This window comes from Cryobacterium sp. MP_M3 (assembly GCF_015752155.1).
In the GTDB taxonomy this organism is placed as follows: domain Bacteria; phylum Actinomycetota; class Actinomycetes; order Actinomycetales; family Microbacteriaceae; genus Cryobacterium.
Genome location: NZ_JADOVI010000001.1, coordinates 567,380 through 680,065, shown reverse-complemented (window position 1 = coordinate 680,065; position 112,686 = coordinate 567,380). Strand labels below are relative to the sequence as shown.

Sequence of the window (112,686 nt, the reverse complement as noted above, 5' to 3'; positions counted from 1 at the left end):
CACGGTTTGGGAGCCGCCGGCGCAGAGGCGTTGCTTCACGGTGGTGAGGTTGATCGGGGCGGGGACTCCGTCGACCCAGCCGACGCCGGTGCCGGTCTGCAGGTCGGCGGCGTTCACGTGGACGAGCACGGTCGGGGCGGCGCCGCCCAGGGTGGGGGTGCCCGGGTCGCGGGCGGCGCGGTCGAGCACGGCGCGGAGGATGTCGGCGCGTTTCTCACCCCCGGTGCGGTCATCACCGGCACCGGCACCGGCAGCGCCGCCGAACGGTGCGGCGGTGTCTGCGGTGTCGGCGCCGGGGATCAGGGCTCCGGCGTCGATCCGGGCCTGTTCTTCCTGGGTGGGGAACGCGGGCGCGGCCCGGGCGGAGAGGTAGCTGTCGAAGAGCACGTTCATTATGCCGCGGAGTTCGGGGGTGACGCCGCCGCGGAGCGGGTAGAGGCCGTCTTTGAGCAGGCCGAAGCCGAGGGTGCTGCGGCTTTCGAGCACGGGCTCGGTCGGGGCCGTCCCGTCGGGATCGAGGCGGGCCTGCCACTGCAGCACGATCCCGCGGAGGATGTCCGGGCTGAACGCGAGGCCCTCGCCGGGCAGACCCCGGGTCTCGTTGGTCACCGCGCCGGTCGCGCACGCTACCAGGGCCCGCTCGGCGGTGTGCAGGTCGTCGGGGGCGACCCGGGCGCTGATCTGCTCCAGCCCGGTCACGATCACCTCCGCCGCCTCCAGCCCGAGCTCCCCCTGGGTGAGTGCGGCGGCCACCGCCGGGTAGAACGGCGGCAGGACACCGCCGACCCCGGTGCGGGCGGTGACGAGTCTGCCCAGCCGGGACCGGCGTTTGGCCTCCCGCACCGAGATCCGAGTCGCTCGCACGACCACTTCCAGACCGTCCCGGCACCCCAGCGCGGCCGGCAGCGCCGGCTGGGAACGGCCCGGCGCGATTCGCACCGCCCGACTGCCGACCTCCGCCGCGGCTGCCACCCTCGCCGCATCGATGCTCCGGCCCAGCCCCTCCACCACGGTGAGCACCACCACCGTGTCCAGATCACTCAACCCTGCCAACGGCACCGCCGCCAACGCGCCCGCCACCATCGCCTGCAGGCCGGCCAGCCGCTGCACCGGCGATACCTCCGCAGCATCCGCCCCACCGGCATCCGCCGCGGCACCCGTCGCAACGCCGCCCACACCACCGCCCGCGCCGGCATCCGCCTCGGTGAAGGCGTTGGTGGCACTGGGATCAGGGGTTCCTGCCATGACCCCAGAATACCATAATTCGAACATAGATGCGAGCATTTGTCACATTCAGCACTCAATTATGCGAATATAGAACCTCAGGCAGACGGAAGCGCCGCCCGCGCAGATCCCGGTCAGATCAGACCATGGCGGCGGAAGGCATTCCAGACGCCGTCATGAAGCACGGACGTGGTGACCTCGTCGGCGTGGGCCTTGACCTCATCGGTGGCGTTGCCCATCGCGATACCGACGCCGCACACCTGGAGCATTTCGACGTCGTTGGTGCTGTCTCCGACGCCGATCGCGGATGCCGCGTCGATGCCGAGCCGGTCGAGCAGTTGCAGGACCGTGCTGCCCTTGTTCACCCCGCCGAGGGTCACCTCGCCGCTGCCGCGCCCCATGTGCGGGATGGTGCCGGTGATGACATGGAAGTCTCCGCCGAGGGCCTCCGACACGCGATCGAACGCCATCAGGTCGCCGGCGAGGAACACCGACTTCGCGATCCCTGTGAAGCTGAGCGGTCGCACATCGGCGAACGCTCTCAAGGCGGGGTGTTCGTCGTGGTCGGCGACGGATTCGGAAACGGTCCGGGTCTGCCCCCTGCGCTCCCTGTCGTCGTCGAGGTAGGTGGCGAAACGCCCACGCACCCCGGGGCTCGGATACAGCTCGTCGAACGCCTGCAGGTAGAAGTCGTATCCCGATTCCTCATAGAAGCCGACCATGCGCGCCACCGCGTGCTTGGGCATCGTGCGGCTGATCACCAGTTCGTCGCCGACCTCCGCGAACCCGCCGCCGGCGCTGATGGCGCCGTCGAATCCGATGTCACGGATCGCGGGATAGATCTCGACGGATGCCCGCCCGGTGCACAGGTACACCAGATGGCCGTTCTCCCGGGCGGTGCGCACCGCCTCGATTGTCGACGGCGCGATCACCTCACCCGAGTCGATGAGGGTGCCGTCGACGTCGAGGAACGCGATGCGGGGGGAAACCATGGTGTGCTCCAGACGATGCCCCCGAGCACCCGGGTCAGACTGAATGGCGTTCCCGTGTCAAGCAATGCATAGAAGCAGGATTGTGTGCCCCTGGAGGGATTCGAACCCCCAACCGTTTCCTTAGGACGGAACTGCTCTTCCGTTGAGCTACAGAGGCTGGCTTTGAGAGTTTAGCTGGTTCCGGCTGCCGGTCAGTTCGGCGGGTACAGGAACAGTGCGACTTCGCTGGCCGCGACCGTGCGCGTGTGGTACGCATGGCTGCTCATCCAGTTGTACTCCTCGAGCACGACCGAGCCGTCTCCGGAGATCGACTGCACATAGGCGACGTGGTTGTAGTTGAACCAGGCCACCGCGCCGACGACGGGCGTCTTGCTGGTCGCCCAGCCGTGGTTCGACCAGGCGCTGGCCCAGCTGCTGGCGTTTCCGCCGCCCGGGGTGAGGGTGCTCCAGGTCCACTTGAACGGCGCACTGGTCGAGCCGGCGTCGCGGTTGAGGCGCCAGGCGACGAAGTCGACGCATTCGCGGTAATAGTAGCTGAGCGGGGAGAGCCCGCCGCCCTGGGATTCCGTGCCCCGGTCGAACCAGGGGTAGTCGTCGCCTTCGGCGCGCACGCCGTAGACGGCGAAGGATGCGGCGGTCGCCCGGGCGGCTTCGGCGGCCTTCTGCGCGGAAAGGGCGCGCTTCGCGTCCGCCTCTTTCTGGGCGAGTTCTTCCTTGCTCGTGGCGGTGAAGCCGTCCCGGGCCACGGTCACCGCGGAGGCGCCTGCCGCCACGGTGACGCCCTGGGCGCCGGCCTCGGCCAGCGAACGAGTGGAGGCCGCGCCGTGGTTCGCGCCGGCCCCGGGAGAGAAGGCATAGGCAGGGAGACCCGCGGTGAGGAACAGTCCGGGAATCGCCAGGAGGGTGACGGCAATCTTGAGGGGGCTCCGCCGGTTGGAGACCCGGGCTGGGCGAGGAGCGGGACGCGCGGCCGGGGCGGCGGACGCACTGACGCGGCGGCCGCCGTTCGACACGAGGGCCGCGACATCCGGCCGGGCGCCGGCGGCGGGGTTCACCGGCACGGTCCTCACGGACACGGTGTTCACTGACGCGGTGTTCACTGACGCGGTGTTCACCGACGCGGAGTCCACGCGCACGGACTCCACAGGCACGGACTCCACGGATCCGGAGCCCTCGGGCGCTGCAACCGGGGCCTCCGCCGGAGTCACCCCTGCCTCGCGCTGCGCGCGCAACTCGCGGCGCGACGGGAAGGCGTTCTGGTTCTCTGGAGGAACGGATGTGCCGGGTTCGCCGGAATGGGGCAAAATCTGGTCCTCTGCGTGGCCTGGTTCGGGTCAAAGCTCCCCCCACCCTATGGGAATCCGGGCGGGAAGTCACCCCCCTGCGTTACCTTTTCGTTACAATCGCTGGTCAGGCCGCAGGAGCGAGAAACTCATCCCATTGCGGCAGCGGCCGCTCGGCGCCCCGCACCACCCAGGTCGTGCCCAGCGGCATCCGCGGGTGGAAGAGCAGGTTCCAGCCCATCTCCCCCGGCGTCCGGTCGCTTTTGAGGTTGTTGCAGCGCAGGCAACACGCCACGAGATTGTCCCAGGTGTCCCGGCCGCCGCGCGACCTGGGCAGCACGTGGTCGATCGTGTTCGCGGTCTTGCCGCAGTAGCAGCAGCGGTGGTCGTCCCGGCGCAGCACGCCCCGCCGGCTGACCGGCACCGACCGCAGTCGCGGGATGCGCACATACCGGGTGAGCAGGATCACGCTCGGCCGGTCCCACGACCCGGATGACGCCCAGACCGGGTGGCCCTGGTCGGCCTGGACGATCGTGGCCTTCTGGTTCATGACCAGAATGAGGGCCCGTTTGAAGGAGACCACGGCGAGGGGCTCGTACCCCGCGTTGAGGACCAGTGTGCGCATGCGTTCCCTTTCGAAAAGGGCTGGACGGCTTCCAGCCATTCGAACTACGTCCCGATGCGGCGAGGGGGAAGCGAGCAGGCAAACAAAAAGGGCGCCGTCACAATGACAACGCCCTACTGGAAACAACGTGGCTGAGACACGCGCGACCGAGACATGCTTGACTGCTGCGCCTTGGCGCGAAGCGGCAGCGCACATCCATGGTGTGGATCGTGCGCCGCTCGCGCCTTGGCTCTTCCGAAAATTCGCAGAACATCAGAGCAACAGGTTAACCCAGATTCGGCAGCGCACGAAGCGCGCGGCGCAGATTCCGCCGGCTGTTACGAAACGTTCATATTCCGGGGATCAGATGCCGAGCCGGACGATGTAGTACGAGCTGGTCCAGAGCGGTTGCACACGCACGGCGGCGCCTTCATACGGTGCGTGCAGGATGTTCCCGTTGCCGGCATAGAAACCGTCGTGACCGTCCATGATCACAAGGTCGCCCGGCTGGGCATCGGCCAGGGCGATCCGGGTCCCGGCGGCCCCCTGGCCGACCGAGGAATGCGGGAGGCTGATCCCGAACTGGGCGTAGACGTACATCACGAAGCCCGAGCAGTCGAAGCCGGCCGGGGTGGCCCCGCCATAGACATACGGCACCCCCTGGTACTGCGACGCGACGCCGTAGACCGAGGCCAGGTCGAAACTCGGATGGGACGGATTCGCCAGGTACTCCGCCACGGACGGGCCGGAGTACGACGCCGCGTAGGACGTCATCTGCGCGGCGACCTCTACCCGGCGGGCTTCCGCGGCCTTCGCGGCGGCCGCGGCCGCCAGCTCCTCGGGCGTGGTCGCGGTGAAACCATCCCGGGCGACGCTCACGGTGGCCGCCTGATCGGCGACCTCGACGGTCTGCGCACCCGACCGGGTGAGCTCGGTGGACGCCGTGGCGCCGAAGTTCGCCTCCTTCGAGTCCGGGGCGAACGCATAGGCCGGGATGGCCATGGTCGCGACGAGCCCGCCGGCCAGGGTCATGAAGACCACATTGGCCAGGGCGCCTCGGCGACGGGACCGCTTCGGCGGGGCGGCGACGGGTCCGCGCCGGGGAGCGAGCCCCGTTCCGGTCCTCGCGAGGGCGCGGGACGCGCCGGCCGAGTCGTCTGTCGGGTTCGTTGCTCGAAAAATGGATCGTCTGCGTGAAGCGGCCACGGTGTGAACCTCCGGCGCCTTGGCAACACTAGGGAGTTGCCCCGTCCACTGCGCTGATCGCGGGTGGTGCCGCACCAGGAGACGGAGAAAGGCGTCCTGGTCCGGGTCCGTCGGCCGGTTGCCGGCCTGTTGACGCCACCGAGGCTACGTGACGTTCATCCGTTTGTCACCCGAAATTCACATTTTTCTAACAAATTGGTAACGAAGCCCCGCGCCGTTCGGGGCAGTCAGTCGCGGAAAATCACGCCGGGATGCGCGGCGTCGCGACGAAGATGTGACTGGCGACCTCGGTGGGGAGTTCGAGCCCGGCGCCGTATCCGTCGACCCGCACGAGCACGTAGGAACCGGCTGCGGAGAACACCCCGGTATTGCCCGGAAGCACCCCGGAGTTCTTCAGCTGGGCCAGAAGCTCGGGGTCGAATTGCACCGGTTCGCCGAGGCGGCGGATGACCGCGGTGACCGGCTCTTCGGAACTGGCGACCACGTCGACCAGGCTGGTCACTCCGGCCATGAACGCGACCGCGGGGGAATCGCCCAATTCGTCGAGGCCGGGGATGGGATTGCCGTATGGGGACTCGGTGGGATGGCCCAGGATCTCGAGGATCTTGCGCTCAACCTGCTCGCTCATCACATGCTCCCAGCGGCATGCTTCGTCGTGCACGAACTCCCATTCGAGCCCGATCACGTCGCTCAACAGGCGTTCGGCGAGGCGGTGCTTGCGCATCACATGCACGGCCTTGCGTCGACCGGGCAGTGTCAGCTCGAGGTGCCGGTCACCGGAGACGACGACGAGGCCGTCCCGTTCCATCCTCGCGACGGTCTGCGACACGGTCGGGCCCGAGTGGCCGAGCCGCTCCGAGATGCGCGCCCGGAGGGGAACGATGTTCTCTTCCTCGAGGTCCAGAATCGTCCGGAGATACATCTCGGTGGTGTCGATCAGATCAGTCATCCCCAGAGCCTCCCGGTCGGCCTCCATGCAAGTGACAACCTTACCGTCGCGGCACCGACAACTAGAATCGCCCTATGCAGAATCTGACTATTCCCTCTGAACTCTTGCCCCTCGACGGACGATTCGGCTGCGGCCCGTCCAAAATACGACAGGAACAACTCGACTACCTCTTAGCCGTCGGATCCACCGTCCTCGGCACGTCGCACCGCCAGGCCCCCGTTAAGAATCTGGTCGGCCGGGTGCGATCCGGACTCAGCGAGATGTTCCGGGCACCAGACGGCTATGAAGTCGTGCTCGGCAACGGCGGGTCGACCGCCTTCTGGGACGCAGCAGCTTTCTCCCTTATTTCGAAGCGAAGCCAGAACCTCGTCTTCGGCGAGTTCGGCGGCAAGTTCGCCAGCGCCGCGGCCGCCCCGTTCCTCGAGGCCCCCGATGTGATCAAGGCTCCGGCCGGCTCGCGCAGCGCAGCCGTCGCCACCGAAGGGGTCGACGTCTACGCCTGGCCCCAGAATGAGACCTCCACCGGCGTGATGGCACCCGTCACCCGGGTGAACGGCGATCTGGGCGCCCTGACCGTGATCGACGCCACCAGCGCGGCGGCCGGTATCGACTTCGAGGCCGACCAGGCGGATGCCTACTACTTCGCCCCGCAGAAGAACCTCGCCTCCGATGGCGGGCTGTGGATCGCCCTCTTCTCCCCGGCCGCGATCGAACGGGTCGAACGCATCGCCGCCAGCGGGCGGTACATCCCCGAGTTCCTCAGCCTGAAGAACGCGATCGACAACTCCCGCCTCAACCAGACCCTGAACACCCCGGCCGTGGCCACCCTGCTGCTGATCGAGAACCAACTCGACTGGATCAACGGGAATGGCGGCCTCGCCTGGGCGTCGGCGCGCACGAAGGAATCGTCCTCCGTTCTGTACGACTGGGCCGAGAGCGTCGACTACGCCACCCCGTTCGTGACCGATCCCGACCACCGTTCACAGGTTGTGGCCACGATCGACTTCGACGACCGGATCGACGCCGCGGCCGTGGCGAAGATCCTGCGGGCCAACGGAATCTCAGACACCGAGCCTTACCGCAAGCTCGGCCGCAACCAACTGCGGATGGCCACGTTCACGGCGATCGAACCGCACGACGTGCGCCAGCTCGTCAAGTCGATCGAGTACGTCGTGCAGAACCTCGGCAGCTAGGGCACCATGCGTCTCTGGTTGAAAGACAGCGAACGCCGGCCTGACCCGCTGCCCGCTCGCACGGACGCCCGGATGGCGATCCTGGCGGGCTCGGCCGGCTGGCTCCTAGCCCTCGTGCTCGCTGTCTTCTTCCAGGACGACCTTGCGGCGGCGGGACTTGGCTGGTGGACGGCGTGCGCCGCCATCGGCCTCTGCCTCGGGCTCGTCGGCCTCGGCTGGGTTCAGTACCGGCGCCGGTAGCGCCTCACCGAAGTCGATCCCGTCGAGCACGTCTTCGCCGCGGTCGTCGAAGTCGTCGTCGTCGAGGGCGAGCGGGTCTTCATCCGGCTCGTCGTCCTCGTCGTCGTCCGACTCGTCATCGTCGTCCGACTCGTCGTCGTCGGACTCGTCGTCCGACTCATCGTCGTCGTCCGTGTCGAGGGTCTCGGCCGCAGCGACCGCGGCGGCGAGCTCCTGCGCGGTGCGATAGTCGGCGAGGCGGTCCGACCACGGGATCCAGTCAGGGGCGACCAGCGCTTCATCACCGGGGGTGAGCTCGGTCTCCAGAACCGACGGCAGGGAATCCCCGTCGACCCGGGACAGGCTCACCGTCCACCGCCAGCCCGGGTACCCAGGCATGGTGCAGTCGAAGAGCAGCGTCAGCACATGCTCGCCCTCGACGACGTGCCCGACGAGCTCGCCGATCGTGTCGGCCGGGGTGATGTCGAGCAGGGCCTCGCGGGCCTGGTCGACGACCGCCAGGAGGGTCGGGTCCGCCTGATCAAGCATCGAGCTCCTCCGCGACCTTGCGCAGCATCGCGGCGATCTTGTGGCTGTGCGCGCTGTCGGGGTAGCGACCCCGGCGCAGGCTCGCACCGATGCCGTCGAGAACCTTCACGAGGTCCTCGATGATGATCGCCATGTCATCGGCCGGCTTGCGGCTGAGCTTCACCAGACTCGGCGGGGCCTCGATGATGCGCACGGAGAGCGCTTGGGCGCCCCTCTTGCCGTCGGCGATTCCGAACTCGAGCTTCGTCCCTGCCTTGACCGTGACTCCGGCGGGCAGTGCAGAAGCGTGGAGGAAGACCTCGTGGCCGTCATCGGAAGTGATGAAGCCGAAACCCTTCTCCTCGTCGTAGAACTTGACCTTGCCGGTGGGCATCTGGACCTCGCTGCATTCCGGGCGCGCGGAATGCGCGCCAACCGCACCCAGCCTATTCGGTCGGACCGGGAGATGCCCCGTATCCTTGGGAGTGTGACCAATCAAACTCCACACGCCGCCAGTCGGCTCGAACGCATCCTGGCTTACATGGTTGCGGGTGTGGTGGGTCTGTCGATCCTCGCCTTCCTCGCCGTGATCATCGGCACCGCCGCCGGAGCCGGAGCCGACAACGGTTTCGGCCAGGGAGTCTGGCCGGTCGTGCTGGCCCTGCCGCTCTTCGGCCTGCCGCTCGGGTTCCTTCTGATCATCGCCCTCATGGTAATGACCGCTCTTCGCCGCGCACACGAGGCACGACAGAACGGGGAGTAGCCGCCATGCTCACGCTCGCCTCACGCCTCCGGGCACTCGACGACGCAGCGTTGCGTCGCACACTCGAAATCCGGTCCGTCACGGCCACCGGCATCCGTGACTTCTTCGACCTCGCCGAGACCCTTCTCGAACCCGACGCCGTCCAGCGCACCCTCGCCCAGCTAGACCGGGCCACCCTCGCAGTGCTGGCCGTCGCCGGCGAACTCCTCGTCGAGACCGACCCCGACCAGGCGCCTCCCGCGCCCACCCTCGCCGAGCTGGCCGAGCGCTTGACCGAGTTGGCCGGCTCCACGGTTCCCGAAACGGATGTCGCGGCCCGGGCCGCCGTGCTGGATACCCTGATGCTGGGCCGCCTCTCCGACGACCGGTTCCGGCCGTACGACGCCGTGGCCGCCCAGTTGCTGGCCTGGCCGGCCCTCGGACTGCCGACCGCGACCGAACTGGCCGGGGCGCCCGCGCCCTCCGCCCTGGCCAGCGTGTCCGCCACCGACACCCGCTTCACCGACCGGCTGGCCGCCGAACGCGCGTTCGCCGCCGTGTCATCGATCGCCGAGCTCGTCACCGAGCTCGCCCGGGAACCGGCTCGGGAACTCAGCCGCGGCGGCCTCGGGCTGCCTGACACGAAGCGCCTGGCCGCCGTCATGGGCGTCGAGCTGGAGGCCGTGGCCTCCGTCGTCGCCACCGCGGCCCGCGCCGACCTGATCGCCCACTCCGACGGGTACTGGAACGAGACCGAGGCCGGCGAAGCCTGGCTCCTCGAGGGCACCGCGCGCCGCTGGGCTACGATCGCGCAGTCCTGGCATGCCGCTCTGCCGCCGGACGTCCGCGGCATCCTCGCCCGTCGTCCCGGCGTCTCCTGGGGCGAGGGCCTCCGTTTCTTCGTCGCCTGGCTGTACCCGGCCGGCGGCGAATGGATGGATGACCGGGTCACCGAGTTCGCCGACGACGCCGAACTCATCGGGATCACCGCCCATCAGACCACGAGCCCGGCCGGCGCCGCGGTGCTGGCCGGCGACCTCGACGCGGCGATCGCCACGATGACGGCCGCACTCCCGGCCGAGGTCGGAGCCGTGTACCTGCAGAACGACCTATCGATCGTCTCGCCCGGTCCGCTCGCACCGTCGATCGACGCCCGACTGCGCGGGCTCGCCGACGTCGAGAGCCGTGAACTCGCCCTCAGCTACCGCATCTCGGCGACCTCGGTCAACCGGGCCCTCGCCGCCGGCGAGAATGCGGATTCGCTGCTCGACTTCCTCCGCGCGGTGTCCCTGACCGGGATCCCCCAGCCGGTCGACTACCTGATCCGCGAGTCGGCGGCCCGGTACGGCCGGGTGCGGGTGGGCGCCACCGACCCGGCCGAGTCGCCGGCCCAGAGCTATGTGCAATCCGAGGATCCCGCCCTGCTCGGCACGATCGCCGTCGACCAGACCCTCGCCCCGCTCGGCCTCGTCCGCGTCGAAGAGGACCGGCTGACCAGCAGGTTCGGCAGCGACGTGGTGTTCTGGGCCCTCAGCGACGCCCGCTACCCGGTCGCCGCGGAGAACGCGGCGAACGAGATCGTGCACCTGCGCCGCCACCAGCTCGCCCGGGTGGTGCCGGTGGCCACCGTCGACCCCACGATCGCCCTGGTCGAGAAGCTGCGCGCCAGCGACGGCGGCGAGGGACAGGCGGCGGATGCCTGGCTCGCCCGGCAGCTCGACTCGGCGATCAAGGCCAAGCAGACCGTCGTCGTCAGCATTGCCATGCCCGGCGGCGTGGTCGTCGACTATCTGCTCGAGCCGGCCAGCGTGGGCGGCGGACGCTTCCGCGCACGGGACCGGCGGGCCGACATCGAACGCACCCTCCCCCTCTCGAGCATCATCAGCATCACGCCCGCCCCGTAAGCGGGTGGCCGTCGTTCCAGCACACGCGGGTAGGATTGACGGTTATGTCTAATGGCCCCCTGATCGTCCAAAGTGACCGCACCGTGTTGCTCGAAGTCGCGCACCCTCACGCCGAGGACGCCCGGCACGATCTGGCCGTGTTCGCCGAGCTGGAACGCGCGCCGGAACACATCCACACCTACCGGATCACCCGGCTCGGCCTGTGGAATGCGCGCGCCGCCGGACACGACGCCTCCGACATGCTCGCCACCCTCGAGAAGTACTCGAAGTTCGCCATCCCGCAGACCGTCAGCGTCGACATCACGGAGACCGTCGGCCGCTACGGACGCCTCGTCATCGAGCGGGATGCCGAGGGCCGGCTGATCCTGCAGAGCAACGACCAGGCGGTGCTCACCGAGGTCGCCGGCGCCAAGCGCATCTCACCCCTGTTGATCGGGCATCCGTCGCCCGACTCGTTCCTGGTCGAGCCGTGGGCCCGCGGGCAACTCAAGCAGGAGCTCGTGAAGCTGGGCTGGCCGGCCGAGGACCTCGCCGGGTACACGCCGGGCACCCCGCATCCGATCTCGCTGCTCGAAGACGGCTGGGCGCTCCGGGACTACCAGAACAAGGCCGTCGCCAGCTTCTTCGACGGCGGTTCCGGAGTGGTCGTGCTCCCCTGCGGCGCCGGCAAGACCCTCGTCGGGGCCGGGGCCATGGCCACCGCCAAGACGAACACGCTGATCCTGGTCACCAACACGGTTTCCGCCCGCCAGTGGCGCGACGAGCTGCTGAAGCGCACCACCCTCACCGCCGACGAGATCGGCGAGTACTCCGGCCAGGTCAAAGAGGTCAAGCCGGTCACCATCGCGACCTACCAGATCCTCACCGCCAAGCGGAAGGGCGAGTACGCCCACCTCGAGCTGCTCGACGCCATGGACTGGGGCCTGGTGATCTACGACGAGGTGCACCTGCTGCCGGCGCCCGTGTTCAAGCTCACCGCCGAGCTCCAGGCCCGTCGCCGACTCGGCCTGACCGCGACGCTCGTGCGCGAGGACGGCCGCGAGGGCGATGTGTTCAGCCTGATCGGGCCCAAGCGGTTCGACGCGCCGTGGAAGGAGATCGAGGCGCAGGGCTTCATCTCGCCGGCCTCCTGCTACGAGGTGCGGATCGACCTGCCGCAGTCCGAACGGCTGAGCTACGCAGCGGCGGCGGACGACGAGCGCTACCGGATGGCGGCGACGGCGCCGGCGAAGCTGGACGTCGTCAGGCGCCTGGTCGCCAAGCACCCGGGTGAGCGCATCCTCGTGATCGGCCAGTACCTCGACCAGATCGACGAACTCGCCGACGCCCTGAACGCCCCGAAACTGACCGGAGCCACGCCCGTCGACGAACGCGAACGCCTCTACCAGGCGTTCCGGGTGGGCGAGGAGAACCTGCTCGTGGTCTCGAAGGTCGCGAACTTCTCGGTCGACCTGCCGGAGGCCACCGTCGCCATCCAGGTGTCCGGGTCGTTCGGCTCACGCCAGGAGGAGGCCCAGCGCCTCGGCCGTCTGCTCCGCCCGAAGGAGTCCGGCCTCTCGGCGAACTTCTACACCCTCGTCGCCCGGGACACCGTCGACCAGGACTTCGCCCAGAACCGGCAGCGCTTCCTCGCGGAGCAGGGCTACAGCTACACGATCCTCGACTCGCAGAACCTGGACTCCCCCACCCTGGTCGCCTGACCTGAGCCCTCCCACCTCGCCGAACTGTGACTTCGGCCGGGTTTCAGGCCCCGAAAAGGGGCTGAACTCACAGTTCGGCGGGCAGTTCGGCGGGCAGTTCGGCGGGCACCGGGGTCAGGCCGGGCGGCGGCCGTAACGCAGGAAGAGCATGTCGCCGGCGGTGAGCACGTGCAGCAGTCCCATCGGACGGGTGGCTCCGGAGCCGCCGCGGGCGATCCGGCCGGCTGCGCCGCCCTCGAGCACCGGGCTGATCGTCAGGCAGAGTTCGTCGACGCAGTCCGCCGCGATCAGCGCGCCGAACAGGTGCGGGCCGCCCTCGCAGAGGATCTGGCTGAGCCCGCGGGCGGCGAGCGCCGCGACCATCACGGTCGGGTCGAGGTCCTCTTCCCCGCAGACCAGTACGTCGGCCACCTCGGCGAGTTCGGCCCGCCGCCCGGCCGGCGACGCGGCGTGCGTGACGACGATCGGGCGCACGGCCGCGTCACGGAAGAACGGATGCTCCGGCTCCAGCTCGAGCCGCGACGACACGACCGCCACCGGCACCTGGGGCGGAAGCCCGTGGCCGAGCCGCCAGGCGGCATCCGCCGGGCTGAGCCGGATGCCGCCGTACCCTTCGGCGCGCACGGTCCCGGCGCCCACGACGATCACGTCGGAGAGCAGCCGCAGGGTGTCGAAGACGAGCTTGTCATCCTCGTTGCCCAGCCCCCCGCTGAGCCCGTCGACGGTGGCGGCCCCGTCGAGGCTGGTGATGAAGTTCAGCCGCACCCGTGTCTCGGCGCGGTCGGCAACTCGGTAGCGCCGGATCAGTTCGGCCTGGTCCAGCATGCTCAGGCCCGGTTGTGACGCAGGTAGGCGGGCGGGCGGAAGCCCAGGATCGCCTCGGTCATCCGCACCGCGTCGACGGCGGCCGTCACATTGTGCATCCGCACGATCCGGGCGCCCTGGAGGATGCAGTAGACCGCGGCGGCGAGGGACCCCTCGACCCGGGACCCACGTTCGCGGTCGATGCTCTCCCCCACGAAGTCCTTGTTGGACACCGCGACCAGGGTCGGGTAACCGAGGGCGGTGATCTCCGCGAGCCGCCGGGTGAGCTCGAGCGAGTGGGACGTGTTCTTGTTCAGGTCGTGGCCCGGGTCGACGATGATCCGTTCGGCGGGGATCCCATGATCCAGGGCGAGCGCGACCCGTTCCCGCAGGAACTCGGAGACCTCGTCGACGACATCGACGCAGCTCGGCGCCGGGTGCGGCGTGCGCGGCGGGGCCAGGCTGTGGGTGATCACGAGGGTGGCGTCGCTGTCGGCGACGACGTCGGCCATCGCCGGGTCGTGGATGCCGGTGGTGTCGTTGATCACATGGGCGCCGGCCGCGATGCCGGCGGCCGCGACCTGCGGGTGGAAGGTGTCGATCGAGATGACGGCGCCGGAGCCGCGGAGGGCCTCGACGACGGGGACCACCCGGTCGATCTCCTCCTCGATCGGGATGGCCGGGCCGGGAGCGAACTTCGCGCCGCCGATGTCGATCCAGTCCGCGCCGTCCTCGATCGCCTGGCGGGCGGCGCTCACGGCGGCGTCCAGCGCAAAGGTGGCGCCCTTGTCGTAGAACGAGTCCGGTGTTCGGTTGATGATGGCCATCACGGCCACTTCGCGGGAGAAGTCGAACACCCTCCCGCCGATCAGGCGGCGGGGCTGGATCAGGTCGGGGAGCGCGACGAACGGTCGGGCGGGCGCGGTGTCCATGTCAATTCCCCTGGTCGGCTGCGGCGGCGAGGATTCCCTCGAGTGCAATGCTCTCATTCCCGAGCAGGTGCGGGTCGAATCGGAGCTCCGAACGGATGATGGCCTGCACGGTCTCGTTCACGTCCGGGACGTTCACGTTCATGCCGGCGACCACCCGGCCGTCCGCCAGCCAGAACGCGATGAAGGCCCGGCCGTCCCTGTCCCCGCGGAAGACGACGTCGGCCTTCCGCGCCAACCGGCCGTAGCCGGAGTATTCCATTCCCAGGTCGAACTGGTCCGTGTAGAAGTACGGGATGGCGTCGTAACTGACCGCCTGGTCGAGCATGGACCGTCCCGCCGCGGTCCCCGCATACTCGGCGTTGGCCCAGTGCTCGACCCGGAGATGGTGGCCGAGAACCGGGTGGAAGACGCTGGCGACGTCCCCGACCGCGTAGACGTCCGGGTCGATGGTGCGGAAGGCCGCGTCCACGACGATCCCGTCGTCGACGTGCAGCCCGGCGGTGCGGGCCAGGCCGTCGTCCGGCAGGGCCCCGATCCCGACGACGACGACATCCGCCGGCACCTCCTCCCCGCCGGCGAGAAGCAGCCCGGCGAAGACGGCGCCGACCTGATCGCCGAACACGGAGCCCAGCGGGATGCTTCCCCTGGCCAGCACGGTGACGGCGTTTCCAAACCCGCGGGCGGCGGCGGCCACCTCCAGGCCGATCCAGCCGGCCCCTGCGACGACGACCCGCCGGCCGCCGCCCTCCAGCTCGGCACGCAACCGCTCCGATTCGGTCACCGTGCGCAGGTGGTGCACGCCGGCCAGGCCTGCCCCAGGACCGGCGAAGCGCCGAGGCGAGGCCCCCGTGGCCAGGAGCAGCTTGTCGTAGTGCAGGGTGCGCCCGTCGGCCAGGCCCAGCCGATGGGTGTCCAGGGCGAGCCCGGTCGCCGGCTGCCCCAGCAGCACCTCGATCTTCTGGTCGGCGTACCACGCCGGCGGGTGCACGTCGATGGAGGCCCGGTCGACGGTCCCGGCCAGGTAGGCCTTGGACAGGGGCGGTCTCAGGTAGGGGAAGGCGTCCTCCCCGGCCACCAGGACGAGCCGACCATCGAATCCCTCGGCTCGCAGCGACTCGGCGGCGCGCGCCCCGGCGAGTCCGCCACCGGCGATCACGAAGGTCGACACGCTCACGACAGGCTCCCAACGCCGCCATCCCGTTGAATCTGCCACCAATCTACCCACGAAGCCGCCACGCCTCTAGCTCTCAGGAAACCACCAGCTAACGCGCAGATACTTGGGGCATGACCGATGGCCCCCGCATTCTTATTGTCGACGACGAGCCCAACATCCGGGATCTCCTCACCACCAGCCTGCGCTTCGCCGGTTTCGCCGTGCGCGCCGTCGGCAACGGGGCCCAGGCGATTTCCGCCGTGCTGGAGGAAGAGCCCGATCTCATCATCCTGGACGTGATGCTGCCGGACATGAACGGCTTCGGCGTGACCAAGCGCCTCCGTTCGGCCGGATACACGGCGCCCATCCTCTTCCTCACCGCCAAAGACGACACGGAAGACAAGATCACCGGGCTCACCGTCGGCGGCGACGACTACGTCACGAAGCCGTTCAGCCTCGACGAGATCGTCGCCCGGATCAAGGCGATCCTCCGTCGCACCATGCACGCGGACGAAGACGCGGTCATCCGGGCCGGCGAGCTCACCATGGACCAGGACACCCACGAGGTGCTCGTCGGCGACGTGCCGATCGAGCTCAGCCCGACCGAGTTCAAGCTGCTGCGCTACCTGATGCTGAACCCGAACCGGGTGCTGTCCAAGGCCCAGATCCTCGACCACGTCTGGGAATACGACTTCAACGGCGACGCCGGGATCGTCGAGTCCTACATCTCCTACCTGCGCCGCAAGGTCGACGCGCACTCGAGCGAGCCCCTCATCCAGACCAAGCGCGGCTTCGGTTACATGCTCAAGGCAGCCAAGGCGTAGTCCCAGACTCCGTCTCTACACTGGGGGTCTGATGCATCAGTCACTAATGGAGCGGTGGAGCCGCATTTCCCTCCGCTCCAAGATCACCGGCGTGACCGTGCTCATGCTGACTCTCGGGCTGCTCGTCTCCGGTGTCGGCACCATGGCCATGCTGCGGCAGTACGTGATCCAGCAGGTCGACGCGCAGCTGCAGGCGGATGCCCAGACCGCGTCCAACGGCTACTCCGCCAGCGCACTCGGCCAGGGCAACCCCGCGGTGGTCTCGTCCGACTATTTCGTCGCGCTCTACGACGAGCACGGCACCCTCAAGGACCACACCTGGAAGGACCGCCCGGCGCGAGAGCTCCCGGTGATCAGCTCCCCCCTCGACCTGCAGTCGGTCATCGAACTCGACGGCAAGACCCTGACCCTCAAGGATTCGGCGCGCGACACGGAGTACCTGGCCGTCGCGGTTCCCCTGGTCATCACTCCCCAGGGCACCCTGGGCACCCTCGTGATGGCGGTCTCGCTCAAGCAGACCGAGAACACGATGGCCACCTATCTCACCATCTTCCTGGGCTTCGGGCTCGGCGTGGTGCTCGTCGGCGCCCTGCTCACCCGCCTGCTGGTCACGACCACGTTCGCGCCCCTGCGCGAGGTGGAGCGCACCGCGGCGGCGATCGCGGACGGGGACTTCAGCCAACGACTCGGCGGGGCGACCCCGAACACCGAGGTCGGCCGCCTCAACCGTTCCCTGAACACCATGTTGAGCCGCATCGACCGGCTCTTCAAGGATCGGGCGCGAACGATCGACCAGATGCGCCGCTTCGTCGGGGACGCCAGCCATGAGCTGCGCACTCCCCTCGTTTCGGTGCGCGGCTACGCCGAGCTCTACCGGATGGGCGCCCTGCAGACACCCGAAGAGGTGGCCCAGGCGATGGAACGCATCGAGAAGGAAGCGATCCGGATGGGCGGCCTGGTCGAGGACCTCCTCGAACTTGCCCGCCTCGATGAGACCAAGCCGCTCGCCCTCGCCCCCGTCGACCTGATGCCGCTCGCCAGGGACGCCGCCCTCGACGCCATGGCGTCCTCCCCCGGCCGGAGCATCACCGTCGTCACCCCCACCCCCGCCGAGTTCGAGGACGCCGGAGACCGGCCGCAGATCGACCTGGCTCACTCCACGGGGGAGGTCGCGACGCCGACTCCCGTCCCCTCAGGCGCGGCGACCCCACCCAAACCGGAGGAACAGGCCGTCCACACCGGCTCCGTCTCCTTCGCCGGGGCCACCCTGGCCCGGCTGCGCACCCGCAAGCCGCGCAGGACGGATGCCGTCGCGCCTCTCGCGGCGGCAGCGCCACTGACCCCGCCCGGCAACGTGCAGGCGGTCATCATGGCCGAGGAGAACAAGATCCGTCAGGTGATCACCAACCTGATGGGCAACGCCCTGCGCTTCAGCCCGCCCGACAGCCCGGTCGAACTCGAAGTCTCCGTCGACCGCAGGAACCAGCGCGCCTCGGTGGCCATCGTCGACCATGGCGAGGGCATTCCGCCGCAGATCCGGGACAAGATCTTCCAGCGATTCTGGCGCGCGGACACCTCCCGGGCCCGCGAGACCGGCGGCAGCGGACTCGGCCTCGCCATCGTCGCCTCCATCGTCGCCAGCCACAACGGCACCGTGCAGGTCCTGGACACCCCGGGCGGAGGGGCCACCTTCCGGGTCTGGTTCCCGCTCGCCGGGTCGCCGAACGCGCCGCAACGGCTGCACGTGCCGTCCGCCTCGTAGCGCCCCGGCATCCCTCCCCCGGGGCGTCCCGCACGTTCCCTGCACGGCATGGGCGGCGGTCAGCGGCGCACCCGGCCGGTGAACATAGCCTGTTCGGTATCCCCCTGCCGAAAGGACAATCATGACCCGCTACCAGGTCGACAGCGAGGCCGTGCTGAGCACGACCGTCACGTCACGCGCGTCGATGGGACGCATCCAGTCCGAGGTCGCGGCGCTCATCGCTCTGCTCACCGCGTTGGAGGGAACGTGGTCCGGCCAGGCCGCGACGGCCTTCCAGGCGGCTGTGGCAGACTGGCGCGCCGCCCAGGAACAGCTCGCCCAGTGCGCGGAGGCGCTCGGCCAGGCCCTGAGCCAGGCCGGGCAGCAGTATGCGGAGATCGAGCAGGCGAACGTGCGGCTCTTCTCCCGGTGAGCGGCCGGGCAGACGAAAGCAGGGCGCCCCCGAAGGAGACGCCCTGCCGTGAATCGGTTCGGACTTAGAAGTCCATGCCACCCGACGGGTCGCCGACCGGCGCGGAGTTCTTCTCCGGCTTGTCGGCCACGACGGCCTCGGTGGTGAGGAACAGTCCGGCGATCGACGATGCGTTCAGCAGCGCGGAACGCGTGACCTTCACCGGGTCATTGATTCCGGCGGCGAGCATGTCGACGTACTCACCGGTTGCGGCGTTGAGGCCCCAGCCGATCGGCAGGTTGCGCACCTTGTCGGCGACAACGCCCGGCTCCATGCCGGCGTTGAGCGCGATCTGCTTGAGCGGAGCGTCGATGGCCACGCGCACGATGTTCGCGCCCGTTGCCTCATCGCCGGTCAGTTCCAGCTTCTCGAACGCGGTCTTGCCGGCCTGGATCAGCGCAACGCCACCACCGGCGACGATGCCCTCTTCGACGGCAGCCTTCGCGTTGCGGACGGCGTCCTCGATGCGGTGCTTGCGCTCCTTGAGCTCAACCTCCGTCGCCGCACCGGCCTTGATGACGGCAACGCCGCCGGCGAGCTTGGCGAGACGCTCCTGGAGCTTCTCACGGTCGTAGTCGCTGTCGGTGTTCTCGATCTCGCTGCGGATCTGCTGCACGCGTCCGGCGATGGCCTCGGGGTCTCCGGCGCCTTCGACGATGGTGGTCTCGTCCTTGGTGATGACGATCTTGCGCGCGTTGCCGAGCAGGTCGAGGGTGACGTTCTCAAGCTTGAGTCCGACCTCCTCGGAGATGACCTGGCCACCGGTGAGGATGGCGATGTCCTGCAGCTGCGCCTTGCGACGGTCGCCGAAGCCCGGAGCCTTGACGGCGACGGACTTGAAGATTCCTCGGATCTTGTTCACAACGAGCGTGGCCAGGGCCTCGCCGTCGACGTCCTCGGCAATGATGAGGAGCTGCTTGCCGGTCTGGATGACCTTGTCCACGATGGGAAGCAGGTCCTTGATGTTCGAGACCTTGGAGTTGACGATCAGGATGTACGGGTCTTCGAAGACCGCTTCCTGACGGTCGGGGTCGGTCACGAAGTACGCGGACAGGAAGCCCTTGTCGAAACGCATGCCCTCGGTGAGCTCGAGCTCGGTGCCAAGGGTGTTCGACTCCTCAACGGTGACGACGCCTTCCTTGCCGACCTTGTCGATGGCCTCGGCGATGATCGCGCCGATCTCGGCGTCACCGGCGGAGATCGATGCGGTGGCCGCGATCTCTTCCTTGGTCTCGACCTCTTTGGCGTTGGCGATCAGCTCGGCGATGACGGCAGCCGTCGCCTTCTCGATGCCGCGCTTGAGGCTGATCGGGTCTGCGCCGGCTGCGACGTTGCGCAGGCCTTCGCGGACGAGGGCCTGGGCCAGGACCGTGGCGGTGGTGGTGCCGTCGCCCGCGACGTCATCGGTCTTCTTGGCGACCTCTTTGACGAGTTCGGCACCGATCTTCTCGTACGGGTCGTCGAGTTCGATTTCCTTGGCGATGGAGACGCCGTCGTTGGTGATCGTGGGGGCGCCCCACTTCTTCTCCAGCACGACGTTGCGTCCACGCGGGCCGAGGGTGACCTTGACGGTGTCAGCGAGGATGTTCAGGCCACGCTCAAGGCCGCGACGGGCCTCTTCGTTGAAAGCGATGATCTTTGCCATATGTGTTTCTCGTCCCTCCCGGACGTTACCAAAACGATGATGGGTTGGCACTCAAACAGAGAGAGTGCCAAATCGATTCTGGCACTCTGGGGTCGAGAGTGCAAGTGAACGGCGGGGGCTACGGCACCAGGGCGACCGAGCCGCGATCCACCGGGACCAGCTCGATCCAGGTGTTGCCCGGGGCGAGGCGGATCACGACCCCGTTGTCGTCGGTCAGGCGGATCGGTGCGGCCTGCGCCGCCTTGGTCCAGAGCGCGTGCAGGGTCTTGCCGCCGGTGGACACCCAGGCCTCTCCCGAGCCGATCATCGTGGTCTTGGGAACGTTGAGGTAGGTGTCGTCGATGGCCACGCGGAGGGCGATCACGTTCGTCGACCGAAGCTGTGCGCCGCCCGCGTCGAGGTCGGGCGCTCCCTCCTGTTTGCGCAGGTAGGAGGTCGACGCGGCATCCCAGGTCCAGTCGGGCCAGCGCGAATCGGAGAACCTCGAGCTGATCGTGGTCACCGGGGTGCCGTCGACCGCAGCGGATGACTCCGGGACCGTCGCCGCATAGGCGAACTGCCGGGGTGGTGCCGAAACGGTGTCATTCCGCTCGACCAGCGCCTTCGCCTGCAGGACGACGTTGTGCGGGGCCTCCCGTTTGTCCGTGCGGGAGAACAATCCGGTCTCATCGGAATCGAAGGCCGCGTTGACCACGGACGTTGCGGTCATCATGTCGATGAATTGCTGCTGACCGCCCGAGTAGGCCACGATCCCGCCCAGCGGCGCGATGATATCCGGATCCATCGGCCGGATCGACCTGATCGGTCCGACCACGTCGGGGATGTCGGAGTGCCAGACGGCGACGTAGCGGGTCAGTCCGCCCTCGACGAGTTCCTCGAAGACGAGGTCGGTGCGCTCGAGCCCGAACTGTGGCCTCGCCGCCTCATGGTCGTCGATCTTCGCGGCCAGGGACGGATGCGCCAGGCTGCCGGTCGGCACGCTGGTGCCGCGCAGCGGCGCCGTCTCGGTCGCGGGCGGCGCGGTATAGGTCGACTCCGCCTGGCCGGCCGGCGCACTCGCGGTGGGCGCCGGCCGGTCAGCGGTGCATGCCGAGAGCAGGAGCACACAGGGAAGAAGCACGGCACCGATGATCCGGGCCGTGCTTCTCCGTGTGTCTGATGTTCTCAACGCGCTCACGTCCCACACACTAACGCCACGCGGTCAACCCGCCTGCGCGCGTGGGGGCGTGCCCTGAGATCCGATGCGCCTGGTCTGAGAATCAGACCGGGCGAACCGATTCAGCTTGTGGCCCCTTTGCCCCGGTCCCCAGCTCGAAGATGACGTGCTGGCCCTCTTCGAGAACTTTGTAGCCGTGCATGTCGATGGCGGAGTAGTGGACGAACACGTCCTGTCCACCCCCATCGACCGTGATGAAGCCGAAGCCCTTTTCAGCGTTGAACCATTTGACGGTTCCGTTCGCCATGTCTTACTCCCTGTTGCAGTAGTTCCTTCAGCACTCGCCTTGTGGCCGTACCGGGCCTGGCGCAGTGACTACGTCCATCATTTCCGAGCAGTGGAATACGCCCCCTGGGGAGCGCCTGTGCGAATAAATGTGCGACCAATTTCAGATATTACTGAAGCCTCCGGCGAACGAAAGGGGGTTGACGACGAGCATGCCGACGTATATACGACCAGTGGAAAGTGGAGTCTCGCCTGCACTTTCAGCGGCTGCGGCTGCGGCTGCGGCTGCGGCCGGGCGGGCGGTCAGCCTGCCGGGACGTAGTCGTTGCCGACCACGACGGTGAGGTCGGCACCGGACTCGGCGAAGTCAGTGGCGAGCAGCACGTCCGCGCCGGGGAGAGACGCTGCAACACCGCGGGCCGCGCCCTCCAGTTTCGCGTCGGCGTAGTAGACGATCGTCTTGGGCACGTCTTCGGTGCTGGCGTTGCTCAGCGCTCCGACGGTCCACCCGGCGGCCGTGAGCACGTCGCCCACGTCGGCGGCGACGCCGGCGCCGGCGGTGCCGTTGAGCACCGTGACCGAGAGACCGGGGTCGACGGTGGCCACGGCCGTGGGGACCGTCGTCGGCGTCGCGGCCGGCGCTGAGGCGCTGGAGGAGGCGGATGTTCCGGGCAGGTCGAAGCTGAGGCGGTTGTTCAATGCGGCCAGCACGGCCACCCCGATTCCGATGAGCACGACGGTGGCGGCGAGCGCCCACCAGAACGCGACCCAGCCGCGGCCCTTCTTCGGCGGGGCGCGGTGCGCTCCGACCCGTTCCGTGGAGTGCGGGAGGTGGTCGAATCGGTCTTTGGGGTGCGAGGTCGTCATCGTGGGACTGATTCGTTCCTTTTTCGGCTGTGCATTGGCTGGTCGAGCGGAAGTGCGTTAATCGGAGGGGCGGAGCGAGCGGCCGTCCCTGGCCTGCGCCCGGGCGTCCCGCATCCGGTGCAGGCGCTTCACCAGCATCGGATCGTGGGCCAGGGCAGCCGGGGAATCGATCAGGACGGCCAGAAGCTGATAGTACCGGGCGGCCGAAAGGTCGAACTGGGCGCGGATGGCTTGCTCTTTCGCTCCGGCGTGCCTCCACCATCTGCGTTCGAAGGCGAGGACGGCCGCATCCCTCTCGGTCAGGCCGGCGGGAGGCTGGGCGAGTCCGGCCGTGTTCGCTGCCTGCGTTCCGTCCATCTGCCACCACCTCCTTGCCTGTCATCCTATTTGTCAGGGTCTGGATACTCGCTGGACCACCCCGGCAGGGTGAAATGGGATGTGAATCCGCTGTACGGTCTCTCGGGCCGGAATACCGACCGGGCCGGCCGAGTTTAGGGTTGGGGAGAATAGAAGTCGGCCGCACCCCGGTCGAGACGGAAGGACGCACGATGGACTACGAAGTCAAGAAGTCAGACGCCGAGTGGCGCGAAGAACTCAGCCCCGAGAAGTACGCCGTCCTGCGTGGAGCCGCGACCGAGCGCGCCTGGACCGGAGAACTGCTCGATGAGGCCCGCTCCGGTGTATACACCTGTGGTGCCTGCAACGCCGAGCTCTTCAAGAGCGGAACCAAGTTCGACTCCGGCTGCGGCTGGCCGAGCTTCTACGAGTCGGTGCGACCGGAGGCGGTCCAGCTGATCGAGGACCGCTCGCTCGGCGTCGTGCGCACAGAGGTCCGGTGCGCGAATTGCGGTTCGCACCTGGGCCACGTCTTCGACGATGGATTCGGCACCCCCACCGGGGACCGGTACTGCATGAACTCCATCTCGCTGAACTTCACTCCGGTCGAGTAGCCGGTGCCCGTGGTCCTCGACGCGGTCGGCCGTCGCCGTTCCCATTCCAGGGTGACGTCCGCGGCGCCCACCCGCGAAGAGCTCCTGCCTCTCGTCGCGGCGGCGGCCAGGGTCGCCGATCATGGTGCGCTGCGCCCGTGGCGCCTGATCGAGGTCCGGGGAGACGCCCGTCGCCGGCTGGGTGAGGCGATGGTGACGGCGGCCGGTGTCACCGGCGCTGACGCCGTCAAGCTGGCCGGGAAACCGCTCCGCGCGGAGCTGCTCATCGCCGTGGTCGCCAGCCGTCACGACAACGCCAAGGTCGCCGGCTGGGAGCAGGATGCCGTGGCCGCCGGCGTCGGGCATGCGCTGAGCCTCCTCCTCGCCGAAGCCGGCTGGGGCGTGATGTGGCGTACCGGACCGTTGGCGAGGACCCGCCCCGTCCATGATCTGCACCGCCTCACCGAATCGGAGGATCTCCTCGGCTGGCTCTACGTCGGCGGGGTGCCCGAAGGTGCCAAGCCCGGCGTGCGACAGGCCGTCGACCCGGCGGAGTACCTGAGCGTGCTGTAGCGGCCGAGGCCACTCTCCGGGCGACTGCCGCGCTTTCCGGCCTCCGTCACCCCGAACGGACACCGAAACGTCACGGAACCTTCGGTTCGCGCTCCTCTTCGGCGCCACCGTCGCGTTCTACTCTCGAGCCGTGAGCACACACACCAGCACAGCGATCGCCCGTCTCCCCGTCCTCGGCGGGCCGGAAATCAGCAGGCCTGCCGGCCGCGTCGGCCGCCTCGAGCCGCTCGTCGATGCCATCCTGCGGCAGCTCTGGCAACTCGTGGGCGCCTACGTCTGGCTGGTGCTGCTAGCCAAGGGAGAACGCCCGTCACGAGAGCCGCTGTGGGGCCGGCCACGGGACTTGAACCCGTAACCCCCACTTGCATTTTGGCCCATTTTGGCCCAATCACGAGAACGCGCTAGAACCCGCAGTTCCTTGCGATGACTGGGATCCAGGCCTGTTTGGGATCACCACGACCCGCACCCAAATTGCCGGGTTCCTCTCGGCATCATGACTAAATCATGACTGGCGCGCGGCCTCGATGACCACTCGTGATCAAGTGTTTTCAATCGTAAACTCAAGCATTGGATTTGTGGTTTGATCGCGGGCCGGCCCGCCAGACCGCGCAACCTATCGAGAAGGGATTGAACTGTGAGCAGCGACATCCAGAAGCTGATTGAGAACGTAGCCGCCGAGGCGGACGCCACGCGTGATGGACCGATGCCAGCCGGGGCGACCCCGTCTCGTCCCAACAAGTCCGTTCCGGTTGCCGTTCGGCTCGCACCCCACGACGTCGCCGCGATCGAGACCCTGGCCGCCAAGCTTGACGTACCAGTGTCCAGCCTTTTGCGCGGCTGGATCCTCGATGCCCTCGTGGCCCACCGTGACGAGTCCATCGCTACCGCGCTCGACAGAGTCACTGCAGACATCCAGCGACTGCGCGCGCTCGTCGCCTGAGGCGGCAACGCGTCACTCCGAGAACAAGAATTGTCGGCGCGCGCGTCCCCAGATCAAGGGCCAGCTATCCCGTCGACGAGGGAAGGGCGCACAGATAGCCGTCGAATAGGGCCCGCGCCTCCATGAAGGTGGTCTCAGCTGCTGGTCTCAACGACCCGCCAATCACGGCCGCCGGGGGAAGAATGAGGTCAATCTTCATCGCCCCAGACAGGACCCGAACCGCCAGGGCGTTCATCCTCCACGTGCGCACTGCGACGCGCTTTACGGTGACCTCAGTCACCTGGGACCACGGAATGGACACCACCGGCACGGGACCCGCCTCGTCGCGATCCCACAGAGTGAGCGCTTCATCATCCACCGTGACCACTGCGCCACTCGTCCACCGGCTCCACCTAGACACCGGCAAGTCCGGGGCCAAGGAAGCCACGTCAAAACGTAAGGTGTCCGGTTTGACAATCAGGAACACGCGGCCCGGGTGCGTGAGGGCTAGCTCATCGCCCATCCGGCGCAGGGTCAAGTTCGCGATGCGACGCATGGACACTCCCACGATCACGATCGCGACGATCGCGATTGCCGTCACCGCGACAATCACGGAGCCTGACGGGGTGCCGTCGGTCAACGAGCGCACGAGCCGCACTCCGGCGGACAGCCCGATGACAACGCCCAGTCCGATTCGAGGAATCAGGTATCCCCACCTGCGCGAACTAGGCTCCAGCATCAGCGCCGCCCACTCCGGAGCGCTCAGCCAGAAATCTAGCCACACGATCCCGGTGTTCCCGTCGGCTCAAGGCGGGTTCCCCCGACCTGCGAACAACCAAGCCCGTGGCTTCATCGACCTGCTCATACTGCAGGTAACTGCCACGGCTGGTCGTGTAGCCGGCAGCCAGCTCCTCATCCCTCCGCCTAAGAACCATTCGATACCCGAAAATCATGGAAGCCAGGGCCAGCCCAAAACATATGAGCAGGCTTGAGACAACGGGGTTGCTGACCCACGATCGGGTGATCGCGATCACCAAGCCCAGCGCAATACTCAGTATTCCCTCCAGACCGCCCACCGTGAGGCCGACGATTCCCCAACGCCACATCGACCAACCCTCTACCAGGGGACGAACATTCCATTCCTCGCGACGCTCGATGGTCATAGCCTCAGTCTCCCGTCATTCCGACTCCAACACTATTGATGAATCCGGCTCCGCTTCCCATCAGGCCAGCGTTACCGAATCCCTTGTCGATCGCTTCGGCACCCCACCATCCTGGTCGCAATGCACCTGCGAACTTACCTACCACTTGCCCGGCGCTTCCAAAGGCAAGGGAAGCAACACCGATGCCACATCCGCCCCATTGTGCGCTCGTCACAGCAGTCGAGCAGTCAATGGCGACGGAGACTGCTGACAGGGCCAGCCCCACGGCAAGAACGATCGGCGCAGCAGGGCCGGAAAAGATCGCGACGATCGAGAGAGCAAGCCCCACTGCCGCGAAGGCTGTGCTCACATCGGCCAATTTTACGGGCTTACCGCGTTGGACGGCTGGGTACCCAGAAGCGCTCAGGTGTCCCGGATTCTTGACGACAGCCTTGGCGGTCTTCGTGCCGTGTCCCCGGTAGTTGCCGTGCGAGCAGGCTCCGCAGTCTTGCATTTGGCCGTTGAGGTCGAAGTTGTTGATGGGGTCGGCTGGGTAGTCGTAGGCGTTGCTGACGCCGCCGTCGATGGGGTCGACGGAGAGGAATCGTCCGAGGGCTGGAACGTATTGCCGGGCGCCCATTTCGATGGTGGCGATTGTGCCCTGGTGTTCGTAGAGGCGGGCGTTGCTGCCGAGCCAACCGTAGTCCGCCTCCCCCGGCAGGCTGTTGGGCACTGTGTCGTCGCTGGTCTGGGTTCCGAGGGTTCCCGCAACGGCTTGTCCGAACGGGTCGTACCGGTACAGGGTCGACCGGGCCCCGGCCTGGGTGGCCGTGACGAGGGTGTCGCCGTGGATGTTCGGGTAAGACCAAACCTGGTCCCCGGTCGCGGGGATCAGGGCGGAGACTCCGCCGGGCAGGCTGAGCATCCGCTGCGCCGCCCCCGACGCGGCATCCCGGACACCGGCCGGGGCGTCCCCGCCACCGGCATAGTAGTAGTTCAGAACGAGCGCGGTGCCACCGGGCGGGGTGGTACTGCGGGAGGCGATCCGACCGGTCGCATCGCGACCATACGTGATCACGGTGCCATCACCCAGCACGGTGGCCCGGTGACGGTCGGCGACGTCGTAGGACAGGGTTTGGTCTTCCAACGTGGTGGTGTTGCCGTGGGCGTCGTAGGCCAGGGCGGTCGCGGCGAGCCCGTTCGCGACCGGGGTGGCACCGACCCCGGGATTGGTCACGCTGGTGGAGGTCAACCGGTCGGCGCCGTCATAACAGGAGGTCGTGCCGGTCACCCCGGTGCTGGAGGTATCGGTAGAGGAGCTGCGGTTGCCGTTCATTCCGGCGGCCGCGGACACCCCGCAGCCGCCTGTCGGGGCGAACGCGTAGGTGAGGGCGTGTCCGGGGATGGTCGCCGCGGTCAGTCTCCCGGCCGGATCGTAGGAGTATTGGGATGCGGTTTGGGTGCCGCCGTCACCGACCACGTTGCGCAGCACCCGACCGGCCTGGGACCGGGTGACGTCGTCCGTGACGGTGTTCTGGCCCGGGAACGCCCAGCTGAGGCCGGTCGTCGCACCGGCACTGTTGCGGCGGATGGCCGACAGGGTCGTCCCGTTGCCGGTGGTGCCGGCCGGGTAGGCAACGGAGCTGAGGAGCCCGTTCGTGTAAGCGGGATCGGCGATCAGGAGCCCGTTATCTCGGACCTGTTCCACTTGCCCGTCGAGGTTGTAGCTGAGTTCCTGGGACGAGATGCTCCCGGCGAGGTTCGTTTCGGATTTGGTGGCTTGGCCAAGCTTGTTGTAGCTGACGGTGGTCAGGGCGTCCCAGACATCCCGGTAGCTGACCGTCCGGCCGAGCAGGTCGATCGTGGAGGTGATGGTACTGCCGTTGGGGGAACCGGGCACGGACCCGTCGGTGGTGGAGGAGACCAACGGGTTTCCGGTCGCGGTGCCGTCGGAGGTGTATTTCACGACCGTGTTGCGGGCGCTGTAGGTCGCGTTCGCGGGTATAAGTCGCTCCGACGAATTCGGATCTTCTCCGCTTGCTCGAACTCCCCCACTCGTCGCCACGCATTTCGGCAAAGCAGCGGATGATGTCGTTCGGGCCTAAGCAGAATATCGACTCGTTGTCTGCGTTGATGGACCCACGCAGCGACGCCTTGGAGTGCGCGCTCAGGCACGTTCGCCGGCCTACCTGGCAAGTCTTTCAACCACGTTGGCCGCCGAATTGAATACCATGCAACCCGCCTTCTGCGCTGTCGGACGTGAAATGTACGCTCGTCCGCAAGCGATCAAGGAGGAGCCGAATGGCCAGAGCCTGGGTAATCGATCTGTGGCAGAAGATCGATCCCGAGACCGGCAAGAAGATCCACACCGAGCGATTCGGCAGCGGCTCACGGTGGCGAGTGGACTGGTACGAGCTCCAGCCCAACGGAACGAAGCGACTCCGTTCCCGCACCTTCCCGATCAAGGCAGGCGCAGAAGAGTTCGCGACCCGCACGGACCACGAGACCCGTGCGGGCAGCTACCGGCCCGTCGAGTTCGGCCGCAAGCCCTTCGTGCGGGCGTCAGAGTCGTGGCTGGCCGGTAAGAAGAAGATCAAGCCCTCGACCCGCCACAGCTACGACCGCGACCTGCGCACGCACATCCTGCCCCGCTGGGGCGCGGTCGCCATCGGCTCGATCACACGGCACGACATCGAGACCTGGGTGACTCAGCTGCAGGACGGCTCTGCACCCGTCAACTTCCTCGGTGAGCACCCGCGCAAGGCCTCGGGTCTCAGCGCCGCCAGCATCGACCGCCTGTTCGCGATCACCAGCGCCGTGCTCAGCTACTCCCACAAGGCTGGCTGGCTGCCGGTCAACCCGGCCAACGGCGTCGAGCTGCCGACCATCCTCCGCACGCACCACATTTATCTGAGCTACGCCGAGGTCGAGCTACTCGCCGACGCCGCCTTCGCCGCGACGTCTGAAGAGACCGACCGGGTGCTCATCCATACGCTCGCGTACACGGGCATGCGCATCAACGAGGCGCTCGCGCTCACCGTCGGCGATCTGCGCCTGGAGACGCGCCGGGCGACGGTCAAGGCCACCTGGTCGCTCAACGCGGCCGGTGAGCGCGTCACGGGCACACCCAAGACCGGATCGACCCGCGTCGTGCCCCTGCAGCCCTTCCTCGTCGACGAGCTGCGAGCGCTGACCACTGGCCGCTCCTCCGCCTCCTACGTCTTCCAGGGGCCACGGGGCGGGCCGATCCACGACCACAACTGGCGCAGCCGTACGTGGCGCCTAGCGGTGCTGGGCTCCGGCCTCGAGATTCCCGGCCTGACTCCGCACAAGCTGCGCCACACGGCCGCGTCTGCCGCTGTCGCCGCCGGTGCTGACGTGCTCGTTTTGCAGCAAATGCTCGGGCACCGGGACGCGGCCGAGACGTTGAACACGTACGGGCACCTCTGGCCCGACCGCCTCGACGAAGTGACGGATGCCGTCGGCCGCGCGCGCGACGCGGCGCTCGCGGCCCGTCCGTCGTTTCTCATCATGACTAAATCATGACTGCGGGCAATTTTGTGAGACTCGGATCAGCGTGGATCCCAGTGTTTTCAAGGGTTGTGGGGCCGGCCACGGGACTTGAACCCGTAACCCCCACTTTACAAGAGTGGTGCGCTACCAATTGCGCCAGGCCGGCATGAGACGGACTCCGCCTCGGAACCCCATCCTAAATGACGATCGCGCCCGGTGGGGCCACCGGGCGCGCTCCGGCGCTAACCGGCCGGCGTCGGAGTGGGGGTCGGGGTGGAAGTCGAGTAGGTTTCCCCGGCGGACTGCAGCACGAACGCGGCGAATTCCTTGGGATCGTCGAGTGCCCCGACGTACTGCTTGCCGTTGACGAGCACAGTGGGCGTCCCGGTGATTGCCTTGACCGCGCTGTTGGGCAGCGGTCCGGACAGCGCCCGGTCGGTGGCGGCGACGACCCAGGACTTGAAGGTTGCCTCGTCGATGCAGGTGTTGATCTTCGATCTTGCGGCACCGACCCCCGAGCTCTTCACCAGGCCCTTGATCTCCGAATTGTCGAGCCCCGCCGTGCCCTCCTTGGGCTGGTCGCCGAACAACGCGGTGTTGAAGGCGTAGAAATCGTTCGGGGAGTAATTGGCGACGCAGGTCGCCGCGTTCGCCGCACGGAGTGAGTACTGGGTGCCAGCCGATTTGCTGGTCAGGATCGAAATGGGGTGGATCTCCACGGTCGCGGCCCCCGACTTCACCCATTTGCTGATCTGGGCGCTGTTGGTCTTCTCGAACTGGCCGCAGAACGGGCAGAGGTAGTCGACGTAGACCCGGATGTCGGCCACGGTGCCGGTGGAGTCGGGCTTGGATGCGACCGGCTTCGCCTTGGGCTGCAGGGCGGCGGTCTTGACCACCGTCATTCCCTCGCCGATCAGGACGCCGTCGCTGGCCATGTTCGCAGGGCCGGGGCCGGCCGGGCGGATGGAGTTCATGATGATGAGGGCGATGATCGCGACGACGGCGATGGCCGCCACGGCAATGCCGCCCTGCAGGAATACCCGGTTGCGGCGATCCTTCTTCTTCTGTTCCACACGTAACTGGGTGGCCTTGATCCGAGCCGCGTCGCGCCGCTGATTCTTAGAGGGACGGCCCTCGGCTGATCCGCCAATAGTCATGAATGTTCGCTCCGGGTAGACAAATGCACGGCGGTTTCGGCTGCACGTGCATTCCAAATAGTAGGTGCCCAGTCTGGGAAATCCCCAGACGGAGCCTACTAACGGATTGCACCGCCCAGCCGATCCCCCGCCGGGCGTTCCCCCGCACGTGACATACTGGAGAGGTCGGTCTTCTGCGAACAGCAGGTGAACGGCCGCTAAAATCCCATCACTACGGATCGTCCGGCACGTACCTGCCGGTGAAGGAGAATACAGAAAATGGCTTCAGTCACGTTCGACAAGGCAACCCGCCTCTACCCGGGTTCCACCCGCCCCGCAGTCGACCACCTCGACCTTTCGGTCGCCGATGGTGAGTTCCTCGTCCTGGTCGGCCCGTCCGGCTGCGGAAAGTCCACCTCCCTGCGCATGCTCGCCGGCCTCGAAGAGGTCAACGACGGCAACATCTTCATCGGTGAGCGCAACGTGACGGATGTCCCCCCGAAAGACCGCGACATCGCCATGGTCTTCCAGAACTACGCCCTGTACCCGCACATGACCGTGGCCGAGAACATGGGCTTCGCGCTCAAGATCGCCGGCGTCAACAAGGACGAGCGTGCTGCACGCGTTCTCGAAGCGGCCAAGCTGCTCGACCTCGAGCCCTACCTCAGCCGCAAGCCGAAGGCCCTCTCCGGTGGCCAGCGTCAGCGCGTCGCCATGGGACGCGCCATCGTGCGTCAGCCCCAGGTGTTCCTGATGGACGAGCCGCTGTCGAACCTCGACGCCAAGCTGCGCGTGCAGACCCGCACCCAGATCGCGTCGCTGCAGCGCCGCCTCGGCGTCACGACCGTCTACGTCACCCACGACCAGACGGAGGCCCTCACCATGGGTGACCGCATCGCGGTGCTCAAGGACGGCGTACTCCAGCAGGTCGGCACCCCCCGCGACCTGTACGCGAAGCCGAACAACGTCTTCGTTGCCGGCTTCATCGGCAGCCCGGCCATGAACCTGTTCCTGGCCGACACCGTCGACGGCGGCATCAAGTTCGGCACCGCGACGGTTCCGGTCCCCCGCGAGACCCTCGCCGGCTCCACCGGCAAGAAGGTCACCATCGGAGTCCGCCCCGAGGACATCCACCTGTCGGCCACCCCCGGCGAAGGCCTCGAAGTGGCCGTCGACCTGGTCGAGGAACTCGGCGCGGACGGCTACCTCTACGGCCACTCCACGGTCGAGGGCAAGCGCACCGACATCGTCGCCCGCGTCGACGGCCGCTCGCACCCCGCAGCCGGCGACACCGTCTACCTCACCCCGACGGCGCACCACCTGCACGTGTTCGACGCAGAGACCGGCCTCCGCCTCGGCGGGGCAGTCGCAGACTAAGACAGAGTTCACCACTGACACGGCCGGACGGAGCATCGCTTCGTCCGGCCGTTTCGCTATGCACAGTTAGGCCCCCGACATGAGCGGTTCTCTCAATATCACCTCGGCCACAGCCGACCCTGCTTTGCTCGACCTGCCCTGGCAGCTTCCACTGGACGCCTGGCCGAACGAGAACATCGCCGCGCTGCCCAAGGGCATCTCCCGGCACCTGGTGCGGTTCGCGCACCTCAGCGGGCGCGTCGTGGCCATCAAGGAAACCACCAGCGAAATGGCCAGGCGCGAGTACGAGATGCTGCGCACCCTGCAGGGCCTCGAGATCCCGTGCGTCGAGCCGCTGGCCGTGATCACCAACCGGACCACGGATGACGCCGAACCGTTGAACTCCGTGCTCGTCACCCGGCACCTCAAGTTCTCCCTGCCGTACCGCGCGCTGTATTCGCAGACCCTGCGCCCCGACACCGCCACCCGCCTGGTCGACGCCCTCGCCCTCCTCCTGGTGCGGGTGCACATGGCCGGGCTGTTCTGGGGCGACGTGTCGCTCTCGAACACCCTGTTCCGGCGGGACGCCGGCGCGTTCGCCGCCTACCTCGTCGACGCCGAAACCGGCCAGCTCTACCCCGGCGGGCTCTCCAACGGGCAGCGCGAGAACGACCTCGAGATCGCCCGCGTCAACATCGCCGGCGAGCTGATGGACCTCGAGGCCGGCGGCCGCGTCGCCGACGAGCTCGACCCCATCCGGGTCAGCAACGGCATCGTCGCCGCCTACCGGTTGCTCTGGACCGAGCTCACCGGCTCCGAGTCGTTCTCGAGCGCGGAACGCTGGCGGATCACCGAACGCGTCGAACGCCTCAACGACCTCGGCTTCGACATCGAGGAACTCGCGATCAAAACCGACAGCGCCGGCACGACCGTGCGGATCCAGCCGAAAGTCGTCGACGCCGGACACCACCAGCGCCGCCTGCTGCGGCTCACCGGCCTCGACGCCGAGGAGAACCAGGCCCGTCGCCTGCTCAACGACCTCGACTCCTATCGGGTCACCTACGGCGACCCGGACGCCGACGAGGAGATGCTCGCCCACGAGTGGCTGGTGCGGGTCTTCGAGCCGGTGATCCGGGCGATCCCCCGCGACCTCAAGGGCAAGCTCGAACCGGCCGAGGTCTTCCACCAGCTGCTCGACCATCGGTGGTTCATGGCCCAGAACCAGGGCAGGGACATTCCCCTCGCCGAGGCCGTCACGTCCTATGTCAAGGATGTGCTCCGTCACCGGCGTGACGAGGCGACGGTGATCGAGCCGCCGACCGGGTCCATCACGCTGCCGATCGACGTGACCGACGACGCGGTCGCCGCCGCGGCCAACGCAGCCGACACCGCAGCCGACGATGAGGCCGACTGGCGCCTCAAGGTCTGATCCGGTACTGAGTTACGGAAAAAGCGCCTTCATCCGCTGGATGAAGGCGCTTTTCCCGTAAGTCAACGGGCCGACCAGCCTGCCGGGACCGATGGGCCGTCAGGCGGTCGCAGCGGCCTTGGCTGCCTTGGCAGCCTTCGCGGTGGCGCGGAGGCGGGAGATCTCGTACAGGGTCACGCTCGCCGCGATGCCCGCGTTCAGCGATTCCGTCGTCGCGCTGATCGGGATCGAGACGATGGCGTCGCAGGTTTCGGTGACGAGGCGGGACAGGCCCTTGCCCTCGCTGCCGACGACGACCACGATGGGTCGTTCGGCGAATCCGATGCCGAGTTCCGGCAGGGACGTGTCGCCGGCGCCGTCGAGGCCGATGACGAGCACGCCCTTCTCCTTGAGCGCCTTGAGCGTCTGGGTGAGGTTGCTGGCCATGGCGACCGGGGTGCGCGCCGCGGCGCCGGCGGAGGTCTTCCAGGCCGACGCGGTCACGCCGACCGAGCGGCGCTGCGGCACGATGATCCCGTGTCCGCCGAAGGCGGCTGTGGAACGGATGATCGCACCCAGGTTGCGGGGGTCGGTGATGCCGTCGAGCGCGACGAAGAGCGGCTTATGCCCGCGGCTGATGGTCAGCTCCAGCAGTTCCATCGGGTGCGCGTACTCGTACGCGGGCACCTTGAGGGCTAGGCCCTGGTGCACGGAGTCGCGGCCGGCCAGGCGGTCCAGTTCCGGGCGCATCACCTCGAGCACGGGGATGCCGCGGGTGGTGGCGAGGGAGAGGACCTCCTTGACCCGGTCATCCATCTCGATGCGTGTCGCGATGTAGAGGGCGGAGGCGGGAATCTTGGCCCGCAGCGCCTCGAGCACCGAGTTGCGGCCGGTGACGACCTCGTGCTCGTCGGCCTGCTTCGCCCGGCGGGTCGAGGTGCCGCCGCCGCCGCTGTTGGCGGTGCTGCGGGGAGCCTGCGAACCGGCGGTGCTGCGGCTGCGGCCGCCGCCGGCCGCGGCGAAGCGGTCCTGGGCTGCCTTGCGCTTGCCGGCGGGGTGGTACGGGCGGTCTTCGGCCTTGGGGGTGGGCTTCTTGCCCTCGAGAGCCTGCCGGCCCTGCCCGCCGGAGCCGACCTGCGGTCCGCGGCTGCCCTTGCGCACGGACCCGGTGCGGGCCTTGCGGTCAGTGTTCTTCATCAGTCAAAACTCCAATGTGCACCCGACGGGGTGTCTTCGATGGTAATTCCGGCGGCGACGAGCTCGTCCCGGATACGGTCTGCGGCCTTGTAGTCACGGCCTTGCCTGGCGATCTCGCGGTCGTCGAGCAGGCGCTCGACGAGGGCGGTGAGGGCGATCATGGCCGGTTCGTCGGTGGCGACGGCCCAGCCGGGCGACAACGGGTTGATCCCGAGGACTTCGCTCATCGCGAGAACGTGGCCGCGGGCGGCGGCCGCCGCGTGGAGATCCTCGGCGTCGAGCGCGGCGTTTCCGGTGCGCACGGTCTCGTGCAGCACGGCGAGGGCCTGCGGGACGGCGAGGTCGTCGTCCATGGCGATCGCGAACTCGTCCGGCACGATCTGCACGCCTGATCCGGCGAACCGGGTGTCGGCGAGCCGGCGGTCGGCACGGTCGAGGAAACTTTCGACGCGTTCGAGGGCTGCTTCGGCCTCGACCAGCGAACCCTCGTGGAAGTCGATGGTGGACCGGTAGTGCGCGGCGCCGAGGTAGTAGCGCACCACGATGGCGCGGGCCTGTTCGAGCAGCTCCGCCGCGAACACCGAGTTGCCGAGCGACTTCGACATCTTCTGGCCGTTGACGTTGACGAGGCCGTTGTGCATCCAGTAGTTGGCGAAGGCGTCCCCGGCGGCGCCGGATTGGGCGAGTTCGTTCTCGTGGTGCGGGAAGCGCAGGTCCAGGCCGCCGCCGTGGATGTCGAATTGCGCGCCGAGGTAGCGAGAAGCCATGGCGGAGCACTCGATGTGCCAGCCCGGGCGACCGGCACCCCACGGCGAGGGCCAGGAGGCCGACTCCGGCTCGTCCGCCTTGTGCCCCTTCCACAGGGCGAAGTCGCGCGGGTCTTTCCGGGCGCGCGGGTCGGCATCCGTCGCCGACTCCATGTCGCCGGCGCCCTGGCGGGTGAGGGCGCCGTAGCTCGGCCAGCTCATGGTGTCGAAGTAGACATCGCCGGAGCCGTCCGCGGCCGGGTAGGCGTGGCCGCGTTCGATCAGCCGGCCGATGAGGTCCTGCATCTGCTGCACACTGGCGGTCGCTCGCGGTTCGTAGCTGGGGGCAAGGATGCCCAGACGCTGGTATCCGGCGGTGAACTCGAGTTCGTAGCGGTAGGCGAGAGCCCACCACTGCTCGGTGGTGCCGGCCGCGTTGGCGAGGATCTTGTCGTCGATGTCGGTGACGTTGCGCACGAAGGTCACGTCGAGGCCGCGGTAGGTGAGCCAGCGGCGCAGCTGGTCGTAGACCAGGGCGCTGCGCAGGTGGCCGATGTGGGGCGACGACTGCACGGTCGGTCCGCAGACATAGATGCCGACCGCACCGTCCGTGAGCGGAATGAAGTCGCGGAGGGCCTGGGCCTGGGAATCGTAGAGTCGGATGGTCACGTCTCCCAGCTTAGAACAGGGCGCACGACGGGAACGGGGAACACAATCGCGGTCGCCAGGGCCGCGATGCCCTCGCCGCGGCCGGTGAAGCCGAGCGCATCCGTCGTCGTCGCGGAGACGCTCACGGGCGCGCCGAGCAGCGATCCGAGCAGTGCCTCCGCCTCGGCGCGGCGCGGCGCCAGCTTCGGACGGTTGCCGATGATCTGCACGGTCACGTTTCCGACCCGGAAGCCGGCCTCGGTGACCCGCCGGAGGGTTTCCCGCAGGAAGACGTCGCCGTGGGCCTGCGCGAAGACGGGGTCGCTGGTGCCGAAGACGCCACCGAGGTCGCCGAGCCCTGCCGCGGCGAGCAGCGCGTCGCACACGGCGTGCACGGCGGCGTCACCGTCGCTGTGCCCGGAGAGCCCGCGCTCCCCCGGCCAGTGCAGGCCGGCAAGCCAGAGGGCCGAGCTGTCGTCGAAGGCGTGCACGTCGAGGCCCGTGCCGACCCGGGGGCTCTGGTCGGCGGTCAGATCCGCCGTGTCAGCCGTGGCCGTCTCCGCACTGAGCATTGATTCGGCGCGGCGCAGGTCCCACGGCGTGGTGATCTTGAAGGCGAGGGCGTCGCCGGGGATGACGGTCACCGGGTGCCCGGCGGATGCCACCACCGCGGCGTCGTCGGTCGCCTCACCGGTCGCGGCGGCCGCGGCGGCGACGAGCACGTCCCGCGGAAACCCCTGGGGGGTCTGCACGGCGGACAGTTCGGACCGGTCGACCGTGCCGAGGATCGTTCCCCGGTCGTCGACGCGCTTGATGGTGTCGACCACGGCCAGGCCGGGGACGATCCCGTTCCCGGTCGCCCGCACGGCGTCGAACACCGCATCGCAGAGGGCCGACGGGGTGAGCGCCCGGGCGGCGTCGTGCACGAGGACGGTCTGCACGCCGGGCCGAAGCACGGCGAGTCCGCGGTTCACGGAGTCCTGCCGGCTCGGCCCACCGGCGATGACGTCCACGCGGTCGCCGAGCGGCCCGGCGACGGCGCCGGCGATCGCCCTCGCCGCGTCGAGCCGGCCCTCGGGGGCGACGACGATCACCTGCGCGGGCTCCCGCATCCCGAACACGGTCAGCAGGGCGCGTTCGAGCAGGGTACGGCCGGAGAGAGGCACGAATGCCTTGGGCTCGCTGTGACCGAGACGGCTGCCGCTGCCGGCGGCGACGACAATGACCGCGACCAGGGGCGCAGGGTAATCAGTCATGTCTGGAGGCTATCTGGTGAGGTCGACGTCGAACAGGGAGGCTGCGCTGACTGCCGGGAGGGGAAACGCGAAGGGCGGCACCTTGCGGCGCCGCCCTCCAACGAAAGAACGGTGTTACGAAGCGAGAACCTCGTCGAGAACGGTGGATGCCTTCTCTTCGTCGGTCTTCTCGGCCAGGGCCAGTTCGGAGATCAGGATCTGGCGGGCCTTTGCCAGCATCCGCTTCTCGCCGGCGGACAGGCCGCGGTCCTGGTCGCGGCGCCACAGGTCGCGGACGACCTCGGACACCTTGATGACGTCGCCCGAGGCGAGCTTCTCCAGGTTCGCCTTGTAACGGCGTGACCAGTTGGTGGGCTCTTCGGTGAACGGCGCGCGGAGCACCTCGAACACCTTGTCGAGCCCCTCTTTACCGATCACGTCGCGCACGCCGACGAGGTCGACGTTCTCGGCGGGTACTTCAATGGTGAGATCGCCCTGAGTAACATTGAGCTTCAGGTACAGTTTCTCTTCACCCTTGATAATCCGCGTCTTCACCTCGGTGATTGTCGCGGCTCCATGGTGGGGATAAACGACGGTTTCGCCAACCTCAAAAAGCATGTATGTATATCCCTTCAGCAACGTCTAGGATACCACAGCTGACGGTGGTAGGGTTCGCCGCGCCAATAGCCCCGCTCGCCGGGCCGCGCGCGACCAGTAGGCTAGGCTCAAAGCCAAATTTCCGGTGCTCCGCCATGGGCGGATCACCGAACTGTTGTGGAGGTCTTGTGAGGGCTCGAGTCTTAGTGTCTGTCGTTCTGGCGGCCGGCGTCCTGTTGGGCACCAGCGGCTGCAACCTCCTGGCGCCGCAGTCGACCACCAAGCACTATGACGCCAGTGACGGCGTGAGCGGCAATGTGGGAGACCTGGCCATCCGCAACGCGATCGTGCTCTCGGAAGACGGCACGACGGGCAGCCTCCTCGTCACGGTCGTCAACTCGGGCGACTCGGCGCACAGCCTCAGCGTGCAGTTCACCGGCGACTCCGGCAAGGTCACCCAGAAGGTCACCGTGAAGGCCGACTCCACGACCACCTTCGGCACCGAAGACTCCCCGGTCCTCGCTCTGGACGCCATCGAAGCCCAGCCGGGGTCGCTGTTCCCGGTCTTCTTCCAGTACGGCAACGAAACCGGCGTCGAGCTCCTCGTGCCGGTGCTCGACGGCTCCCTCGGCCAGTACTCGACGCTCGTTCCCACGGCCACGCCCACGCCCACGCCGTAGCCCCGCCGCCGCCGGGCCCAGGCCCGGCGTTGCGTCGGCGCGCGTTGCGCGAGCCCGCGCCGGTTTCCGCAGCGCGCGGCCGCGGCGGCGGGCGCGGGCTGCGGACCCGGGCGCGGGCGCGACGGCCAGCTTCCGGGCGGCGGTCAGGCCTCGAAGCGGTAGCCCAGCCCCCGCACGGTGACCAGCATGGTCGGCTCCGATGGCGTGGACTCGATCCGTGAGCGGATGCGCTTGATGTGCACGTCGAGCGTCTTGGTGTCGCCGAAGTAATCGGTGCCCCACACCCGGTCGATCAGCTGGCCGCGGGTGAGCACCCTGCCGGCGTTGCGGAGCAGGAACTCGAGCAGTTCGAATTCCTTGAGCGGCATGTTCACGACCTCGCCGGAGACCGACACGGTGTGCCGTTCGATGTCCATGCTCACGGTGCCGGCGGTGAGCACGCTGTCGTCCTCGAGCTCGACCTCGGTGCGCCGGCGGCCCACGGCCCGGATGCGTGCGAGCAGTTCCCTCGTCGAGTACGGCTTGGTGACGTAGTCGTCGGCGCCCAGCTCGAGCCCGACGACGATGTCGACCTCGGAGTCCTTCGCGGTGAGCATGATGATCGGGACGGTCGACCGGGTGCGGATCTCCCGGCAGACCTCGGTGCCCGGGATGCCAGGCAGCATGAGGTCGAGCAGGATGAGGTCGGCCCCGGTGCGGTCGAACTCACGGATGGCGCTTGGGCCGTCCTCGGCCACCGTTACCTCGTAGCCTTCCCGCTCGAGCAGGAAGTTCAGCGGCTCGCTCAGGGCTTGCTCGTCTTCGACCAGAAGGATGTGCGTCACTGTGGATCTCCTGTTTCACTCTGCTGGTGGAGAGCCAGCGGGCAGTGCGTCACCGCATCCTGCGTCACTGTGCCTCTCCTGTCGTCGGTGGGGCGGGCTGGGGCGCCTCGGGAAGGCGGATGGTGAAAGTCGACCCGCTGCCGGGTTGCGACCAGACGCGGATGTCGCCGCCGTGGATCTGCACGATGTGCTTGACGATCGACAGGCCGAGGCCGGTCCCGCCGGTGTGCCGGGACCTGGCCTGGTCGACCCGGAAGAAGCGCTCGAAGATGCGCTCGAGGTCAGCTTCGGCTATCCCGACGCCCTGGTCGGTCACGGTGATCTCCACCACGCCGTCGTGGCGGCGCACCCCGACTCCGACCCGGGACCCCTCCGGCGAGTAGTGCACGGCGTTGGCGACCAGGTTGTGCACGGCCATCACGAGCAGGCGTTCGTCGCCGTTGACCTCCGCGCCGGACTTCTTGCCGACGGCGATGGTGATCCGCGCCGCATCGGCCACCACCCGGCTCTGGTCGACGGCGGCAGAGACGACGGCGTCCACGTTGAGCAGTTCCGCTTCGGAGAGCGAATCCTGCGCCTGGAGCCGGGAGAGCTCGATGATCTCCTGGGTCAACCGGGTGAGCCGGCCCGACTCCGTGGTCAGTCGGTTGGCGAACCGCCGAACCTGCACCGGTTCATCCGCCGCCTGGTCGAGCGCCTCGGCGAGAAGTCCGACCGCGGCGATCGGCGTCTTCAACTCGTGGCTGATGTTCGCGACGAAGTCGCGGCGCACCTCGTCGAGCCGGAAAGCCTCGGTGCGGTCCTCGGCCAGGATCAGCACGTACCGGGTGCCGAGCCGGGCCAGCCGCACGCGCACGCGCATGCTCGCGTCGTTGAACGGACCGCGCGAGAGGATCAGGTTCTCGGAGATCGGATCGCCGGAACGGCGCACCTTCCTGGCGAGCTCGAGCAGTTCAGGATGCACCAGCTGCTGGTTCCAGACCAGGCCCATCGACACGGCGGCCGGTGACGCCTTGATGACATTGTTCGACGGGTCGAGCACGGCTCCCGCGCTCTCGAGGGCGTCGAGCACCTGGTCGATCCCGTCGGGGACCGCCGGGTTCACCACCTCGGCGGCGCGACGGCCGTGCCGTTCGGCAACGTGCAACAGGGTGACGAAGCCGGCACCGACGGTGAGGCCGAGTGCCAGCGACACCAGCACAAGCCATGTCGATTCCATTTAGCCAGATTACTGACAGTTGATCGGGGCGGTTGACGCGCGACCGCCGGGCGCAAGCTACTTTAGGAAGTGTTCAAGCCCGCGGCACCTGCCGTTAACCTCGGTCCAGCATGATTCGCTGGGGGCCAGGTGGGTCTCACGTGTCTGCGCGTAACGCGCGCCAGGAAGGACCACACACTTATGCGTGAAGTATTTCAACAGGAGCTCGCCGAGGTCCAGGACCGTCTGGTGGAGATTTCCCGTCTCGTGGCGATCTCGATCAACAAGGCGACCCGGGCGTTCAACGAGTCCGACGTGAGCCTGGCCGACGAAGCGATCAGCGAAGACGAGAAGATCGACGAACTGACGATCGAGCTCGACGAACTGGCGATCACAATCCTCGCCCGGCAGCAGCCGGTCGCCCGCGACCTCCGCATCGTCGTCAGCGCCCTGCGCATCAGCGCATCACTCGAGCGGATGGGCGACCTGTCGACGCACATCGCCCAGCTGGCCCGCTATCGCTTCCCCGACAAGGTCGTGCCGAAGAGCCTGCGCGGCACGTTCGCCGAGATGGGCAGCCTGGTCACGGCGATCGCGACCATGCTCACCGAGCTCCTCACCAACGAGGACATGGTGCTGGCCGAGACGATCCGCAACGAGGACGACAAGGTCGACGCCCTGCACCTGAGCGTCTTCGACGCCGTGCTCGGGGAGACCTGGAAGGGTGAGGCCGCCGACACCGTCGACGCGACCCTGGCCAGCCGCTACCACGAGCGGTTCGCGGACCACGCCGTCTCGATCGCGAAGAAGGTGCAGTACCTCGGCACCGGCGCCTGGCAGCAGAACACCGGCGCGGCCCACTCCGGCTGATAACGGCCGCCGCAGTCCCCGCACGAGAAAAGCCCCGGAAGCGATCGCTTCCGGGGCTTTCTCGTTCGATCGGTTGATGGGTGAGGCTACTTCTTGGCGCCCTGGGCGGCGACGGCCGCGGCGCCGGCTGCGGCGGCCTCGGGGTCGAGGTAGGTGCCGGGGCCGAGCGGCATGAGGTCTTCGCCGAGGCGGTAGACCAGGGGGATGCCGGTCGGGATGTTCAGCTCGGCGATGTCGGCGTCGGAGATGCCGTCGAGGTGCTTGACCAGGGCGCGCAGCGAGTTGCCGTGGGCGGTGACGAGCACGGTCTTGCCCGCGCGCAGGTCGGTGGCGATGTCGGACTCCCAGTAGGGCAGCATCCGGTCGACGACGTCGCTGAGGCATTCGGTGCGCGGGAGGAGGTCGCCGAGGCCGGCGTAACGGGGATCGTGCGCCTGGGACCAGGGGGAATCGTCGGCGAGCACGGGCGGCGGCACGTCGAAGGAACGGCGCCACAGCTGGAACTGCTCCGGGCCGAACTTGGCCAGGGTCTCGGCCTTGTCGAGTCCCTGCAGGGCACCGTAGTGGCGCTCGTTCAGGCGCCAGGACCGCTTAACGTCGATCCAGAGCCGGTCGGCCTCTTCGAGCGCGATGTTCGCGGTCTGGATGGCACGGGTAAGTAATGAGGTGTGCAGCACGTCGGGCAGGAGGCCCGATTCGGCGATGAGCTCGCCGGCACGGCGCGCCTCGGTCGCTCCCTGCTCGCTGAGCCTCACGTCGACCCAGCCGGTGAAGAGGTTTTCTTGATTCCATAGGCTCTGGCCATGGCGGAGAAGGATGAGATTGTATGTTTCTGACATGCCTTCAACTCTACCGAGGTGCCGGGTCCGGGCGGGGCGGGGCCGCCGGGGCGGTCAGTGGCCGGGGGTGCGGATGCCCAGCCGCGGCAGGCGGGGGATCTCCGCCACGGAGCCGGCCGACTGCGGCACGATGACCTCCTGGGCTGCCGCCACGGAGATCCCCTGCGACTGAACGTGCAGGGTGACGTCGGCCGGGACGGTGCGCTTGATCACCGCGAGGGCGATCGGACCGAGTTCGTGGTGCCGGGCGCTCGAGGTGATCATGCCGACGGTGCGCCGCTCGGTCTCACCGTCCGCCAGCTTCTTCGTCGCCTGCACCTCGTCGCCGTGCACGGGCAGCACCGCGTCCGACCCGTCCAGGTGGAGCAGCACGAGCCGGCGCGGCGGGTGGCCGAGGTTGTGCACCTTCGCCACGGTTTCCTGGCCGCGGTAGCAGCCCTTGCTCAGGTGCACGGCGCTGCGCAGCCAGTCCAGTTCGTGCGGCAGGGTTTTCTCATCGACCTCGGTGGCCCGGCGTGGGCGCCAGGCCGCGATCCGGAGCGCTTCGAGGGCCAGCGTGCCGGCGGCGGCGACCGTGCCTTCCCGCACGGCGTCGCGCAGCGCAGGCAGGGAGTCGCGGGGCACGAGGGCCTCGGTCCAGTTCCAGTCGGCGGCGGGATGGGCCGGGGCGTCGGCGTACTGGAATCCGCCGTTGCCGACGGTGTTCCACGGGTCCCGCCAGGCCAGCGCGACACCGTTCGGTGCGGCGGGGACCAGGTACACGGCCGCCGGTTCGGCCGCCATCGTGCCGATCACCGCGTAGGCCAGGCTGTGGTCGACGACCTGCACGCGCAGGGTGAAGCGCATCCTGTCGAGCCAGGCGTGCAGGCCGGGCAGCTCGCCTGCCTCCAGGATCAGCCAGGTCTCCACACCGTCGTCCACGACGGCCATCGCGTATTCGATCCGGCCGTTCGGGTCGAGCAGCAGCGTCTCGGTCGATTCTCCCGGGGCGAGCCTGCGCAGTTCCTGGCTGGAGATCGAGTTGAGCCAGGTCAGCCGGTCGGGCCCGGCCACACCGAGCACGCCCCGGTTGGAGAGGTCGACGACGGCCTCACCGGCCAGCAGCCGTCGCTGCTCGATCATCGGGTTGCCGTAGTGCGCGGCGACACCGGCGTCGAGGCCGTCCGCCTGCACGGCGCCGTCGAGTTCGAGGAGGGGGGACACGGGTGCCGGGCTCATGGTTGCTCTTTCCGTAAATCTCTACTCGACCCGCTTGAGCCGGCCGGAGGCGTGCGTGCGGAGCGGCTGGCCCAGCGCCGCGATGTCCCAGGCCCAGAGCAGATGGCCCTCGACGAGGCCGTACAACCGGGTGGCCGCCGAATACGCCTTGGCACCCTGGGTGCGCATGACGGCATCGGTGGCCAGGTCGATTCTGGGGCCCTTCACCTGGCCCAGGTAGATCTCGGCCACTCCCCCGGGGTGCACGAGAGTCACGTCGATGTCGAACCCGCCGTCGGCGTTGCGGAGCGTCTCGACCGCCGCGGCGGTGACGAACGGATGCTCGCCCTCGGCGGGCAGCAGCCCGGGGCCTGGGTCACCCGCCCCTTGCGGCCGACTCAGCCGCCAGTAGCCCGTCTCCGTCATCAACGGGGTCTTCTCGTCGCTGCCGGAGCCGGGCACCGGCTCGAGCCAGGTGTAGGAGCTGTAGTTCAGATGCGGCAGGCCGTCATGGCTGAAACTCAGGCGATGGCCGAATTCCCGGGTGACCGACGTGTCGCCGATGGCGTAGTCGAGGATGCCGGAGCCTTCCCAGACGCCCAGAAGCCACGAGAGCGGGACGAGTTCGGACGGGAGCTGCGTGGGAAGCTCGAACATCGAAGGTTACCGCTGCCCCCGAAACAGCTTGAACAGGACGATTCCGGAGACCCAGGCGATCGACAGACTCGCCAGCGCGAGCAGCCCCAGGAAGAAGATTTCGAGTGCGAGGGTTGACATGACTCAACTCTAGCCCGCCCGCGGTCGAAATCTAGGCGAGGCCGGCCAGGGCGAAGATGCCGGTGGCACCGGCGAGCACGGCCACGGCCCCGACGAGGCTCACCGTCACCCGGTTCACATAGCCTTCCTTGCGGCCCGTGGCGAGCTGAACGCAGAGCGTTCCGATCACGCAACCGGCGAAGGACAGTCCGATCCAGACCAGCGCCTGGCCCGGGAACGAGAGCAGCCCGGTCAGCACCGCGCAGACGAGCGCGAACAACCAGACCACCACGACGCTCTTCCACTGCCAGCTCACCCTCTCATTCTGCCCTGCCCGGGCCGGATTCGCGGCACGCTAGTATGGGGCCACAATCCTTGGAGGGTGCGCGTGGCGCAGTTGTTGATCCTGACCTCGGCGGCCAACAGTGAGGTTCTCCCCGCCCTGGCGTTGCTGTCGCACGGCACGCGCATCATTCCGGCCCAGCCGGACCAGCTCGTCAACGCGCCCGACGCCGACGCGATCCTGGTCGATGCCCGGACCAATCTGATCGCCGCCAGGTCGCTCTGCCAGATTCTTCGCACCACCGGGAACACGGTTCCCCTCCTGCTCGTGATCACCGAGGGCGGGCTGGCCGCGGTCAGCGCCGACTGGGGCGTCGACGACGTGATCCTGGACGCGGCCGGCCCGGCCGAGGTGGACGCCCGCATCCGGCTCGCGATCGGCCGAGCCCCCCGGCCAGAGGAAACCGCCACCATCCGCGCGGCCGGCGTGGTCATCGACGAGGCCAGCTACTCGGCCAAGGTTCACGGGCGCTCCCTCGACCTCACCTACAAGGAATTCGAGTTGCTGCGCTTCCTGGCCGCGCACCCGTCGAGAGTATTCACCCGGGAACAGCTGCTCAGCGAGGTCTGGGGCTACGACTACTTCGGAGGCACCCGCACCGTCGACGTGCACGTTCGCCGGCTGCGCGCCAAGCTCGGCGACCAGGAGTCGCTGATCGGTACCGTGCGCAACGTCGGTTACCGGTTCAACGTGTCAGAAGAGGACGGTGTGCGTGGAATTCATCCGGTCAGAGCCTGATCTGAAGGACCGGCCCGAACCGGCGGATGCCGTGGTCGCCTCAGGGTTCCGTCGCATCGCGGCCGAGGCCGAGGAAGCGGATGGCTACCACCCGTTCAACGAGCAAACCCTGTTCGACGTCTCGGCCGGGCGGCGCACCCCGCTGCTGATCTCCGACGCGGGGAACCTCGTCGGCGCCGTGGTCACCGGGCTGGACGAACTCGACCTCGTCGTGCGGCCCGCCGCCCGGCACCGCGGGCACGCCACCGCCGCACTGACGGCGCTGCTGCCAGGCCTGCCCGGGGAACTGACCGCCTGGTCGCACGGTGACCATCCGGGAGCCCGGGCCCTCGCCGCCCGGTTCGGTTTCACGGCCGGCCGCACCCTGCTGCAACTGCGGATGCCGCTGGCCGCGGGCACCGGCGGCAGCCCCGCTGCGGCTGACCCAGGCGACACGCTCGCCGCCGCGACGGAGATCGGCCCCTTTCACCCCGGAACCGACAACGCCGCGTGGGTCACCCTGAACGCCCTCGTCTTCGCGGGTCACCCGGAGCAGGGCGCACTCACCCTGGCCGACCTCGAGGCCAGGCAGTCCGAGCCCTGGTTCGACGCGGGCGATTTCCTGCTCGCCCGCGACCGCACGAGCGGCTGCATCCTCGGCTACAACTGGCTCAAGATCGAGCCGGGCGATGCCATCGGCGAGATCTACGTCATCGGCGTGCACCCGGATGCCGCCGGGCAGGGCCTGGGCCGCCGGCTGATGCTCGCCGGCCTCGAACGCCTGCGCTCCCGGGGCGCCACCACCGCGGCGCTCTACGTCGAGGCGGACAGCACGGCCGCCGTGCACCTCTACCGTTCGCTCGGTTTCACCGACCACACCGTCGACGTGCAGTACCGCCGGGACGCCCGTTAGCCATCCGTTCATGCCGGATCGTCGCCTCGGCCCCGCACTCGGTGTCAAGATGGACAGATGGACGGCGACAACATCCCGACGGACTCCGGTCTCGGCACGGACTTCGATGACGATTTCGATCCCCTGATCGGCACGAACGACCCTGCGCTGCCCCCGGACCGCTACCTCGACCGCGAACTGAGCTGGCTCGCATTCAACCAGCGCGTGCTCGAACTCGCCGAAGACCCTGACCTGCCGGTGCTCGAGCGCACCAACTTCCTCGCCATCTTCGCGAGCAACCTGGACGAGTTCTTCATGGTGCGGGTTGCCGGGCTCAAGCGGCGCATCCTCACCGGCCTCGCCGTGCCCACCAACATCGGCCGGGCTCCCCAGGACGCCCTCTCCGACATCTCCGCGGCGGCGCACGTGCTCCAGGCCAGGCACGCGCACGCCTTCCAGGACCAGGTGATCCCGGCACTCTCCGAGGCCGGCATCGACATCGTCAAGTGGGACACCCTCGACGAGGCCGACCACCACTCGCTTCGGGGCTACTTCTCGAACCAGATCTTCCCGGTGCTGATGCCGCTGGCCGTCGACCCGGTGCACCCGTTCCCGTACATCTCCGGGCTCTCGCTCAACCTCGCCGTGCGGGTGCGCAACTCGAAGACCGGCAAGCAGGAGTTCGCCCGGCTCAAGGTGCCGACCATGCTGCCGCGGTTCATCCGGGTGGACCGGCGCGAGAACGTGGAGAGCGTGCGCTTCATCACGCTCGAGGACCTCATCGCCAACCACCTCGGCGATCTGTTCCCCGGCATGGACATCCTCGAACAGCACGTCTTCCGGGTGACCCGGAACGAAGATGTCGAGATCGAGGAAGACGAGACCGAGAACCTGATCAAGGCGCTCGAGAAGGAGCTGCTACGGCGCCGTTTCGGCCCGCCCATCCGCCTCGAGATCACCGAGGACATGGACGAGGTGACCCTCGGCCTCCTCGTTCGCGAGCTCGACGTGTCCGAGCAGGAGGTCTACCGGCTGCCGGCGCCGCTCGACCTCGGCGGTCTCTTCGACCTGCGGATCGACCGGCCCGACCTGCACTACGCCAAGCACGTGCCGACCACGGCCGTGCAGCTGATGGCCGGTGAGCCCAACGCGCAGCCGGACATCTTCAGTTCCATCCGGCGCCGGGACATCCTGCTGCACCACCCGTACGAGTCCTTCGCGACCAGCGTGCAGGCGTTCCTCGAGCAGGCCGCCGCCGACCCGAACGTGCTCGCGATCAAGCAGACCCTCTACCGCACCTCGGGCGACAGCCCCATCGTCGAGGCCCTGATCGCCGCCGCGGAATCCGGCAAGCAGGTGCTCGCCCTCGTCGAGATCAAGGCCCGCTTCGACGAGCAGGCCAACATCTCCTGGGCCCGCAAGCTCGAGAAGGCCGGCGTGCACGTCGTCTACGGCCTGGTCGGCTTGAAGACGCACTGCAAGCTCGCCCTGGTCGTGCGCAACGAAGACGGCCTGCTGCGGCACTACAGCCACATCGGCACCGGTAACTACAACCCGAAGACCAGCCGGCTCTACGAGGACCTCGGGCTGCTCACCACCGACCCGCAGGTCGGCAAGGACCTCACCCGGCTGTTCAACGAACTCTCGGGCTACGCCATCGAGAAGAAGTTCAAACGCCTCCTCGTGGCGCCGCTGCACCTGCGCCGCGCCCTGCTCAGGAGCATCGCCGACGAGACCGCGGCCGCGCTGGCCGGCAAGCCGTCCGGCATCCGGATCAAGGTGAACTCGATGGTCGACGAGGCCATCATCGACGCGCTCTACCGGGCCAGCCAGGCCCGGGTGCCGATCGAGATCTGGGTGCGCGGGATCTGCAGCCTGAAGCCGGGAGTCCCCGGGATGAGCGAGACGATCAAGGTGCGGTCCATCCTCGGCCGGTACCTCGAGCACTCGCGAATCTTCTCCTTCCACAACGCCGCCGACCCACAGGTGTACATCGGCAGCGCCGACATGATGCACCGCAACCTCGACCGCCGCGTCGAGGCACTCGTGCGCCTCGTCGACCCGGAGCACCTCAGCGAGATCGATGCACTGTTCAACCGGGCGATGGACGACCGCACCGCGTCGTGGTGGCTGGACAGCTCGGGAGAGTGGATACGCCACCACCTGGACGGGGCCGGGCATCCGCTCGACGACATGCAGAACCGGCTCATGCAGCAGATCTCCCTCCGCAAGCGTCCGACGGGCCGCCGATGACCGAGTCGCCCGTCTTCGCCGCCGGAGCCGTCTGCTGGCGCCTGATCGAGGGCAAGATGCACGTGCTCCTCATCCACCGCACGGTCTACGGAGACGTCACCATCCCCAAGGGCAAGGTCGATCCCGGCGAGACACTGCCGCAGACCGCGGTGCGGGAAATCGAAGAGGAGACCGGGCTCGCGGTGGCCCTCGGCGTTCCGCTGGGCATCTCCACCTACGCGATGCCGGGCGGCCGCGAGAAGATCGTGCACTACTGGGCCGCCGAGGTGAGCCCGGAGGCGATCCAGCGCTCCACCTTCGTGCCCAACGGCGAGGTCGCCGCCATCGAATGGGTCACGATCAAGAAGGCCAGGACCTACCTCAGCTACACCCCCGACGTGGAGATCATCGACGCGTTCGCGAAGCTGGTGGACGCCGGCATCACCCGCACCTTCGCGCTGATCACGCTCCGGCACGGCAAGGCGGTGCAGCCCGGCAACTGGGACGGGCCGGACAGCACCCGTCCGCTCACCGAACGCGGGGTCACCCAGGCCGCCGGTCTCGTCGGCACCATCGCCGCGTGGCGTCCCCGCCGCATCATCTCCAGCACAGCCACCCGCTGCGTCACAACTGTGGCGCCGCTCTCGGCCGCCACCGGCATCCAGATCAAACGCACCGAGACGTTCAGCCAGGACGCCTACGAACAGGGTCTCGCCGACGTGCGCTCCGGAATCGGCAAACGGGTGCGCTCGCGCAAGTCCGCCGTGATCTGCAGCCACGGACCAGTGCTGCCCGAGATCCTCCACGAAATCGCCCTCGCCACCGGCACCACCTTCGGTTCGTTCGTCGCCGACGCCGCCAGCCTCGAGACCGGGGCCTTCGCCGTCGTGCACCTCTCGGCGGAGAACCCGAGCGCGGGCATCGTCGCCATCGAAACGCACGCCCCCGCCGCGTAGGCGCTGTGGGCGGGCGGCGCGCCCGATCGATTCGTTGACGCGCGTTCACCTTCCGTTCACCTCACGGGGGGAGTGTCGTTAATCGCGGTGAATATGGTCTCACCGAGGCCAGCACCGGCTTCTGTCTTGCAATCAAGTAATTCTGCAGTCAACCCTCGAAAGGGATCCTTGTGAATTTCACGCGTTTTGGCCGACCCGCGGTCATCGCCGTCGTTGCCGCTCTTGCACTCTCCTCCTGCGCCGCGAACGAGGCAGCACCCGCCGCCTCTGACGCCGCCAGCACCCTGACCGGTACCCTGACCGGCGCAGGCTCGTCCGCCCAGGGCTCAGCCCAGGAGGCCTGGATCGCAGCGTTCCAGACCGCCAACCCCGACGTCACGGTCAACTACGACCCGTCCGGCTCCGGCGCAGGCCGCGCAACCTTCATCGCCGGCGGCTCCGACTTCGCCGGCAGTGACTCCTACCTGAAGGACGAGGAGCTGGCCGGCACGTTCGCCGCCTGCGCCCCCACCGGCAAGGCCGTCGACCTCCCGGTCTACATCTCCCCGATCGCCGTTATCTTCAACGTCGAGGGCGTCAAGGACCTCAACCTCGACTCGGCCACTCTCGCCAAGATCTTCAAGGGCGACATCACCACCTGGAACGACCCGGCCATCGCCGCGTTGAACCCGAAGGCGACCCTGCCGACGACGGCGATCACCGCCGTGCACCGCTCGGACGACTCCGGTACCACGAAGAACTTCTCCGACTACCTCAACCAGACCGCACCGGACGTCTGGACCGAGAAGCCGGGCGACCCCTTCCCGTACCAGACCGGTGAAGGCGCCAAGGGCACCTCCGGTGTCGTCGACGCCGTCACCAACGGCACCGGCACCATCGGCTACGCCGACGCGTCCAAGGCCGGCAAGCTCGGCGTTGCGAAGATCAAGGTCGGCGACAAGTTCGTCGGCTACACGGCCGATGCCGCCGCCGCCGTCGTGAACGACTCGCCCCTCGTCGAGGGCCGCGACGCGAGCGACATCGCCATCAAGATCGACCGTCTCACCACGGACCCGACGCACTACCCGCTCGTGCTCGTGAGCTACGCGCTGGTCTGCACCGAGTACGCCAAGCCGGCCCAGGGTGAGCTCGTCAAGGCTTACGTCAGCTACATGGCCGGCACCGACGGCCAGTCCGTCGCCGCCTCGGCCGGTGGTGCAGCGCCGCTGTCCGCCGAGCTGGCCGACAAGGTCGCCGCGGTCCTCAAGACCATCAAGTAACACCGCTTCGAGTCTGCCCGGCCCGGGAGTCGCATTGCATGCGCCCCCGGGACCGGGCACACTTAGGTTTGTGGCCAGCGGCTCGAACCTCCTCCCCCCACTCCAGCACCTCACCACTCCAGGGAGACGCCCGGCATGACCACCACCGTTGCCCGTGACTCGATCCGGGCCCCCCAGCGAGCCGGCGACCGGGTCTTCTCGACCGCGACCGTGGTGGCCGGCAGCCTCATCCTCGCCGTGCTCGCCGCCGTGGCGGCCTTCCTGCTCGTGCAGAGCCTCCCGGCGTTCGTGGCCACACCCGCCGACTTCAACGGCGACGCCGCCAACTTCTGGGCCTATGTCTGGCCGCTGGCCTTCGGCACGCTCTGGTCGGCATTCCTCGCGCTCCTGATCGCCATCCCGCTCGCGATCGGCATCGCCCTCTTCATCTCGCATTACGCCCCGCGCAAGCTCGCCCAGGGTCTCGGCTACATCATCGATCTCCTGGCCGCCGTGCCGTCGGTGGTGTTCGGCCTGTGGGGAATCGGCGTGCTCGCCCCCCTGCTGCAGCCCTTCTACACGAGCCTGGTCGAATGGTTCGGCTGGATCCCCCTCTTCGCCGGTCCCGTCTCCGGAACCGGGCGCACGATCCTCACGGTGTCGATCGTGCTGGCCGTGATGGTGCTGCCGATCATCACCGCGATCTGCCGGGAGATCTTCCTGCAGACCCCCGTGCTCTACGAGGAGGCCTCCCTGGCCCTCGGCGCGACGCGCTGGGAGATGATCGCGATGGCGGTGCTGCCCTTCGGCCGCTCCGGCATCATCTCCGCGTCGATGCTCGGCCTCGGCCGCGCCCTCGGCGAGACCATGGCCGTCGCCATGGTGCTCTCACCGAGCCCCCAGGTCATCTTCCAGCTGCTCACGTCCCAGAACCCGACGACGATCGCCGCGAACATCGCCCTGAACTTCCCCGAGGCGCACGGCACCGGCGTGAACATCCTCCTGGCCACCGGCCTCGTCCTGTTCGTGATCACCCTGGCCGTGAACATGGTCGCGCGGGTCATCATCAACCGCCGCAAGGCATTCTCTGGAGCGAACTGATGAGCACCACCACCGTGGCCGCGCCCCTCACCAACTCGCTCACCGCCGGCAAGCTGCCCAAGTACTCCGCGGTCGTCGTGCTGCTGGCGAGCTGGCTGGTGACCGCCGCCGTCTTCCTGATCGTGCAGCTCGCAGGCATCAGCACGAGCTTCAACGTCGCCGGCACCCTGTTCTTCGGCACGGTGCTCTACTGCATCGCGATATACCTGCTCTCCTACTTCGTCGAGGGCGTGCGGAAGGCCAAGGACCGGCTGGTCACGGCTCTGGTCACCGCCGCGTTCGTGATCGCCCTGCTCCCCCTGGTCTCCCTCGTCGCCACGACGGTCATCAACGGGCTCCCGGCCTTCCTCACCCCGACGTTCTTCACCTCGTCCCAGCGCAACGTCGTCGGCGCCGGCGGCGGCGCGCTGCACGCCGTCATCGGCACCCTGTTCATCACGGGCCTCGCCACGGTGATCTCCGTGCCGATCGGGCTGCTCTCCGCGATCTACCTGACCGAGTACGGCCGGGGCCGGCTGGCGCGGGCGATCACCTTCTTCGTTGACGTGATGACCGGCATCCCCTCGATCGTGGCCGGCCTGTTCGCGTTCGCGCTGTTCTCGCTCCTGTTCAGCGACCCCGGGATCCGGTTCGGATTCGGCGGCGCGATCTCCCTGTCGGTGCTGATGATCCCCGTGGTCGTGCGTTCGAGCGAGGAAATGCTCAAGCTCGTGCCGAACGAACTGCGCGAGGCCGCCTACGCCCTCGGCGTGCCGAAGTGGCTGACCATCCTCAAGGTGGTGCTGCCGACATCCCTCGCCGGAATCGTGACCGGCATCATGATCTCGATCTCCCGCGTGATCGGCGAGACCGCGCCGCTGCTGATCATCTCCGGTTTCACCGCGAGCATGAACTACGACCTGTTCAAAGACCGGATGATGACCCTGCCGGTGTTCGTGTACACCCAGTATGCCAACCAGGGAACGGACACGCAGGCCTACCTCGACCGGGCCTGGGCGGGGGCGCTCACGCTGATCCTGATCGTGATGCTGCTGAACGCTATCGCCCGGCTGATCGCCAAACTCTTCTCCCCCAAGCTCGGCCGTTAGGCTCCACCCGGCCGCTGGCCTCAAACTCGAAGGAATGCATGTCCAAGCGCATTGAAGTCAACGACCTCAACGTCTATTACAGCAAGTTTCTGGCTGTCGAAGGCGTGTCGCTGACGATCGAGCCTCGCACCGTCACGGCCCTGATCGGGCCGAGCGGGTGCGGCAAGTCCACTTTCCTGCGCACGCTGAACCGCATGCACGAGGTCATCCCCGGCGCCTACGTCAAGGGCGAGGTGCTCATCGACGGCAACAACCTCTACGGCCCCGGCGTCGACCCGGTGCTCGTGCGCCGCCAGGTGGGCATGGTCTTCCAGCGCCCGAACCCGTTCCCGACCATGTCGATCGGCGACAACGTGCTGGCCGGCGTGAAGCTGAACAACCGGCGGATGGCGAAATCCGACGCCGACGACCTGATCGAGAAGTCGCTCCAGGGCGCCAACCTGTGGCAGGAGGTCAAGGACCGCCTCGACAAGCCAGGCTCGAGCCTCTCCGGCGGCCAGCAGCAGCGCCTCTGCATCGCCCGGGCGATCGCCGTACAGCCCGACGTGATCCTGATGGACGAGCCCTGCTCCGCCCTCGACCCGATCTCCACCCTCGCGATCGAGGACCTGATCGAGGAGATGAAGGCCGACTACACGATCGTCATCGTCACGCACAACATGCAGCAGGCCTCTCGGGTCTCGGACCGCACCGGGTTCTTCAACATCGCGGGCACCGGCAAGCCCGGCAAGCTGATCGAGTACAACGACACCACGACGATCTTCTCGAACCCGAGCATCCAGGCCACCGAGGACTACGTCTCCGGCCGCTTCGGCTGACCCGCGCGCCACACCCGCACCCGGCATCCGCTCCCGCCCTTGAGCCGCTCTCGCGGAAGGGCGGGGCGGCGACGGGCGAGTCGAGTCGAGTCAGGCCGTGCGGGCGAGGAGGTGGGCGTTGAGGGACCGGGTCAGGTCGGAGTCCGCCGGGCACGGCTCACCATCGATGGAGGTGACGGCCACGGCCAGGCGCACGCTGGAGACCAGCCACACCGCCTCGGCGTGCCGCAGCTCCGCGACCGTGACATCCCGGTACTCCGTCTTCTCCCCCGCGGCTTCGAGGTACTCGAACACGCTCTGCTGGGTGGTGCCGTGCAGGATGGCGCCGCTCGGCGCCGGCGTGACGTAGACGCCGCCCGACCGGATGATCACACTCGACGTCGGGCCCTCCATCACGTAGCCGTCATGGGTGGTGAAGATCGTGTCGTCGGCGCCTCGGCGCTTCGCCTCGCGGATCGCCGCCATGTTGATGGCGTAGCTGAGAGTCTTCGCGCCCATCAGCAGCCAGGGCGCCTGCTCGGCCACCCCGCGGGGGTAGCCGCGGTCCAGGGTGACGACGCGCACGCCCTGCTCCCGCACCGCGCGGTAGTCGGGCGCCGCTGTGGCGTGCAGCCACGCCGTGGGGGCCGGCCCCGACTCGACGCCTCGGCTGAGCACGAACTTGAGCGCGAGTTCTCCCTCACCGGGGATCCGGTCCACGGCGTAGGCGATCGCCGCCCGCCACTGCGCGGCGTTGGGCACGGGCAGCTCGCAGATCTCGGCCGAGTTCCGCAGCCGACTGATGTGCGGTTCGACCTCTTGGGGGTGGCCGTTCACCACGCTGAGGGTCTCGAAGATGCCGTCACCGCGCTGGGTGCTCAGCTCGCCCACCCGCAACGCCGGTGCGGTCGATTCCATCTCGTGGAAGGTGTCGGCGAAGTCGGTGCGGGGCGAATCCGCGGGAACCGGGTCGATCAGCAGGGTGAAGGGCAGCGTCATACCCCGAGCCTACTTCGATCGAATCAGGAACTCTGGATGGCGACAATCGGGTCGGTCGTCGGCTGCGTGGAGCCGCCCTTGGGTTCGACCGTGACCCCGATCAGGTCGCCGACCGTCATGCTGCCGTCGAGCACGCGCCAGACCGTTCCGGTGCCGGAGGAGCCGAAGGTCCCCGCCGAAACCGGACCCTTCCCGCCGATGTACCAGAGCTGATAGTCCTTGTCGGAGGGCAACGCCGGCAGGTCGTCGACCAGCAGGGCGGAGAGTCTGCGTTCGGCGGACCAGACCAGGGTGGCCTGGTGGCCGTCGGCGGTGGTGGTCGAGGCGCGCTTGGAGTCGGGCGCCGAGTTGATCTGGGCCAGTCCGGCCGCCTGCTGCTGCTGGAACTGGTCGGTGTTGAACGCCTGGCCGACGAAGGCGCCACCCACGAAGAGGGCGACGGCCGCGGCGGCGGCGGCGAGCATGCCGACCGGTCCACGGAACCAACGCTGCCTGGCCCGCTCGCTCGCGGTGCCTCGCGTGGGCGCAGCGATGGGCGTGACGGGGCCGGCGGATGCCTCGGCGGCGGTCGGGGCGGCATCCGGTGCGGCACGCACGGCCGGGGCGTCCGCGGGAGCCGGGAGCGGGGGAAGCTGCGGGGTCGAGGAGAGCCGGGCCATCAGCGACGCCTTGAGGGCTGCGGACGGCTGGACCGGCGCGGTCGCCAGGCCAAGGGCCACGGCCGTGTCGCTGAGCTCAGCGGCCTCGATCCGGGCCTGCTCCGAGGAAGCGAGGTGGGCTTCGTAGCCTGCGGCCTCGTCAGGGTTGAGCGCGTGGAGGGCGTAGGCGCCGGACAGCTCGCCGGGGTTCTCGCCCCCGTTGTCGACGCGGTTGTTGCCTGGGCCGGTCATGACACCACCCCCAATTCGTCCCTCAGACGGATCATGCCGTCTCGAAGGCGGGTCTTCACAGTACCGAGCGGGATATGCAGGCGTTCGGCGACTTCGCTGTGACTGAGACCGCCGTAGTACGCGAGGCTAATCGCCTGGCGTTGCAGTTCGGTCAATCTGGACATCGCCTTTTCCACCCTTTCATGCTCGATTCGTGTTTCGACGGTTTCGGACACGTTGTCGTACTCCACCGCGAGGTCGCGGATGCCGATCTTCGTGTCCCGGTCGCGGCCGGCCTGGGACGACCGGATGCGGTCGACCGCACGCCGGTGCGCCATGGTCAGGATCCAGGTCGAGGCACCGCCACGCGCCGCCTCGTACCGCGACGCCGACTGCCAGATCTCCAGGAAGATCTCCTGGGTCACCTCCTCCGACTGCGCGTGGTCGACCAGCAGGCGTTTGACCAGGCCGAGCACCCGAGGTGCCATCTGGTCGTACAGGTCCCCGAAAGCCGCTTCGTCTCCCTGGGCCACACGGCCCAGCAGCTCCTCCTTGGAGGCAGGAGCACTCGACTCAAGGTCGAAGTCGAAATCAGCAGTCATGAGACCTAGCATGTCAGGTCTTCTTCCGTTCCATGACTAGGGTTCGGTGCCGAACCCGGCTCGGATTGGTGGAAAGACGATTCAACGGAGAAGAGAATGCAGAGTGAAGGCCGGGCCGCAGAACGCCTCTCGGCGCGAGGCCGCTCGGAGCGGCGAATATTGGAGCCCGGGGTTACTGCGGCCCGACCAGCATCCAGTGTAAACGACGACCTCGGATGTTTTGTTCCCCGGCCCCGGAAGGCGACGGCGACCCGGGCCCGGCAGACCGACCGCGGCCGGTGTCCCGGGGGTCAGTCGAGGGACTCGCTGCGCCACAGCCGAGCGCAGGAGCCGAACTCCTGGGCCGTGGTCGAGAAGCGCAGCGCGCGGGTGGTGAGTTCGGTGGCGCGCGCAGACTCGGTTGCTTCGTAATCGTCGGCGACGCTCGTGCAGCCGATCGAGACCACCCGGCAGAACGCGGCGGCGCGATCGAGGGCGACGGCGAAGTCGCCGGCGAAGACCCCGCGGAGAATCTGGTCGGCCAGGGCGATGATCTCGTCGGGCCCGGCCGGCACCGCGACGCCGGCGACGACCGGGTCGATCGCCACGGTGACTTCGGTGCCGCGCTGGTACAGGAGGGCAGAGCCCTGGGGGTCCTGGCGGATCAGGAGCCGCACCAGGTAGATCCGCCAGAGCGCACCGGGGAGGCTGCGGGCGGTCGCGCTCGCCCACAGTTCGGCGACGGCGTCGATGCCGTGCTCGTCGGTGTAGGCGACCAGCCGGTCGACGACGGCGGGATCCGGATCGTCCCGCACCCGGGCGAGGAGGGCATGGGCCGTTTCGTGGGCGACCCGGCTGATCGAGGCCGGGTCGTCGCCGCCCTGGAAGGACTCGAATTTGCTGCCGGAGAACTGGGTCGGCTTGTGGAAATCGTCAGCCATCGCATCCTCCTGGTGTTCGCTCCGGCACATCCGCCCCGACGAACCGGGACGCACTTCAACGGTACCCAGAAAAACCTCGCGTGAATCCACGCTAGATTATTAACCGCGGGCCTCTAGCTCAGTTGGTAGAGCAAAGGACTTTTAATCCTTGGGTCGTCGGTTCGAGCCCGACGGGGCCCACTTTCTTCGCGTCATCGCGTGAGCGGCCGCATGCGATCCCTGCGAGCCCACGCGTGGCTATGCTCCGGTGAAGACCCGGCGGGATCACGGATGTGCGGACCGCCGAGCGGGCGGCCCTGGCGTTCGACAGCGTGATCTTCCGCCGGCACTGAACCGGGACATGCGCGGCTCCGGCGCCGAACTACTACGCTCGAACCAGCGGCGGTTGGTGTCGGCCCGCGGACGGCCAGGACGAGCTTCCGAACGACCCGAATGAGGAGACGAGGAAGGACCACAATGTCCAGGAAAGTGAAGTGGCTCGACCAGCCCGACGCCGACGACTTCCCGAAGGCGGCGAACTACCTGCATCTGCTCGTGAACGACAACGCCGTTGACGCCACCGTCGGCGCGCTGGAGGCGGCCCCGCTCACGCACCAGAAGGCCAAGGACATCCTCCGGGCCAGCGGCCTGCCGCTGCTCGACGCCGCCAATCCGCACGTGGCGTCCTACCTGAAATTGATCCGTGACGGGGTGAGGCTGTCCCCGATCCTGCTCGTGCGCGGCAATCTCCCCGCCGGGGTGCCGCTGCACATCGCGGACGGGTACCACCGGGTGTGTGCCACCTACCTCACCAACGAGAACACCGACATCCCTGTGCGGCTCGCCGACCTGACGCTCTGACCGACCCGGGACCGTGCAGCGATGACCTTCCAGACCCTGGCGATCATCTCGGTCGTCGCGCTGCTCGGGCCGCTTCTGGCGATCCCCCACCGTGCTCGTCTGCCGGTGATGCTCGGTCAGCTCCTGGCGGGGATCGTCGTCGGGCAGAGCGGCCTCCGGCTGGTGGATTCGGCCGACCCCGCGATCACGCTGCTGGCCGATGTGGGCTTCGCGCTGATGATGTTCGTCGCCGGAAGCCACGTTCCCCTGCGGGACGGTCAGAACCGCTCCGCACTCAGCAAGGGGGCTGCCCGCGCGACCGTGACTGGCGTGGTCGCCGCCGGGCTCGGGGTGGGGATCGCCGCGCTCTTCGGAATCAACCACGCGCCGCTGTACATCGTGCTGCTCGCGTCATCGTCTGCCGCCCTGGTGCTGCCCATCATCGATTCCCTGCGGCTGAAGGGGAGCCCGGTGCTCGAGGTGATCGCGCAGGTCGCCATCGCGGACATCGCCGCGATCGTGGCGCTGCCGCTGGCGATCGACCCGCCCAACGCCGGCCGGGCGGCGCTCGGCGCGGCCGCGGTGGCCGGCGCATCCGTGGTGCTCTACCTCGTGCTCTCCCGGCTGGAGGCGAACGGGGCCAGACTGCGGCTGCACCACCTGTCGGAGTCCCGCAAGTTCGCACTGGAGCTGCGAATCCAGCTCGCGATCCTCTTCGGCATGGCGGCCCTGGCGGTCTACAGCCACGTGTCGATCATGCTGGCCGGGTTCTCGTTCGGGCTGGCCGTTGCCGCCGTCGGCGAACCGAGGCGACTGGCCAGGCAACTGTTCGCCATCGCCGACGGATTCCTCGGCCCGCTGTTCTTCGTCTGGCTCGGCGCCTCCCTCAACCTGCTCGACCTCCTGAACCGGCCGCAGATGATCCTGCTCGGCCTGTCGCTGGGGGTCGCCGCAGTGCTGGCACACGCCGTCACGCGGGCCCTCGGGCTGCCGCTGCCGCTCGGCCTGATGTCGGCCGCGCAACTCGGGGTGCCGGTGGCCGCGGTGACGATCGGCAGCCAGTCGAACCTGTTGCTGCCCGGCGAAGCCGCGGCGCTGATCCTGGGTGCCCTCGTCACGATCGGGGTGTCCGCGGTCGCGGGCGGGCGGGCGGCCGCGCTTCCGGAGGCCGAGCCGGTCTCCCCGCCACGCTCCCCGGAGGCCGCGACCCCCTGACGCAGCGGGCGTCCTCTCGGACTGCGGAGTGCACTCTTCGGAATTCCCGGCGGGCGCACAGCGTTGATGCGGTCAGTGCTCGGGTTTCCCGCTCATACTGCAGAACAGAACGGGCACGGCCCGGCGACGAATCAAGGAGGTCGCACGTGGAAAGAGTGAATGAAGAGGTAGAGGTCAACACCGGGGTGATCGAGAAGTACCGGCGCCACGGCAACGGGCGCGGACTGGTCTCCCCCGCAGCCCGGGTGCACGCGAGCGCGTTCGTGTCGAGCACGGCCTATGTGGAAAGCGGCGCGCAAGTCAGCGCCGAGTCGTGGATCGGACCCGGAAGCTGGATCGACCACGGGGCCGTGATCGGGTCGAAGGTCTTCATCGGCCAAAACGTGCACGTGGGCGCGGACGCGAAGGTGGGAAACGGAGCCCGGCTGGGCAGCCACTGCCGGATCGGCCGGAACGCCCGCATCCCCGCCGGCACCGTCCTCGACCGGGACCTCCGGGTGCCCGACAACGCGGTGGCCGCCGCGACCGCGTCACGGGCCGCCCACGCCGCCCATCGCCGGGCCGACCTGCCGGGGACCGGGCTCCGTTCGGCCGCCTGACCCGGTCGCCCGCCTGACCCGGTCGCCCGCCTGATCCGGCGTCAGTCGGTGTCCCGTCGCCCGCCTGATCCGGCGTCAGTCGGTGTCCGGTCGGTCGGTGCGGGGCGGATGCCGCAGCTCGCGCTGGACCATCAGCGCGAGCTCCCGCAGCAGGACCAGGTCCACCTGCCCGTCGGGGCGAGGCTCCGGGTCGAAGACGCAGAGCGCGCCGATCCGCTCCCCCGAGGGAGATTCGATCGGGAACCCGGCGTAGAAGCGGATGTGCGGCTCGCCGACCACGAGCGGGCTCTCCCGGAAGCGTTCGTCGAGCAGGGCGTCCGAGACCACCATCGGCTCCGGGCCCTGGATCGTGACCGTGCAGAAGGAACTGCTCCGCGGCACCTCATAGGGGTCGAGGGACACCCGCGCCTTGTGCCACTGCCGGTCACGGTCGATCACCGTCACCGCGGCGGACCGGGTGCCGAACATGATCCGGGCGAGGTCGGCGATCCGGTCGTACCGCTCCTCCGGCGCCGTGTCGAGGATGCCGAGCCGGTCGACCGCGTGCTGCCGCATCGCCTCGCGGGTGGCAGCGTCCTTCGGAACGATCGGGGTAGCCTCCCGCGCGAAGGCGAAACGCTCCGCCTCCAGCGCGGGCACCATCGACGCCGCGAGCAGCTCCGCCCAGTGGGAGTACACCTCCGGCGAGCGATATCGACCGGAGGCGGGCGGCGGAGCCCCCTCGAGGGGCACGAAGTCGGCACGCGGGATGTCGGCGCAGATCGCGGCCGTGGCCCGGTTCAGCCTGCGGGCGTGCGCGTCGGCCAGGTCGCCGAGCGGGCTGTCGAAGACGGGGATCGAGCGGATGGGCTGGACCCCGGCGGCGAACACCCGGGTGCTGCCGGATGAGCTCCGGACCAGCTGGCGCAGCAGCCTGCCCAGCTCGAGCCGCCACACCCGCTCGGAGGCCAGGGTGACCGATTCGTTCACCCCCAGGGTGACGACGATCGCGTCGAACCGGGTCAGCCTCAGGTCGCCGAGGTCGGTGAGCGCGGTGACCGACGTCATCCGGGACAGGGCGAGGACGTCGACGTCGACGCCGCGCCCGGTGCGCACCGACACCGCGCGGGCCAGCGCCCCGGGCAGGGCGAGGTCGTGGCTCATCACCCCGCGGCCGACCGCGGGCCCGGAGCCGAAGACGAGGATGCGGTCGGAATCGACGCCCGCGGCGTGCGCTTGCGGGGCATCCGTGGGCATCGGGATGTCCGTGGCTTCCCTCTCGGCTGCCGCGGCCCAGGCGCGCATCGTTGGCGCCAGCGACCTGCGGATGAGTTCGTGCACCGATTCCTCTTGCGATTCTGCGCGCGAGGGTGGTCCACGCGGGTTGGCCTAGTATCCCCCATCCGCTGAGATTGTATGCAATTCGGGGCCGGGTGTCGCGGCCGCAGGCCCCGGGTCAGAGCAGGGACACGACGGCCTGCGCGGCCGCGAAGATGGCCAGCCCGGCGAGGGCGCCGACAACCGTGCCGTTGATGCGGATGAATTGCAGGTCCTTGCCGACCTGCAGTTCGATCTTCTCCGAGGTCTCTGTCGCGTCCCACCGCTCGACGGTCTCGGTGATGACCCCGGCGATCTCGTGCCGGTAGCTCCGCACGAGGTAGCTGGCCGAGTCGGCCAGCCACCGGTCGATCCGCGCCCCGAGGGCGCCGTCTTCGAGCAGGCGGGCGCCGACCTCGATCACGGTCGAACGGATGCCGGCGCGCAGCGCGCTCGCCGGGTCGCCGAGGGAATCGACCAGGGAGGCTTTCACCGCCTCCCAGGTCTCCCCGGCGAATTCGCGCAGCCGGGCACTGTCGAGCAGTTCGAGCTTGAGCGTTTCCACCCGGTTGATCATGGCGGGATCGTGCTGCAGGTCACCCGTGAGTTCGACGAGATAACGGTCGATGGCCGCCCGCAGCGGGTGGGCGGCATCCGTGCGGACGGCGTCGAGGAAGGCGAGCACCTCCCGGTGGGCCTTGTCGTCGACGAGCTTGTCGACAAAACCGGGTAGCCAGCTCGGCAGGCGCTGCGACACGGCCCGGCCGAAGGCCTCGGGGTGCGCGAGGAGCCAGCCCTGGGCACGCTCGAGCAGCAGGTCGACGACGGCGTGCTGCTGCCCCGACTCCACCAGCCGCTCACCGACCCGGCCGATCGGCGGCGCCCAGTCGGCCTGCACGAGGTGCTCACGGGCGACGGTCTCGATCAGGTCCTTGATGGCGTCGTCACTGAGCAGTTCGAGCAGCCCGGTGCCGGCCACCGCGACCTCGTCGGTCAGCCGGCCGGCGTTTTCCGGCGACGACAGCCACGCGCCCAGCCGGCGGGACACGCCCATCGATTCGAGCTTGCCCCGCACGACGTCCTCGGAGAGGAAGTTCGTCTCCACGAACTCGCCCAGGCTCGCGCCGATCTCGTCCTTGCGGCTGGCGATGATGTTCGTGTGCGGGATGCGCAGTCCCAGCGGGAAGCGGAACAGGGCGGTCACCGCGAACCAGTCCGCCAGCGCACCGACCATGCCGCCCTCGGCAGCCGCGCGCACGTACTGCAGCGCCGGGTAGCGCTCCTGGAGCGCGAAGGACACGGCGAACACGACGGCCATGACGAGGAGCAGGCCCACCGCGAGGCGCTTCATCCGCACGAGGGCGCTCAGGCGCGCGGCATCCGACGGGCTCAGCCGCGCCGGGGCCGGTGCCAGGGCGTGTTCGGGCCTGTCGTTTCGCGGTGACGTCGGTCTGGCCATCCCCCCAGCCTGCCCGATCAGGCCCCGCCGGCGAAACCCGCGCACCGCACACCCTCCGATCGCGTCCCGAATTCAGGAGAACAACTCCGATCCGGCGCGCCGGCGGGCATCCGTGGCACTGTTCCGGGGTCCACACCTGAATTCGGAACGAGAGCCACACACTGGGGCATCCGGCAGAGGCTCGCGTGGGGGGAGGTCAGCAGTGGCAGTGGTCCTCGCCCGCCGCGGCCGGGGCGCTCGCCGGCACGTCGAGGACCGGGCTGCGGTCGAAGAAACCCTCGGGCTTGAGCTTGAATCCGGCGGTGTCGACCGGCATTATCGGCCAGTCCTCGACCCGCGGATAGTGGGTCAGGCCGAAGGTGTGCCAGAGCACGATGTCCTGCCCGTCCAGGTCACGATCCGCCGCCATATAGGCCGGAAGACCGGCGCCGCCCGCGTGCTGGTTGACGAAGTCCCCGGTCGGGTAGCGCTCCTCCTCGGCGTAACGGGTGACCCAGAGGTCCCTGGTCGCGAACGCCGCCCGGCGCGCGACCGACGATTCCTCGTCCGCGAGCAGGGTCGGCTGGCCCTGCGGGTAGAGCTTGTAGCCGACCGGCTCGCCGAGGCGGTTGAGCACGTTCGGGTTCGAGACCAGCCAGGTGCGGCCGTGCCGCATGTCCGCCTCCCGCACCCCGTCGGCCTCGCTGGCCACCACCGTGCGCTTGCGGGTGAAGGCGTTGCCGCGTTCGTTGCCGACTCCCATCGGCACCCGCACCGCCTCCTCCTCCTCGACCCGGTTGGTGAGCCCGTCGACGGCCATGTCCAGCCGGGCGCTGAACAGGTGCTGGTGGAACGGGGCGCCGAGACCCGGGGCCAGCTCCGAGGCATACGGGTAGCCCTTGCCCGGGTACGCGCTGGTGAAGACGATGCCGGTGGCCTTCGCCTCGAACTCGATGGTGCCGTCGAGGTAGAGGTACCAGTAGAAGCCGTAGTCGTAGTTGCCGATGGTCGTGAAGAAGGAGATCACCAGGCGGCGGTTGCGGCGGGTGTACTCGATTCCGGTCCAGAGGTCGCTGTGCTTGGCGAGGATGCTCCAGTCCTCCTCGTGCATGCAGATCCCGTTGCGGATCTCCCGGGGGTTGCCGAAACCGTCGGTGATGACGGGGCTGAGGTAGGTGATCTCACCGAGGCAGTCGCAGCCGAGTTCGAGCGAATTGGCGTACTGGCCGACCAGGTACTCGCCGGTGTCGAAGTAGTTCTGCCAGGAACGCACGGGCGACGGATCGCCGTAGGGCACGACCATCTCCGCGATCGACGCCCGGCGGATGATCGACCGGCGCACCCCGGCATCGTCGAAGCTGATGTTGTGCAGCACGACGCCCTCGCGCACATCGAAGCCCACATCGAGGCTCCACTTCTCCCACTCGACATGGTTCCCCCCGGTGACGGTGAAGCTCGGGCCCTCCGGCTGGGTGATCTCGATCGGCTTGAGCGTCTCACGCAGCGGGCCGGTGAGCATGGGGTCGGTGTAGTTGCCGTGCTCGGCCGGGACCGGCACCACGCCGTAGTCGATGACCTGGTCGACGGTCTTGCTCACGATGTCGACGTAGGCGACGAGCCCGTCGATCGGGTGGGCCCACGGGCTGTCCTCCGGGAACTGCTGCACGAAGGCGAGCCCGCGCAGGATGCGCCGGCCCTTCTCCTCCGGATACTCGAAGACGCCGGCCGACAGCGGGGCGACCCGCACGGTGGCGACATCCAGCCCGCGCGCGGCGAGCGCGGCCAGCCAGCGCGCGTCGTGGGTGAGGAGCTCCTCGACGGCGCCGAACTCCTCCTCGAGCACGGGCAGTTCCCCGGTCACCGCGGTGTCGAGCATGACCACGGATTCGACGGCCCGCCGGGTGGCCGAGACCGTGACGTCCCGCGGAGCGGCGCCGGAGATGTCGTGCAGGAAGGCCCGGAAGCGTCGGTTCGGTTCGCCGGGCGCGGCGCCCCGCGGCGGATCGAGCAGGCCCAGGTAGGCCACCCGCACGTTCTCCCCGAGCAGGCCGGCGTCGCCCAGGACGGCCCTGACCGACTCGAGTTCGGCGGCGGTGGTCAGCGTGTGCGCACCGGCGAGGGGCGGCGACGCGGTGGTGGCGTCAGCGGAGGCGAGTGTCATGGGAACCCTTTCGAGGTTGTAGGCCGGGCAGGTGGATGCGCGGGCATCCAAATGCGTCACTGCATTTATTTCCTATGGTTGTAGAAGAATAGGGCTCACTATGCTCGGGGGCAAGGGTCAATTCCTTCGAGAACTATCGGAGACGGGGAAGCATGCCAAAGGTTGTCGACCACGACCAGCGTCGGGTCGAGCTGGTCAACGCGACCTGGCGCATCATCGCCAGGCACGGCATCGAGGGTGCGACGATGCGCGAAATCGCGGCTGAAGCCGGGTTCGCCAACGGCGCACTGAAGCCGTACTTCCCCACCAAGGACGATCTACTCACCTTCGCGTTCGGGCACGTGTTCAGCCAGACCAGCGAACGAATGCGCACCGCCACGACAGGGAAGACCGGACTCGTCGCCCTGCGCGCCTACTGCCACGAGATCCTCCCCCTGGACGACATCCGGATCAGCGAGGCCCGGATCGTCATCCCGTTCTGGCAGAAGGCCCTCGGCGACCCGGCCAAGGCGAAGCTGCACGACGCCTCCATGCTGCAGTGGCGGCAGGCCCTGCGCGCACTGCTCACCGAGTGCCGCGCGAGCGGGGAAGTGCACACGCTCGTCAACGACGCGGACATCGTCGGGCACCTGATGACGGTGGTGCTGGGCGCCCAGATCACTGCGGCCCTCTCCCCCGCCGACCACTCGCCGAACCAGCTGATCACCCAGCTCGACGGCTACTTCCAGTTGCTGGCGACGGGCGACTGATTCGCACCGTCGTTTTTCAACATCTGTCGAAAAAAGAGTGACTTTACCGACGAACCCGGCTAGGTTACTGCCACAGCGTGTCTGTACACGACGGCAAAGGAGCCCACCGTGACGATGACCATGGCCACCCAGCCCACCCCGGCCGGCGGCAGCGACGACGCCGTCCGTCGCGCGGAGGCGCACTCGTTCGGCGAGTGGCGCACCCTGGTCTCCGATTCGTTCGTTCCGCTCGAGGTGCGATCCGACACTCCGGACTTCCACGGCACGCTGCGCTCCCGGGTGCTCGACGACCTCTCCATCGTGGAGGTCACGGCCAACGGGCACCAGGTCCTGCGCACCCCGTCACTCATCGCCAGGTCCGACCGGCAGTACTTCAAACTCAACCTGCAGCTCTCCGGCAGCGGGATCCTGATCCAGGACAACCGCGAGGCCACCCTCCGACCCGGCGACCTCGCCGTCTACGACACGAACCGGCCCTACACCCTGGCGTTCGAACGGGACTTCCGCACCCTCGTGCTGATGTTCCCGCACGATGCGCTCGACCTGCCGGCGGATGCCATCGCGCAACTCACCGCGGTGCGGATGGCCGGCGACGCCGGGCTCGGCCGGATGATCAGCCCGTTCATGGTGCAGCTGGCCGAGAACCTCGACGCCCTGTCCGGGTCGACCGGCCACCGGCTCGCCTACAACGCAGTGGACCTGGTCGCGACGATGTTCGAGAGTGAGCTGAGCATCCGTCGCGACCCGGCGCCCGGAGCCCGCGGCGACCTGCTCACGAGCATCCACCGCTACATCGAGGCCGAGCTCGGCGACCCGGAGCTGTCGCCGGCGGGGATCGCCGCGGCCCACTTCATCTCGCTGCGCCAGCTGCACAACGTGTTCCATGCGGCCGACACCACGGTGTCCGGCTGGATCCGGTCCCGGCGGCTGGAGCACTGCCGCCGGGACCTGCGGGACCCGATCCTGGCCCCCCGCTCGGTCGGCGTGATCGCCGCGCGCTGGGGATTCATCGACGCCGCGCATTTCAGTCGGATCTTCCGCACCGCGTTCGGCGAACCGCCCAGCAGCTACCGCCGCGGCTGACCGGGAACCCGGCATCCGTTTCATCGCTGGTCGACAACTGGCGTACCCGGAATGGCAACTCCGCGACCGTGCCTTCGGGCAGAGTCGTCACACAGGCACCGTTGGCGACACCGCCGGCGACACCGGCTGCACCCTGCACCCGCCGGCCGGCGCCCTCACCCCCTGAATTTCGTTGTCTACTCGATGAGGAGTACCCCATGACGACCACCCGCACCGAAGCCGAACCGGAGACCACCCTGCACAAGGGCAGGCTCGGCGTGATCGGCATCGTCTTCTTCGTGGTCGCCGCCGCGGCCCCGCTCGTCGGCATGACCGGCGCGGTGCCCGTGGCGATCGTGCTCGGCAACGGGGCGGCCGCCCCGGGGGCCTACCTCATCGTCGGAATCACCCTGCTCCTCTTCAGCGTCGGCTATGCGGCGATGAGCCAGCGGGTGACCAACGCCGGCGCCTTCTTCGCCTACGTCGGCCGCGGCCTCGGCAAGCACATGGGCACCGCCTCGGCGTTCGTGTCGATCCTCGCCTACCTCGCCATCCAGCTCGCGATCTACGGGTTCTTCGGAGGGCTCCTGGCCGCCCAGGTCGGACTGCTCCCCTGGTGGGCCTGGACGCTCCTCGCCTGGGTGCTGGTCACCCTGCTCTCCCTGCTCAGCGTCGACGTGGGCGCCAAGGTCCTCGGCGTGCTCATGCTGCTCGAGCTAGCCGCCCTCATCGTCACGTCGGTCGCGATCCTCGCCGACGGCGGGCCGGAGGGCATCAACGTCTGGGCCTCGTTCAACCCGACCGCGATCCTCGCCGGCGGGCTCACCGGTTCGGCCGGGATCGCCTTCGCCTTCGCGTTCGCCTCGTTCATCGGCTTCGAGGCCACGGCCATCTACGGCGAGGAATCCAAGGACCCCAAGAAGGTCGTGCCCCGGGCGACGTACCTGGCCGTCGGTGTCATCACGGTGCTCTTCGCGCTCACCGCCTTCGCCATGGTGACCGGGATGGGCGCCTCCTCCGTCGTCGAGAAGACCGTGGAGCTCTCGACCCTCGACGGGGTGCCGCTGGCCGACCCCGCCGCCGTGCTCTTCTCCCTCGCCACGCAGTACGTCGGCCCGTGGATGGCGACCCTGATGGGGATCCTCGTGCTGTCCAGCCTGTTCGCCGGGTTGCTCGCCTTCCAGAACGCGGCGGGTCGCTACCTGTTCGCGCTCGGTCGCGGCGGGGCCTTGCCCGCGCCGCTCAGCCACGTGAACCCGCGCGGCGCGCCGAGCACCGCGTCCCTGGTCACGTCGGTCGTCACCGGCCTCATCATCGCGGCCTTCGCGGTCTTCCAGCTCGACCCGGTGCTGAACATGTTCTACTGGTTCAGCGGTCTCGCCGTCGTCTCGATCGTGCTGATCGAGGTCCTCGTCTGCATCGCCATCATCGTCTACTTCCACCGGAACAAGGGAGGCGAGAACCTGTTCCAGACGGTCGTCGCGCCGGTCCTCGCCGCGATCGGCCTGGTTCTCGGCGAGTACCTCCTGATGAGCCGGTTCGGGCTTCTCGCCGGCACGGTGGCCGTGGGCGTCGACCCCACGACGACCTCCTGGGGCCTGAGCCCGATCGGCTGGGTCCTGGTGGCGCTGCCGTTCGCGCTGCTCGCCGGCGGTTACGTTCTGTCCCTCGTCACCCACAGCGAGAACGAGGAACTGGTCATGGACGTGCTGTCCTGAGAGCGGCCGACCGGGTCACCGGTCGGCGACGCCCGGTGGATGTCCGCACTGCGGCCGTCCACCGGGCGTTCCGTTTGCCCGTTGCCAGCCGACCACCCAGGCTCAGTCGGCCAGGCCGGTGTGGCGGATGCCCCAGCGCACCGTCCAGGCCTCGCCGGGCTCCAGCCAGCGCAGGCCGGCCCCCGTGTTGAAGGCGTTCGCGGGGGCCGTCATCGGCTCCACCGCGACCGCGCGCCCCAGGACCGGCCCGTCGGGAGTGTCGACCGGGAAGTTGCGCGGCGTGAAGACCTGCACATAGCGCATGTTCTCGTCACCCCAGAGGATGACGCTTCGGCCGTCGGGCGCGGTCAGCGAGTGCTCCACCGCTCCCTTGCCGCCGCCGGCCTCCCGCATGACGGCGGTGAAGCCGTCGTCCAGGTCGAGGTCCCGCACCGGCCGGCCCCCACGGAGGTCGTAGCCGGTGCCGTCCACCGGCACCTCGCCGACCGGGTTCAGGCGTTCGTCCACCTCGATCCGCGTGCCGACCGCCGCCGTGAGCGTGAGGTCGTCGGTGGGGACGCCGCCGATCTTCAGATAGGGGTGTGCGCCGATGGCGACCGGGGCGGCATCCGTGCCCACGTTGCGCACCGTGTGGGTGACGTCGAGCCCGTCGTCGGTGAGGGCATAGCTGACCGTGGTGTCGAGCTGGAACGGGTAGCCGAGCCGGGGGAACACCGTCGCGGCCAGGGTGACGGCGGCCGCGCTGCGGTCGAGCAGCCGATACGGCGAGACGCTGAGCAGCCCGTGGATGGCGTTGCGCTCCTCGGGGTCGTTGAGCGCAAGCTGCCTGGGCTTGCCGTCATACAGCCACACGCCGTCACGGATACGGTTGGGCCACGGGACCAGCACGACGCCGGCCGACTTGGGCGGGATCGTCTCGGCAGGGAAGGGCTCGACCAGGTCTATTCCGTCAACGGAATACACGCGGAGTCCGGCCGCCACCTCGGTCACGATCGCCAGGGCCGGCCCGCTCGGGGTGGCCGCCCGCAACTCGTACTGTGTGCCTGTCGCTGCTCGCATGGTTTCAGCCTAAGCCCGGCTGGAGAACGGTGAGGCCGGCGTCGCGGAGGGGTGCCAGGAGGTCGGCGGAGGCGTCGGCATCCGTCACGAGGGTGTCGAAGGCGGTCAGCGCGCCGATCCGGCCGAGATGCACCTGGCCGAGTTTCGAGCCGTCGGCGACGACGATCGCCCGGGTCGCGGCGGCGAGCATGAGCGTCTTGACGCCGGCCTCGGGGAGGTTGATGTTGGTCACGCCGCGCTCCGCGTCCACGCCATTGCAGCCGATGAAGGCCAGGTCGGCGTGCACCTGTCCAAGAACGGTCGCAGCCAGGGGTTCGACCAGGGAATGCTGCAGCGGGCGGAGCGACCCTCCGGTGACGATCACGGTGAACCGGGGAATGGCCGGTTCGAGTTCGAGCGCGATGCTCAGGCCGTTCGTGATGATGACCACGTCGGTCAACTCGGTGCGGGCCAGCAGGGCCCGCGCGACCGCGAGGGTGGTCGTGCCCACGTCGAGGATCAGGCTCTGGCCGCTCGAGACGAGCGAGGCGGCGAGCACGCCGATCTGCTGCTTGGGGAGCACGGATGCCGCCAGCGCCTCCTCGAACGACGACTCCCGGTCGGGCCTCGCCCCGGCTCCCGTCGTCGGGGCCGGCACCGCCCCGCCGTGCACGCGCTGGAGGACCCCGGCCGCCTCGAGGGCGTCGAGGTCGCTCCTGGCGGTCACTCCGGACACTCCGAATGCCTCACGGAGCTCGCTGACCCGCACGAACCCGCGCTCGTCGACGAGCATCTGGATGCGCTCCCGCCGCTGGTGCGGCGGAAGGGCACCCCGATCGGCTGGCGGTTCCGGGTGCTGGTCCTTCGGCGATTCTGATTCGGACATAGAACCATCTTCACTTAGTTTGCTTTGGTTCTCAATTAGAAACCTCTAGTTTCCGATACGCAAATTTGTTATCGTGGGCACTGCCATGAATACAGAACACTTCGTCGCCGACACCGGCATCATCCGTCACCGCCACACCCTCGCGGACGGCCGCGACCTCATCTATTTCGATGACCCGGGCACCACGCTCCCCCCGGAGCGGGCCGCCGACCTGCGCGAGCTCGATCCGCGCCCCGCGACGGCCCGGATGCGCCAGGACCCGCTGAGCGGGGAATGGGTGTCGATCGCCGCGGCCCGCCAGAACCGGGTGTTCCTGCCGCCGGCGCACCTCGACCCGCTGGCCCCGTCGACGCCGGAGAACCCGTCGGAGGTGCCGAGCAACTATGACGTGGCCGTGTTCGAGAACAAGTCACCGTCGTTCGGCCCGCTGCTGACGGATGCCGACGCCCCCGCCGGACTCGACGACCTGGCCGTGATCGGCCTGGGCCGCATCCGCACCTCGGTCGGACGCTGTGAGGTCGTCTGTTTCAGCCCGGCCACCGAGGGCTCGTTCGGCAGCCTCTCGGTCACCCGCGCCCGCACCGTGATCGAGGCCTGGGCGGAGCGCACCCACGCGCTCTCGCAGCTGCCCGGCATCGAGCAGGTGTTCCCGTTCGAGAACCGCGGCGAGGCGATCGGCGTCACTCTGCACCACCCGCACGGCCAGATCTACTCCTACCCCTACGTCACGCCGCGCAGCCAGCGGGTGATCGCCTCCCTCGACGCGTACGGGCCGACCCTGTTCGCCGACATCCTGGCCACCGAGCAGGCCGGGGACCGGGTCATCCTGACCGGCGAGCACTGGACCGCGTTCGTGCCGTTCGCCGCCCGCTGGCCGATCGAGGTGCACATGCTCCCGCACCGCCACGTGCCCGACTTCGCCGGCACCACGCTTGCCGAACGCGACGAGCTGGCCGTGCTCTACCGCCGTCTGCTGCGCGGGATCGACGCCATCTACGCCACGCCGACGCCGTATATCGCCGCCTGGCACCAGGCACCGGTGAACACGCGGCGCGACGAGATCCGGCTGATGCTGCAGGTGACGAGCCCGCGCCGGGCCGAGGACAAGCTCAAGTTCCTGGCCGGTTCGGAGGCCGCCATGGGGGCCTGGATCGGCGATGTCACCCCCGAGCAGGCTGCCGCGACGATTCGCGCGGCCCTCGCACGTTCCGATGCGGCGGATGCCGCGGCGGCCGCCGCCCTCACCGGCGCGGATGCCGCCGGCCTGGCCGCACCGGACGCCACCCTCCCCGGAAAGGCCCAGTCATGAGCGACCTCCACCAGACGGTGACCACCGGCTTCCAGACCCGGTTCGGCACGGAGCCGACCGGCCTCTGGTCGGCTCCCGGCCGGGTCAACCTGATCGGCGAGCACACCGACTACAACGACGGCTTCGTCTTCCCGTTCGCGATCGACCGCCGCACCGTCGTGGCGTTGGGGGTGCGGGCCGACCGGCTGGTGCGCGTGGCCAGCTCCTTCGCCGAGGAGACCGTGGAGCTGTCGCTGGACGATCTCACCCCGGAGAATCTCGAGGGCTGGTCGGCCTACCCGCTCGGTGTCGCCTGGGCGCTGGGCGAGTTCGGCGCCGACCTGGCCGTCGTGGCCGGCTTCGAGGTGTTCATCGACTCGGATGTGCCGATCGGCGCCGGGCTGTCCTCCTCGGCCGCGATCGAAAGCGCGGTCGCGGTCGCCCTCAACGACGTCTGGCAGCTCGGGCTGGACCGGCGCGTGCTGGCCCGGGTCGGGCAGCTGGCGGAGAATCGGGCCGTCGGGGCGCCGACCGGCATCATGGATCAGTCCGCCTCCCTGCTCGGCCGGGCCGACGCGGCCGTGTTCCTGGACTGCCGGAGCCTCGACGCCGAGGTCATCCCGCTCGGATTCGACGCGGCCGGGCTCGAACTGCTCATCATCGACACCCGGGTGAGCCACGCCCACTCGACCGGCGGCTACGCCTCCCGCCGGGCCTCCTGCGAGAAGGGCGCCCAGCTGATGGGAGTGTCGTCGCTGCGGGACCTCGACGTGGACGACCTCGCGCGGGCCCGCGACCTGCTCGACGACGAGACCTTCCGCCGGGTGCGGCACGTGGTCACCGAGAACCAGCGCGTGCTCGACACCGTGCGCACCCTCCGCGAGCAGGGCCCGACCGCGATCGGCGCCCTCCTGGACGCCTCGCACGTGTCCATGCGCGACGACTTCGAGATCTCGGTGCCCGAGCTCGACCTCGCGGTCGAGACGGCTCGGGCCGCCGGGGCGATCGGCGCGCGGATGACCGGCGGCGGGTTCGGCGGGGCCGCGATCGCCCTCACTCCGCACGCCCTGATCCCGGCTGTGACGGCCGCCGTCACGGCCGCGTTCGCCGCCCAGGACTTCGGCACGCCCGACCTGTTCGTGGTGCGCGCCGCCGACGGAGCCGCCCGCGAAGAGGACTGACACCGCACCTCCTCACGCCTTCACCTCCTTACCTCGCCGAACTGTGAGAAAGGCCGCCCGAAACCCCGGCAAAGTCATACGGCCAAGGGCGGACTTTCTCACAGTTCGGCGGCGCTCGGGACGTTCAGAGGCGCAGGAGGTGCAGGACGTTCAGGGCGCCACGGCGGTCGATTCGCCGGCGGTGATCCGCACCAGCTCGTCGAAGGTGGTCGGGAAGACGGTGTGGGCGTGGCCCGCGGCGGCCCAGACCACGGGGAACTCGGCGAGCGCGACATCCACCAGGGTACGCAGCGGCGACGGATGCCCCACCGGGGCGACCCCGCCGATCACCTGACCGGTGGCGGCCTTCACCGCGTCCTTCGACGCGCGACCGATGGTGCCGCCGAGGCGCTCCCCCAGCCACTCGGTGTCGACCCGGTGGGCGCCGGAGGTCAGGACCAGCAGCGGCTCGTCGTCAAGCAGGAAGACGAGCGAGTTCGCGATCGCACCGACCTCGATGCCCAGCGCGGCCGCGGCGGCCGGGGCGGTCGTGGCCGCCTCGTCGAACCAGCGGATCTTGGGATCGAGGCCGTGGCCGCGGAGTGCCACACGCACCCGGTCGACGGCGGGATGAGCGGTGTTGACCATGCAGCCAGACTAGACGTCCCTCCCGCCTGCCGCCGGCATCCGCCGAGCCTCCGCCGAGCCTCCGCCGAACTGTGAGCAAAGCCGGGTTTTCGGGCCGGAATGGCGCATTTCTCACAGTTCGGCGGGGTGGAGACTCGGGCGGGAGCCCGGCGGCGCGGGGAGGCGGCAGGGTGAGGCGGGGCAGGGAGGCGGCGCACTAGGCTGGCGCGTATGACTGCCGACAACGCCGCCCGCATCATCACCCTCTCCGACCGCCCCGGACCGAGCGTGGCCGCCACCGCGTTCGTCGCCCCCGGCGCCGTGCTCGTCGGCCACGTCATCCTGGCCGAGCACGCCAGCGTCTGGTACAACGCGGTGCTCCGCGCCGAGGCCGAGCCGATCCGGATCGGCGCCGGCTCCAACCTGCAGGACAACGTGTCCTGCCATGTCGACCACGGCTTCCCGTTGATCGTCGGCCAGGGCGTCTCCGTCGGCCACGGCGCCGTGCTGCACGGCTGCACGATCGAGGACGACGTGCTCGTGGGCATGTCGGCGACCATCCTCAACGGCGCCGTCATCGGCGCGGGCTCCCTCATCGCCGCGGGGGCCGTGGTGCTCGAGGGCAGCGTCGTGCCGCCGCGTTCGCTGGTCGCCGGCGTGCCCGCGAAGGTGCGCCGGTCGCTGACGGATGACGAGGTGGCCGGCATCCGTCACAACGCCGAGGCCTACCTGGAGCACTCGGCCCTGCACTCCGGCTCCCACGCCGCCACGCAGGACTGAGCACGCAGGGCTGAGCCCGAAGGACTGAGCCCGCAGCACTGCCCGCAGCACTGCCCGCAGCACTGCCCGCAGCACTGCCCGCAGCACTGGGCCGGCAGTCAGCCCAGGACGACCGGGGCCAGCTCGTCCCAGACGTCGCCGGGGCCGGGGTTCTCGGCCGCCGACGCTCCGCCGAGGTGCCGCACCGTGCCCCACACCGCGTTGAGGGCCGTGGTCACCGCGCCCTCGGCCCAGCCGGCGGTGAAGGAGATGTCGTCGCCGGCGAGGAAGACGCCGCGCTGGGCCTCGGGCAATCCGTCCTGCACGAAGTGCCCGAAGAGCCGTTCCTGGTAGCGGTAATGGCCGGGCAGGTTGTTCTTGAACGCGCCCATGAAGTTGGGGTCCGCCTCCCACGACACCGTGATCGGCTCACCCACGATGTGGGAGGCGATGTCCACGGTGGGGTAGATCTTCTTCAGTGAGTGCAGCATGAGGTCGGTGCGCTCGTCCGCGCTGAGCGACAGGAACTTCAGCGCGTCGTCGTTCCAGGTGTATGAAAGCAGGATGACAGCGGGCTTGTCGGGGCCGTCGTCGAGCAGATAGGTCGCCCGCGGCAGCCGGTCGGTCAGGGTCATGCTCAGCACGTGCCGGCCCGTCTCCGGGTCGATGTCGTTCCAGAACGGGCGGTCCACCATGACGAAGGTCTTGGACGACTGCATGTAGTGGCTGCGCTCGATCGCCGTCCACATCTCCGGCGCGAAGAGGGCCTCCTCCGTGTCGATCCGGGCGGAGAGCAGCCAGGACTGGCAGGTGACGATGGCCGCCTCGAATTCGCGGGTCGCCCCCCACTTCTCGGTGATCCGGATGCCGCCGTCCTCGCCCCGCTTGATCGAGGCGACGGCGCCGCGCGGTACCCCGCCGTTCAGGCTCGCGACCGATGTGCCCTTCGGCCAGTGCACCAGGTCGTCGGGGGTGTGCGACCAGAGGCCGTCGGGCAGCCGCTGCGCGCCGCCGAGGATGCGCCGGTGCTTGTCGTCCGCGTCGGTGAAGACCACCCGCAGGATCTCGAGGATGGAGTTGGAGAAGTCGGTGTCCCAGCCGCCGGTGCCGAACCCGACCTGCCCGAAGGCCTCCCGGTGGGCGAAGGACTTCTCCCTGAACGCGGCGCTGCCGGCGATGAAACCGTAGAAGGTCTGCTCGTCGAGCTCGGCGACGATCCGGTTCCAGATCCGTTTGATCGTGGCGACGTCACGGGTGCGGAGAGCGTCCTGCACGGCGTCGAAGTCGACCTCCTCGCGCAGGGCCCGCCGCCAGGCCTCGGCCACCTCGGTGAAGAACGGCGGCAGGTCGTCGGCCGTCTCCGCATAGTGGGCCTTGCCCTCCAGCTCGATCAGCGTGCTCGGCGTCACGGCCGACAGTGGATTCGGGAACTCGCGGGTCTCCAGGCCGACCGTGTCGACGTAGTGGTAGAACGCCTTGCCCGACTCGGGGAAGCGCATGCCGCCGAGGTCGGCGACCACGCCGGGCGCCGCGGAGAACTCCGCCGTCTTCAGCCGGCCGCCGATCCGGGCGGCCTCGTAGACGATCGGCTTGAGGCCCAGCCGGAGCAGCTCGTAGGCGGCGATCACGCCGGACAGCCCGGCGCCGACGACGGCCACCTCGGTGCCCAGTTTGAGGTCGGGCACGCGGCCGAGCCCGGCCGGGTGCGCGAGGTAGTGGTCGTAGCTGAACGGGAAGTCCGGGTTCAGCATGGTGATCGGCGGGCGCGCGGCCTCGCCGGGCACCGGCGGGTGCGGGAGCTCGGATGCCATTGTCATTTGGATGCCTTCACGGTCGACAGAGAGAAGTCGGATGCGTCCGCGTAATCCTCGGCGCTCAGGGCGCCGACGACGGAGTGCTTCCGACCGTAGAGGAAATACAAGCCGGTGCCAATGAGCATCCAGATTCCGAAAACCACCCAGGTGGTGCCGCCCAGGGTGATCATGAGAAGCACGCACATGGCGAAACCCGCGATCGGGACCAGCGGGTAGAACGGGACCTGGTAGGAGCGCCGGAGTTCGGGCCGGGCCCGCCGGAGGTAGATCACGGACAGGTTGACCAGCGCGAAGGCGCAGAGCGTGCCGATGCTGGTCGCGTCGGCGAGCTCGCCGAGCGGGATCAGCGCGGCGGCGACCGCGACGACGATCCCGACGATGAGGGTGCCGGCGACGGGGGTCTGGGTGCGCGGGGAGATCCGGCCGAACACCCTGGGCACCATGCCGTCCCGGGACATGGTCATCAAGATCCGGGTCTGGCCGTAGAGCACGGTCAGCACGATGCTCGCGATGGCGATCACGGCGCCGACGGAGAACAACAGGGCGACCCACGGCTGCCCGGTGAGCTGCTGCAGGATGACGACGAGGGATGCCTCGCCGCTGTGGAACCAGGTCCACGGCCGGGCCCCGATCGCGGCGATCGCGACCAGGATGTAGATGCCGGTGATGATCAGCATCGACAGGATGATGGCCTTCGGCAGGTCGCGCTGGGGGTTCCGGGCCTCCTCCCCGGCGGTGGAAGCGGCGTCGAAACCGATGTAGGAGAAGAACAGCCGGGATGCGGCGGCGGAGATCCCGGCGACTCCCATCGGGGCGAGCGGTTCGAAGTTCTGGGCGGAGAAGGCCGTGAACGCGATCGCGACGAAGATGAGCAGGATGACGATCTTGACCCCGACCATCACCGTGTTGACCCAGGCGCTTTCCTTCGCACCGCGGATGAGCAGCAGCATCGACAGGATCACGAGACCGGCGGCAGGCAGGTTCACCACTCCGCCGAAGCCGGGCGGCTGGGCGATCGCGTCCGGCAGGTGCAGGCCGAACGTCGCGAGGCTCTCGTTGATGTACTGGCCGGCGCCGACCGCCACGGCCGCGATCGACACGGCGTATTCGAGCACCAGGCACCAGCCGCAGACCCAGGCGATGCCCTCGCCCATGGTCGCGTAGACGTAGGAGTAGCTTGAACCGGATGCCGGCACACAGCTGGCCATCTCGGCGTAGGACAGGGCGGAGAGCAGGGCGGCGACCCCGGCGACGAGGAAGGCGATCCAGATCGCCGGCCCGGCGAGCGGGATCGACGCGCCGAGGATCACGAAGATGCCGGTACCCAGCGTGGCGCCGACGCTGATCATGGTCAGCTGCCAGAGGCCGAGGCTGCGCTTGAGGTCCCCGTGCGGCAGGGGCGACTCGTCGGGGTGCGGCAGCCGGTCGATCGGTTTGCGCCGGCCCAGCTGGGTGCGGAGTGAGGTTTTCGCCTCGGTTCGGGGCAGGCTAGTGGTCGTCATTGACAGTCCGTTCCGACGTTGAAGATGGTGTCGTCAGCGTAGGTTGCGGGAGTGCCCGGCCCTGCGGGCGGATTGCCCGGCGCTGCCCGGTTCGGTGGCCATTCGCACCAGCGGGCTGCGCGGGGATCAAATTGACGGGCTCCAATGCTGCAGGCATGATGGGACGATGCTGCCAGCCTCAACCGACGGGCTGCCGACGATAACCCTTGCCCAGCTGCTCTCGCGGCTGGCCGGGCGGGTCATGGCCGCACCTGCGACGGCCTCTCCAACCCTACTGCGGTGGGTTGCCTGCAGCGAGCTGGCCGACCCTGCCCCGTTCCTGCTCGGCGGCGAGCTGCTGCTCACCGCGGGCACCCCGATCACGCCCGGTGATGCGGCGGGCATCCGTGACTACGTCGCCCGGCTCGTGGCGGCCCGGGTCGGCGCGCTCGGCCTCGGCCTCAGCCCGGTGCATTCCGAGGTGCCGCCCGAACTGATCCACGCCTGCGCCGATGCGGCCCTGCCCCTGCTCGTGGTGGCCCAGGGCACACCGTTCGTCATGGTCACCCGCACCTTCGCCGAGATCCTCGAGCTCAAACGCGTCGAGACCCTCAAGTCGCTCGCCGACACGAACAAACGCCTGATGCGGGCCACGATGCAGCCCCGGCCGGAGCACGAGCTGCTGATGGTGGCGGCCGAACGCCTGGCCACCTGGGCGGTGCTGGTGGGAGCGAACCGGCAGGTCAGGGCGCAGTCGCCCGGCGCGCCGGACGCGCCTCGGCTCGCCCCGGTGCTCGACCGGCTCCTGACCGGCTCCGGGCCCCGGGTGGCGGTCGACCTCGCCGACGAGACCGGTCTCGCTGCGGTGGCGCATCCGGTGCGGAGCGTGGACGGCACGAACCTCGGCGCGCTGGTCGTGGGGCACCGGCCGGAGTGGGGCGCCGCCGAGCAGAGCGTGCTGGGTTCGACGGTGGGCCTGGTGGAGCTGCTGGCCCGCCAGCGCACGGCTGGCGACATCGCCCCGGCGCAGCTCGCGGTCACGCTGCTGCTGGACTCCGCCGCCGCGCCAGCCGGCCTCGCCGACCTGGTCGCGCACGCGGTGGGACTGGAGCAGGCGGCGCCGCTCCGCGTCGTCGTCGGCGTGGCACCGGCCGGCGAGGCACCCATGTCCGCCCCGGACGCCCTCGCCCGCCTGCTCGCCTGGCGCGGACTGTTCACGACCCGGCTCGCGGCCCTCACCGGCGAGGGCGTGGTCGCGATCACGGCGCTGACCGTCACCCGCGCCGACCTGGCCCCGCTCGAGGAGCAGGGCTGGGTGTTCGTGGTCGGCCGGGCCGTCGCCGCCCGCGACCTGCCGGCGTCCCACGATGAGGCCGCCGCCCTGCGCCACCGGGCGGTGACGGATGCGAGGTCCGTGCTGGTCGAGGACGGCCACCGGGACGTGCACGCCTTCATCGGCCGCGAGGCCGGGCAGGTTTTCGCGCGCGCCCTGCTCGAGCCGGTCATGAGTCTGCCACCTGCCCGGGCGCAGCTGCTGCTCAGTGTGCTGCGGGCCTGGTTGTCCCAGAACGGCAACTGGGACGCATCCGGTCGCCTGCTGGGCCTGCATCGCAACAGCGTGCGCCGGCACGTGCTGCAGGCCGGCGCCGTGCTCGACCGCGACCTCGATGACGCCGAGGTGCGCGCCGAACTGCTGATCGCCCTGCGTTACCTGGCCTGACCGGGCACCTGGACCGGGCCGGGCACCTGTACGGGGCCGGGGCTCAGGCGGAGATGCCGCCGCGGTCGTGCTCCGCGTCGGTCCAGGACCGGTACAGCTCGGGCCGGCGGTCGGCGAGGTAGTCGACGTCGGGGCCGGCGGCCGTGACGGTCGCGTAGCTGAGGCCCGTGGTCCGGCCGGCGTCCGCGACGATGTTGCCGTCGGGTCCGACGATCACGCTGGCCCCTGCCAGGTCGAGCCCGGCCTCGACCCCGACGTGGTTGGCGTAGGCGACCGTCACGGCGTTCTCGAGGGCACGGGCCGGCACGAGTACCCGGGCGACGTTCTCATACCCGCGGGTCAGCGCCGTCGGCACGAGCACGAGGGTGGCGCCGTGCAGGGCGGCGTCGCGCACGACCTCGGGGAACTCCACGTCGTAGCAGATCAGCAGGGCGATCTTCAGGCCGAGGAAGTCGACCACCGGCGGCGGTGCGGTGCCGGGTCGGAAACTGGCCCGTTCCTCGGGCCCGAACAGGTGCGACTTCACGTATCGCGCCAGCACCCGGCCGGTGCGGTCGACAAGGGCGGACGTGATCCCGCGCGCCCCGGCCGGTCCTGGACCGGGCGCACTGTAGACGAGGGCAATGTCGTGCCGGGCCGCGATGCCGGCCAGGTCCCGGTCGAGGTCGGCTGCCGCAGCGTCCGAGACCGAGTCGCGAATCAGCTCGGGGGCGTACCCGGTGGCAAAGAGCTCGGGGGTGAGCAGCAGGTCGGCGCCGGCCGCCCTGGCCTCCCCGGCCGCCTGATCGAGCATGGCGAGGTTCGCCGTGAGGTCAAGCGGTTCGGCCCGGCCCTGGAACAGGGCCAGTCGCAGGCTCGGTCCGGTCCCCGGCGCGGCCGCAGGCGCAGGCGCAGGCGCAGGGACCGTTCCACTCATCGCTGTCGGCTCTGACATGGCTGGCGACCTCCGGTTTCACGCTCGTTCTCCCGAGCGTAGTTCAGCGCGGCCCGTCAGGGGCGCAGGGCATGCTCGGCGGCCTTGACGACGTTGCTCAGCAGCATGGCGCGGGTCATCGGTCCGACGCCGCGCGGGTTCGGCGAGAGGTGGCCGGCGATCTCGGCGACATCCGGATGCACGTCCCCGGTCAGCCGGCCCTTGCCGGTCTCCGGGTCGGTCACCCGGGTGATGCCCACGTCGAGCACCGCGGCGCCCGGCTTGACCCAGTCGGCCTGGATCAGGTGCGGCACCCCGACCGCCGCGACGACGATGTCGGCGCGGCGCACCTCGCCGGCCAGGTCGACGGTGCGCGAGTGGGTGAGGGTGACCGTGGCATCCAGGCCTTTGCGGGTGAAGAGCAGGCCGAGCGGGCGGCCGACGGTGAGGCCGCGGCCGACGACGACGACCTTGCGGCCGACGATCGGCACCTCGTAGCGGCGGAGCAGTTCGACGATGCCCGCCGGGGTGCATGGGAGGGGCGAGCGCAGTTCGCCCTCGATGCCCAGGACCAGCCGGCCGAGGTTGGTCGGGTGCAGGCCGTCGGCGTCCTTGGACGGGTCGATGAGTTCGAGCATGGCGTTGTCGTTGTGGCCGACGGGGAGCGGCAGCTGGATGATGTAGCCGGTCACCTCGCGGCTGGCGTTGAGGTCCTTGATGGCGGCGCGGACATCCGCGCTCGTCGCCGACCCCGGCAGGTCGATCCGGATCGACTCGATGCCGACCTCGGCGCAGTCGCGGTGTTTGCCCGCGACGTACGAGCGAGAGCCCGGGTCGTCGCCGACGAGCAGTGTGCCGAGCCCGGGCACGACCCCGTGCGCCTGGAGGTCGGTAATGCGGTCGATCAGTTCCGACTTGATCGCGGAGGCGGTCTTGACTCCGTCGAGGGTGATTGCGCTCATGCGGGTTCCATTCACTTGTTGCTGCTCAATCGCGGTGCCGGCCGGGGCCGCGCACCCGTCACTGTTCCCGTTCCGGTCGAGAGTCGCCCGCACAGCGGGCACCCTCGACCGGAACGGGAACAGTCGGGCCGGGAGGCTGCTACTGCTGCAGGCCGGGGTACAGCGGGAAGGCCTCGGTGAGCACCTTGACCCGGGCGCGGAGGCCCTGGATGTCGGCGTCCGGCTTGAGCGCCTCGGCGATCACGTCGGCGACGACGGTGAACTCCGCGTCGTCGAAGCCGCGGGTGGCGAGGGCTGGCGTGCCGATCCGCAGGCCGCTGGTGACCATCGGCGGGCGCGGGTCGAACGGAACCGAGTTGCGGTTGACCGTGATGCCGACGTCGTGCAGCGCGTTCTCCGCCTGCTGGCCGTCGATCGGCGAGTTGCGCAGGTCGGCGAGCACGAGGTGCACGTCGGTGCCCCCGGTGAGCACGTCGACTCCGCCGGCCTTCGAGTCGTCGGCGGTGAGCCGGGCGGCGAGGATGCTGGCGCCGCGGAGGGTGCGCTCTTGGCGCTCCTTGAACTCGGGTTCGCCTGCCAGCTTGAACGCGGTGGCCTTCGCGGCGATCACGTGCATCAACGGGCCGCCCTGCTGGCCCGGGAAGACGTTGGAGTTGAGCTTCTTCGCCAGGGTCATGTCGCGGGAGAGGATGAAGCCGGACCGCGGTCCGGCGAGCGTCTTGTGCACGGTGCTGGAGACGACATCCGCGTAGGGCACGGGCGAGGGGTGCAGCCCGGCGGCGACGAGGCCGGCGAAGTGAGCCATGTCGACCCAGAGCAGGGCACCGACCTCGTCGGCGATGCTGCGGAAGGCCGCGAAGTCGAGGTGGCGCGGGTAGGCGGACCAGCCGGCGATGATGACCTTCGGCTTGTTTTCGAGGGCCTTGTCGCGCACCACGTCCATGTCGACACGGAACGTCTCCGGGTCGACGCCGTAGGCGACCGGGTTGTAGAGCTTGCCGGAGAAGTTGAGCTTCATACCGTGGGTGAGGTGGCCGCCGTGGGCGAGTTCGAGTCCCAGGATGGTGTCGCCGGGCCTGGCGATGGCGGCCAGCACGGCGGCGTTCGCGGTGGCGCCGGAATGCGGCTGCACGTTCGCGTACTCGGCGCCGAAGAGCGCCTTGGCGCGGTCGATCGCGAGCTGCTCGGCCACGTCGACGTACTCGCAACCGCCGTAGTAGCGGCGGCCCGGGTAGCCTTCGGCGTACTTGTTGGTGAGCACGGAACCCTGCGACTGCAGGATGGCGCGGGGCACGAAGTTCTCGCTCGCGATCATCTCGAGGTAGTCGCGCTGGCGGCCGAGCTCCTGCTCGAGCACGGCGGCGATCTCGGGATCGACGACCTCGAGGGGCTCGTTGAACGTGGAGTTCAGGACGGTGGATGGCACGGAATCGGACACGGGGTCTCCTTAGACGAATTGGTTAACGACGTGATGATTAATCGTCGTGGCCCAGGCGTGCGGCCACTAACCGTGTCAGTCGCTCCCCGATGGTGACCCATCTTTCGTGCTACGCCAGTTGCGACAGGCTCGATCCTATCAGTCACGATGGGGCGGCCGGCGGTCGGCCGGGGCGAATTCGTCGACGAAGAGCAGGTCGGGTCGCGACCGGCCCTGGGCGTAGGCTGCCCGGGCCACGAGATGCGCCGCCATCGGCGCGGTGAGGAGCTGGAATCCGACGATGGCCACGACGAGGGTGACCGTGCCGACGCTGAAATCGTTCACCGCGATGTCGGCCGTCACCGCGATCAGGCCGAAGATCTGCGGTTTGGTGGCCGCGTGCAGCCGGCTGAGCACGTCGGGAAAGCGGATGACGCCGACCCCGGCCGCGAAGCACATCACGGCCGCCGCGAGCACGAGCACGGCGGTCACGCCGTCCTGCACTACGTCGTTCACGAGTCGCCCCTGCCGGTGAGGAACCGGGCGACGCTGAGCGAGCCGACCACGGCGAACAGGGCGAGCACCAGCAGCACGGGGAGGTTGTCGGTGTGCCGGTTGACCGCCATTTCGGCGCCGAGCGCGCAGATCACGGTGGCGACGAGCACGTCCGAGGCGACCACCCGGTCCAGCACGGTGGGACCGCGGATGATCCGGTAGACGGCGCAGAGCGCGCCGGCGCCGAACAGGACCCCGGCGACAACGACCACGATCTCCATCATCAGGCCCCTTCACGGGTGTCGGGGGCGGCAGCCGCCCCGGCGGGGCAGGCCCTGATCCGTTCGACGTCCTCACGTGAACCGAAGGCCCGCACGATCCGCCGCTCGGTTGCGAGCACGCTCGCCCGGAACCGTTCGGCCTGGGCGGCGGTGTGCACGTTCAGCACGTGCAGGTAGAGGGTGGAGCTCACCCGGTCGACGTCGACCACGATCGAACCCGGCACGATCGAGGTGGCCACGGCGGTCCAGGTGAGGATCAGGTCGCTGCGGGTGTTCAGCCCGATGGCGAGGATGGCGTTGCCGGGGCGGTATCGCGGCGAGAGGGCGAGCGCGGCGACCTGCACCGAGGCCCGCACGATGTCGGCGAGCAGCCGGAGGAGGAACCGGGCGCTGTGCCACGGGTTCAGCCGCCCGCTCAGTTGCACCGCGGGCAGGTAGAACGTGACCGCAACCAGCACCGCGACCAGCGTTCCGGTGAGGAGCTCGAGCCAGCCGAACCGGCCCCAGAGCAGCATCCACAGGACGACGAGTCCGAGGAACAAGGGTGCCTGGTTCACCGCGGCGGCGAGGCGTTGCCGGGGGGTGCTCATGGCGTTCCGTTCGGGAAGACGGCGTCGACGTAGGTGGCGGGAGCCTCGATGTCCGCGGCGGCGCGGGCGGCGAAGGCGAAGACGGGGCCGGCGAAGACCGTCAGGCAGAGCGTGAGCGTGAGCATTGCCGCCGTGGCCCCGACCATCAGCGGTGACACGGTCTTGGTGATGACCGTGCCCTCATCGTGCGGGTCGTCGGTGAGCCGGTCGAGCATGCTGGACTCGTAGTTCTCCACCTCGCGGCGGGGTCGCCAGAACGCCATGTTCCAGGCCCGGGTGAGCGCGTAGAGGGTGAGCAGCGAGGTGGCCGCGCCCGCCGCGAGCCCCGCGTAGGCCAGGGGTGTGCCCAGCTCGGCGCCGGCCTGGAACAGCGCGAGCTTGCCGAGGAAGCCGGAGAACGGCGGGATCCCGCCGAGGTTGAGGGCGCCGATGAAGAAGAGCACGGCGACGACGGGCGCGGCCTTGAGCATCCCCCCGAGCCGGGCCAGTGAGGTGGTGCCGCCGACCCGTTCGACGAGCCCGGCGCAGAGGAACAGTGTGGTCTGCACGGAGATGTGGTGCACCAGGTAGAAGATGGTCGCCGCGAGGGCGAGGGGGGTGCCGATGGCGATGCCGAAGATGAGGTAGCCGATGTGGCTGACCAGGGTGAACGACAGCATCCGTTTGATGTCGGCCTGGGCGAGCGCGCCGAGGATGCCGACCAGCATGGTGAGCATCGCCACCACCAGCAGCGGAACCGAGAACGGGTTCTCGGGGAAGAGCAGCGTCTGGGTGCGCAGGATGGCGTAGACGCCCACCTTGGTGAGCAGGCCGGCGAATACGGCGGTGACCGGGGCCGGGGCGGTCGGGTAGGAGTCCGGCAGCCAGAACGACAGCGGGAACACGGCGGCCTTCACCGAGAAGGCGAGCAGCAGCATCAGCCCAAGGATGAGCTGCACCCCGGTCGGCAGGGCCGGGATGCGTTCGGCCAGCAGGGCGAGGGTCACCGTGCCGGTCGCGCCGTAGATCAGGGCGATCGCGCTGAGGAACAGCACGGAGGAGACCAGGCTGACGACGATGTAGGTGACGCCGGCCCGGATGCGTGCTCCCGTGCCGCCGAGGGTGAGCAGCACGTAGCTGGCCGAGAGCAGCATCTCGAAACCGACGTAGAGGTTGAACAAGTCGCCCGCGATGAACGCGTTGAACAGGCCGGCCGCCAGCACCAGGTAGCTGGGGTGGAAGATCGACACGGGGGTCTCGCTGTCGCCGTCGACGATGCCCTGGCCGACCGCGAAGAGCAGCACGCCGAGCAGCATCAGCGCCGAGATCAGCAGCATCAGGGCCGACAGCCGGTCGACGACGAGCACGATCCCCCACGGAGCCTGCCAGCCGCCGACGTGCACGACGGCGGGGCCGTGCCGGTCGACCAGCACGAGGAGCACCGCGCCGGCCAGCACCACCAGGGTCAGCGAGACGACGCTCACCGCGACCTGCCGGCGGTGCCGCCGGCCGAGGGCGAGGGTGATCGCCGCGCCGATCAGCGGGATCGCGACGACGAGGGGCACCAGGATGGTCATCGGGTTCACCGGGCCTCCTCCTCGCCGGCGTCGAGGGACGCCTGCACGGCGTCGTCGTCGTCCGAGGAGGAACGGAAGTTCTCCTCCGCCGACGACGTGGTCTCACCGGCGTGTTCGTCGGCGAGGTCGTCGCCCTCGTCGCCGAGCCGGGCCAGCCACCAGGACCGGTAGATCAGGGCAAGAATGAGCGCCGTGATCCCGAAGTTGATCACGATGGCCGTCAGCATCAGCACCTGCGGCACCGGATCGGCCATCCCCGCGTCCTGGGCGGTTCCGGTGATGATCGGGGAGCCACCGGGGCGGCCGCTCATGAGGAAGATGAGCAGGTTGGTGGCGTTGCCGACGAGCACGAAGCCGATCAGCACCCGGGTGAGGCTGCGCTCGAGCATGATGTAGACGCCCGCGGCGTAGAGCACGGCCATCAGCACCACGAGGGTCAGGGACGCGCTCACGGCAGCACCTCCGGCGCCGGCGCGCTCGCGGGTGCGGATGCGGTTTCTGCCTCACTCGTTTCGCGCGTTTCGCGCGTTTCGCCCGCCTCGCCCGCCTCGCTCTGCCGGTCGATCTCACTGCCGAGGCTGCGGAGGATGTCCAGGGCGAGCCCGATCACGACCAGGTAGACCCCGATGTCGAAGATGGTGGAGGTGCCGAAGGAGAGGTGGCCGAGCACGGGCACGTCGACGGCGGCGTAGGCCGATTCCAGGGGGATCCCGGTGAAGAAGAGGGACGCCACGGCCGTGCCGACCGCGAGCACGGCGCCGAGCCCGAGGAGCTTGCCCGGGTCGATCGGCGCGGCCTCGCCCAGTTCGTAGCGGCCGCCGGCCAGGTAGCGGGAGACGAGCGCGAGGCCGGCCAGTAGACCGCCAGCGAACCCGCCGCCCGGCGCGTTGTGGCCGGCGAAGAGCAGGTAGACCGAGACGATGATCGCGGGGTGGAAGAGCAGGCGCACCAGCACCTCGATCAGGATCGACCGGTCACCCTCCGGCATCGTGCGGCCGGCCAGCAGGAACGACTGGCGGCTCACGGCGTGGCCGGCGGATGACGCCTGCGGGTCGGCGACGATGCGTCGCCGGTTGCGCGGGGACCGCTGGCTGCGGGAGCCCTTCAGCCGCGGCAGCGGCACGGCCCGTCCAGAGACGAACAGCAGGCTGGCGACGCCGGTGGCGACGACGATCAGCACGGCGATTTCCCCCATCGTGTCCCAGGCCCGGATGTCCACGAGCATGACGTTGACGATATTGGTGCCGTGGGCCTCGAGCGCCAGGCGCGGCAGCTCCGCCGCGATGCCCGGGTCCTGGCGGGCGCCGAGGGCGATCACCGCGATGGTTCCCATCACCGCGCCGACAAGTACGCCGATCAGGGCGCGCCGCCGCCGGTGCGCCGGGCGGTTGTTCTGGATGATCCGGGGCGGCAGCCGCCGCAGCACCAGCACGAAGACGACGAGGGTCATCGTCTCGACCAGCGCCTGGGTCAGGGCGAGGTCGGGGGCGCCGTGGAGGGCGAACAGCGCCACGAGACCGTAGCCGGTGACTCCCGCGAGCAGCACCGACGTCATCCGTTTGACCACCCGGGCGGCCCAGGCCGCCGCGATCGCCATCACCAGGGCGATCAGAACCTGGCCCGGGTAATCCCAGGGCACGAGCGTCTCGGGCCAGCTGCGGTTGACCGACGCCGCGAAGCCGAGGGCGAGCACGAAGACGACGAGGATCGTGCCCAGGTACTGCGGCAGGCCGCCGTGCTGGGCGAAGTGGGTGACCCGGTCCGCCGAACGGTCCACGGCCCGCACGAGGGACCCATAGCCGCGCCCGGCGTCGATCCAGTCAGGCACCCTCGCCTGCGCCCGGGCCACTCGCAGCCGCTGCCAGAACAGGACGGCGCCGGCCAGCACGACCACGGTGCTGATCAGGAGGGCGGGTTCGAGTCCGTGCCAGAGCGCCAGATGGTAGTCGCCGCCGCCGGGCACCGTGTCCGCGTAGGGCGAGAGCAGCGGGTCGAGGAGGCCGCTCAGCGGTCCGAGCGCGAGGGTGGCGACGGCGAGCAGGCCCGGCGCGAGGGCGAAGTCCCACCGGCTCGGGTGCAGCGCGGTGGGCGCCATCGCCGGGCGGGTGCCGAACGCGCCCCAGAAGAAGCGGATGCTGTACGCCACGGTCAGCACCGAGCCGATGCCCGTGCCCGCCAGCGCGACCCAGCCCCAGCCGTCGCCGGCCAGGCCGGCCTCGAGGAACGCGGTGAACACGGCCTCCTTGGCGACGAAGCCGAGCAGCGGCGGCAGCCCGGCCATCGACGCGGCGGCGATGAGCGCGATCGCGGCGAGCGCGGGTTCGCTGCGGCCGAGGCCGGAGAGCCGTCGCAGGTCGCGGGTTCCGGCCCGGTGGTCGATGATGCCGACGACGAGGAAGAGCGCCGCCTTGTAGAGGGCGTGGGCGAGCAGGAGCGCCGCCCCGGCGAGCGCCGCGTCCCGGCTGCCGAAGCCGACGACGACCATGATGAAGCCGAGCTGGCTGACCGTGCCGTAGGCCAGCACCAGTTTGAGGTCGTGTTTGCGTAGCGACCGCCACGCGCCGACGAGCATGGTCCAGACGCCGATCGTCACCAGCACGGGCAGCCAGCCGGCGGTGTCCGCGTAGCCGGGCGCGAGCCGGGCGACCAGGTAGATGCCGGCCTTGACCATCGCCGCCGCGTGCAGGTAGGCGCTGACCGGGGTGGGGGCGGCCATCGCCGCGGGCAACCAGAAGTGGAAGGGCACCAGCGCCGACTTGGAGAGGGCGCCGACCAGGATCAGCAGCACCGCCCAGCCGGCAACCGGCCCGGTGACCGGCTCGGCCACGAGCAGCGCGAGCGAGGTGGTGCCGGAGGTCACGCTGAGCAGCACCACGCCGACGAGCATGACCAGCCCGCCGAACGTGGTCACCAGGAGGGCCTGCAGCGCCGCGCCCCTGCTCTCGCGTTTGAACGTGTAGTGGCCGATCAGGAGGTAGGAGAGCACGCTGGTGATCTCCCAGAACATGAACATCAGCACGATGTCGTCGGCGGTGACCAGCCCGTACATGGTGCCCGCGAAGGCGAGCAGGCAGGCGGCGAAACGGCCGAGGGCCGGCTCGTCGGCGGCGAAGTAGCGTGCGCAGTAGACGAGCACGAGCGCGCCGATCCCGGTGACGACGAGGGCCAGCAGCCAGGCCAGCGAATCCACGCGGAAGGAGAGCGCCACGCCGAGTTGCGGGATCCACGGGATGCTCTCGGTGGCCGCCCCGCCGCGGGTGACGAGCCCGGTCTGGCCGAGGGTGAAGACGAATGCCGCCGCCGGGAGCAGGGCGATCAGGTAGAACACGCGGGGGCCGAGGCGACGGGTGAGGGCCGGCGTGAAAAGCGACAGGATCAGGAAAATCAGGAGGATTGTCGCCATGCGGCCTCCCGGCTCTCCCAGTCAGAGTGTCAGGTCCAGTGTACCGGATGCCTGCCTCGGGTTCCCCCGTCCGGGGGCCCCCGACAGGAGCCGGGAAGCCCTCGCGCGATAGTGTTGGCCAAAATCGAACGACGGAAGCGGCCCCATGACGAGCACCACCCACGGGCCCGAACAGCCTCCAGCCCCGCACGAAACCGGGCACGGAGAACATCGGGAACACCACGGCCTCCCCAAGGAGACCCCGCTCGAGCACATCTCGGACGCCCTCAGCGTCCACGAGGACGACGGGCTCCACAAGGGGCTCAAGGCCCGCCAGGTGCAGATGATCGCGATCGGCGGGGCCATCGGCACCGGGCTGTTCCTCGGCTCCGGCGGCCGGCTGGCGAGCACCGGCCCCTCGCTCGTCATCGTCTACGCCATCTGCGGGTTCTTCGCGTTCCTGATCCTGCGCGCCCTGGGCGAGCTCGTGCTGCACCGTCCGTCCTCGGGCTCGTTCGTCTCCTACGCACGCGAGTTCTTCGGTGAGAAGACCGCCTTCGTCACCGGATGGCTCTACTGGATGAACTGGGTCATGACCGCGATCGTCGACGTGACCGCCGTGGCGCTGTACATGAACTTCTTCGCCAAGTACTGGGCGCCGATCGGGGCGGTGCCGCAGTGGCTGTTCGCGCTGATCGCCCTCGCCGTGGTGCTCTGCCTCAACCTCCTCTCGGTGAAGGTGTTCGGCGAGATGGAGTTCTGGTTCGCGCTGATCAAGGTCGTGGCCATCGTCTCCTTCCTCCTGGTGGGAACCTGGATGGTCATCTTCGGCACCCCCGTCGACGGCGCCCAGGTCGGGTTCGACCTGATCGGCGGGAACGGCGGCTGGTTCCCCGGCGGCCTGCTCGCCTCCGTGCTGGTCGTGCAGGGCGTCGTCTTCGCCTACGCCTCGATCGAGCTCATCGGCACGGCCGCTGGCGAAACCGAGAACCCGGAGAAGGTCATGCCGCGGGCCATCAACACGGTCATCGTGCGGATCGCCATCTTCTACGTCGGTTCGATCCTGCTGCTCTCGCTCCTGCTCCCCTACACGAGCTACAAGGCCGGCGAGAGCCCGTTCGTCACGTTCTTCGGCAGCATCGGGATCGAGGGCGTCGACGTGATCATGAACCTGGTCGTGCTGACCGCGGCCCTGTCCTCGTTGAACGCCGGCCTCTACTCGACCGGACGCATTCTGCGCTCGATGTCGCTCGCGGGATCTGCCCCCGGTTTCGCCGGCAAGATCAGCCGCAACGGGGTGCCGTTCGGCGGCATCCTGCTCACCGGCTTCGTCACTCTCGCCGGCGTCGGCCTGAACGCGATCGTGCCGGACCAGGCCTTCGAGATCGTGCTCAACATGGCGGCCATCGGGATCGTCAGCGCCTGGGGCATGATCGTGCTCTGCCAGCTGCGCCTGCAGGCCTGGGCGAAGAAGGGCATCCTGGCGCGACCGGCGTTCCGGATGCCGGGGGCCCCGTACACGGGCTACGTCACTCTCGTCTTCCTCGTCGGCGTGCTCGTGCTGATGGCCTTCGACTGGCCGACCGGCACGCTCACCATCGGCACCCTCATCGTGATCATTCCGGCCCTGGTCGCCGGCTGGTATGCCTGCCGCGGACGAATCCTCGAAATCGCGGCGGCCCGCGAGGGCTTCACCGGCCAGATTCCGGTGGTCGCCAACCGGCCGCTCTCCGACCGCGACGGCCGGCACCCGAAGCCCTAGCAGGCGCGTTCCCCGGGCGCAGGCCGGCGACCGGCGCCCGGCCGGTCGCCGCCGGCCCAGGCGTGGCGGCTCAGGCGGCGCGGCGGCGGGTGACCGCGTCGCTGACGATGACCAGCACGAGGGCGAGCACCAGGATGCCGATGTAGGTCACCGGCACGGCGTCCATGCCCACCGTGTTGAGCAGGGCGGCGCCGAGCAGCGCCCCGCCGCCGATGCCGGCGTTGAACGCTGTCGTGTAGATGGCGCTGGCCGTGTCACGGATGCGCCGGGAGGCGGTGCGCAGCAGCCGGGTCTGCAGCAGCGGCGGCAGGGTGCCGAAGGCCAGCCCCCACAGCACGAAGGCGGTGATGGCGACCGGCAACGTCGACGCGAATAGCGCCAGCACGGTGACGCTCAGCGCGGAGACCGTGATTCCGATGACGAGTCCGAGCTGGGGCCGTGGGCCGAACACGGTGCCGGAGAGCACCAGCCCCAGCGCGCCGGCGATGCCGTAGGCGAACAGGAGCGGCGCGACGGCGGCGCCGTCCACGCCGAGCCCGTCGATCAGGAACGGGGCGATGTAGGTGTAGAAGGTGTAGTGCCCGACCATGGTCAGTGCCGTGATGGCACAGAGCAGGATCACCGCCGGCATGGTCGGGTCGCGGCGCGGTTCGGCCGGTGTCGCCGCGGTTGCGGGCGCGGCGTCGGCGATCGCGGCCAGCTCGGCAGGGGTGCGGCGGGCACCGTAGTGCGACACGCGCGGCAGGAACCGCCAGACGACGACCGCCCCCACCAGCATCAACCCGGCGAGGGCGACGAATGAGAGCCGCCAGCCCAGCAGGTGGCCGGCGGCCGTGGCCAGCGGAACGCCGAACACGAACGCGAGGGTGCCTCCGGACACCGTGATCGCCACGGCCCGGCCGATCTGCTCCCGGGGCACCAGGTGCGCCGCGTAGGCGCCGACCACTGCCCAGAACAGGCCGTGCGCCATGCCGCCGAGGATGCGCCCGCCCACCATGAAGGCGTAGTTCGGGGCCATCGCGGTGAGCACATTGCTGACCGCGAGCACGACCAGCACGAGCACGATCAGGCCGTGCCGGGGCAGCCGGCGGGTGAGGTGGGCGAGGGAGGTGCTCGTCAGCACCACGGTGAAGGCGAACCAGGAGACGAGCAGCCCCACCTGGGCCTCGCTGACACCGAGGGCCCGGCTCATGTCCGGCAGCAGGCCGGTCGGCAGCATTTCGGAGGTGACCGACAGGAAGACGGCCGCGGCGAGGGCGATCAGGCCCACCCAGGGGAACGGGCCCGGCGCCGGGCCAGGGCTGCCCGGTTCGCCGGACGGATCGGACGATGGCAGGGTGATGGGCGCGGTGAATGACATGGTGGCTGTGGCTCACAGACGGGAACAGTGGCGCCCGCCACTCTGTGGCAGCGGGGCCGGTCCGGATTGACTGCGCGCCGACGTGCGCGCCCGGGGCCGGCGTGCTGCGCCGACCGCTGCCCAGTCTACCCGACGTGCAATCCGGGCGGCCGGGGAGGCCGGTAACCTAGTCGGATGACTTCCTCGCTCGCGCCCCGCACACGTCACCACTGGGTGATCACCCTCGTCTGCGTCGACCAGCCGGGCATCGTGCACGCGGTCAGCGGCGCCATCGTGCGGGCCAGCGGCAACATCACGGAGAGCCAGCAGTTCACCAGCGCCGACACCGGCCGGTTCTTCATGCGGCTGCAGGTGGAGTGCCCCGCGCCGCGCGAGGAGCTCGAGGCCGAGCTCGCGCCCGTGGTGGAGAAGTACGCGATGGAGTCCGTCATCGACGTCGTCGGCCGTCCGGTCCGCACCCTCGTGCTCGCGTCGACGGCGGGCAACTGCGTCAACGACCTGCTCTTCCGCCAGCGCGGCGGGCAGCTGCCGATCGAGGTGCCGCTGGTGCTGTCCAACCACGGCACCCTGCGCGACCTGGTCGGCTTCTACGGCGTGCCCTTCGAGTCCCTGCCGATCACGGATGCCGCCAGCAAGGCCGCGTTCGAGGCCCGCGTCGTCGAGGCGATCGAGGAGGAGGACATCGAACTGGTCGTGCTGGCCCGGTACATGCAGATCCTCTCCCCCGAGCTGTGCAAGGTGCTCGAGGGCCGCGCCATCAACATCCACCACTCGTTCCTGCCCGGGTTCAAGGGTGCGAACCCCTACAAGCAGGCCCACGCCCGCGGGGTCAAGCTGATCGGCGCGACCGCGCACTTCGTCACCGGCGACCTCGACGAGGGGCCGATCATCGAGCAGAACGTCGTGCGGGTGGACCATTCCCGCACCCCGGCCGAGCTCGTCTCGATCGGGCAGGACGAGGAAAGCCGCACCCTCACCCAGGCGGTGACCTGGTTCGCCGAACACCGGGTGCTGCTCGACGGGGCCCGTACCATCATCTTCCGCTGATTCGGGATTCCGCCGCTCGGTAGGATTGACCACGTGACAAATTCCCGCGCGCAGGTCGGCGCCAACGACATCCTGCGGTTCCTGCTCGAACTCTTCGCGTTCGTCACCCTCGGTTTCTGGGGTTTCGCGGGGTGGCCGCTCCCCTGGCCCGGCGTGCTCGTCGGCATCGCCGCCCCGGCCTTCGCGGTGCTGCTCTGGGCGCTCTTCCGCTCCCCCAAGGCCGTGTTCACCCTCGACCCGTTCGGCAAGGCCGTCGTCGAGATCGCCGTCTTCGGCGCCGCGGCTCTCGCCTGGTGGGACCTGGGGTTGCCACTGGTCGGCGTGCTCTTCGCCCTGGTGGCGACGGTGAGCGGCGTGCTCACCGGCCGTTCCGAACTGCGCTAGCCGGGTCAGGCCCGGCGGGTCTCGCGCGGCATCCGGGTGGCGTAGAGCGAGGTCGCGAGGAAGAACAATGCCCCGACCAGGAACGCCATCGGGTACGACAACCGGTCCGCGAGGAACCCGGCGACCAGCGGGCCGATGATCGCGCCGAAGTCGGAGAACATCGAGAACACCGCGACGGGGCGGCCCCCGCCGGCGCCGGCCGCGTCGCCGACCGCGGCCGCCGGGGCGGTGCCCATGAACGCCGAGGCGACCCCGTAGACGCAGAGCAGCCCGGTGAGCACGACGATGTCAGGCGCGAACGGCACCGCCATAATCGTCGCGGCGGCGAGCGCGTACGCGCCGATGATGGCCGGCCGGCGGCCGACCGTGTCGACGAACCGCGCCGCGGGGGCCAGCGCAAGGGTCTGGGCCACGGCCGCGAACGCGAAGGCGATCCCGGTCCACGAGCTCGGTCCCCGGAGCACCTCGACCACGAGCACCGGGATGAGCGCGTTCCGAACCCCGAAGGAGGTCCAGCCCTGGGAGAAGTTGGCGAGGCAGGCCGCCCGGAACCGGGGGTCGCGCAGCACGGTGCGGAACGGGACCCTCGGCACGGCGGCGCCCGACTCGTCGACCCCGGTGCGCCGGCTCGGGCCGAGCAGCAGGAGCCCGAGGATGCCGGCGACGGTCAGCGTGCCGGCGTAGAAGAAGAACGGTGCGGTCAGGGAGATCGTGGCGAGGAGTCCGCCGAGCGCGGGACCGGCCATGCCGCCGAGGAGGAACCCGCCCTGGTAGAAGCCGATCGCGCGGCCGCGGATGCCCGGCGAGGTGGAGCCGAGGAGCAGGGTCATCGCGGAGACCGTGAACATGGCGGACCCGATGCCGCCGGCCCCGCGGAGCAGGAGCAGCTGAGGGTAGTTCTGGGCGACGCCGACCAGCCCGCTGGAGAGCGCGACGATCCCGATGCCGGTCGCCAGGATCGCCCGTTCGCCGGCCCAGTCGATCAGGCGGCCGCAGAACGGGCTCGCGACGAAGCGCATGAGCGCGAACGCGGAGACGACGGCGCCGATCTCCAGGTTGCCCACCCCGAAGCTGCGCACGTAGACCGGCAGCACGGGCACGACGACGCCGAAACCCACCATCACGAAGAACGCGATCACGCCGAGCACGAGCACCTCGCGGGAGAGCCTCGGCTTCGGGGTCGCCCCGGGCCGTGGGGCTCCTGAGCTGAGGCGGATGCGTCGCATCCCCTTAGGCTACGGCCTCGACCGGGCGCCCCGCGCCGGCTGCTGCACCGGCTACTGCAGGGCGCCGATGATTGCGCCCATCACGGTGAACGACACCACGCTGAATGACGCGTTGATGGCGAACAGGCGAAGGCTTCTTCGCTCGAACAGGTAGGTCACCCCGACCGCCGCCGCGACGAAGGTGAGTCCCGCCGCCGCGCCCGCGAACACTCCGAAGACGAAACCACCGTCACCGATGAATGCCGCGAGGCTGGCGGCCATCACCAGCGCCAGCAGGAACGATCCGAGGAAGATCCGGGCCGACCCCGTCTTCAGCTGCTCGTCGCTCAAGCCCGCCTCGCGCTGCCAGGGCCGGGCGAAGAGCAGCGAGTACCAGAGCCCGCCGATGACGAAGGTGGAGGCTGCAGCCAGGAGGACCGCCGGCCAATTGAGTTGAGCATCCATGATTCCTCTTTCCGACGCATCACGGTAGCAATCGGTGGACGGCCTGGCTTGTATATTTTTCCGCCGCGTCACCCGGGGTGTCCAGCGGAACGAAGGCGGCGTATTCCGTGCCGTAGCGCGCCACGATCTCGAGGTACCGGGACGGGGTGAACCCCGTGAAGGCACGGAACACCCGGATGAAATGCGGTTGGTCGTAGTAGCCGGATGCCCCGACGAACTCGGACCACGGCGGCATCGGCCCGTCAAGCGGGAGGGCGGCGACGAATTGCCGGAATCGCACGATGTCGGCGAACACCTTGGGAGCCACACCGCACCAGGTTCGGAACCCGTCGATGAGCGCGCGGTGGCTGAGCCCGACGCCGGCCGCGAGCGATGCGACCGGCTCATCGGGGTCGGTCAGGACCCGTGCCACGGCACGGAGGATTCCGGCCGGCGGCGACTGGCCTGGCCTGGCGCACTCCCGCAGGTGAGCCAGCACCAGGTCGAGCGCCGCAGTCTGGCCGGCCTCTCCCGGGTTCGCCGCCAGTGCTGCCCGTGCGCTGTCCCGCAACGCCGTCGTGTCGCCGATGAGTCCCTGGCTGTCCGTGACGGTGCCCGCGAGGGCGTCGGCGCGGAGCGTGTTGAAACGCGCGAGGCCGAACGGAGCCAGTTCCACACCGATGTGCCGGATCACCGGTGGGCTCTGGATGGTCAGGTACCGGCGCTGCAATCCGGAGAGGAAACCGGCCGGGAAGGAGCGCACCTGCCCCGCACCCTGATCGAGCAGGAGATACGGACCCGACAGGTTGAGAATGAAGTGCACGGCCGGCTGCGGGAATATCCGCTCGTATCGGGCGGCGGTTTCCGCCTCCTGGTACCAGACCCGGGTCACGGCGGGAGCGAGCGTCTCGGGCACTGGCCGCTCGAGATAGGTCATGCAGCCACCGTAGAACCGACCGGTGATCCGCGCCAGCGGTTGGCTAGTGCACGAGGGCGGAGCCGGCGATGGGGAGTTCCGCCCTCGCCTGGGCCTTCACCGCGGCATCACGGCGACCGCCGATCGCGCGCAGCGCGTTCAGGATCGTGGCCAGGTCGACGAACTCCTGGAGCAGGGCGCCGATCGTGGCGGGGATGAACCCGACGGCGGCGAGGATCATCAGGGCCAGGCTCAGCGCGATGCCCAGCCAGATACTCTGCAGGGCGATCCGGATCGTGTCCTGGCCGATCGCGACGGCGCGTGCGGTGCGCGACAGGTCGTCGATCAGGATGACCACGTCCGCCGATTCGCTGGCCGCCGTGGCACCCTTGGCGCCCATGGCGATGCCGACGTCGGCGACGGCGAGCACCGGCGCGTCGTTCACCCCGTCGCCGACCATGATCACCGGTCGCCGGGTGAGGCCGCGCACCGCGTCGACCTTGTCGACGGGCAGGCAGTCGGCCTGCACGCTCTCGATGCCGACCAGGGCCGCGATGTGCTCCGCCGTCGGGCGGGCGTCCCCGGTGAGCATGACGGTCTCGGTGATACCCAGCGCCCGGAAGTCGGCCATCGTCTGTCTGGCGTTGCCGCGCAGCCGGTCGCTGGCCACGATGCTCCCGGCGAACCGGCCGTCGACGGCGAGGTAGATGGCGAGTTCGCCGCCGTCGAGGGGGGTGGCCACGGCATCCGGCGCCCGGTCCCTGACGTAGGAGAGCTTGCCGACGGTGACTTCGGCCGACCCGAGGCGGGCGACGACGCCGTTGGCGGGGACCTCATTGGCGGTGTCGGTGGAGGTCAGGGCGAGTCCACGGGCGTGCGCGGCCGCGATGACGGATGCCGCGAGCACGTGCGAGGAGTATTGCTCGGCCGACGCGGCGAGCGCCAGCAGCTCGTCCTCGCCGAAGCCCGCCTCCGGGATCACCCGGGCGATGGCGGGCGCACCGTGGGTGAGAGTGCCGGTCTTGTCGAAGACGACGGTCCTCGCCCGCGACAGGGTCTCGAGCACCCCGCCGCCCTTGACGATGATGCCGTTGCGCGCGGCGCGGCTCATGCCGCCCATGAACGCGACCGGCGCGGAGATCAGCAACGGGCAGGGGGTGGCGACGACGAGCACCTCGGCGAAACGCGCCGGGTCGCCGCCGAAGAGCCAGGCCAGCCCGGCGATCAGGAGCGACACCGCGGTGAACGGCACCGCGTACCGGTCGGCGAGGCGCACCACGGGCGCCTTGCTGGCCGCCGCCTCCTCGACCAGCGCGATGATCTGCTGGTACTGGCTGTTGGCCGCCGTCGCCGTGGCCCGGATGGTCGCCGCGGCCTGGCCGTTGATCGACCCGCTGAGGATGGCGTCGCCGGTGACGCGTTCGACCGGGAGGCTTTCCCCAGTGAGGGAGGATTCGTCGAACGCGGCGCTGTCGGTGACGAGCGTCCCGTCGACGGGCACGATCTCGGCCGGGCGCACCAGGAGGTGGTCGCCCACACGCACGTCCGTGGCCGGCACGTCTTCGACCTCAGTGAAGTCGGCGGAGTGCCGGTGAGCGATCTGCGGGGCGCGCTGGAGCAGGGCGTTGAGCTCGCGCTTGGCACGGTTCACCGCGAAGTCCTCCAGCGCCGCACCGCCGGTGAGCATCAGCACGATGATCATGGTGGCGACGTACTCGCCGACGAGCACGGTGGCGACGATCGCCGTGATGGCGAGGAAGTCGACGCCGAAGGTTCCGCGGCGCAACCGCCGCACCATGCCGACGGCCTCGTAGGCGGCCACGGCCAGCCCGAACCCGCTGAACAGCCAGCGGACGAGGTCGGGCAGCCCGGCCAGTGCGAGCACCACGCCGACCAGCCCGAGGACGACCGTGGTCGCGACGAGCGGGTAGCGCCGTACGGCACCGAAGAGAGACGACATGCTCATATTGTTCCCCCGGGCGGCGCGCCGCGCCAGCAAGGAAAGGCTCGCCTCAACGCCGGAAGGCCCCGACGAGAGTCGGGGCCTTCCGGCGTGCGGTGCGGGATTAGGCCAGGCGGGTGCGGAGGTTTTCCGCGATGGCCGCGAGGAATTCCTCGGTGGTCAGGTAACCCTGGTCCGGGCCGACCAGGAGCGCGAGGTCCTTGGTCATCTTGCCGCTCTCGACCGTCTTGATGACCACGTCTTCGAGGGTGTGCGAGAACTCGGCGAGCGCCGGGTTCTCGTCGAGCTTGGCCCGGTGGGCGAGGCCGCGGGTCCAGGCGTAGATCGACGCGATCGGGTTGGTCGAGGTGGGCTTGCCCTGCTGGTGCTGGCGGTAGTGACGGGTCACCGTGCCGTGGGCGGCCTCGGCCTCGACGACCTTGCCGTCGGGGGTGGAGAGCACGCTGGTCATCAGGCCGAGCGAGCCGAAGCCCTGCGCCACCGTGTCGGACTGCACGTCGCCGTCGTAGTTCTTGCAGGCCCAGACGTAGCCGCCCTCCCACTTCATGGCGGATGCGACCATGTCGTCGATGAGGCGGTGCTCGTAGGTGAGACCGGCGGCCTCGTAGCGTTCCTTGAACTCGGCGTCGAAGATCTCCTGGAAGATGTCCTTGAACCGGCCGTCGTAGGCCTTGAGGATGGTGTTCTTCGTGGAGAGGTACACCGGGTAGTTGCGCTCGAGGCCGTAGTTGAGCGAGGCACGGGCGAAGTCGATGATCGACTTGTCGAGGTTGTACATCCCCATCGCGACGCCGCTGCCCGGGGCCTGGAAGACCTCGAACTCCTGGGGCGCGCTGCCGTCCTTCGGGGTGAAGGTCATGCTGAGCGTGCCTTCGCCCTCGAAACGGAAGTTCGTGGCCTTGTACTGGTCGCCGAACGCGTGGCGGCCGATGATGATCGGCTTGTTCCAACCGGGCACGAGGCGCGGGATGTTGGAGATGATGATGGGCTCGCGGAAGATGGTGCCGCCGAGGATGTTGCGGATCGTGCCGTTGGGCGACGCCCACATCTTCTTCAGGCCGAATTCCTCGACCCGGGCCTCGTCGGGCGTGATGGTCGCGCACTTGACGCCCACGCCGTGCTTCTGGATGGCGCGGGCCGCGTCGACCGTGATCTGGTCATCGGTCTCGTCGCGCTTCTGGATAGACAGGTCGTAATACTCGAGGTCGATGTCGAGATACGGGTGAATCAGGGTGTCCTTGATCGCCTGCCAGATGATGCGGGTCATCTCGTCCCCGTCGAGCTCGACGACAGTGCCTTCAACCTTGATCTTCGCCAATGAATTCTCCTCAGAATGTCGGGGGGCCTGAATGGCCACGGCAATTCTACTAGAGGGACGCAACTATCTTGACATCGAGACAGTTCGCGGGTCGGCCGAAACCCCGACTACCGGCACCCCCGGGCGCACGTTAGCCTGTTGCTATGGGTGAACTACGACTGGAAGAACTGTCCGCGCGCAATATTGTTGCGGCCAATACCCTGAGCCTGAAGCCGGGCCAGGAACAATACATTGCTCCGGTCTCCTACTCGGTCGCGGCATCCGTGATCAACCCGGCAACATCCTGGCAGCGGGTCGTGCTGCTCGACGGCGAGGTGGCCGGCTTCATTCACGGCAACTTCGACCCCGAATCGACGCACGAGGAGTTCCGTGCCTGCATCTGGCGGATCAACGTGGACGCGAGCGCCCAGGGCAGGGGTGTCGGCAAGTTCGCCGCGGAGGCTCTCGCCGAGGAGGCACGCAAGCGCGGCTTCGACCACATCACCGTGATCTGGGAGCCCGGCGAAGAGGGCCCGGAATCGTTCTTCCACCGGATCGGCTTCCGCGACATCGGCCAGACCGCCTACGGCGAAACGATCGGCTCCCTCCAGCTCTGACCGAGGCAGCCTCATGCGCATCGCCCCGGACAGCCCGTTCGTGACCCACGTGCTCGACATCGTCGACTCGATTCCGCCCGGACGGGTGATGACCTACGGGGATGTCGCGGCGGTGCTCGGCTCGCGAGGCGCCCGCGTGGTCGGCCAGGTGATGAGCCACTACGGGTCGGATGCGCCGTGGTGGCGGGTCATCCGTGCCGGCGGGCACCCGCCGCTCGAACACGAGGCGCGCGCGCTCGCGCACTACCGGGCAGAGGGCACGCCGCTGCTGAACGCGCTGGCCCCCGGCTACCGGGTGGACTACGCCGTGGCGCGCTGGTCGCCGGCCTGACTCGACCGGGACCTCGACTGTGGCTGCGGCTCCACCAGGGCGGGCACGGTGCCGCGCACGAGCGAGCGGCCGCGGATCGCGCGGTAGGCGGCCACGAGGATCGTGAGCACCACGAGGGCGAGGGCGTACTGCCAACCGCCGGGGACGATGCTGAGCGAGCCGGAGGCGTTGAACGACGCGTGCAGGAGGGCGACGGCGAGGACGCTGCCACCGGTGTCGACCAGCAGGCCGCCCGCGAGGTAGCGGAAGAAGGGCGCAGAGCCGATGACGAAGGCCCAACTGATCCAGGCATCCGTCAGGCTCGTCCCTGCCAGGCCGGACGACTCGAAGGCCAGCGGCAGGTGGATGAGCGCGAACGGCACCGCGGCGAGCAGTGAGCCGATGAGCAGGCCGCGGCGCGCCATCAGGCGCGACTGTACGAAACCGGACCACGCCGTCTCCTCCCAGATGCTCGCGGTCAGGGCGATGAGCACCAGGATGACCAGGTAGTCGAGGGTCACCACTCCCCAGCCGTCGGGCGAGGTGCGGAAGGTGCCCGTGGCGAGGCCGATCGCCACGGTGAGGGCGGGCATCGCCAGGAGCACGAGCAGCCACCGGCCGACGCCGAACCGCCAGCGCGCCAGGCCTCCGAGCAGCCGGCGCACCAGGGGCGCCCCGCCGATCCACGTGGTGAGCAGGAGGGCGAGCCCGAACAGGATGACGAGTTCCGCGAGTTTGCCGGGCGTCAGGTCGAGCCCCGCGACCAGCAGCAGGGTCTGCAGCAGCAGGACCAGTCCGACGGCGGCGACGCAGAACGTGCTGACCGGGCGGCGGGCGGCCAAAGCCCGGAGCGAGGGGGACGGGCGTTGCGCTGCGGTGGAAACTGACCGGCTCATGAGAACTCCCATCGAATGACTCATCCGGATGCCCCACGTTCCGTCCTAGTCCCTGTCACCGCACGCGTCAAGGTGCTTCCGGCGCCCGCCGCGGTGGACCGGCAATCGTCGGCTGCCGGTCATCTCCGAACCCTTGTTCGGCGCCGCCCAACGGTGTTACCGTGCCACATGGACAGCGAAAAGAAAGCCACCGATCCCCTGGATCCCCTCGTCACCGACCCCGGGCTCTACCGGGTGCTCCTCGAGAACGAGCGTGTTCGCGTGCTCGAGTTCCTCGACGCCCCCGGCGATGAGACCAACCCGCACGAGCATCCCGACAGTGTGATGATCACCCTGAGCGCCTACGCCCGGCGGTTGTCGTCGGAGGGTCGCGAGCTCGACGTCGAACTGCCCGCCGGGGAGACGCGCTGGCTCCCAGCCCAGGAACACGCCGGCCTCAACATCGGCAAGACCCCGACGCACGCGATCTTCGTGGAACTCAAGGAGGCGGCCGTGCGGGCCCCCGACCCCGGGTACCACCCGCTGGGTCCCGTCGCGCCCCGCCCGCTGACCGGAACCCCTCTCTCCGACGCGTCGAGCGACGAGGAGAAGGCCTGGGGCTTCGCCTGACCTGACGGAGTCGCCGGCATCATGTCGCGGCACACCGTGCGGAAGCCGGCGCACGTTCTACGGTGCGCCCCGTTCCGCACGGTGCGCCGCGAGGCCGCCCCGGGTGCCGGGCGGCGCGGACCGGGCTCGCGGACCGGGTGCCGGACTGCACCTGTCCCTGCCGGACGCACGGTGTTAGCCTGCCGCCATGACGAACGATCCAGCACTGACCGGCGATGCCGTCCCCAGTGACGAAGCCGCGCCGGCGAACGACCCCGTGCGGACCAATCCCGGGCACTACCGCGTGATCCTGGAGAACGAGCGCGTGCGCGTGCTGGAGTACCGCGACTCCCCCGGCGACAAGACCACCCCGCACGCGCATCCCGACAGCGTGATGTTCACGCTCAGTTCGTTCAGCCGGCGGCTCTCCGCGAACGGCCGGGAGGTGGACGTGGTCCTGCCCGAAGGCGAGGCCCGCTGGCTGGCCGCCCAGGAGCACTCCGGTGAGAACACGGGCGACACAGAGACGCACACGATCTTCTTCGAGCTGAAGGAGCCCGCGCCGACGTCGTCGTCGCCCACGGCCGCGGCCGGGCAGCCGCTCGGCCCGGCCACCGGCGCCTAGACGAGCGACTCCCGCCAGGCGGCGTGCAGCTGGGCGAAACGCCCCGTGCCCGCGATGAGGTCGGCCGGGGTGCCGTCCTCGACGATCCGGCCGTGTTCCATCACGAGCACCCGATCGGCGATCGCCACGGTCGACAGCCGGTGCGCGATGATCACGGCGGTGCGATCGGCCAGCAGGGTCTGCAGGGCCTGCTGCACCAGCCGTTCGCTGGGGATGTCCAGGCTCGAGGTGGCCTCGTCAAGGATGAGGACCGCCGGGTCGGCGAGGAACGCCCGCGCGAACGAGATAAGCTGCCGCTGCCCGGCCGAGACCCGTCCGCCGCGCTTGTTCACGTCGGTGTCGTACCCGCTGGGCAGCCCCTCGATGAAGTCGTGCGCACCGACGGCCCGCGCCGCTGCGACGATCTCGGCGGGCGTGGCATCCGGTTTGCCGATCGCGATGTTGTCGGCGACGGACCCGCTGAACAGGTACGCCTCCTGGGTCACCATGACTATCGCCCGGCGCAGGTCCTTCGGGTGCAGGTCGCGCAGGTCGACCCCGTCGAGGCTGACCCGGCCGTCGGAGGGGTCGTAGAACCGGGCCATCAGCTTGGCCAGGGTCGACTTGCCGGCCCCCGTCGACCCGACCAGGGCGATGGTCTGCCCCGCCGGGAGCGTCAGGTCGAACCGGGGCAGGATGACCCGGTCGCTCTGGTAGGCGAAGCTCACCTGGTCGAACGACACCTGCCCGCGCGCCTTCCACAGGTCGACCGGCGCCACCGGGTCGGGCACGCCGGGGTGTTCCTCGAGCACGCCGGAGATCTTCTCCAGCGCCGCGGCGGCGGACTGGTAGGAGTTGTAGAACATCGCCATGTCCTCCATCGGGTCGAAGAACCGCCGGGTGTAGAGCAGCGCCGCGAGCAGGGCGCCGATGGCCAGCTGCCCGTCGGCGACCCGGAACCCGCCGACCAGGAGCACCACGGCGACCGCGACGTTGCCGATCAGCACCAGACCGGGGTCGAAGATGCCGAACAGCTGGATGACCCGGCCGTTCACCTTCCGGTAGTCCTCGACGAGTTCGCCGAACACCTTCTCGTTGCGCTTCTCCGCCCGGAAGGCCTTGACCGCGCGGATGCCGGTCATGGTCTCCACGAACTGCACGATCAGGCTCGCCGAGGCGGTCCGGGACTGCCGGAACAGCGTCTGCGAGCGCACCTGGAACCACCGGGTGAGGATGAGCAGCGGCACCAGGGAACCGAACAGCACGAGCCCGCTCATCCCGTCGAGCGCGAACAGGGCGATCGCGGTGAAGGTCATGTAGAGCAGGCCCTGCACGAGCTGGTTGATCCCGGAGTCGAGCAGCTCGCGGATCGCGTCGAGGTCGCTCGTCTGCCGGGAGATGATCCGGCCCGAGGTGTACGACTCGTGGAATTCAAGGCTCAGCCGCTGAGTGTGCAGGAAGACCCGTTTGCGCAGGTCGATCAGCACGCCCTGGCTGATCCGGGCGGACATCAGCGTGTACCAGGCGATCAGGCCCGCGCCGATCACGCCGGTGAGCAGGTAGACCACCCCGGTGGCGGCGAGCGGGAACCAGTCCTGGTCGAGCAGCGCCGGCAGCCCCTGGTCGATCCCGTAGGCGATCAGCGCCGGACCGGCCACCTGCGCGACCGTCGAGAGCACGACGATGAGCATCGCCGCGATCACGGGCCAGCGCACGGGGGCGAGCAGCGACCCGAGCAGGCGCAGCGACCTCGCCCGGATCTGCTTGCTCTCCGCGGCGCTGAAGTTGCTGCGCTCTTCTCCTTCGACTCCGGTGACGCTCACAGCGTCACCCCCTTCCGTGCGGATTCGCGTCGTTCTTCGTCTTCCAGGCTGGAGATGACGAACTTGTAGTGCTCGCTCTGGCGGAGCAGGTCGGAGTGCCGCCCGACCGCAGTGATCCTGCCGCCTTCGAGCAGCGCCACCCGGTCGGCGAGCATGACCGTGGACGGCCGGTGCGCGACGACCAGCGCGGTGGTGGAGGCGAGCACCTCGCGCAGCGCCGCCTCGACCAGCGACTCGGTGTCCACGTCGAGCGCCGACAGCGGGTCGTCGAGCACGAGCACCGCGGGCTTCGCGGCGACGGCGCGGGCGAGGGCGAGCCGTTGCCGCTGGCCTCCGGAGAGGGACATCCCCTCCTCGCCGACGAGGGTGTCCACACCCTGCGGGAGCTCGTGCACGAACCCTGCCTGGGCGACCTGCAGCGCTTCCTCGAGCGCGGCATCCGCGTCGCCGGAGCGTTCGGCCCACTCGGGGCGGCCCAACAGAACGTTGTCGCGCACGGATGCCGAGAACAGCGTCGCGTCCTCGAACGCCATCGCCAGGTGGCGGCGCAGTTCCTCACGGCCGAGGGCCCGCACGTCCACCCCGTCGAGGGTCACTGCGCCCGCCGTCACGTCGTAGAGCCGGGTGGTGAGCGCGGTGAGGGTCGACTTGCCGGAGCCGGTCAGGCCGACCAGCGCCATCGTCTCGCCGGGTTCGAGCACCAGGTCGATGCCGTCGAGCAGGTCGGGGAACCGGTCGGGCGAGTCGGGGTAGCGGAAGTGCACGTCCTCGAAGGCGAGGCGTCCCTGCGGGTGGTCGATCGTGGCCGGATGCTCGGGGTCGGTGATCGTGTTCGGGGCGTCGAGCACGTCGAAGAACCGGTCGGTGGCGGTGCGGGTGTCGAAGGTCATCGACAGCAGGAACCCGATCGACTCGACCGGCCAGCGCAGCACGGTCGCGGTGGCGAAGAACGCGACGAGGCCGCCCACTGTGAGCTCCCCCTGGCTGGCCAGCCAGACGCCGGCGACGAGGCAGAGCGCGAAGGCGACATCGGGCACGAGCAGCAGCCAGAGCCAGATGCCGGCGATGGCCCGCGCCTTCTCGATCTCCGTGCCGCGCAGGCTCTCCGCCTGCGCGGAGAAGTTCTTCAGCGCGAACGAACCGCGCCCGAACGCCTTGAGCACGCGGATGCCGTGCACCGACTCCTCGACGGCCGTCGCCAGGTCGCCCGCCTGGTCCTGGCTGCGCCGGGCGACGACGGAGTACTTCTCCTCGAACAGGTAGCCGACGATCCAGAGCGGCACCGAACAGACCAGGAAGATGACGCCGAGGACCCAGTTCATCGAGACCAGGATGACCGCGCCGATCACGATCGTGACCAGGTTGACCACGAGGAGCACGAGCCCGAACGAGATCCAGCGCCGGATCTGGTTGAGGTCGCTGACGGCGCGGGAGAGCAGCTGGCCGCTCGGCCAGCGGTCGTGGAATGAGACCGGGAGGTCCTGAAGCCGGGCGTAGAGGGCGTTGCGCATCCGGGCCTCGATGTGCGTGCCCGGGCCGAGCACGAACCAGCGCCGGAGCCCGATCAGCACCGCCTCGAGCACGCCGAGCCCGAGGATCGCGACCACGGCGGGCCAGATCTGGGCGGAGTCCTGCCGGGACAGCGCGCCGTCGACGAGCCGTTGCAGCACCTGCGGGATGGCGAGCGCGACGAGCGCGGCGAGGAGCGCGGCGAGCATGCCGAGGGTGAGGCGCGGCAGGGCCGGCCTCGCGTAGGGGTAGAGACGCAGCAGGGTCTGGAGGGTGGTCCTCCGGATGGGTGGGGTGTCTCCTGCGTCGTCGAACGGATGTTCCTGGTCGGTGAGCGTGGTCACGTGTGAGTCCTGAATCGGTCAGTTGTCTGGTGCGCGGCGATCTGGCGCATGCGGCGCGATGAGACGCCGGTGGGTGTCGACGACGTTCGGGTTCCGTCGGCGACGGGCGGAAGGGTGGAGCTTCCGGAGCGCGGGCAGCGGTCTGGGAGCTGCGGGCTGGTGCGGGGCGGGTCGTGCCGGTGCGGGTGCCGGCGGGTTACGCGGCGCGGGCGGGGCGGAGGCGGGCGGGGCGGAGGCCGGCGGGTTGGAAGCCGGCGGGTTGGAAGCCGGCACCGAAGGCAGCGCCGAGGTTCGCATCCGGTGCGAGCTGTCGTTGTGCTGTCTGTGTCATGTCGGCCTCCTGAGCGCGTCGTCTTCTGTGCTGTGCCCCCCCTGATCAGGCAGCCTTTCAGACTACGACCGATGCCGGCCGAGCGCAAGGGAAGAATCCGTCAGCGGACCCGCACGCTGAGGCAGGTGACGCAGCCCTCGAGTTTCTCGAACTCGGAGATGTCGACGGCGACAACGCGGTAGCCGCGCTGGGCGAAGAGTTCCGCCGAGCGCGGGGCGGCCGAGGACATCAGTACGGTGCGGTTGTCGAGCACGACGACCGCGGTGCCGTGGGCCTCCGGAACGGGCAGGAACCTCTCGAACACCGACGGGTCGTCGACGAGCGGCGGAAAGCCGATCACGGTGCCGTCGGGCAGCGCGGTGACCGCGGTCTTGAGGTGCAGCGCGCGGCTGATCGGCACCGCGACCACCGTGTAGCCGCGCGGCGCGAGGATGTTCCGCAACGCTGCAATGCCCTCGTCGTTGGTGCGGAGGCTTCGCCCGACGTACACGGTGCGGCCGACCTTCAGCACGTCGCCGCCGTCGAGGGTCCCGGGCAGGTCGATGTGCTGCACGGGAATGCCGAGGCGGGCCACGGCGGCCTCGGCCCCGGCCGTCTCGCCACGGCGGGTCTCGGCGCCCGGGCTGGCGACGACGGCGAGGTCGCCGAACATGATCACGGCGTCCTCGATGAAGACGGAGTCCGGCAGCTCCGGCGCCGGCTCGACCTCGATGGTCTCCCAGCCCTCGGCCGCGAGCGCGGCGACGTAGCCGCGCCACTGCGTCTCGGCCAGCGCAGGATCCACCTCGGTGCGCTCGATGTGGGTGAGGAGCCCCTCGGCGAGGTTGCGGGCGGGCCGGCGCACGAGGGCGCGGCGCTGGGAAGGCTGGGGCACGGCGACGGGTTCCATCCCGCCAGTGTATGGCCCGGCAGCCGCCCGTGATTCGGCGGGTGCCGGGCGCCGCTGCGTGGGGGCCGAGACTCCCCCGCGGCGGCGCCGGCGTCAGCGCCCCGGCGCGTCCGGCCGGCCAGGCGTCAGCGGCGCGCCGCGTCCAGCCGGGCGGCGGCCAGGTCCTCGGCGGCGGCGAGGGTCGTGATCCCTTGCTCGCGGGCATCCGCGAAGATGGTCGACACGGTGTCGCCGATCGCGTCGACCCGCGCCGCGACGGCGTCCAGGTCGGCACCCGGCTCCGAGGCGAGCGCCAGGTAGATGACCCCGCCGGAGTTGACGACGAAGTCGGGCGCCCAGAGGATGCCGCGCGCGTCGAGCTGGGCGGCGCCCTCCGGTTGGGCGAGCTGGTTGTTGGCGGCGCCGACGACCCCGAGCACATTGAGTTCGCCGATCACGCGGGCGGTGAGCACCCCGCCGAGGCCGCACGGCACGAACAGGTCGGCCGGCACGAGGTGCACGTCGTCGACGGACACCCAGGTGGCGCCGAGCGAGTCGGCCAGCTCCCGCCGGGCGAGGTTGACGTCGCTGACGGTGAGGCGGGCGCCCGCCGCGGCCAGCGCCGTGGCGAGGCGTCCGCCGACCTGGCCGAGCCCGGAGATGACGATGTGCCGGCCGGACACCTCCCGGCTGCCGAACAGCGCGTCGAGGGTGGCGACGACGCTGGCGTAGACGCCCGCCGCGGTCGCGTCGGCGGGTTCGCCCACGCCGCCGCTGGCGGCAGGGAGGCCGCACACGTGGTCGGTGCGTTCCTTGACTACGGCCATCAACTCGGCGTTCGTGCCCACGTCCTCCGCCGTCATGTAGGCGCCGTCCAGGCTCTCGATCGCGTCGCCGAGGTCGAGCATGGCGTCGCGCTTCTCCGCCTCGGTGAGCGTGGTGCCGAGGGGCAGCTGGATGACGGACTTCCCGCCGCCGAGGTTCAGCCCGGCGGCCGCGTTCTTCAGAGTCATCGCCGCGGAGAGGCGCAGGGCGTCGGCGACGGCATCGGTCCAGTTCTCGTACTGCCACATCCGGGCGCCGCCCAGGGCCTGACCGAGCCTGGTCGAGTGCACGGCCACGGTGATCACGAGGCCCGAGCGGATGCCCGTGGTGATCAGCACGCGTTCGTGGGTGAACGGGATTCCGACGAGCGCATCCAGCGACGGTGATGGTTGCGTGAGGGTCATGACTGTTTCTCCTTGCTGACCTTGTGGGCCGGTGGGTTGGGGCCGCGGTTGTGGCGCGGCGACTGACCCAGACTAGCCTCGTCAGCGCTCGCCCGCCGGGCCCTCCTGCACGGGGATCGACGTGGTGAACTCCGCGGCCCGCGCCTTGGCGTTCTCATCGCCGGAGAACAGCCCGATCGGCGCGGTCACAGGGTGCGACGGCTGCGGCCCACGCGCGACGGCAGGCTTGGTCTGCGGTTCCCGCCGCAGCTCCATCCGGCCCACCGGCAGGGCGTCGGGGTTGTGGGTGATCAGCCAGTCGATCAGGTTCTCCCGCACGAGGCAGCGCAGGTCGAACAGGGTGGGAGCGTCGGCGGCGGAGACCAGCACGCGCACCCGCACGAAGCCGCCGACGGCATCCGTCACCTGGAGCACGACGACGCGACCGTCCCAGAGGTCGGTCTGGGCGACGATCCGGTCCAGCTCCCGGCGCATGCCGGCCGGGTCGACCCGCCAGTCCAGGTCGAACTCGACGGCGCCGAGCAGTTCACTGTTGTGCCGGGTCCAGTTCTGGAACGGATTCGTCGTGAAGTAGGTCGACGGCAGCACCATCCGCCGGTCGTCCCAGATGTGCACGACCACGTAGGTGAGCGTGATCTCCTCGATCTTCCCCCACTCGTTCTCGACGATTACGACGTCGTCCACCCGCAGGGCGTTGTTGAAGGCCAGTTGCACCCCCGCGAACACGTTGGCGAGGGTGGACTGGGCGGCGAGGCCGGCGACGACGCTGAGCAGGCCGGCCGAGGCGAACAGGCTGGCGCCCAGGGTCGCGGCCCCCGGGATGCTCAGCAGCACGGCCCCGATGGCGCAGATGATGACCACGACGACGCCGATGCGCCGCAGCATCCGCAACTGGGTGCGCACCCGCCGGGCGACCCGGTTGTCGCGCACATCGACCCGATAGCGGACGGCGGTGACTTCCTCGATGAAGTAGAGCAGCGCGCAGACCAGCCAGGTGGCCGCGGCGATGAACAGGGCGCGGAACACGAAGTCGACCAGGCGCTCGATTTCCGCCGTGCTCTGCAGGAAGAGCGTGTTGACGGACCACATGGTGCCCATCAGCAGGGTCAGCCGGAACGGGACCCTGGCCAGCCCGACCAGGGTGCGGGCCCACGCCTCTCTCCGGCCGACCATCCGGAACACGAGCGCGGTGATCGCCGTGATCGCCACGGCGGCCACGACGGCGACCAGGAGCGCGATCAGGTAGTCCGGCTGGATGAAGCCCTCGAGGTCTGACACGGCTGCCCTTCCCGCCGCTGCGCGTCTGGTGGCACCTCGGACCCCTTAATCGTGCCAGAGTCCGCGGTGCCTGCCGCACGCGATCAGTGGAAGAAGTGGCGCTCCCCGGTGAAGTACATGCTGACGCCGGCTGCGACGGCCGCCGCGATGACCTCTTCGTCGCGCACCGAGCCGCCGGGCTGCACGACCGCGGTGACGCCGGCCTCGAGCAGCACCTGCAGGCCGTCGGCGAACGGGAAGAACGCGTCGGAGGCCGCGACGGAGCCGGCCGCACGGTCGCCCGCGCGCAGCACTGCGAGGTGGCAGGAGTCGACCCGGTTGACCTGGCCCATCCCCACCCCGACGGATGCGCCGCCGTGGGCGAGCAGGATGGCGTTCGACTTCACCGAACGGCAGGCCTTCCACGCGAACTCGAGGTCAGCGCGGGTGGCCGCGTCGACCTCCTCGCCCGCGGCGAGAGTCCAGCCGGACGAGTCGAAGTCGTCGAAGGTGTCGGTCTCCTGCACGAGCAGTCCGCCGGAGATCTGGCGCAGTTCGAGTGAGGACCGGTGGTAGTCGGCGGGGAGTTCGAGCAGGCGGATGTTCTTCTTCGCACTGAGCAGTTCGAACGCGGCCGGTTCGAAGCCGGGGGCGACGAGCACCTCGGTGAAGATCTGGCTGACGGTCTCGGCCATGCCGAGGGTCACGATGCGGTTGGCCGCGATGACCCCGCCGAATGCGGAGACCGGGTCGCAGTCGTGGGCGCGCTTGTGGGCGGAGGCGATCGCATCCGGTGCCTTGGGGCCTGCGATGGCGATCCCGCACGGGTTGGCGTGCTTGATGATGGCCACGGCCGGCTCCGTGAAGTCGAAGGCGGCGCGCACAGCGGCGTCGGCGTCGACGTAGTTGTTGTAGGACATCTCCTTGCCGTGGCGCTGCACGGCCTGCGCGATGCCCTCGCCGCCGTCGCCGACGTAGAGCGCCGCCGCCTGGTGCGAGTTCTCGCCGTAGCGGAGCACGGCCTTGCGGGTGGCCTGGATGGCCAGGGTGTCGGGGAACGACGCCTCGGCCTCGAAGCTGGTGGCGATGACGGCGTCGAACTGTTCGAGGATCTCCTCGTCGAGGGCCTCGACGTCGTCCTGCCACTGGTCGTAGACGTTCTCGGTGAACCAGGCGGAGACGCTGAGGTCATAGCCGGCCGTGTGCTCGAAGGCGAGCGAGGCGAGCTTCTGGCGCAGGCGCAGCGTGGTTCCGCCGCCGGCGACGGCCGCGATGATCTCGTCGTAGTCGTCGGGGTCGACCACGATCGCCACGTTCGCGTGGTTTTTCGCCGAGGCGCGCACGAGCGCCGGTCCGCCGATGTCGATCTGCTCGATGACCTCGGCCGGGGACGCGCCGGACTCCACGGTCTCGACGAACGGGTAGAGGTTCACGACGACGAGCTGGAAGGCGGCGATGCCGAGGTCGTTCAGCTGGGCCTCGTGCGACTCGAGGCGGAGGTCGGCGAGGATGCCGGCGTGCACGCCTGGGTGCAGGGTCTTCACCCGGCCGTCGAGGGACTCGGGGAAACCGGTCACGGCGGAGACATCCGTCACCTCGTGGCCGGCGGCGCGGATGGTCGCGGCGGTCGATCCGGTCGAGACCATCTCGACGCCGGCGGCCGCGAGGGCCCCGGCGAGCTCGAGCAGGCCGGTCTTGTCGCTGACGGAGATCAGCGCGCGCTTCACCGGCACGGTGTCCCGCTCGCGGTACAGGCTCTGGTCGTTGGTGTGCCCGCTCATATCTGGGAATGCTCCTCGAGGTCGACGTGTCCGTTGGCGATGTCGAGCACGGCCTGCACCAGCAGGCGCCGCTCGACGGTCTTGATTCGTTCGTGCAGGGATGCTTCGGTGTCGCCGGGTAGCACCGGCACCCTCTCCTGCGCGATGATCGGTCCGTCGTCGACACCGGTGTCGACGACGATGAGACTGGCCCCGGTTTCCGGCACGCCGGCGGCGAGCGCGTCGCGCACCCCGTGCGCTCCGGGGAATTCGGGCAGGTAAGCGGGATGCGTGTTCAGCAGTTGCGGCGACAGGGCGGCCACCACCCGCGGCGGGAGCAGGCGCATGAAACCGCTCAGCACGACCAGGTCGGGCGTCCACTGCCGGATCTGGGCCAGGAGTTCGTCGCCCCAGGCCTCCCGGCTGGGGTGGGAGGTGAACGGCACGGTGAAGGTCGGGATCCCGAACTCTTCGCCGAGGTCGAGGCCGTCGGCGTCACGGTCGGCGCCGATGGCGACGACCCGGGCCGGGTATTCGGCATCCTGGCACGCCTCGAGCAGGGAGCGAAGGTTGGATCCCCCGCCTGAGATCAACACGACCAATGACAGCACGGGACGAGCCTACCGTTTGGCGGCCGGTTCGTTCCTCGGTGTGACGCGGCCGCGCTGGAACGGATGCGGGGTCAGCAGCCCGGCGCAGGCCGCGACACCCACCTCGACGGCGGTGAGCAGTCCGACCAGCAGGGGGTTGGGACCGACCTCCACGAGCCGCCCGGGGCCCATCGCCCCGCCGGACCACCAGGCGAGCAGGCCGAGCAGGATGCCGGCGACGATTCCCGTCGCCAGCCCGGTGACCAGCTGTTGCGGGATGGTGGGCGGCGCCGTGTCGGTGCTGGCCTGTCGCTGCCGGGTCACGGCCGCGGCGAGGAAGCCGATCAGGACGGGCACCAGCAGGCCGAGGAACCCGAACCCGAGCGTGCCGTGCGGGAGCACCCCCAGGATGGGCAGGCCGGGCACCGAGCCGAGGGCCGTGCCGACCGGGGACACGCTCGTGCCGACGCCGACCGCGATGCCGGGTCCGACGAGCCAGGCGGCCGCCCAGACGACCAGGTTGGGGATGAGCGCGAGCTCGAGCAGGGTGAGCACGATGCCGCCGGTCAGGCCGGACTGCACCGTCTCGTAGAGGCCGATCACCGTGGCGTAGTTGCTGAGGATGAGCACGAAGACGGCCACGGCGGAGACCAGGACGATGGCGGCGGCGGCGGCGGTTCCGCCGCGGAGGGCCGTTGCCGCGATGCCGCGGGCCACGGCGGGCAGGGTGCGGTAGCGCCTGACGAGGGCGCCGGCCGCCTGGCCGCGGGGCGCGCCGCCGAGCAGGCCGCTGAGCACACCGCTGAGCACCCCGGCCGCGTAGACCGCCGTCGGGAGCAGGATTCCCTGCGGGAGTGAGGGACGCACAGCATCCGTGCCCGCGGTCAGGCTGAGCACGGTCGCGAGCAGGCCGTAGCAGGCGATCGCGGCCCCGGCGCCGACCCAGCGGTACGGGGTTTCGGCGGCGCGGGCGCCGGTGCGCCGGCCGAGCAGCACGGCCAGCAGACCGTAGCCGAGCAGGGCGATGGTGAGAGTGAACGGGGCCTCTGAGCCGGGCAGCCCGAGCGCGGTGACCACTGCCGGGTCGAGTTGCACGGTCAGGTCGACGCCGTTGCCGAGCAGCCAGACGTCCACCGCGGCCCGCCAGAAGACGACCCAGTCGATGGCGAGGCCGAACTGGGTGGCCCAGAGCACGGTCAGCGGCACGAGCGCGATC

108 protein-coding genes, 3 tRNA genes, 1 pseudogene and 1 riboswitch (1 of these 113 running past the window's edge) are annotated in these 112,686 nt (G+C 69.3%); of the genes and pseudogenes, 43 read left to right on the top strand and 69 right to left on the bottom strand.

The window, feature by feature from the left end; translation table 11 throughout:
* The 7 genes from IWX89_RS03150 to IWX89_RS03120 all read right to left on the bottom strand — a co-directional run.
* The coding region (locus IWX89_RS03150; RefSeq protein ID WP_196902076.1) for a DUF222 domain-containing protein at positions 1-1,245 on the bottom strand (1,245 nt) is incomplete at its 3' end.
* Positions 1,246-1,358: 113 nt separating this feature from the next.
* Positions 1,359-2,216: an HAD family hydrolase gene (locus tag IWX89_RS03145; protein WP_196902075.1), complete on the bottom strand. Its 858-nt coding sequence runs from the start codon at positions 2,214-2,216 to the stop codon at positions 1,359-1,361.
* A gap of 85 nt (positions 2,217-2,301) precedes the next feature.
* A tRNA-Arg gene (locus IWX89_RS03140) sits at positions 2,302-2,373 on the bottom strand.
* A 34-nt stretch (positions 2,374-2,407) separates the two neighbouring features.
* Complete coding sequence (locus tag IWX89_RS03135) at positions 2,408-3,520, bottom strand: CHAP domain-containing protein (RefSeq protein WP_196902074.1); 1,113 nt, start codon at positions 3,518-3,520, stop codon at positions 2,408-2,410.
* Positions 3,521-3,626: 106 nt separating this feature from the next.
* The gene (locus IWX89_RS03130) at positions 3,627-4,124 is read right to left on the bottom strand and encodes an HNH endonuclease (protein ID WP_134506876.1); all 498 of its coding nucleotides are present in this window, start codon (positions 4,122-4,124) and stop codon (positions 3,627-3,629) included.
* A gap of 342 nt (positions 4,125-4,466) precedes the next feature.
* Positions 4,467-5,309 carry an NlpC/P60 family protein gene (locus IWX89_RS18945; protein ID WP_307836377.1) on the bottom strand — a complete coding sequence of 281 codons (843 nt, stop codon included), beginning with the start codon at positions 5,307-5,309 and terminating at the stop codon, positions 4,467-4,469.
* A 241-nt stretch (positions 5,310-5,550) separates the two neighbouring features.
* Positions 5,551-6,258, bottom strand: a complete 708-nt coding sequence (locus IWX89_RS03120) for a metal-dependent transcriptional regulator (protein ID WP_196902073.1) — start codon at positions 6,256-6,258, stop codon at positions 5,551-5,553.
* Positions 6,259-6,332: 74 nt separating this feature from the next.
* Between IWX89_RS03120 and serC the strand changes: the two genes are divergently transcribed.
* Positions 6,333-7,451, top strand: coding sequence for a phosphoserine transaminase (gene serC, locus IWX89_RS03115; RefSeq protein WP_196902072.1), 1,119 nt, complete (start codon positions 6,333-6,335; stop codon positions 7,449-7,451).
* Positions 7,452-7,457: 6 nt separating this feature from the next.
* A pseudogene (locus tag IWX89_RS18940) lies at positions 7,458-7,625 on the top strand (DUF2530 domain-containing protein); the annotation flags it as partial.
* Here the strand turns inward: IWX89_RS18940 and IWX89_RS18935 are convergent.
* Together IWX89_RS18935 and IWX89_RS03100 are read right to left on the bottom strand one after the other, a co-directional pair.
* Positions 7,557-8,219, bottom strand: a complete 663-nt coding sequence (locus tag IWX89_RS18935) for a DUF3027 domain-containing protein (RefSeq protein WP_307836376.1) — start codon at positions 8,217-8,219, stop codon at positions 7,557-7,559. The pseudogene IWX89_RS18940 and the gene IWX89_RS18935 overlap by 69 nt on opposite strands.
* Positions 8,212-8,592, bottom strand: coding sequence for a cold-shock protein (locus IWX89_RS03100; protein ID WP_134538787.1), 381 nt, complete (start codon positions 8,590-8,592; stop codon positions 8,212-8,214). The genes IWX89_RS18935 and IWX89_RS03100 overlap by 8 nt, the downstream gene beginning before the upstream one ends.
* Positions 8,593-8,685: 93 nt before the next feature.
* On the opposite strand from IWX89_RS03100, the gene IWX89_RS03095 reads away from it, so the two are divergent.
* The 3 genes from IWX89_RS03095 to IWX89_RS03085 are packed head-to-tail and all read left to right on the top strand — an operon-like array spanning position 8,686 to position 12,544.
* Positions 8,686-8,961, top strand: a complete 276-nt coding sequence (locus IWX89_RS03095; RefSeq protein ID WP_196902070.1) for a hypothetical protein — start codon at positions 8,686-8,688, stop codon at positions 8,959-8,961.
* Between the two features lie 5 nt (positions 8,962-8,966).
* Positions 8,967-10,844 carry a helicase-associated domain-containing protein gene (locus IWX89_RS03090; protein WP_196902069.1) on the top strand — a complete coding sequence of 626 codons (1,878 nt, stop codon included), beginning with the start codon at positions 8,967-8,969 and terminating at the stop codon, positions 10,842-10,844.
* Positions 10,845-10,888: 44 nt separating this feature from the next.
* Positions 10,889-12,544 (top strand): DNA repair helicase XPB, encoded by a 1,656-nt coding sequence (locus IWX89_RS03085; RefSeq protein WP_196902068.1) that lies wholly within the window; start codon positions 10,889-10,891, stop codon positions 12,542-12,544.
* Positions 12,545-12,658: 114 nt separating this feature from the next.
* Here IWX89_RS03085 and IWX89_RS03080 read toward each other — a convergent pair whose 3' ends face one another.
* The 3 genes from IWX89_RS03080 to IWX89_RS03070 are packed head-to-tail and all read right to left on the bottom strand — an operon-like array spanning position 12,659 to position 15,454.
* Positions 12,659-13,369, bottom strand: a complete 711-nt coding sequence (locus IWX89_RS03080; protein ID WP_196902067.1) for a pyrimidine reductase family protein — start codon at positions 13,367-13,369, stop codon at positions 12,659-12,661.
* A 2-nt stretch (positions 13,370-13,371) separates the two neighbouring features.
* Positions 13,372-14,280 carry a dihydropteroate synthase gene (gene folP / locus IWX89_RS03075; RefSeq protein WP_196902066.1) on the bottom strand — a complete coding sequence of 303 codons (909 nt, stop codon included), beginning with the start codon at positions 14,278-14,280 and terminating at the stop codon, positions 13,372-13,374.
* A gap of 1 nt (position 14,281) precedes the next feature.
* On the bottom strand, positions 14,282-15,454 hold the full coding sequence (locus IWX89_RS03070) for an NAD(P)/FAD-dependent oxidoreductase (RefSeq protein WP_196902065.1): 1,173 nt from the start codon (positions 15,452-15,454) through the stop codon (positions 14,282-14,284).
* A gap of 110 nt (positions 15,455-15,564) precedes the next feature.
* Here IWX89_RS03070 and IWX89_RS03065 point away from each other — a divergent pair, with 110 nt between their 5' ends.
* The 3 genes from IWX89_RS03065 to IWX89_RS03055 all read left to right on the top strand — a co-directional run bounded on the left by IWX89_RS03065 (position 15,565) and on the right by IWX89_RS03055 (position 18,431).
* Entirely contained in the window at positions 15,565-16,257 is a 693-nt protein-coding gene (locus IWX89_RS03065; protein ID WP_123046624.1) for a response regulator transcription factor, read from the top strand.
* A 31-nt stretch (positions 16,258-16,288) separates the two neighbouring features.
* Positions 16,289-18,019, top strand: a complete 1,731-nt coding sequence (locus IWX89_RS03060) for a cell wall metabolism sensor histidine kinase WalK (RefSeq protein ID WP_196902064.1) — start codon at positions 16,289-16,291, stop codon at positions 18,017-18,019.
* A gap of 121 nt (positions 18,020-18,140) precedes the next feature.
* The gene (locus IWX89_RS03055; RefSeq protein ID WP_196902063.1) at positions 18,141-18,431 is read left to right on the top strand and encodes a WXG100 family type VII secretion target; all 291 of its coding nucleotides are present in this window, start codon (positions 18,141-18,143) and stop codon (positions 18,429-18,431) included.
* A 64-nt stretch (positions 18,432-18,495) separates the two neighbouring features.
* Here the strand turns inward: IWX89_RS03055 and groL are convergent, their stop codons facing one another.
* The 5 genes from groL to IWX89_RS03030 form a co-directional block, all read right to left on the bottom strand.
* Entirely contained in the window at positions 18,496-20,115 is a 1,620-nt protein-coding gene (gene groL / locus IWX89_RS03050) for a chaperonin GroEL (protein WP_134506852.1), read from the bottom strand.
* A 118-nt stretch (positions 20,116-20,233) separates the two neighbouring features.
* Positions 20,234-21,235, bottom strand: a complete 1,002-nt coding sequence (locus IWX89_RS03045; RefSeq protein WP_196902062.1) for a DUF3048 domain-containing protein — start codon at positions 21,233-21,235, stop codon at positions 20,234-20,236.
* Positions 21,236-21,374: 139 nt separating this feature from the next.
* Positions 21,375-21,578, bottom strand: a complete 204-nt coding sequence (locus tag IWX89_RS03040) for a cold-shock protein (protein WP_134362230.1) — start codon at positions 21,576-21,578, stop codon at positions 21,375-21,377.
* Between the two features lie 281 nt (positions 21,579-21,859).
* On the bottom strand, positions 21,860-22,423 hold the full coding sequence (locus IWX89_RS03035; protein ID WP_196902061.1) for a LytR C-terminal domain-containing protein: 564 nt from the start codon (positions 22,421-22,423) through the stop codon (positions 21,860-21,862).
* A gap of 57 nt (positions 22,424-22,480) precedes the next feature.
* Positions 22,481-22,780 carry a DUF3263 domain-containing protein gene (locus IWX89_RS03030; protein WP_196902060.1) on the bottom strand — a complete coding sequence of 100 codons (300 nt, stop codon included), beginning with the start codon at positions 22,778-22,780 and terminating at the stop codon, positions 22,481-22,483.
* A gap of 191 nt (positions 22,781-22,971) precedes the next feature.
* On the opposite strand from IWX89_RS03030, the gene msrB reads away from it, so the two are divergent.
* The 4 genes from msrB to IWX89_RS03010 all read left to right on the top strand — a co-directional run bounded on the left by msrB (position 22,972) and on the right by IWX89_RS03010 (position 24,865).
* Positions 22,972-23,373, top strand: a complete 402-nt coding sequence (gene msrB, locus IWX89_RS03025) for a peptide-methionine (R)-S-oxide reductase MsrB (protein WP_134506844.1) — start codon at positions 22,972-22,974, stop codon at positions 23,371-23,373.
* A gap of 3 nt (positions 23,374-23,376) precedes the next feature.
* The gene (locus IWX89_RS03020; RefSeq protein ID WP_196902059.1) at positions 23,377-23,925 is read left to right on the top strand and encodes a nitroreductase family protein; all 549 of its coding nucleotides are present in this window, start codon (positions 23,377-23,379) and stop codon (positions 23,923-23,925) included.
* Positions 23,926-24,055: 130 nt separating this feature from the next.
* A complete protein-coding gene (locus IWX89_RS03015; protein ID WP_196902058.1) occupies positions 24,056-24,280 on the top strand; it encodes a hypothetical protein in 225 nt (74 codons plus the stop codon).
* Positions 24,281-24,559: 279 nt separating this feature from the next.
* Positions 24,560-24,865 carry a hypothetical protein gene (locus IWX89_RS03010; protein ID WP_196902057.1) on the top strand — a complete coding sequence of 102 codons (306 nt, stop codon included), beginning with the start codon at positions 24,560-24,562 and terminating at the stop codon, positions 24,863-24,865.
* Between the two features lie 64 nt (positions 24,866-24,929).
* Here the strand turns inward: IWX89_RS03010 and IWX89_RS03005 are convergent, their stop codons facing one another.
* The 3 genes from IWX89_RS03005 to IWX89_RS18930 are packed head-to-tail and all read right to left on the bottom strand — an operon-like array spanning position 24,930 to position 27,952.
* Positions 24,930-25,583 (bottom strand): hypothetical protein, encoded by a 654-nt coding sequence (locus IWX89_RS03005; protein WP_196902056.1) that lies wholly within the window; start codon positions 25,581-25,583, stop codon positions 24,930-24,932.
* Positions 25,570-26,007, bottom strand: coding sequence for a hypothetical protein (locus IWX89_RS03000; RefSeq protein ID WP_196902055.1), 438 nt, complete (start codon positions 26,005-26,007; stop codon positions 25,570-25,572). The genes IWX89_RS03005 and IWX89_RS03000 overlap by 14 nt, the downstream gene beginning before the upstream one ends.
* 4 nt (positions 26,008-26,011) lie before the next feature.
* Positions 26,012-27,952: an RHS repeat-associated core domain-containing protein gene (locus tag IWX89_RS18930; RefSeq protein ID WP_196902054.1), complete on the bottom strand. Its 1,941-nt coding sequence runs from the start codon at positions 27,950-27,952 to the stop codon at positions 26,012-26,014.
* A gap of 335 nt (positions 27,953-28,287) precedes the next feature.
* Between IWX89_RS18930 and IWX89_RS02990 the strand changes: the two genes are divergently transcribed.
* Positions 28,288-29,532, top strand: a complete 1,245-nt coding sequence (locus IWX89_RS02990; RefSeq protein WP_196902053.1) for a tyrosine-type recombinase/integrase — start codon at positions 28,288-28,290, stop codon at positions 29,530-29,532.
* A 57-nt stretch (positions 29,533-29,589) separates the two neighbouring features.
* Here IWX89_RS02990 and IWX89_RS02985 read toward each other — a convergent pair.
* Positions 29,590-29,665: transfer RNA gene (locus tag IWX89_RS02985), tRNA-Thr, on the bottom strand.
* Between the two features lie 76 nt (positions 29,666-29,741).
* On the bottom strand, positions 29,742-30,572 hold the full coding sequence (locus IWX89_RS02980; RefSeq protein ID WP_307836373.1) for a thioredoxin domain-containing protein: 831 nt from the start codon (positions 30,570-30,572) through the stop codon (positions 29,742-29,744).
* A 342-nt stretch (positions 30,573-30,914) separates the two neighbouring features.
* Here IWX89_RS02980 and IWX89_RS02975 point away from each other — a divergent pair, with 342 nt between their 5' ends.
* Together IWX89_RS02975 and IWX89_RS02970 are read left to right on the top strand one after the other, a co-directional pair.
* A complete protein-coding gene (locus tag IWX89_RS02975) occupies positions 30,915-32,012 on the top strand; it encodes an ABC transporter ATP-binding protein (protein ID WP_134506836.1) in 1,098 nt (365 codons plus the stop codon).
* A 79-nt stretch (positions 32,013-32,091) separates the two neighbouring features.
* Complete coding sequence (locus IWX89_RS02970) at positions 32,092-33,420, top strand: DUF4032 domain-containing protein (protein ID WP_196902051.1); 1,329 nt, start codon at positions 32,092-32,094, stop codon at positions 33,418-33,420.
* Positions 33,421-33,519: 99 nt separating this feature from the next.
* On the opposite strand, the gene rlmB is transcribed toward IWX89_RS02970, so the two are convergent.
* The 4 genes from rlmB to IWX89_RS02950 form a co-directional block, all read right to left on the bottom strand.
* Positions 33,520-34,596, bottom strand: coding sequence for a 23S rRNA (guanosine(2251)-2'-O)-methyltransferase RlmB (gene rlmB / locus IWX89_RS02965; RefSeq protein ID WP_196902050.1), 1,077 nt, complete (start codon positions 34,594-34,596; stop codon positions 33,520-33,522).
* Positions 34,596-36,011, bottom strand: a complete 1,416-nt coding sequence (cysS, locus tag IWX89_RS02960) for a cysteine--tRNA ligase (protein WP_196902049.1) — start codon at positions 36,009-36,011, stop codon at positions 34,596-34,598. Before cysS ends, rlmB begins: the two co-directional genes overlap by 1 nt.
* Positions 36,008-37,246 carry a 2-C-methyl-D-erythritol 4-phosphate cytidylyltransferase gene (gene ispD / locus IWX89_RS02955; RefSeq protein ID WP_196902048.1) on the bottom strand — a complete coding sequence of 413 codons (1,239 nt, stop codon included), beginning with the start codon at positions 37,244-37,246 and terminating at the stop codon, positions 36,008-36,010. Before ispD ends, cysS begins: the two co-directional genes overlap by 4 nt.
* A gap of 114 nt (positions 37,247-37,360) precedes the next feature.
* Positions 37,361-37,843: a CarD family transcriptional regulator gene (locus tag IWX89_RS02950; RefSeq protein ID WP_134506949.1), complete on the bottom strand. Its 483-nt coding sequence runs from the start codon at positions 37,841-37,843 to the stop codon at positions 37,361-37,363.
* Positions 37,844-38,028: 185 nt separating this feature from the next.
* Between IWX89_RS02950 and IWX89_RS02945 the strand changes: the two genes are divergently transcribed.
* Positions 38,029-38,502, top strand: a complete 474-nt coding sequence (locus IWX89_RS02945) for a hypothetical protein (RefSeq protein WP_307836372.1) — start codon at positions 38,029-38,031, stop codon at positions 38,500-38,502.
* Between the two features lie 143 nt (positions 38,503-38,645).
* On the opposite strand, the gene IWX89_RS02940 is transcribed toward IWX89_RS02945, so the two are convergent.
* Together IWX89_RS02940 and IWX89_RS02935 are read right to left on the bottom strand one after the other, a co-directional pair.
* On the bottom strand, positions 38,646-39,326 hold the full coding sequence (locus IWX89_RS02940; protein ID WP_196902046.1) for a response regulator transcription factor: 681 nt from the start codon (positions 39,324-39,326) through the stop codon (positions 38,646-38,648).
* A gap of 64 nt (positions 39,327-39,390) precedes the next feature.
* Positions 39,391-40,545, bottom strand: coding sequence for a cell wall metabolism sensor histidine kinase WalK (locus IWX89_RS02935; protein ID WP_196902045.1), 1,155 nt, complete (start codon positions 40,543-40,545; stop codon positions 39,391-39,393).
* Between the two features lie 180 nt (positions 40,546-40,725).
* Here IWX89_RS02935 and phoU point away from each other — a divergent pair, with 180 nt between their 5' ends.
* Positions 40,726-41,394 (top strand): phosphate signaling complex protein PhoU, encoded by a 669-nt coding sequence (gene phoU / locus IWX89_RS02930; protein WP_196902044.1) that lies wholly within the window; start codon positions 40,726-40,728, stop codon positions 41,392-41,394.
* A gap of 86 nt (positions 41,395-41,480) precedes the next feature.
* Here the strand turns inward: phoU and IWX89_RS02925 are convergent, their stop codons facing one another.
* The 4 genes from IWX89_RS02925 to IWX89_RS02910 form a co-directional block, all read right to left on the bottom strand.
* Entirely contained in the window at positions 41,481-42,233 is a 753-nt protein-coding gene (locus IWX89_RS02925; protein ID WP_134506819.1) for a phosphoglyceromutase, read from the bottom strand.
* A gap of 54 nt (positions 42,234-42,287) precedes the next feature.
* Positions 42,288-43,451, bottom strand: a complete 1,164-nt coding sequence (locus tag IWX89_RS02920) for a folate-binding protein YgfZ (protein ID WP_196902043.1) — start codon at positions 43,449-43,451, stop codon at positions 42,288-42,290.
* Positions 43,452-43,472: 21 nt separating this feature from the next.
* Positions 43,473-44,087 (bottom strand): FABP family protein, encoded by a 615-nt coding sequence (locus IWX89_RS02915; protein WP_196902042.1) that lies wholly within the window; start codon positions 44,085-44,087, stop codon positions 43,473-43,475.
* A 151-nt stretch (positions 44,088-44,238) separates the two neighbouring features.
* The gene (locus tag IWX89_RS02910) at positions 44,239-44,502 is read right to left on the bottom strand and encodes a hypothetical protein (RefSeq protein WP_196902041.1); all 264 of its coding nucleotides are present in this window, start codon (positions 44,500-44,502) and stop codon (positions 44,239-44,241) included.
* Positions 44,503-44,574: 72 nt separating this feature from the next.
* Between IWX89_RS02910 and IWX89_RS02905 the strand changes: the two genes are divergently transcribed.
* The 8 genes from IWX89_RS02905 to pstB all read left to right on the top strand — a co-directional run bounded on the left by IWX89_RS02905 (position 44,575) and on the right by pstB (position 53,571).
* Positions 44,575-45,267, top strand: a complete 693-nt coding sequence (locus tag IWX89_RS02905; RefSeq protein WP_196902040.1) for a response regulator transcription factor — start codon at positions 44,575-44,577, stop codon at positions 45,265-45,267.
* Positions 45,242-46,159 (top strand): mycothiol synthase, encoded by a 918-nt coding sequence (gene mshD / locus IWX89_RS02900; protein ID WP_196902039.1) that lies wholly within the window; start codon positions 45,242-45,244, stop codon positions 46,157-46,159. The genes IWX89_RS02905 and mshD overlap by 26 nt, the downstream gene beginning before the upstream one ends.
* A gap of 57 nt (positions 46,160-46,216) precedes the next feature.
* Positions 46,217-48,391, top strand: a complete 2,175-nt coding sequence (locus IWX89_RS02895; protein WP_196902038.1) for an RNA degradosome polyphosphate kinase — start codon at positions 46,217-46,219, stop codon at positions 48,389-48,391.
* Entirely contained in the window at positions 48,388-49,326 is a 939-nt protein-coding gene (locus tag IWX89_RS02890) for an NUDIX domain-containing protein (RefSeq protein WP_196902037.1), read from the top strand. Before IWX89_RS02895 ends, IWX89_RS02890 begins: the two co-directional genes overlap by 4 nt.
* A 170-nt stretch (positions 49,327-49,496) precedes the next feature.
* The gene (gene pstS, locus IWX89_RS02885) at positions 49,497-50,585 is read left to right on the top strand and encodes a phosphate ABC transporter substrate-binding protein PstS (protein WP_196902036.1); all 1,089 of its coding nucleotides are present in this window, start codon (positions 49,497-49,499) and stop codon (positions 50,583-50,585) included.
* A gap of 135 nt (positions 50,586-50,720) precedes the next feature.
* Complete coding sequence (gene pstC, locus IWX89_RS02880) at positions 50,721-51,665, top strand: phosphate ABC transporter permease subunit PstC (protein WP_196902035.1); 945 nt, start codon at positions 50,721-50,723, stop codon at positions 51,663-51,665.
* Positions 51,665-52,753 carry a phosphate ABC transporter permease PstA gene (gene pstA, locus IWX89_RS02875; RefSeq protein WP_196902034.1) on the top strand — a complete coding sequence of 363 codons (1,089 nt, stop codon included), beginning with the start codon at positions 51,665-51,667 and terminating at the stop codon, positions 52,751-52,753. The genes pstC and pstA overlap by 1 nt, the downstream gene beginning before the upstream one ends.
* A 38-nt stretch (positions 52,754-52,791) precedes the next feature.
* Positions 52,792-53,571, top strand: coding sequence for a phosphate ABC transporter ATP-binding protein PstB (gene pstB / locus IWX89_RS02870; protein ID WP_134506797.1), 780 nt, complete (start codon positions 52,792-52,794; stop codon positions 53,569-53,571).
* Between the two features lie 90 nt (positions 53,572-53,661).
* Here the strand turns inward: pstB and IWX89_RS02865 are convergent, their stop codons facing one another.
* The 4 genes from IWX89_RS02865 to IWX89_RS02850 form a co-directional block, all read right to left on the bottom strand.
* Entirely contained in the window at positions 53,662-54,549 is an 888-nt protein-coding gene (locus IWX89_RS02865; protein ID WP_196902033.1) for an aminodeoxychorismate lyase, read from the bottom strand.
* A 23-nt stretch (positions 54,550-54,572) separates the two neighbouring features.
* Positions 54,573-55,439: an anti-sigma factor domain-containing protein gene (locus tag IWX89_RS02860; RefSeq protein ID WP_196902032.1), complete on the bottom strand. Its 867-nt coding sequence runs from the start codon at positions 55,437-55,439 to the stop codon at positions 54,573-54,575.
* Positions 55,436-56,032, bottom strand: coding sequence for a sigma-70 family RNA polymerase sigma factor (locus tag IWX89_RS02855; RefSeq protein WP_196902031.1), 597 nt, complete (start codon positions 56,030-56,032; stop codon positions 55,436-55,438). Before IWX89_RS02855 ends, IWX89_RS02860 begins: the two co-directional genes overlap by 4 nt.
* Before the next feature lie 278 nt (positions 56,033-56,310).
* A complete protein-coding gene (locus IWX89_RS02850) occupies positions 56,311-56,940 on the bottom strand; it encodes a DNA-directed RNA polymerase subunit beta (RefSeq protein ID WP_196902030.1) in 630 nt (209 codons plus the stop codon).
* A gap of 107 nt (positions 56,941-57,047) precedes the next feature.
* On the opposite strand from IWX89_RS02850, the gene IWX89_RS02845 reads away from it, so the two are divergent.
* The 4 genes from IWX89_RS02845 to IWX89_RS02830 all read left to right on the top strand — a co-directional run bounded on the left by IWX89_RS02845 (position 57,048) and on the right by IWX89_RS02830 (position 59,573).
* A tRNA-Lys gene (locus IWX89_RS02845) sits at positions 57,048-57,120 on the top strand.
* 276 nt (positions 57,121-57,396) lie between these two features.
* Positions 57,397-57,780: a hypothetical protein gene (locus IWX89_RS02840; RefSeq protein WP_196902029.1), complete on the top strand. Its 384-nt coding sequence runs from the start codon at positions 57,397-57,399 to the stop codon at positions 57,778-57,780.
* A gap of 21 nt (positions 57,781-57,801) precedes the next feature.
* Positions 57,802-58,974 (top strand): cation:proton antiporter, encoded by a 1,173-nt coding sequence (locus IWX89_RS02835; protein ID WP_196902028.1) that lies wholly within the window; start codon positions 57,802-57,804, stop codon positions 58,972-58,974.
* Between the two features lie 146 nt (positions 58,975-59,120).
* The gene (locus IWX89_RS02830; protein ID WP_196902027.1) at positions 59,121-59,573 is read left to right on the top strand and encodes a hypothetical protein; all 453 of its coding nucleotides are present in this window, start codon (positions 59,121-59,123) and stop codon (positions 59,571-59,573) included.
* 75 nt (positions 59,574-59,648) lie between these two features.
* Here IWX89_RS02830 and IWX89_RS18925 read toward each other — a convergent pair whose 3' ends face one another.
* From IWX89_RS18925 to IWX89_RS02815, 3 genes are all read right to left on the bottom strand, one after another.
* On the bottom strand, positions 59,649-60,893 hold the full coding sequence (locus tag IWX89_RS18925) for a GAF domain-containing protein (protein WP_196902026.1): 1,245 nt from the start codon (positions 60,891-60,893) through the stop codon (positions 59,649-59,651).
* A 115-nt stretch (positions 60,894-61,008) separates the two neighbouring features.
* Entirely contained in the window at positions 61,009-62,328 is a 1,320-nt protein-coding gene (locus IWX89_RS02820; RefSeq protein WP_196902025.1) for a DUF445 domain-containing protein, read from the bottom strand.
* Positions 62,329-62,524: 196 nt separating this feature from the next.
* Positions 62,525-64,468, bottom strand: a complete 1,944-nt coding sequence (locus IWX89_RS02815) for a primary-amine oxidase (protein ID WP_196902024.1) — start codon at positions 64,466-64,468, stop codon at positions 62,525-62,527.
* A gap of 152 nt (positions 64,469-64,620) precedes the next feature.
* Between IWX89_RS02815 and IWX89_RS02810 the strand changes: the two genes are divergently transcribed.
* The 3 genes from IWX89_RS02810 to IWX89_RS02800 all read left to right on the top strand — a co-directional run bounded on the left by IWX89_RS02810 (position 64,621) and on the right by IWX89_RS02800 (position 67,997).
* The gene (locus IWX89_RS02810; protein WP_196902023.1) at positions 64,621-65,217 is read left to right on the top strand and encodes a TetR/AcrR family transcriptional regulator; all 597 of its coding nucleotides are present in this window, start codon (positions 64,621-64,623) and stop codon (positions 65,215-65,217) included.
* Positions 65,218-65,331: 114 nt separating this feature from the next.
* Entirely contained in the window at positions 65,332-66,300 is a 969-nt protein-coding gene (locus IWX89_RS02805) for a helix-turn-helix domain-containing protein (protein ID WP_196902138.1), read from the top strand.
* Positions 66,301-66,497: 197 nt separating this feature from the next.
* Complete coding sequence (locus IWX89_RS02800) at positions 66,498-67,997, top strand: APC family permease (protein WP_196902022.1); 1,500 nt, start codon at positions 66,498-66,500, stop codon at positions 67,995-67,997.
* A gap of 102 nt (positions 67,998-68,099) precedes the next feature.
* On the opposite strand, the gene IWX89_RS02795 is transcribed toward IWX89_RS02800, so the two are convergent.
* Together IWX89_RS02795 and IWX89_RS02790 are read right to left on the bottom strand one after the other, a co-directional pair.
* The gene (locus tag IWX89_RS02795; protein WP_196902021.1) at positions 68,100-69,056 is read right to left on the bottom strand and encodes an aldose 1-epimerase family protein; all 957 of its coding nucleotides are present in this window, start codon (positions 69,054-69,056) and stop codon (positions 68,100-68,102) included.
* Between the two features lie 4 nt (positions 69,057-69,060).
* Positions 69,061-69,921: a DeoR/GlpR family DNA-binding transcription regulator gene (locus IWX89_RS02790; RefSeq protein ID WP_196902020.1), complete on the bottom strand. Its 861-nt coding sequence runs from the start codon at positions 69,919-69,921 to the stop codon at positions 69,061-69,063.
* Between the two features lie 85 nt (positions 69,922-70,006).
* On the opposite strand from IWX89_RS02790, the gene galT reads away from it, so the two are divergent.
* Together galT and galK are read left to right on the top strand one after the other, a co-directional pair.
* Positions 70,007-71,230, top strand: a complete 1,224-nt coding sequence (gene galT / locus IWX89_RS02785) for a galactose-1-phosphate uridylyltransferase (RefSeq protein WP_196902019.1) — start codon at positions 70,007-70,009, stop codon at positions 71,228-71,230.
* Entirely contained in the window at positions 71,227-72,390 is a 1,164-nt protein-coding gene (gene galK / locus IWX89_RS02780) for a galactokinase (RefSeq protein ID WP_196902018.1), read from the top strand. The genes galT and galK overlap by 4 nt, the downstream gene beginning before the upstream one ends.
* Positions 72,391-72,540: 150 nt before the next feature.
* On the opposite strand, the gene IWX89_RS02775 is transcribed toward galK, so the two are convergent.
* Positions 72,541-73,017, bottom strand: coding sequence for a YbaK/EbsC family protein (locus IWX89_RS02775; protein ID WP_196902017.1), 477 nt, complete (start codon positions 73,015-73,017; stop codon positions 72,541-72,543).
* A 210-nt stretch (positions 73,018-73,227) separates the two neighbouring features.
* On the opposite strand from IWX89_RS02775, the gene IWX89_RS02770 reads away from it, so the two are divergent.
* Positions 73,228-73,776: a gamma carbonic anhydrase family protein gene (locus IWX89_RS02770; protein WP_196902016.1), complete on the top strand. Its 549-nt coding sequence runs from the start codon at positions 73,228-73,230 to the stop codon at positions 73,774-73,776.
* A gap of 98 nt (positions 73,777-73,874) precedes the next feature.
* Here IWX89_RS02770 and IWX89_RS02765 read toward each other — a convergent pair whose 3' ends face one another.
* Both IWX89_RS02765 and IWX89_RS02760 read right to left on the bottom strand, forming a co-directional pair.
* Positions 73,875-75,572: an NAD(P)/FAD-dependent oxidoreductase gene (locus IWX89_RS02765; protein WP_196902015.1), complete on the bottom strand. Its 1,698-nt coding sequence runs from the start codon at positions 75,570-75,572 to the stop codon at positions 73,875-73,877.
* Entirely contained in the window at positions 75,569-77,071 is a 1,503-nt protein-coding gene (locus IWX89_RS02760; RefSeq protein WP_196902014.1) for an APC family permease, read from the bottom strand. The genes IWX89_RS02765 and IWX89_RS02760 overlap by 4 nt, the downstream gene beginning before the upstream one ends.
* Positions 77,072-77,237: 166 nt before the next feature.
* On the opposite strand from IWX89_RS02760, the gene IWX89_RS02755 reads away from it, so the two are divergent.
* The gene (locus tag IWX89_RS02755; RefSeq protein WP_196902013.1) at positions 77,238-78,770 is read left to right on the top strand and encodes a PucR family transcriptional regulator; all 1,533 of its coding nucleotides are present in this window, start codon (positions 77,238-77,240) and stop codon (positions 78,768-78,770) included.
* A 43-nt stretch (positions 78,771-78,813) separates the two neighbouring features.
* Here IWX89_RS02755 and IWX89_RS02750 read toward each other — a convergent pair whose 3' ends face one another.
* The 9 genes from IWX89_RS02750 to IWX89_RS02710 form a co-directional block, all read right to left on the bottom strand.
* Positions 78,814-79,704, bottom strand: coding sequence for a nitrilase-related carbon-nitrogen hydrolase (locus tag IWX89_RS02750; protein ID WP_231382759.1), 891 nt, complete (start codon positions 79,702-79,704; stop codon positions 78,814-78,816).
* Between the two features lie 56 nt (positions 79,705-79,760).
* On the bottom strand, positions 79,761-80,645 hold the full coding sequence (locus tag IWX89_RS02745; RefSeq protein WP_196902012.1) for a bifunctional methylenetetrahydrofolate dehydrogenase/methenyltetrahydrofolate cyclohydrolase: 885 nt from the start codon (positions 80,643-80,645) through the stop codon (positions 79,761-79,763).
* Positions 80,646-80,784: 139 nt separating this feature from the next.
* Positions 80,785-82,083, bottom strand: coding sequence for a serine hydroxymethyltransferase (gene glyA / locus IWX89_RS02740; RefSeq protein WP_196902011.1), 1,299 nt, complete (start codon positions 82,081-82,083; stop codon positions 80,785-80,787).
* A 42-nt stretch (positions 82,084-82,125) separates the two neighbouring features.
* Positions 82,126-82,215, bottom strand: a riboswitch (ZMP/ZTP riboswitch).
* A gap of 6 nt (positions 82,216-82,221) precedes the next feature.
* Complete coding sequence (gene mnhG, locus IWX89_RS02735) at positions 82,222-82,578, bottom strand: monovalent cation/H(+) antiporter subunit G (RefSeq protein ID WP_307836367.1); 357 nt, start codon at positions 82,576-82,578, stop codon at positions 82,222-82,224.
* The gene (locus tag IWX89_RS02730) at positions 82,575-82,841 is read right to left on the bottom strand and encodes a monovalent cation/H+ antiporter complex subunit F (RefSeq protein WP_307836366.1); all 267 of its coding nucleotides are present in this window, start codon (positions 82,839-82,841) and stop codon (positions 82,575-82,577) included. The genes mnhG and IWX89_RS02730 overlap by 4 nt, the downstream gene beginning before the upstream one ends.
* Positions 82,841-83,428, bottom strand: coding sequence for a Na+/H+ antiporter subunit E (locus tag IWX89_RS02725; RefSeq protein WP_196902010.1), 588 nt, complete (start codon positions 83,426-83,428; stop codon positions 82,841-82,843). The genes IWX89_RS02730 and IWX89_RS02725 overlap by 1 nt, the downstream gene beginning before the upstream one ends.
* Positions 83,425-84,984, bottom strand: a complete 1,560-nt coding sequence (locus IWX89_RS02720; RefSeq protein WP_196902134.1) for a Na+/H+ antiporter subunit D — start codon at positions 84,982-84,984, stop codon at positions 83,425-83,427. The genes IWX89_RS02725 and IWX89_RS02720 overlap by 4 nt, the downstream gene beginning before the upstream one ends.
* Before the next feature lie 5 nt (positions 84,985-84,989).
* Entirely contained in the window at positions 84,990-85,436 is a 447-nt protein-coding gene (locus IWX89_RS02715) for a sodium:proton antiporter (protein ID WP_196902009.1), read from the bottom strand.
* Positions 85,433-88,387, bottom strand: a complete 2,955-nt coding sequence (locus IWX89_RS02710; RefSeq protein ID WP_196902008.1) for a Na+/H+ antiporter subunit A — start codon at positions 88,385-88,387, stop codon at positions 85,433-85,435. The genes IWX89_RS02715 and IWX89_RS02710 overlap by 4 nt, the downstream gene beginning before the upstream one ends.
* A gap of 145 nt (positions 88,388-88,532) precedes the next feature.
* On the opposite strand from IWX89_RS02710, the gene IWX89_RS02705 reads away from it, so the two are divergent.
* Complete coding sequence (locus tag IWX89_RS02705; protein WP_196902007.1) at positions 88,533-90,128, top strand: amino acid permease; 1,596 nt, start codon at positions 88,533-88,535, stop codon at positions 90,126-90,128.
* A gap of 70 nt (positions 90,129-90,198) precedes the next feature.
* Here the strand turns inward: IWX89_RS02705 and IWX89_RS02700 are convergent, their stop codons facing one another.
* A complete protein-coding gene (locus IWX89_RS02700) occupies positions 90,199-91,488 on the bottom strand; it encodes an MFS transporter (RefSeq protein ID WP_196902006.1) in 1,290 nt (429 codons plus the stop codon).
* Between the two features lie 174 nt (positions 91,489-91,662).
* Between IWX89_RS02700 and purU the strand changes: the two genes are divergently transcribed.
* Positions 91,663-92,535, top strand: a complete 873-nt coding sequence (gene purU / locus IWX89_RS02695; RefSeq protein WP_196902005.1) for a formyltetrahydrofolate deformylase — start codon at positions 91,663-91,665, stop codon at positions 92,533-92,535.
* Positions 92,536-92,568: 33 nt separating this feature from the next.
* Complete coding sequence (locus IWX89_RS02690) at positions 92,569-92,919, top strand: YrdB family protein (protein ID WP_307836365.1); 351 nt, start codon at positions 92,569-92,571, stop codon at positions 92,917-92,919.
* A gap of 5 nt (positions 92,920-92,924) precedes the next feature.
* Here the strand turns inward: IWX89_RS02690 and IWX89_RS02685 are convergent, their stop codons facing one another.
* The 5 genes from IWX89_RS02685 to IWX89_RS02665 form a co-directional block, all read right to left on the bottom strand.
* On the bottom strand, positions 92,925-94,145 hold the full coding sequence (locus IWX89_RS02685; RefSeq protein WP_196902004.1) for an MFS transporter: 1,221 nt from the start codon (positions 94,143-94,145) through the stop codon (positions 92,925-92,927).
* A gap of 51 nt (positions 94,146-94,196) precedes the next feature.
* Positions 94,197-94,589 (bottom strand): DUF1761 domain-containing protein, encoded by a 393-nt coding sequence (locus tag IWX89_RS02680; RefSeq protein ID WP_196902003.1) that lies wholly within the window; start codon positions 94,587-94,589, stop codon positions 94,197-94,199.
* A gap of 19 nt (positions 94,590-94,608) precedes the next feature.
* Positions 94,609-95,505, bottom strand: coding sequence for an AraC family transcriptional regulator (locus tag IWX89_RS02675; RefSeq protein ID WP_196902002.1), 897 nt, complete (start codon positions 95,503-95,505; stop codon positions 94,609-94,611).
* A 43-nt stretch (positions 95,506-95,548) separates the two neighbouring features.
* Entirely contained in the window at positions 95,549-97,444 is a 1,896-nt protein-coding gene (locus IWX89_RS02670) for a heavy metal translocating P-type ATPase (RefSeq protein WP_196902001.1), read from the bottom strand.
* A 106-nt stretch (positions 97,445-97,550) separates the two neighbouring features.
* Positions 97,551-98,765 carry an NADP-dependent isocitrate dehydrogenase gene (locus IWX89_RS02665; RefSeq protein WP_196902000.1) on the bottom strand — a complete coding sequence of 405 codons (1,215 nt, stop codon included), beginning with the start codon at positions 98,763-98,765 and terminating at the stop codon, positions 97,551-97,553.
* A gap of 143 nt (positions 98,766-98,908) precedes the next feature.
* Between IWX89_RS02665 and IWX89_RS02660 the strand changes: the two genes are divergently transcribed.
* Positions 98,909-99,361: a GNAT family N-acetyltransferase gene (locus tag IWX89_RS02660; RefSeq protein WP_196901999.1), complete on the top strand. Its 453-nt coding sequence runs from the start codon at positions 98,909-98,911 to the stop codon at positions 99,359-99,361.
* A 13-nt stretch (positions 99,362-99,374) separates the two neighbouring features.
* Complete coding sequence (locus tag IWX89_RS02655) at positions 99,375-99,692, top strand: MGMT family protein (RefSeq protein ID WP_196901998.1); 318 nt, start codon at positions 99,375-99,377, stop codon at positions 99,690-99,692.
* Here the strand turns inward: IWX89_RS02655 and IWX89_RS02650 are convergent.
* Positions 99,662-100,567, bottom strand: coding sequence for a CPBP family intramembrane glutamic endopeptidase (locus IWX89_RS02650; protein ID WP_196901997.1), 906 nt, complete (start codon positions 100,565-100,567; stop codon positions 99,662-99,664). The two genes, IWX89_RS02655 and IWX89_RS02650, sit on opposite strands and share 31 nt — an antisense overlap.
* Before the next feature lie 168 nt (positions 100,568-100,735).
* Between IWX89_RS02650 and IWX89_RS02645 the strand changes: the two genes are divergently transcribed.
* Together IWX89_RS02645 and IWX89_RS02640 are read left to right on the top strand one after the other, a co-directional pair.
* Entirely contained in the window at positions 100,736-101,176 is a 441-nt protein-coding gene (locus IWX89_RS02645) for a cupin domain-containing protein (RefSeq protein WP_196901996.1), read from the top strand.
* Between the two features lie 187 nt (positions 101,177-101,363).
* On the top strand, positions 101,364-101,780 hold the full coding sequence (locus IWX89_RS02640) for a cytoplasmic protein (protein WP_196901995.1): 417 nt from the start codon (positions 101,364-101,366) through the stop codon (positions 101,778-101,780).
* Here IWX89_RS02640 and IWX89_RS02635 read toward each other — a convergent pair.
* The 9 genes from IWX89_RS02635 to IWX89_RS02600 all read right to left on the bottom strand — a co-directional run.
* Entirely contained in the window at positions 101,777-103,582 is a 1,806-nt protein-coding gene (locus tag IWX89_RS02635; protein ID WP_196901994.1) for an ABC transporter ATP-binding protein, read from the bottom strand. The two genes, IWX89_RS02640 and IWX89_RS02635, sit on opposite strands and share 4 nt — an antisense overlap.
* Complete coding sequence (locus IWX89_RS02630) at positions 103,579-105,300, bottom strand: ABC transporter ATP-binding protein (protein WP_196902132.1); 1,722 nt, start codon at positions 105,298-105,300, stop codon at positions 103,579-103,581. The genes IWX89_RS02635 and IWX89_RS02630 overlap by 4 nt, the downstream gene beginning before the upstream one ends.
* A gap of 331 nt (positions 105,301-105,631) precedes the next feature.
* Positions 105,632-105,766: a hypothetical protein gene (locus IWX89_RS18745; protein WP_255548458.1), complete on the bottom strand. Its 135-nt coding sequence runs from the start codon at positions 105,764-105,766 to the stop codon at positions 105,632-105,634.
* A gap of 100 nt (positions 105,767-105,866) precedes the next feature.
* Complete coding sequence (ddaH, locus tag IWX89_RS02625) at positions 105,867-106,655, bottom strand: dimethylargininase (protein WP_196901993.1); 789 nt, start codon at positions 106,653-106,655, stop codon at positions 105,867-105,869.
* Between the two features lie 125 nt (positions 106,656-106,780).
* Complete coding sequence (locus IWX89_RS02620) at positions 106,781-107,863, bottom strand: Glu/Leu/Phe/Val dehydrogenase dimerization domain-containing protein (protein WP_196901992.1); 1,083 nt, start codon at positions 107,861-107,863, stop codon at positions 106,781-106,783.
* An 81-nt stretch (positions 107,864-107,944) separates the two neighbouring features.
* On the bottom strand, positions 107,945-109,141 hold the full coding sequence (locus IWX89_RS02615) for a mechanosensitive ion channel family protein (protein WP_307836362.1): 1,197 nt from the start codon (positions 109,139-109,141) through the stop codon (positions 107,945-107,947).
* Positions 109,142-109,224: 83 nt separating this feature from the next.
* A complete protein-coding gene (gene purH, locus IWX89_RS02610; protein WP_196901991.1) occupies positions 109,225-110,901 on the bottom strand; it encodes a bifunctional phosphoribosylaminoimidazolecarboxamide formyltransferase/IMP cyclohydrolase in 1,677 nt (558 codons plus the stop codon).
* Positions 110,898-111,491 carry a phosphoribosylglycinamide formyltransferase gene (gene purN, locus IWX89_RS02605; protein ID WP_196901990.1) on the bottom strand — a complete coding sequence of 198 codons (594 nt, stop codon included), beginning with the start codon at positions 111,489-111,491 and terminating at the stop codon, positions 110,898-110,900. The genes purH and purN overlap by 4 nt, the downstream gene beginning before the upstream one ends.
* 9 nt (positions 111,492-111,500) lie before the next feature.
* A protein-coding gene (locus IWX89_RS02600; protein ID WP_231382758.1) for a DUF6350 family protein crosses the window boundary here: on the bottom strand, positions 111,501-112,686 show its 3' portion. 68 nt of this gene lie beyond the right edge of the window; 1,186 of the gene's 1,254 nt are visible here — the last part of the coding sequence; its start codon lies off the right edge, out of view; it ends in the stop codon at positions 111,501-111,503.

Excerpts from the sequence above, each read along its gene's own strand:
- IWX89_RS03145 (WP_196902075.1), bottom strand. The coding sequence starts at position 2,216 with ATGGTTTCCCCCCGCATCGCGTTCCTCGACGTCGACGGCACCCTCATC.
- IWX89_RS03130 (WP_134506876.1), bottom strand. The coding sequence starts at position 4,124 with ATGCGCACACTGGTCCTCAACGCGGGGTACGAGCCCCTCGCCGTGGTC.
- IWX89_RS03120 (WP_196902073.1), bottom strand. The coding sequence starts at position 6,258 with ATGACTGATCTGATCGACACCACCGAGATGTATCTCCGGACGATTCTG.
- serC (WP_196902072.1), top strand. The coding sequence starts at position 6,333 with ATGCAGAATCTGACTATTCCCTCTGAACTCTTGCCCCTCGACGGACGA.
- IWX89_RS18935 (WP_307836376.1), bottom strand. The coding sequence starts at position 8,219 with ATGCTTGATCAGGCGGACCCGACCCTCCTGGCGGTCGTCGACCAGGCC.
- IWX89_RS03100 (WP_134538787.1), bottom strand. The coding sequence starts at position 8,592 with ATGCCCACCGGCAAGGTCAAGTTCTACGACGAGGAGAAGGGTTTCGGC.
- IWX89_RS03090 (WP_196902069.1), top strand. The coding sequence starts at position 8,967 with ATGCTCACGCTCGCCTCACGCCTCCGGGCACTCGACGACGCAGCGTTG.
- IWX89_RS03085 (WP_196902068.1), top strand. The coding sequence starts at position 10,889 with ATGTCTAATGGCCCCCTGATCGTCCAAAGTGACCGCACCGTGTTGCTC.
- IWX89_RS03080 (WP_196902067.1), bottom strand. The coding sequence starts at position 13,369 with ATGCTGGACCAGGCCGAACTGATCCGGCGCTACCGAGTTGCCGACCGC.
- folP (WP_196902066.1), bottom strand. The coding sequence starts at position 14,280 with ATGGACACCGCGCCCGCCCGACCGTTCGTCGCGCTCCCCGACCTGATC.
- IWX89_RS03065 (WP_123046624.1), top strand. The coding sequence starts at position 15,565 with ATGACCGATGGCCCCCGCATTCTTATTGTCGACGACGAGCCCAACATC.
- IWX89_RS03060 (WP_196902064.1), top strand. The coding sequence starts at position 16,289 with ATGCATCAGTCACTAATGGAGCGGTGGAGCCGCATTTCCCTCCGCTCC.
- IWX89_RS03055 (WP_196902063.1), top strand. The coding sequence starts at position 18,141 with ATGACCCGCTACCAGGTCGACAGCGAGGCCGTGCTGAGCACGACCGTC.
- groL (WP_134506852.1), bottom strand. The coding sequence starts at position 20,115 with ATGGCAAAGATCATCGCTTTCAACGAAGAGGCCCGTCGCGGCCTTGAG.
- IWX89_RS03040 (WP_134362230.1), bottom strand. The coding sequence starts at position 21,578 with ATGGCGAACGGAACCGTCAAATGGTTCAACGCTGAAAAGGGCTTCGGC.
- IWX89_RS03035 (WP_196902061.1), bottom strand. The coding sequence starts at position 22,423 with ATGACGACCTCGCACCCCAAAGACCGATTCGACCACCTCCCGCACTCC.
- IWX89_RS03030 (WP_196902060.1), bottom strand. The coding sequence starts at position 22,780 with ATGGACGGAACGCAGGCAGCGAACACGGCCGGACTCGCCCAGCCTCCC.
- msrB (WP_134506844.1), top strand. The coding sequence starts at position 22,972 with ATGGACTACGAAGTCAAGAAGTCAGACGCCGAGTGGCGCGAAGAACTC.
- IWX89_RS03005 (WP_196902056.1), bottom strand. The coding sequence starts at position 25,583 with ATGCTGGAGCCTAGTTCGCGCAGGTGGGGATACCTGATTCCTCGAATC.
- IWX89_RS03000 (WP_196902055.1), bottom strand. The coding sequence starts at position 26,007 with ATGACCATCGAGCGTCGCGAGGAATGGAATGTTCGTCCCCTGGTAGAG.
- IWX89_RS02990 (WP_196902053.1), top strand. The coding sequence starts at position 28,288 with ATGGCCAGAGCCTGGGTAATCGATCTGTGGCAGAAGATCGATCCCGAG.
- IWX89_RS02975 (WP_134506836.1), top strand. The coding sequence starts at position 30,915 with ATGGCTTCAGTCACGTTCGACAAGGCAACCCGCCTCTACCCGGGTTCC.
- IWX89_RS02970 (WP_196902051.1), top strand. The coding sequence starts at position 32,092 with ATGAGCGGTTCTCTCAATATCACCTCGGCCACAGCCGACCCTGCTTTG.
- rlmB (WP_196902050.1), bottom strand. The coding sequence starts at position 34,596 with ATGAAGAACACTGACCGCAAGGCCCGCACCGGGTCCGTGCGCAAGGGC.
- ispD (WP_196902048.1), bottom strand. The coding sequence starts at position 37,246 with ATGACTGATTACCCTGCGCCCCTGGTCGCGGTCATTGTCGTCGCCGCC.
- IWX89_RS02950 (WP_134506949.1), bottom strand. The coding sequence starts at position 37,843 with ATGCTTTTTGAGGTTGGCGAAACCGTCGTTTATCCCCACCATGGAGCC.
- IWX89_RS02935 (WP_196902045.1), bottom strand. The coding sequence starts at position 40,545 with ATGGAATCGACATGGCTTGTGCTGGTGTCGCTGGCACTCGGCCTCACC.
- phoU (WP_196902044.1), top strand. The coding sequence starts at position 40,726 with ATGCGTGAAGTATTTCAACAGGAGCTCGCCGAGGTCCAGGACCGTCTG.
- IWX89_RS02925 (WP_134506819.1), bottom strand. The coding sequence starts at position 42,233 with ATGTCAGAAACATACAATCTCATCCTTCTCCGCCATGGCCAGAGCCTA.
- IWX89_RS02920 (WP_196902043.1), bottom strand. The coding sequence starts at position 43,451 with ATGAGCCCGGCACCCGTGTCCCCCCTCCTCGAACTCGACGGCGCCGTG.
- IWX89_RS02915 (WP_196902042.1), bottom strand. The coding sequence starts at position 44,087 with ATGTTCGAGCTTCCCACGCAGCTCCCGTCCGAACTCGTCCCGCTCTCG.
- IWX89_RS02895 (WP_196902038.1), top strand. The coding sequence starts at position 46,217 with ATGGACGGCGACAACATCCCGACGGACTCCGGTCTCGGCACGGACTTC.
- IWX89_RS02890 (WP_196902037.1), top strand. The coding sequence starts at position 48,388 with ATGACCGAGTCGCCCGTCTTCGCCGCCGGAGCCGTCTGCTGGCGCCTG.
- pstC (WP_196902035.1), top strand. The coding sequence starts at position 50,721 with ATGACCACCACCGTTGCCCGTGACTCGATCCGGGCCCCCCAGCGAGCC.
- pstA (WP_196902034.1), top strand. The coding sequence starts at position 51,665 with ATGAGCACCACCACCGTGGCCGCGCCCCTCACCAACTCGCTCACCGCC.
- pstB (WP_134506797.1), top strand. The coding sequence starts at position 52,792 with ATGTCCAAGCGCATTGAAGTCAACGACCTCAACGTCTATTACAGCAAG.
- IWX89_RS02865 (WP_196902033.1), bottom strand. The coding sequence starts at position 54,549 with ATGACGCTGCCCTTCACCCTGCTGATCGACCCGGTTCCCGCGGATTCG.
- IWX89_RS02860 (WP_196902032.1), bottom strand. The coding sequence starts at position 55,439 with ATGACCGGCCCAGGCAACAACCGCGTCGACAACGGGGGCGAGAACCCC.
- IWX89_RS02855 (WP_196902031.1), bottom strand. The coding sequence starts at position 56,032 with ATGCTAGGTCTCATGACTGCTGATTTCGACTTCGACCTTGAGTCGAGT.
- IWX89_RS02850 (WP_196902030.1), bottom strand. The coding sequence starts at position 56,940 with ATGGCTGACGATTTCCACAAGCCGACCCAGTTCTCCGGCAGCAAATTC.
- IWX89_RS02840 (WP_196902029.1), top strand. The coding sequence starts at position 57,397 with ATGTCCAGGAAAGTGAAGTGGCTCGACCAGCCCGACGCCGACGACTTC.
- IWX89_RS02835 (WP_196902028.1), top strand. The coding sequence starts at position 57,802 with ATGACCTTCCAGACCCTGGCGATCATCTCGGTCGTCGCGCTGCTCGGG.
- IWX89_RS02820 (WP_196902025.1), bottom strand. The coding sequence starts at position 62,328 with ATGGCCAGACCGACGTCACCGCGAAACGACAGGCCCGAACACGCCCTG.
- IWX89_RS02815 (WP_196902024.1), bottom strand. The coding sequence starts at position 64,468 with ATGACACTCGCCTCCGCTGACGCCACCACCGCGTCGCCGCCCCTCGCC.
- IWX89_RS02810 (WP_196902023.1), top strand. The coding sequence starts at position 64,621 with ATGCCAAAGGTTGTCGACCACGACCAGCGTCGGGTCGAGCTGGTCAAC.
- IWX89_RS02805 (WP_196902138.1), top strand. The coding sequence starts at position 65,332 with ATGACCATGGCCACCCAGCCCACCCCGGCCGGCGGCAGCGACGACGCC.
- IWX89_RS02800 (WP_196902022.1), top strand. The coding sequence starts at position 66,498 with ATGACGACCACCCGCACCGAAGCCGAACCGGAGACCACCCTGCACAAG.
- IWX89_RS02795 (WP_196902021.1), bottom strand. The coding sequence starts at position 69,056 with ATGCGAGCAGCGACAGGCACACAGTACGAGTTGCGGGCGGCCACCCCG.
- IWX89_RS02790 (WP_196902020.1), bottom strand. The coding sequence starts at position 69,921 with ATGTCCGAATCAGAATCGCCGAAGGACCAGCACCCGGAACCGCCAGCC.
- galT (WP_196902019.1), top strand. The coding sequence starts at position 70,007 with ATGAATACAGAACACTTCGTCGCCGACACCGGCATCATCCGTCACCGC.
- galK (WP_196902018.1), top strand. The coding sequence starts at position 71,227 with ATGAGCGACCTCCACCAGACGGTGACCACCGGCTTCCAGACCCGGTTC.
- IWX89_RS02775 (WP_196902017.1), bottom strand. The coding sequence starts at position 73,017 with ATGGTCAACACCGCTCATCCCGCCGTCGACCGGGTGCGTGTGGCACTC.
- IWX89_RS02770 (WP_196902016.1), top strand. The coding sequence starts at position 73,228 with ATGACTGCCGACAACGCCGCCCGCATCATCACCCTCTCCGACCGCCCC.
- IWX89_RS02765 (WP_196902015.1), bottom strand. The coding sequence starts at position 75,572 with ATGACAATGGCATCCGAGCTCCCGCACCCGCCGGTGCCCGGCGAGGCC.
- IWX89_RS02760 (WP_196902014.1), bottom strand. The coding sequence starts at position 77,071 with ATGACGACCACTAGCCTGCCCCGAACCGAGGCGAAAACCTCACTCCGC.
- IWX89_RS02755 (WP_196902013.1), top strand. The coding sequence starts at position 77,238 with ATGCTGCCAGCCTCAACCGACGGGCTGCCGACGATAACCCTTGCCCAG.
- IWX89_RS02750 (WP_231382759.1), bottom strand. The coding sequence starts at position 79,704 with ATGTCAGAGCCGACAGCGATGAGTGGAACGGTCCCTGCGCCTGCGCCT.
- IWX89_RS02745 (WP_196902012.1), bottom strand. The coding sequence starts at position 80,645 with ATGAGCGCAATCACCCTCGACGGAGTCAAGACCGCCTCCGCGATCAAG.
- IWX89_RS02730 (WP_307836366.1), bottom strand. The coding sequence starts at position 82,841 with ATGATGGAGATCGTGGTCGTTGTCGCCGGGGTCCTGTTCGGCGCCGGC.
- IWX89_RS02725 (WP_196902010.1), bottom strand. The coding sequence starts at position 83,428 with ATGAGCACCCCCCGGCAACGCCTCGCCGCCGCGGTGAACCAGGCACCC.
- IWX89_RS02720 (WP_196902134.1), bottom strand. The coding sequence starts at position 84,984 with ATGACCATCCTGGTGCCCCTCGTCGTCGCGATCCCGCTGATCGGCGCG.
- IWX89_RS02710 (WP_196902008.1), bottom strand. The coding sequence starts at position 88,387 with ATGGCGACAATCCTCCTGATTTTCCTGATCCTGTCGCTTTTCACGCCG.
- IWX89_RS02705 (WP_196902007.1), top strand. The coding sequence starts at position 88,533 with ATGACGAGCACCACCCACGGGCCCGAACAGCCTCCAGCCCCGCACGAA.
- IWX89_RS02700 (WP_196902006.1), bottom strand. The coding sequence starts at position 91,488 with ATGTCATTCACCGCGCCCATCACCCTGCCATCGTCCGATCCGTCCGGC.
- purU (WP_196902005.1), top strand. The coding sequence starts at position 91,663 with ATGACTTCCTCGCTCGCGCCCCGCACACGTCACCACTGGGTGATCACC.
- IWX89_RS02685 (WP_196902004.1), bottom strand. The coding sequence starts at position 94,145 with ATGCGACGCATCCGCCTCAGCTCAGGAGCCCCACGGCCCGGGGCGACC.
- IWX89_RS02680 (WP_196902003.1), bottom strand. The coding sequence starts at position 94,589 with ATGGATGCTCAACTCAATTGGCCGGCGGTCCTCCTGGCTGCAGCCTCC.
- IWX89_RS02675 (WP_196902002.1), bottom strand. The coding sequence starts at position 95,505 with ATGACCTATCTCGAGCGGCCAGTGCCCGAGACGCTCGCTCCCGCCGTG.
- IWX89_RS02670 (WP_196902001.1), bottom strand. The coding sequence starts at position 97,444 with ATGTCGTCTCTCTTCGGTGCCGTACGGCGCTACCCGCTCGTCGCGACC.
- IWX89_RS02660 (WP_196901999.1), top strand. The coding sequence starts at position 98,909 with ATGGGTGAACTACGACTGGAAGAACTGTCCGCGCGCAATATTGTTGCG.
- IWX89_RS02655 (WP_196901998.1), top strand. The coding sequence starts at position 99,375 with ATGCGCATCGCCCCGGACAGCCCGTTCGTGACCCACGTGCTCGACATC.
- IWX89_RS02650 (WP_196901997.1), bottom strand. The coding sequence starts at position 100,567 with ATGAGCCGGTCAGTTTCCACCGCAGCGCAACGCCCGTCCCCCTCGCTC.
- IWX89_RS02645 (WP_196901996.1), top strand. The coding sequence starts at position 100,736 with ATGGACAGCGAAAAGAAAGCCACCGATCCCCTGGATCCCCTCGTCACC.
- IWX89_RS02640 (WP_196901995.1), top strand. The coding sequence starts at position 101,364 with ATGACGAACGATCCAGCACTGACCGGCGATGCCGTCCCCAGTGACGAA.
- IWX89_RS02630 (WP_196902132.1), bottom strand. The coding sequence starts at position 105,300 with ATGCTCGCCGCGCTCCTCGCCGCGCTCGTCGCGCTCGCCATCCCGCAG.
- IWX89_RS18745 (WP_255548458.1), bottom strand. The coding sequence starts at position 105,766 with ATGACACAGACAGCACAACGACAGCTCGCACCGGATGCGAACCTCGGC.
- ddaH (WP_196901993.1), bottom strand. The coding sequence starts at position 106,655 with ATGGAACCCGTCGCCGTGCCCCAGCCTTCCCAGCGCCGCGCCCTCGTG.
- IWX89_RS02620 (WP_196901992.1), bottom strand. The coding sequence starts at position 107,863 with ATGACCCTCACGCAACCATCACCGTCGCTGGATGCGCTCGTCGGAATC.
- purH (WP_196901991.1), bottom strand. The coding sequence starts at position 110,901 with ATGAGCGGGCACACCAACGACCAGAGCCTGTACCGCGAGCGGGACACC.